The organism is Streptomyces sp. NPDC111606, assembly GCF_055656945.1.
This window is the reverse complement of sequence record NZ_JBVKBY010000001.1, coordinates 338309-453651: the sequence shown is the minus strand read 5'-3', so window position 1 is coordinate 453651 and position 115343 is coordinate 338309. Positions and strand designations below refer to the sequence as shown.

Genomic DNA, 115343 nt, shown 5'->3' with positions numbered 1-115343 from the left:
CGTCGTACGCCCCGATCGTGGTCGTCGCCGAGGGCGCCATGCCGAAGGACGGCGACATGGTGCTGAAGGACCAGTCGCTGGACTCCTTCGGACACGTCCGGCTGTCCGGCGTCGGCGAGTGGCTCGCCAAGGAGATCGAGCGGCGGACGGGCAAGGAGGCCCGTACGACGGTCCTCGGGCACATCCAGCGCGGCGGCACCCCCAGCGCCTTCGACCGCTGGCTCGCCACCCGGTTCGGGCTGCACGCCATCGAGGCGGTCCGCGACGGCGACTTCGGCAAAATGGTCGCCCTGCGCGGCACCGACATCGTCCGTGTCCCGATCGCGGACGCCACGGCCAAGCTGAAGACGGTGGAGCCGAAGCTGTACGAAGAGGTCGGCGTCTTCTTCGGCTGACCGGCCCTCGCCGCCCGCGTTCCGGCGGCGGCGTACCGGCGGCTGGTTTCCGCCCGGCGTCGTGGGGTTGTGGGTCGTATATTCGGCCCATAGCCCCACGAAGGGAGCCGTCTTGGAGATCATGGCCTTCGGTGTGCAGGCCGACGAGAAGCCCCTGCTCGAGCAGGCCTTCCGGGGCCACCACGAGGTCCGCTGCCTGGACGTCTTCCTCAACGGGGACACCGCCCCCATCGCCACCGGCCACGAGGTCGTCTGCACCAGCGTCAACTGCGACCTCGGCGACCGCGTCCTGGGGACCCTCGCGGCCGGCGGGACCCGGATGGTCGCCCAGCGCTCCACCGGCTTCAACAACATCGACCTCAAGGTCGCCGAGCGTCTCGGCATGACGGTCGCTCGGGTCTCGTACTACTCGCCCCACGCCGTGGCCGAATTCGCCTGGACCCTCGCCATGGCGGTCAACCGCCGTATCGTCCGTGCCTCCACGCGCACGCGTGACTTCGACTTCCGCCTCGACGGCCTGATGGGCCGCGACATGCACGGCCGCACCGCCGGCGTCCTCGGCACCGGAAAGATCGGCGAGGCGTTCACGCGGATCGCCCACGGCTTCGGCATGAAGCTCCTCGGCTGGGACGTCGCCGAGAACCCCACCTGCATGCAGCTCGGCATGCGCTACGTCTCCAAGGACCAGCTCCTCGCCGAGTCCGACCTGGTCAGCCTGCACGTCCCGCTGATGCCGGAGACCCGGCACCTGATCGACGCGGACGCGCTGAAGGCGATGAAGGACGACGCGATCCTGGTCAACTCCAGCCGCGGCGGCCTCATCGACACCGCGGCCCTCGTCGCCGAACTGCGCGAGGGCCGCTTCACGGGCGTCGGCCTCGATGTGTACGAGGCGGAGGCCGGGCTGTTCTTCCTCGACAAGTCCCTCCAGGCGATCGAGGACGACACCCTGGCCCGCCTCGTCACCTTCCCGAACGTCCTGGTCACCTCCCACCAGGCGTACTACACCCAGGACGCCGTCGGCCAGATCGTCGATACCACCCTGAAGAACGTCCTCGACTACACGGCGGGCCGCCGCTCCGAGAACGTGCTGGTCCCGCGCAGCTGACCCACCAGCTCCCGGACGACGGCGGCGCCGTTCAGCGTCAGGACCGACTCCGGGTGGAACTGCACGCCGGCGAAGCCTGGCCCGCGCACCGCATGCACCTCCCCGTTGCCGGCCCGGCTGACCTCGACGCCGTGCGCCGCGAGCTCCTGGAGGGCCTCGTCGTCGCAGCGCGCCACGAAGCTGTTGTAGAAACCGACCGTCTCCGGCCGCCCGAACAGCTCGATCGTCGTCTGCGCGCCCTGGTACGGCACTTCCTTGCGTACGATCTCCAGCCCCAGCTCGGCCGCGATCAGCTCGTGCCCGAGGCAGACGCCGAGCACGCCGTGCCGGTGCCCGCGGATGACCCCGGCGGTCAGCTCCCGCAGGAACCGCATCTTGGGGTCGGCGAGATCCGAGGGGTCCCCCGGGCCGGGGCCGAGCACGACCGGTCCCTCGTGCGCGAGCACCGCCTCGCGCAGACCGGGCTCGTCGTAACGCCGCACGCTCACCTCCAGGCCGCTCGACCGCAGCACGTGCGCGAGCATCGCCGTGAAGGTGTCCTCCCCGTCGACGACCAGGGCATGTCCGCTCAGCTCGGCGGACGGCTCCTGCATCCGCAGCCAGAAGGGCGCGAGCGACGCCCGGCGCCCGTCGAGCGCGGCACGTACGCGCGGGTCGTCGGCGAGGCGGGGCTGCACGGACTCCTTGCGCGGCCTGCCCGGCCGTACGCCCAGAGCCGCCAGCACACCCGCCGCCTTCGCGTGGGTCTCCGCGACCTCGCTCGCCGGGTCCGACCCCCGCACGAGCGTGGCGCCGACCGGTACCCGCAGCCGTCCGGCCGCGTCGATGTCGGCGGTGCGGATCAGGATGGGGGAGTCGAGGGTCTGGGCGCCGCCGGAGTCCTGGCCGAGGAGGGCCAGCGCACCGGCGTAGTACGCGCGCCCGCCGACCTCGTGCCGCTCGATGACCCGGCAGGCGTTCTGCACGGGCGAGCCGGTGACGGTGGCCGCGAACATGGTCTCCTTGAGGACCTCCCGCACATCCAGCGAGGACTTCCCGCGCAGCTCGTACTCGGTGTGCGCGAGGTGCGCCATCTCCTTCAGCCGGGGCCCGACGACCACACCGCCCATGTCGCCGACCGTGCACATCATCTTGAGCTCCTCGTCGACGACCATCGACAGCTCCTCGATCTCCTTGCCGTCGGCGAGGAAGTCCAGCAGATGCCCGGGTGTCGGCCCCTCGGCGGGATAGCGGTACGTCCCGCTGATCGGGTTCATGAGCACGGTCCCGCCGGACATCCGCACGTGCACCTCGGGGCTGGCCCCGACCAGCGTGCGCCCGCCCGTCTCCCGCCCGGTGTGCACGACGAACGTCCAGTACGCGCCCCGCTCGCCCTCCAGCAGCCGCCGGAACAGCGCGAGCGCGTCGGCGCGTCCGAAGCCGGGGATCTCTCCCTCGTACGTCCGCCGGATCACGAAGTTCGCGCCCTCGCCCTGCCCGATCTCCTCGCGCAGCACCCGCCCGACGATCTCGCCGTACTCCTCGTCGCCCACGTCGAAGCCGCCGCCCTCGACCCGCACGTCGTGCGCGGGGAACTGCGCCAGGGCGTCGGCGAGCGGGATCTCGTACGTCTCCTCGGGGATCAGCACCGTCAGCGGGGTGCCGTCGTCACGGACGTCGAAGCCGCGCTCGCGGATCTGCCGGAAGGGGACCAGCGCCAGGCCCTCGGCGGGGAGGTCGGCCAGTCTTTCGTAGGTGCTGACCGGGCCGATCATGACCTCGACGGTCTCGTGATCGTGGCCCGGGGTGCGGCGGCGCAGCAGGGCGAACGGACGGGGGTCGTCCGGCAAGCCGAGCAGGTTCATGGGTCCGTGCTCCTTCTCCGTGGATCTGTGGATTCGGTGGAGAGGAACGACCCGGAAAACGCCGAAGGCCGCCCCTCGGGCGGCCTTCGCGAAGTCTGTCGTACGCGCAGTCAGCGGGCCGCCGGATGAGCGGTCCACCACCAGTTCTGGGTCGAGTGCGCGAACATGGCAGGCACCCTACCCCATGTCCGAGTCGTGTACCTCGTGTCTCAATTGCTGGGCATGGGGCAGGACGCCCGACACGACCCCGTAATGTTGAGGTCGTGACCGTGAACGCTAAGACCAGCACGAGTGCTGGCAACACCTGGCGAAACCTGCCCGCGGCGCAGCAGCCCGAGTACCCCGACACCGAGGCTCTGCGCGCAGTCGTTGCGGAGCTGGAGTCGTATCCGCCGCTCGTTTTTGCGGGCGAGTGCGATCAGCTGCGCGCCCGGATGGCGGCCGTCGCCAAGGGAGAGGCGTTCCTCCTCCAGGGTGGCGACTGCGCCGAGGCCTTCGACGCGGTGTCCGCCGACCAGATCCGCAACAAGCTCAAGACCCTGCTCCAGATGGGCGCCGTGCTGACGTACGCCGCGTCCGTCCCCGTGGTGAAGGTCGGCCGCATCGCCGGCCAGTACTCCAAGCCGCGCTCCAAGGGCACCGAGACCCGCGACGGCGTGACCCTGCCGACCTACCGCGGCGACTCGGTCAACGGCTTCGACTTCAACGAGGCCGCCCGCGTCCCGGACCCCGAGCGTCTGAAAAGGATGTACAACGCGTCCGCCTCCACGCTCAACCTGGTGCGCGCCTTCACCACCGGCGGTTACGCCGACCTGCGCCAGGTGCACGCCTGGAACCAGGACTTCGTGAAGTCGTCCCCGTCCGGTCAGCGCTACGAGCAGCTCGCCCGCGAGATCGACCAGGCACTGAACTTCATGCACGCCTGCGGGGCCGACCCGGAGGAGTTCAAGACGGTCGAGTTCTACTCCTCGCACGAGGCGCTGCTGCTCGACTACGAGTCCGCGCTCACCCGCGTCGACTCGCGCACCGGGCAGCTGTACGACGTCTCCGGGCACATGGTGTGGATCGGTGAGCGCACCCGGCAGCTGGACCACGCGCACATCGAGTTCGCCTCCAAGATCCGCAACCCGATCGGCATCAAGCTCGGCCCGACCACGACGGCCGAGGAGGCGCTGCAGTACATCGAGCGCCTGGACCCCGAGCGTGAGCCGGGCCGGCTGACCTTCATCGTCCGGATGGGCGCCGACAAGGTCCGCGACAAGCTCCCCGAGCTGGTCGAGAAGGTCACCGCCTCGGGCGCCACCGTGGCCTGGGTGACCGACCCGATGCACGGCAACACCTTCGAGGCGGCCTCCGGTCACAAGACCCGCCGCTTCGACGACGTGCTCGACGAGGTCAAGGGCTTCTTCGAGGTCCACAAGGCCCTCGGCACCCACCCGGGCGGCATCCACGTGGAGCTCACCGGCGACGACGTCACCGAGTGCGTGGGCGGCGGCGACGAGATCTTCGTCGACGACCTGCACCAGCGCTACGAGACGGCCTGCGACCCGCGGCTCAACCGCAGCCAGTCGCTTGACCTGGCCTTCCTCGTCGCGGAGATGTACAGGGACCAGTAGCCGGTTCGGTTGTTACATGCAAAGGGGTGGGGCGCGGATCACATACGATCCGCGCCCCACCCCACTTTTACGGCTCCGGTGTGACGGGTAAGGTTAGGTTAGCCTCACCGATCAAGGGGATGGCACATCGATCCCGCCGGGAGGTGAACCGCGTGTACGTCTGCAGTTGCTTCGGCATTACCGAGCAGCAGGTCAAGAAGCACGCGGAGGGCGGCGCCTGCACCCCCCGCCAGATAGCTTCGGCCTGCAAGGCCGGCACGGACTGCGGGTCATGTGTGCGCCGTATTCAGGCGCTCCTGGGCAGGGGTGCCTGCCCGCGCCGGGAGCTCGCCGACCGGGGGGAGCCCCTGCTCTCCGACCTTGAGGACGCGGCCTAGCTCGGCTGCTCGATCTGCTGCGCGAGGTACAGCGCCTCGCCGAGCTTCTCGATGAGCTCCAGCTGGGTGTCCAGGTAGTCGATGTGGTGCTCCTCGTCCTCGAGGATCGACTCGAAGATGTTCGCGGACGTGATGTCGCCCTTGGTGCGCATCACCTCGATGCCGCGCTTGAGGCGGTCGATCGCCTCGACCTCGACCTGGCGGTCGGCCTGGAACATCTCGGTGACCGTCTGGCCGACCCGCACGTGGAACAGCCGCTGGTAGTTGGGCAGGCCGTCCAGCATGAGGATGCGCTCGGTGAGCTTGTCCGCGTGCTTCATCTCATCGATGGACTCTTCACGCGTGTACTTGGCGAGCTTGGTCCAGCCTTTGTTGTCCTGGATCCGGTAGTGCAGCCAGTACTGGTTGATCGCCGTGAGCTCGCCGGTCAGCTGCTCGTTGAGGAATTCGAGGACCTCGGGGTCGCCCTGCATCGCAGAGGCTCCTTCCACGCGTGGTAACTGGCGGGTTGCGCCGCATGATTCCACCGCTGAAGAAGATCGTCCAGTAAGTCTTCACTTAGTAAGTAAGTGCATGCTTAGTCCAGTTTGCGGTGGATTGTTGAGGGGTGTGGTCAGGTGCACTGCCCCTGGTCTGTCAGGATGGAGTCATGGGTCAGCCGGCAGAGCGCGAAGGTGGAGCAGCAGCACACGCCGAGCTTCCGCCGGGACAGCGAGTGCAGCGCGGCTGGCCGGTCACGCACTACGGCCCGGTCCCCAAGTTCCGGCCCGAACGCTGGGAGTTCAGGGTGTTCGGGGCCACCGCCGACGGCGAGAAGCACTGCTGGAACCATGAGGAGTTCACGGCTCTGCCGTACAAGACCGTCGTCGCCGATCTGCACTGCGTCACGAAGTTCAGCATGCTCGGCGCGGAGTGGGGCGGCATTCCGGCCCGTACGATCCTGGAGATCGCCCCACCCGCACCGGCCGTCACACATGTGATGGTGTGGGCCGAGTACGGCTTCAGCTCCAACCTCCGCCTCGCCGACTTCGCCTCCGATCGCGCGATCTTCGCGACCCACAAGGACGGCGAACTGCTCACGGCGGAGCACGGATTCCCCCTTCGTCTGGTCGTCCCCCATCTGTACGCCTGGAAGGGGCCCAAGTGGGTCCGGGGCGTGGAGTACATGACCGCCGACCGGCGCGGGTTCTGGGAGGAGCGCGGCTACCACAACCTCGGGGACCCGTGGAAGGAACAGCGGTACTCGTACCAGGAGGAGCCCGGGGACGGGCCGGAGCTGTGACTTTCGGTGGCCCTGCCGGGGCCCTCAGTGGTGGTACTGGTGCACCACCGCATGCCCCTGGCCGCGGCCGATCATCCATTTGTTGACCGGGGTCGTCAGGACGAAGGCGACGGTCAGCGCGATCGCCAGCACCCACCAGAACAGCGGGTCGGCGAGCTCGGCGTCCATGGCGCCCGGCCACAGCACGATCACACCGTTGTCGACCAGCTCCATCACGGCGATGGACAGGGTGTCCGCGGCCAGCGCCACCTTGAGCGCGGCACGCAGGTCGACGCCCGCCTTCAGCACCCCGCGCAGGGTGAACGCGTAGCCGAAGAAGAAGGCCAGGACGATCGCCAGCACCAGGGTCGGCACGTTGCCCCAGCCGAGCGCGGTGCCGATCACCATGCCCAGCACCTCGCCGATGGCACAGCCGGTCAGGCAGTGCAGGGTGGCCCGGACGGCCATCGCCCAGCTGCTGGTCGCGGCCACCTCGGGGTGGTGCGCGTGTGCCGCGTGCGCTTCGTGCTGCATGAGTGCCCCCAATGCCAGGTTACGGTTCCTGCACCGAGCAAGAACCGTATACCCCCCAGGGGTATTCCCAACCCCCTGAGTGGCCTGTCGGGGTCAGGCGTCCCGAAGCTTCTTCAGCCGCTCCACGTCCGCCGCGTGCCCTTCCTTGCCGCCCGGTGTCTCGATGATCAGCGGTACGCCCTCGGTGGCCGGGTGCGTCATCAGCGCCCGGAACGGGTCCTCGCCGATGTGACCTGCGCCGATGTTCTCGTGCCGGTCCTTGTGGGCGCCGACGACGTCCTTGGAGTCGTTGGCGTGGATCAGCTTCAGGCGGCCTTCGCCGACGGTGTCCACCAGCAGGTCGAGCGTCTGGTGCATGCCGGACGGGCCGGTCAGGTCATGGCCGGCGGCGAAGATGTGGCAGGTGTCCAGGCACACGCCCAGCTTCGGATGGGCGTCCAGCGCGTCGAAGTACGGCCCGAAGTCCCAGGTCCGCGAGCAGAGTGAGGAGCCCTGCCCGGCGGTGGACTCCAGCAGCAGGAACGGGTCGTCGTCGTGGGTCAGCTCGTCGAGGAGCGGCAGCATGTGCTCGCGTACCTGCTTCAGGGCGACGCTGCGCTCCCGGCCGCCCGTCGCGCTGCCCGTGTGCACGACCACGCCCAGCGCCCCGATCTCCCGCCCGCGCCGCAGCGAGTGCCGCAGGGACTCCACCGACTTCTCGACCGTCGCCTCGGTGTGCGAACCGAAGTTGATCAGATACGGCGCGTGCACATACGCCGGGATCGCCTCGGCCTCGCACACCGCGCGGAACTCCGCGTCCTGCCGCGGATTCCCGGCCGGCGTGGCCCAGCCGCGCGGGTTGGCGACGAAGACCTGGACCGTCTCGGCCTTGAGGTCATGGGCGTACGTGAGCCCGACGGAACTGAGGCCCCCGGCCACGGGGACGTGGCCGCCGACGGGGTTGCGGGACGGGGCGGCGGGGGCGGGTTCCGAGGTGGCGGACTGCTGGATCTTCACCCGTTCAGGGTGTCATGCCCGCGGCCGGCCAACTGCGATGCCTGCTACCGACCGCCCGCTGGAGCGCCCCGTCACCGGATGGTGATCGTGATCGTCGATCCCTTCGGTGCCGTCTCCCCGCCCTCCACGGACTGCTTCTTGACGGTGTCGCCGAACAGGCCGAGCAGGCCGCGGTCCTCGTCGACCTGGAAGCCGGCGGACTCCAGCGCGGTCGTGGCGTCGTCGACGCTGTCGCCGACCACGTCCGGGACCTCGATCATCTCGGGGCCCTTGGACAGCGTCAGCGTCACCGTGTCGCCCTCGGCGGCCTGCCTGCCCTCCGCCGGCGACTGCTGGGCGACCTGGCCCGCGTCGAACTCGGAGTTGACCCGCGCGGCCGCGACCTTCACCTTCAGGCCTGCCTCCGCCAAGTCGGCCTTCGCGTCGGCGAGGCTCTCACCGGTGACGTCCGGGATGTCGACCGGGGCGCCCTTACTGACGGTGAGTGCGACCGCGGAGCCGGAGCGGACCTTGGTGCCGTTGCCCGGCTCCGAGGAGATCACGAAGCCCCTGGGGACGTCGTCGTTGAACTCCCGGATCACCCTGCCCGGTTCGAGACCGCCGTCCTTGAGCACGGTCCGGGCCTTGTCCAGCTTGTAGCCCTGGAGGTCGGGCACCTTCACCGTCTCCGGTCCCATCGACATGACCAGGTTCACGGAGTCGTTGTGCCGGATGCGGGCGCCCGTGTCCGGGTCCGTGCTGATGACGGTGCCTCGCTTGACGGTGTCGCTGAACGCGCGCTCGACCTTGCCGACCTCGAGCCCGGAGTCCTCCAGCCGGTCCCGGGCCTGTGCCTCGGTCTTGGACAGCAGCGGCGGGACCTTGGTGAACTGGCCGGAGTTGATGTACCAGATGCCGACACCGAGGCCGAGGACCAGCAGTACGGCGGCGACGATGACGAGCGGTCCGCGCGGAGCGCGCGACGTCCGTGACCGGCGCCGGGGCGGCGGGGGCGGCGGCGACTCCAGTCGGCTGGTCCGGTTGAAGACGGCCTCGCGCTCCGGCTCGTCCTCGTTCACCGGCAGCGGCCGCTGGATGTTCAGCGCGCGCGGGATCACGCTCGTACGGTCGTCGGCGTTGCTGTGCTCCGCCGTGAGCGCCTGCGGCGGCACCGCGTCCAGCTGGTCCGCGCTCAGCGCGGCGCGCGTGTCCCGGGCCTGTGCGAGCAGCGCCACGGCGTCGTACGGGCGGATGTCCGGGGTGCGCGCGGTGGCCGAGGCGACCAGCTCGTCGAGCTCGTACGCCAGGCCCGGCACGATCGCCGAGGGCGGCGGGACGTCCTCGTGCAGGTGCTTGTAGAGCACCACGGCGGGGGAGTCCCCGTCGTGCGGCTTGTCGCCCGTGAGCATCTCGTAGAGCACGACACCGCACGCGTACACGTCGACGCGGGCGTCGGCGGCGCCGGGCTGCTCTATCTGCTCGGGCGCGAGATAGGAGACGGTGCCGAGCACGGCACCGGTGGTGCTGGTCACGGTGTCGACGGACCGCACGAGCCCGAAGTCGGCGACCTTGACCCGGCCGTCGTCCCCTATGAGCACGTTCTCCGGCTTCATGTCCCGGTGCACGAACCCGGCGCGGTGCGCGGCGCCGAGCGCGGCGAGCACCGGTTCCAGGATGTCGAGGGCGGCCCGGGGCTGCAGCGCCCCGCGCTCGCGCAGTACGTCGCGCAGGGTGCAGCCCGCGACGTACTCCATGGCGAGATAGACGTACGACCCGTCGGTGCCCTGGTCGAAGACCTGCACCACGTTCGGGTGCGCCAGCCGGGCCACGGACTTCGCCTCCCGGATGAACCGGTCGACGAACACCCCGTCGACCGCGAGGGCGGGATGCATCACCTTGAGCGCGAGCACGCGGTCGAGGCGGGTGTCCACGGCCCGGTAGACCGTGGCCATCCCGCCGACCGCGATCCTCGCGTCCACGCGATACCGGCCGTCGAGCACCTGCCCGACCAGAGGGTCCTGAAGGGTCGTATCCACGCAGGTGAGTGTACGAGCCGACATTGACACGCCTCCCATTTCGGCCAGGATCGGGGCGGGACTGAAGCTGACCTGTGACGGACGCCTCATGGCCGAAGGCTTTCCATCGAACGTGCGTTCAGAATGCGGGGCGCTCCGGGTCCAGCCGCGCCATGCCCCCGACCGGCGACGACGCCTCCGCGAAGTGCCGCATCGGAATCCTCCCCGCCCGGTGCGCCAGCCTCCCGGCCTCCACCGCATGCCGCATCGCGTCGGCCATCAGCACCGGTTCCTGGGCCCGCGTCACCGCCGAGGCGAGCATCACACCCGCGCACCCCAGCTCCATCGCGAGCGCCGCGTCCGACGCCGTACCGGCTCCCGCGTCCAGGATCACCGGCACGCGCGCGTGCTCCGTGATCAGCTGGAAGTTGTGCGGATTGCGGATGCCGAGCCCCGAGCCGATCGGCGACCCCAGCGGCATGATCGCCGCACAGCCGACGTCCTCCAGCTTCCGCGCCAGCACGGGGTCGTCATTGGTGTACGGAAGCACGGTGAACCCGTCGTCCACCAGCGTCTCGGCCGCGTCCAGGAGCTCGATCGGGTCCGGCAGCAGCGTCCGCTCGTCGGCGATGACCTCGAGCTTGATCAGATCCGTACCGAGCGCCTCGCGCGCGAGGCGGGCCGTCAGCACGGCCTCTCCCGCCGTGAAGCACCCCGCGGTGTTCGGCAGCACCCGGATTCCGAGCTTCTCCAGCACCGACAGCACCGAGCCGTGCACCGACGCGTTCACCCGCCGCATCGCGACCGTCGTCAGCTCGGTCCCGGACGCCAGCAGCGCCCGCTCCAGCACGTCCAGGCTGGGCGCGCCGCCCGTGCCCATGATCAGACGGGACGAGAAGGACGTACCCCCGATGACAAAGGGATCGTCGGCCATGGTTCAGCCTCCTTGGACGGCGGTCAGGACCTCGACGCGGTCCCCCTCGGAGAGGGACGTCGACGGCCACTGCGTGCGCGGGACGACGGTTTCGTTGAGGGCGGCGGCCACTCCGGAGGGCGCCGCGGTGAGGGACTTCACGAGCGCGTCGAGAGCCGTGCCCGGCTCGATCTGCCGACGCTCGCCGTTGACCGAGATGGTGACCGGGATGCTCATGCGGGCTGCTCCGTGAGTGCGGCGGCGCCGAAGCGCCTGGGGGTGAAGGCGCGGGCCTCGTCCGGGAGCTCGCCGGTGGTCAGGACGTGTGCCAGGGCGTCGCCGGTGACCGGCGTGAGCAGCACGCCGTTGCGGTAGTGCCCGGTGGCCAGCGACAACCCCTCCAGCTCGGTCGGGCCGAGCAGCGGAGCGTTGTCGGGCGAGCCGGGGCGCAGGCCGGCCCGCGTCTCGGTGAGCGGCAGTTCGGTGATGCCCGGCACCAGCTCGTGCGCGTCGCGCAGCAGCTCGTAGACGCCGCCCGCGGTCACCGTGGTGTCCCAGCCCAGCTCCTCGCTCGTCGCCCCGACGACCAGCTCCCCGCTCTCGCGCGGCACCAGATACACCTGGCTGCCCCGCACCACGGCCCGCACGGTCCGGCTCAGGAACGGCGCGTACCGCTTGGGTACGGTCAGCCGCAGCACCTGCCCCTTCACGGGGCGTACGGGCGGCAGTACGTCGTCCGGGACTCCGGGCACTCGCCCGCTGAGGCTGCCGGCCGCGAGGACGACCTGGCCCGCGCGCAGTTCGGTGCCGTCCGCCGTGGTGACTCCGGCGGCCCGGCCCCGTACTACGTCGAAGCGCTCGGCCCAGGTCCGGTGGAAGACCACTCCGGCCCGCTCGCACGCGGCCACCAGCGCCCCGGACAGCCGCCGCGGGTCGATCTGGTGGTCGCCGTCCACCCGCAGCCCGCCGCGCACACCCGGCGCGAGCATCGGCTCCAGGCGCCGGCACTCGCGCCCGGACAGCCACTCGGAGTCCAGGCCGGACTGGCGTTGCAGGGCGTGCAGGTCGCGCAGATGAGCGCGGTCGTCCGCGTCCAGCGCGACGGCGAGCGTGCCGCACCGGCGGTAGCCGAGGTCATGGCCGGTCAGGTCGGTCAGCTCGGCCACGAAGTCCGGGTAACGGCGGGCCGAGGCGAGGTTCAGGCCGAGCAGGGTCTGCTCGCCGTAGTGCAGTTCCGTGACGGCGGCCAGCATCCCGGCCGCCACCTGGGCGGCGCCGCCACCCGGCTCGGGGTCCACGACTCCCGTCGTGAACCCGCGTTGCGCGGCCCGCCACGCCGTGACCAGGCCGATGATTCCGCCCCCGATGACAAGGACGTCTGACGTTCGCGTACGCGACATGGGCGTCCAGCCCCTCCCTTCGCCGGCATGACCCGGATCAGGTTCGTACGGTCGGAGGCCGCCAGCCTCCCTCTCAGCCCGGTGCGTCCGGGCTCCCGCGAGTGCTCTACGTTGGCCACCCTAGCCCGCCGCCCTAAGTCTCAGTAAGGGAGCCCGCGCCCATGCCCCGCTCGCTCGACGGCCTCGTCCTCGCCCCGGTCGCGGACCAGGCCCCAGGTCAGGTGGGTACGCGCACCCGGTTCACGTACCACGAGAAGGACGGCGAGATCTGGGCCGAGTACACGGGCGGCGACGTCGTACGCGGCCATCTCGTGGGCACCAGGGAGGGCGACCGGCTGGACTTCCGGTACGTGCAGCTCAAGCGGGACGGGACGACATCGTCGGGGCACTGCGTGTCGACGGTGGTCGAGCTGCCCGACGGGCGGGTGCGGCTGGCAGAGAGCTGGGAATGGGAGTCGCAGGCGGGCAGCGGGACCAGCGTGGTGGAGGAGCTTCCGGGCGAGGTTGTGCAGCAGGTCACTGAGCACGCCCCCTGACTGACAAATAGTCAGTTGTCTATGGTGATCAGGTGAGCGAGCAGACGCAGCAACGGGGCACGTCAGCGGCACGCCGCGTGGTCGTCGCCGGCGCGGGCATGGCCGGCGTGCAGACGGCGGTCGCCCTGCGGGAACAGGGCTTCACCGGCACCGTCACACTGATCGGCGCCGAGCCCCACCAGCCGTACGACAGGCCGCCCCTGTCCAAGGCCGTGCTGCTCGGCAAGGCCGAGGGCTCCGCCTTCGACGTCGACTTCGAGGCGCTCGGCGTCGAACTCCAGCTGGGGCGCGAGGTGCTGGGCGTGCGCCCCACCGAGCACCAGCTGGACACCGAGGCCGGGCCCGTCCCGTACGACGTCCTCGTGCTGGCCACCGGCGCCGAACCGATCCGGCTGCCGGGCGCGGAGGGCGTGCCCGGCGTGCATTTGCTGCGCACCCTGGACGACGCCGAGCGGCTGCGGCCGGTGCTGGCCCGCCAGCACGACATCGTGGTGGTCGGGGCGGGCTGGATCGGCGCGGAGTTCGCCACGGCCGCGCGCGAGGCGGGCTGCGCGGTGACGGTCGTGGAGGCCGCCGACCGGCCGCTCGCCGGTGCGCTGCCCGCGGAGGTGACCACGCCGATGGCCGCCTGGTACCAGGACAGCGGGACGGCACTGCGTACGCACGCGCGCGTGGACCGCGTCGAGCCCGGCGAGGTGATCCTCGACGACGGCTCGCGGGTGCCCGCCGGTGCGGTCGTGGTCGGCATCGGGGCGCGGCCCGCCACGGCCTGGCTGGCCGACTCGGGCATCGACCTCGGAGCACACGGAGACGTCGTGGCCGACGAGCGCCTGCGCACATCCGTACCGGACGTCTACGCGGTCGGCGACTGTGCCTCCTTCCCGTCGGGACGGTACGGCGAGCGCCTCCTGGTCCACCACTGGGACAACGCCCTCCAGGGCCCGCGCACGGTCGCCGCGAACATCCTCGGCGAGAGCTCCGCGATCTACGACCCTGTGCCGTACTTCTGGTCCGAGCAGTTCGGCCGCTTCGTCCAGTACGCCGGCCATCACGCCGCCGCCGACACGCTCCTGTGGCGCGGCGACCCGACGGGCCCCGCCTGGACCGTCTGCTGGCTGCGGGGCGACCGACTCGTCGCCCTGCTGGCGGTGGGCCGACCGAGGGATCTCGCACAGGGCCGACGGCTGATCGAGGCGCGCACGCCGGTCGACGCGGAGCTGCTGGGGGACCCGGGACGGCCGATGAAGGCGGCGGTGGCGTAGCACGTCACCCCAACAGGTCCTCCCAGGTGGACCGGCCTGACTTCCGACTGTCAGTGGCAGATGGCAGGCTTGTTTCCGTGACCGAGATTGACGCAAGAACCGATGCTCTCGTCCCCGCCTGGCTCACCCTCCCCGACATCGCCGAAATGCTCGGCGTCGAGGTGACCCGCGTCCGGCAGCTGGTCAAGGAGGGCCAGCTCATCGCCGTACGCCGTGGTGAGAACCGCGCGCTGCACGTCCCCGCCGCCTTCATCGACGAGGACAAGGTCGTCAAGGGCCTGTCCGGGACCCTGACGCTCCTGCGGGACGACGGCTTCACGGACGTAGAGATGCTGGAGTGGCTCTTCACCCCCGACGACAGCCTGCCCGGCACCCCCGCGCAAGCCCTCAGTGAGAATCGCGGCACGGAGGTGAAGCGCCGCGCCCAGGCGCTCGCCGTCTGAGTCCGAACCCACCGATCCGAGCACCGTCCGGCGCACGGGCCGGGGCCGCTCCATGGGCCACGGCCGAGGATGGCTGCGGCCCGAGGCCGGGAGCGGGACGCGCGCGTGGCGCACGGTGGGAGCACCGTGGAGCGGCATGGAGTGGCGTGGAGCGGCGGGGAGAACCTGCCGCTCCCGTTCGGGGCCGTAACCGGCCGCGGCCGGTTACGGCCACCGGCGCGACGGCGTCTGCGCAAGCGCGGGGGTTTCGGCCGCGTCGGCCGGTACCGCGCTGAGGTCGAGGCCGCCGCCGGAGGGAGCCGTCCCAGGGCCCGGGGTCGGGCCTCGCCGTACCGACGGCTGGGCCCGGTGCGACCGCGCCGCGGCCCACCACACCCCACCGCTCCGCGACGTCGCGCACCGCTCCGGCTACCGTGCCACCGTCCGGCACCCGCCCGACGTCACCCGTCCGGCAACCCGACCACAGGGGGCACCGTATGTCCGACACCGTCACCGCAGTCACCGCCCGCGCCCAGCTCGCCGATGCCCGGCTCTACCTCTGCACCGGCGCCCGCAAGCAGCAGGGCGACCTCGCGGAGTTCCTGGACGCCGTGCTGGCGGGGGGCGTCGACATCGTGCAGTTGCGGGACAAGGGCATGGAGGCGGCCGAGGAGCTGGAGCATCTGCAGGTCTTCGCCGACGCCTGCGCCCGGCACGGCAAGCTCCTCGCGGTCAACGACCGTGCCGACGTGGCCCACGTCGCCGGCGCCGACGTCCTGCATCTCGGCCAGGGCGACCTCCCCGTGCCCGCGGCCCGCGCCATCCTCGGCGCCGACGTCCTCATCGGCCGCTCCACGCACTCCGAGGCCGAGGCCTCCGCGGCTTCCGTCCAGGAGGGCGTCGACTACTTCTGCACCGGCCCCTGCTGGCCGACCCCCACCAAGCCCGGCCGCCACGCCCCCGGTCTCGACCTGGTCCGCCACACGGCAGCCCTCGGCACCGACCGCCCCTGGTTCGCCATCGGCGGCATCGACCTCGCCAATCTCGACCAGGTGCTGGAGGCGGGCGCCCGCCGTGCCGTCGTCGTACGGGCGATCACGGAGGCGGACGACCCGGGCGCGGTGGCGGCGGAGTTCGCCAAGCGGCTGCGGCAGGGGTAGCCAGCCCCCCTCGCCCCGCTGGGCACCCCGGATTTGCTGATGTTTGTCCAAGGCGTGGACAACAACCCGGCAAATCGGGCAAATGTCCGGCGTCCGGTTGGGGGACCGGGGCCCCCTGACTAACCTGCGAGTATGGCCCTCGGCACCGCATCCATCAGATCGGACCACGCTCGTACCGTGCGCGAGATGCTCGCGACCGGAAAGACGACGTATTCGTTCGAGTTCTACGCGCCCAAGACCCCGAAGGGCGAGCGGAACCTGTGGAACGCGCTGCGCCGGGTCGAGGCCGTAGGACCCGACTTCGTCTCCGTGACCTACGGCGCGGGCGGTTCCACCCGCGCGGGCACGGTCAAGGCGACCGAGGCGATCGCCTCGGACACCACGCTCACCCCGATCGCCCACCTCACCGCCGTCGACCACTCGGTGGCCGACCTGCGCAACATCATCGGGCAGTACGCCGACGCCGGGATCCGCAACATGCTCGCGCTGCGCGGCGACCCGCCCGGCGACCCGCTGGGCGAGTGGGTGCCGCACCCCCGGGGCCTCGCCTACGCCGCCGAACTCGTCGAACTGATCAAGGCGTCCGGCGACTTCTGCGTCGGCGTCGCGGCCTTCCCCGCGATGCACCCGCGCTCCGCCGACTGGGAGGCGGACGTCCGTCACTTCGTCGACAAGTGCCGGGCCGGTGCGGACTACGCGATCACGCAGATGTTCTTCGAACCGGAGGATTACCTTCGCTTGCGCGACCGCGTATCGGCCGCGGGCTGCGACACCCCGATCATCCCGGAGATCATGCCGATCGCCAGCGTAAAGACGCTGGAACGCATCCCCTCCCTCACCAACGCCGCCTTCCCGGCCGCCCTGAAAGAGCGGATCCTCACAGCCAAGGACGATCCCGCGGCTGTACGCTCCATTGGCATCGAGTTCGCGACGGAGTTCTGCGCGCGGCTGCTGGCCGAGGGAGTGCCCGGACTGCACTTCATCACGCTCAACAACTCCACAGCTACCTTGGAAATCTACGAAAGCCTGGGCCTGCACCACCCACCGCAGGCCTAGACCGGCCGTCCTGATATACGTCACACTGCGTAGGCGGCCACTGGGAGAGGGGCGTACATGGGCTGGACGGTCCTCTACATCGCATTCGGCGTCGTCGCGCTGTGGCTGCTGGGCGAGGTGCTGCTGCAGTACAAGGCGCGGCTGCGCTGGCGGCTGCTCGCCTTCGTCGGGTTCCTCGGCGTCGTGGTCGGGGTGCTGATTCCTTCCGTCATCGTCATCGGTCTGGGCGCGGCGGCGTTCGCGGTCGGCCAGACCTACGTCACGCTGTCGTTCCGCCGCGGCTTCTCGGCCGGCTGGGCGGTCTCCGCGCCGGCCCTGGGCCCGCTGGCCGCCGCCAAGCGGCGCCGCGGTGAGCCCGACCGTCACGAGCCCACCCTCGAGGTCTCCGACCTGGAGGCGGAGGGCGGCTACGCGGGCAACGACGCCAAGTACGGCCAGAACAGCGTCGGTTACAGCGACGACTACGACCGCGACGACGTGTTCACCCCGTCGCGCGCAGGTCAGCCCACCGCCGCCGAGACGACCTCCGTGTATGAGCCCCAGCCCCTGCCGGACGACACGGGCTCCTACGGCATATACGGCGGCGACCCCGCCTACGCCGCCGCCGACCAGAACTACGCGGCCACGGGTCAGCCCCAGGACCAGTACGCGACGGCCGACCAGAGCTATGCGTACGACGGTTACAGCGGCTACGACCAGCAGCAGTACGGCTACGACACCACCGGCCAGCAGCAGTACGCCGCGTACTCCGACCCGTACATCGGCACCCAGACCTACGGCGGCGCCTCCTACGACGCCTATGGCCAGCAGCAGTACAACCAGCAGGGCTACGCCCAGGACCAGTACGCCACCGGCGGCTACGGCGAGACCCCGTCCGGCGGCGTCTGGGTTCCGCAGCAGCGCACCGACGAGGCGTACGGCGGCGAACTCCCGCCCGAGCAGCAGTACCCGTACCAGGGCGACGGCCAGCAGCACGGGCAGGGTCAGGGGTACGACGAGCAGTACCGCTTCTGACGGCCCCGCGCGGCGCCGCTCACACCCGGGTCACTGAGAGCCCCGGAAGTCTGGCCCCTCCACGATCAGTCCCGCCACCAGCGCGCCCGACATGCCGGCGTGGGGGAGCCCGCCGCCCGGGTGGGACCAGCCGCCGACCGTGAACAAACCGGATACGGCCGTGCTGTTGGACGGGTGCAGCAGACGCCCCTTGGCCGCGGCCAGCGCGGGTGCCGGAACCGCTCCGCCCTCCGTGCCGGTCTCCGCCGCGATGTCGGCCGGGGTACGCACCTCGTGCCAGAGGAGCCGGTCGCGCAGGTCCGGCACGGCACGCTCCGCGACCGTGATCAGGTCTTCGGCGTGCCGGTCGAGGTTCTCCGGTTCCGCCCAATTCCGGTCGGGCTGTGCCGGCACCGTCGAAGTGAGCGTGATCGCCTCATGCCCGGCGGCCGGAATCAACGCCGGGTCGTCGGGCCGCAGGACGGTGACCGTCGGTCGCGCGGCCATGCCCCCGGCCGCTCCGAACAGGGCGTCCAACTCGGCCTCACGGTCCGCCGCGTGCACCACCGTGCGGTGCGCCATACCTTCCGGCCGGGCGCCGCGCAGCGCCAGCAGGACCGTCAGACGGCTCGCCGCCCCGCGCTGCGGCGCGACCTCGGCCTCGCCCCGCGGCGCCGTGCCCCGGACGAAGCGGTCCAGCACCCCGGGGGCGACCCCCGAGACCACGAAGTCGGCCTCCACGACCGAACCGTCGGCCAGTTCGAGCCCCGCAGCCCGGCCGTCCTTCTCCAGGACCCCGGAGACCTCCGCGCCGAAGCTGAACTCGACCTTCCGGGCCAGGCACCGCTCGTACACCGCCCGCGCCAACTCCCGTACGCCGCCCCGCACATACCAGATCCCGAACGCGTGCTCCAGATACGGCAGCACCGACGCGCTCGCCGGCGTCTCACGCGGATCCAGGCCGTACGCGAGCGCGTGGCTCTCCAGCAGGGCGACGAGCCGGCGGTCGCGCAGCTCCCAGGCGCCGACCTCGGCGAGGGTGCCGGCCCGGCGCGTGCGCAGGAACCGCTTGTGGGGGACCGCAGGGTAGGGCTCGCGCTCGGCCAGCACCTGCCAGTTCGGCCACAGGGGCTCCTCCAGCAGCGGCCTGCGCGTGCGGTCCCAGGCCTCGCGGGCGCGGACCAGGAAGTCGCCCCACCGGCCGCCCGTACCGGCGCCCAGCGCCTCGTCGAGGGCTGTCACGACACCGGCGCGGGAGGCGTTCGGCACCCGGACCTCGGTGCCGTCCGCGAAGACGTGCCGTGCGGACGGGTCGACCTGGACCAGCTCGACGCACGCCTCCAGGGGCTCCTTGCCGGTCTTGATGAACAGATCGCGGTACACGGCAGGGAGGGGGAGCAGCCCCGGGCCCGTGTCGAACCCGAAGCCGTCGCGCTCGAAGCGGCGCACCGCTCCGCCGTACGTCTCCGTACGCTCGTACACCGCCACCCGGTGGCCCGCGACGGCGAGCCGGGCAGCGGCCGCCATCGCGCCCATCCCGGCGCCGATCACCGCAATCCTTGCCATGCGTGGGACTTTACTTGGGCCTGCTTTGCGATGTTGGCGCCGGTCATTGCGGCTGACCTGCTTGTCTGCTGGGGGTCCGGGGGCTATCCCCGGGAGAATGCAGCATCGGCCGCCACTGACAACGGCTCCCTGACCTCGGGCGCAAGCGCAGGCAGCGGTCTCAGCCGGGCGGTTGACCCACCGCCTGGGCGAGCCGCTTCTCCTCCCGGCGCTCCGCCCTGCGGCGCAGGAAGCGACGGATCCGGGAGACCAGGAACAGGAGCAGCAGGAGCCCGCCGAGCAGCAGGACGCCCGCGATGACCGCCGCTACGACGGGGTAGAAGATCGCGAGCGTGATGAGGGCGCCGACCCCGAGGTCCTCGGCGATGCTCACCACGATGTTGCTGAACGGCTCCGGCGAGGTGTTGACCGCCATCCGCGTGCCCGCCTTGACCAGGTGGCTCACCAGCGCCGTGGAACCGCCGACCGCGCCCGCCGCCAGCTCGGGCAGCGACCCGCTCTGCCCGGCGAGCAGCGCGGCCACGACCGCGCCCGCCACCGGCCGGATCACGGTGTGCACCGAGTCCCACGCCGAGTCCACGTACGGGATCTTGTCGGCGACGGCCTCGCAGAGGAACAGCACGCCGGCCGCGATCAGTACGTCGGGCCGTTGCAGTGCCTCGGGCACCTCGTCGCTCAGCCCTGTCGCGCCGAACACGCCGAGCAGCAGGACCACGGCGTAGGAGTTGATGCCGCTGGCCCAGCCGCTGGTGAAGATCAAGGGAAGTATGGACACGGACGCGATCGTAACCAGTCGGCAACGGCGGGGCTTGGGGATGAGTGCGCAGTTCTGAGTACGCGTACCTAGTCGGTGAGTTGAGTACGCGCGCGGATGGGGCGCGACCTGCCTGAACGAGAGAGTTAGGGCACGGAGAAGGGGATCTGCTCCGGAACCGGCGACACGGGGCGCCGGAATCGGAGCGGCCCCGGATCCGCTCCTTCCGCCGGCCCGGCGTCGGCGGGAGCGAGACGGGGGACCCGGGGGAACGACCGGACGGGGGTCCAGGGGGGACACGGGGGAAAACGGGGGGAGCACGAGAAGGCGCCGGTTCGACAGTGGCCCGCGGGGGACGCGGCCACCGTCGGACCGGCGCTTTCGTGTGCGTACGACGGCTGCTGTGTCAGCGGCGCCCGCTCACCCGGCCCTGCAACAGCCGGGACAGCGCCGAGTGCACGTCGTCCAGGGAGCGCTCCGGCTGGAACGACTTCCAGTCCAGCGCGGCCACCAGGACCATGCCGACCAGGGCGGCGGCGGTCAGCTGGACGTCGATCTCCTCGCTGAACTCGCCGTTGTCCACGCCCTCGCGCAGCACACCCTCGACGACCGCGACGGCCTGCTGCCGGACCACCATCAGCGTGGACTGCCAGGCCCGGTTCGTCCGCCACAGCTCGGCGACGTAGAGCTGGGTGAAGGACGGGTAGCGGTCGATGAAGACCAGTCCCGCGCGGATCATCGCGTCCAGGGCGTCCACCTTGCTGCCGCCGTCCCGCGCGGTCTTCTCGGCCGCCTCCCGCAGGGACGCGGTGAGGAGTTCGACTCCGTGGCGCAGCAGCTCCTCGAAGAGGACCGACTTGCTGGCGAAGTTGTAGTAGACCGTGCCCTTCGCCACCCCGGCCCGTTCGGCGATCTCGTCAACGGTGGTGGCGGAGAAGCCCTGTTCGGCGATGAGTGTGACGGCCGCCTCGTAGAGCTTCTGCCGGGTGGCCTCACGGCGCGTGCTGCCGCCCGACGCGGCGTTGCTGCTTTCCATGGGCCTGATTGTCCCGCGCGCGTTCACAGGGTCAGCTCCGGGTGCAGCCGGTCGAGTGTCCACACCTGCCGGCGGCGGGCCGACAGGGCGGTCAGCGCGAGGGCGGCAGCGGTGAAGGCGACGAGCACCACGCACGCCTGCCACACCGGTTCCAGACCGCCGCCCGTGATGAGCCTCCTGAGCGCCTCCACGACGTAGCTCATCGGCAGGAAGGGATGCAGCGCGTTGAAGAAGCCCGGGCTGGTCTGCACGGGATAGGTGCCGCCCGCGGACGTCAACTGCAGCATCAGGAACGCCAGGACCAGAATCCGGCCCGCCGCCCCGAAGCGCGCGTTCAGCCACTGCACGATCGCCGCGAAGCACGCCGTCACCAGGAACAGGAAGCCCACCGTCCCGGCCGCCCGCACCATCTGCAGCCCGACCGCCCAGTGCAGCACCGACATCAGGGCCACCGTCTGCAGCACCCCGATCGCCACCACCGGCAGCCAGCCGGCCAGCGCGATCCGCCATGCCGAGGCGCCCGCGGCGAGCGCGCGCCGGTTCATCGGCGTGATCACCATGTACGCCACCATCGCGCCCACCCACAGGGACAGCGGGATGAAGTACGGGGCGAATCCGGTGCCGTAGTTGGGCGCCTTGTGCATGTCCCGCGAGACGAGCTGGACCGGGTCGGACATGACCTCGGTGCGCTGTTCGCGCGCCTTCTTGTCGTAGTCGGGGATCTGCTCGGCACCGTCGTGCAGCCCGTCCGAGAGCTTCCCGGAGCCGTCGACGAGCTTGTAGATGCCGCCGTTGAGGTCGACCGCGCCGGACTTGAGCTCGCCCACGCCGGTGTCCAGGTCCGCCGCGCCGGTCTTGGCCGAACCGAGGCCCGAGTGCAGCTTCTTGGCCCCCGCGGCGACCTTGCCGGCCCCCTGGTTCAGCTTGTTGATCCTGCTGACGGCGTCGTCGAGGTCCTCGGAGAGACGCGGTGCGCGGTCGGCGAGCGCCTGGGACTGCTTCTGGAGGGTGGCGAGGTGCTTGTCGAGCTTGGCCAGATCGCCCTTCTGGTCGGTGACCAGCGTGTTGAGATCGTCCGCGATCGTCGCCACGTCCGCGGCCGACTGCTTCGCCTTCTTCAAGTCGGAACAGGCCGGGTCGGCCAGGACCGCGTCCTCGCAGCGCGCCTTGTGGATGACGTTCAGCGCGTCGGAGGCCTTGTGGGCGTTCTCGGCGGCGGCCGGAGCGCGCTCGACCCAGTCGTCGAGGTTGTTGCGGATCGCGCCCGAGGTGTCGGCGACCAGCCGGGCGGAGTCCTCGATGGTCTTCTCGTTGTCCTTCAGGAACGGCCCGATCTTCCTGTCGACCCCGTTGACCCTGTCGGCCAGCGTCTGCGTCCCCTCCGCCACCCGTCTGGAGCCGTCCTCCAGATCGCCCGCGCCGGTGTTGAGCTTCTTCAGACCCGTGGCCAGCTTGCCGCTGCCCTTCTTGGCGTCCTTCAGCCCGTCGGCAAGGTCCTTGGAGCCCTTCTCCGCCTTCCCGATGCCGCCTTCGAGTTTGTCGGCGCCGCTCGCGGCCTTGACCGTCTTGCCGTGGATGTCGGAGAACGAGACGAAGATCTTGTCCAGGAACGACCGCGACGCCTTCGTGGACGCCGCCTCGCGCACCTCACTGAAGACCGTCCGTGAGATCTGCCCGACGATGTAGTTGTTCGCGTCGTTCGTACGCACCTGAAGTGCGCCCGTCTCCGGGGAGTCGCCCGAGCTGGAGGCGATCCGCTCACTGAAGTCGGCCGGCATGGTCAGCGACAGGTAGTAGGTGCCGTTCTCGACGCCCTTCCGGGCCTCGGCGGCACTCACCTCCCGCCAGTCGAAGACGTCGCTCTCGCGCAGCCCCTTGGTGATGTCGTCGCCGGCGGCGAGCTTCTTGCCCTCGACGCTCGCCCCCTTGTCGTCGTTCACGAGTGCCACGGGAATGCGGTCCAGACGTCCGTACGGGTCCCAGAACGACCACAGGTACAGGGCGCCATACAGCAGGGGCAGCACCAGCAGCGCGACCAGGGCGGCACGCGGCAGCTTCCCCCGGCCGAAGCGCCTCAGCTCAAGCGCGGCCAGCCTCGGCGAGCGCATCGGCGGCCTCCTTTCCGTCGGTTTCCTCGAGCGTGGGCGTCTCGTCGGCCGCCCGGGTCGACACCTTGACCGTCCCGTCGGGGGCCTCGCTGCACACCGCCACGACCGTGGTCCCGGCCTCGGCGATCGACTGCAACAGCGCCCAGACCTCGGCCCGTTCGGCGTCCGAGAGCTTGAGGTCGGTGTCGTCGACACCGAGCACGCGCGGGCGTGCGATGAGAGCCAGCGCGACGGACAGCCGCAGCCCCTCCAGCCGCTCCAGATCCCGTACGGCCGTACGCGAGCCCTTGGGCAGGGCGTCCAGGTCGAGCCCCGCCGTTGTCAGCGCGGTGTCGATCCGCTGCCGCTCCTCGGTCCTGCGCTCGCCGCGCGGCCGCAGCAGCCCGCGCAACGAGTCGCCGAACCGCCGCTGCAGCAGCGCCCGTTCGCGCAGGTGCTCGGCGACCGTCAGGGCCGGGTCCAGGTCGGTCACACCCGGGACATGGGCCAGGGCGCTGACGCGCCGTACCGCCGCCATGCGCTTGGGCAGCCCGGCCGCGCCGACGGTGGCGGACCCCTCGGTGGGCTTCATCCGCCCGGTGAGCGCGAGCAGCAGACACGTACGGCCCGTGCCGGACGGCCCTTCGATCGTGATCAGCGAGCCGGCCTCCGCCTCGAAGGAGACCCCGCGGAATGCCCATCCGCGGGGCCCTTCGAGGCCGAGACCCCGGGCCGTGACGCCGGCCGCGGCCACGGTTCCCCCCATCCCTGCCCCCTCTTCATTTGAACTGACTGGTCAGTGCAAAAACTAGCCCGAACTTTCGATCGAAGCAAAATCCCAGGTCAGAACGGATTGTCAGTGCCATACCTCACGATGGGCACATACGGCATCCCGTATCAGGGCGTGCCGTCACACAGACGACAGGAGGTTCGTCATGGCCAGCTATCACGCAGCAGCCGCCCGCCGGCGCCGCGCCACCGGCCCTGCCCCCTCACTGACCGGCCCGGCGAGCGACGTGCACCCCGTGCTCCGCCGGACCACGGCCCCGCCCGCCGCCCTCGACCTGCTTGCCCAGGCCCGTGCCGGACTGGACGAAACCGCCGTACTGGAAACGTCGAACGAGCGCTACGCCACAGCCCACCTCGCCGCCCTGCGCATCGCCGCCGCCGTACTCGCCGCGCGGGGGCGACCGGAACCCAACCCCAGGCGCCGGGCCCGCATCAGGAGCGCATGGGAAGTGCTCCCCGAGATCGCGCCCGAACTCGCCGAGTGGAGTGCGCTGTTCGCCTCCGGCGCCCGGCGCCGCGCCCGGGCCGAGGCGGGCATCCAGGGCGCGGCCAGCCGCCGGGACGCCGACGACCTGATACGCGACGTGGCGATGTTCCTGCGCCTCGTCGAGCGGATGCTGGTGCTCCAGCCGGTCCTGCCGCAACCGCGACCGGACATGGACGGGACGGACGGGGAGGGGGCCGAGGGTTCGCGTCACGCGCGGGACGACATGCCGGACGCGGGCTGAGAGGGGATCCTGGGCCTGCGCCGCGGGTGTTACCGGGGCTCCGGCGTCGGACGCCGGTACCCGGCCTGCGCCCGCGAAGTCCCCCGGTCCGGGCCCGCCCTGGGCATCACCGTCCGTCCGGCGAGACGGTCGGCGTCGCGCGGCACCGCGATGGGCGGGTGGGCCGGCGTAGGCAATAGGGTGGAGGGCGCCTGAAGCCTTCCCCACCCGTGACCGGGCGGCCCGGAGGCAGCCCGTTCGCTCCGCCGTGCAGACGGCGGTGCCGCGCCGAGGAGTCAAACGCCGTGTCGGACCCGATGCGCCCGCCCGTCTCCCACCACCACCCTCAGGGGACGTCGCTGCGCTCCGGCGCCTCTCAATCCCGCGCCTCTCTCCGTACCGCCGTGGTCTGGGAGGTCCTCCAGGACGCCCTGGACCGCCGGGTCAAGGCCACGGGGCGGCAGGCGCTGGACGTCCTGGACACCGGGGGCGGCAGCGGCAACTTCGCCGTGCCCCTGGCCCGCCTCGGTCACCGCGTCACCGTCGTCGACCCCAGCCCGAACGCGCTCTTCGCCCTGGAGCGGCGCGCCGCCGAGGCCGAGGTCGCCGACCGGGTGCAGGGCGTCCAGGGCGACGCCCACGGCCTCTTCGACGTGGTCGAGCGCGGCGGGTACGACGTAGTGCTGTGTCACGGCGTCCTGGAGTACGTCGACGACCCCGCCGAGGGCGTCCGCAACGCCGTGGCCGCCCTGCGCGCCGAGGGCGTCCTCAGCCTGCTCGCCGCCGGTCTGGGCGGCGCCGTGCTGGCGCGGGCCCTCGCCGGTCACTTCAAGGAGGCCAAGCAGGCCCTGGAGGACCCGGACGGCCGCTGGGGCAAGGGTGACCCCGTGCCGCGCCGATTCACCGCCGAGCAGCTCACCGGGCTGGTCGAGGGCGCCGGCCTGCGGGTGGGGGCCGTGCACGGGGTGCGGGTCTTCGCCGACCTGGTCCCGGGCGTGCTGGTGGACACCGAGCCCGGCGCTCTGGAGGCGCTGCTGAAGCTGGAGGAGGCCGCGGCAGAGCTGTCGGCCTTCCACTCCGTGGCCACGCAGCTCCACGTGCTGGGAGAGACGCGGGAGACCTCCGGGGCCTGAGCCGTTTTCCGTGAGCGGACCCCAGGGGCGCGCCGTTGATCAGGGGCTTGGCTGCACATGGAGTACGCCACAGGCCCCCCGATCGGACGCGCGGCGCCGTATGATCGAGGGAGACCGTTCCGGCATGACGGGTCGGCCGCTGGGGAATGCAGATCTCAGCGAGCCGGGACGTCCATGACGGAGCCCGGTTGGCCAATTGGCGTAGAGGGGCGGGTTTCACGGGGGCGATTCCCTGCCTATCCTGAAGGGACCCCCCGGGTCGCCCCGGCGACTGCACGATGAGGAGGACTCCGTGCCGCTCTCGGAGCACGAGCAGCGAATGCTCGAGCAGATGGAGCGAGCGCTGTACGCCGAAGATCCCAAGTTCGCGACAGCGCTTGAGGGAAGCGGGCTGCGTACGTACACCCGGCGACGGGTCTACCAGGCGGTCGCGGGCTTCCTTGTAGGTATCGCGCTCCTCATGGCTGGAATGGTCGCCAAGCAGGTGTGGCTGAGCGTGGTGGGCTTCCTCGTCATGCTGGGCTGTGCGGTACTCGCCGTGACCGGTTGGCGCAAGGCCCCCAAGCCGGGCGAGCAGCCCGCGGGTGGCCAGCAGGCGCGCCGCCAGCCACGTCAGAAGCGCTCCATGATGGACCGTATCGAACAGCGCTGGCAGCGCCGCCGTGACGAACAGGGCGGCCATTAGCTCGACGAGCATCCTGAACAGACGCAGGGGGTGACCACCGGTGGGTGGTCACCCCCTGACGTGTCCCTACGCCCGGTGACGTGCGTCCGGGTCCGGCTGGGTTGCGGTGTGCCTACGTCCGGCTGGGTGAGCCGGGCCCGGCAGCCCGAGCCCGGCCGGTCACCCGCGCTGACCCGGCGTGGAGGGCCTGCGCAACGTCGGGCGGGCCGAGGCGGCGCGCCGTTTGACGTTGGCCCACCAGTCCGACAGCGCCCAGGCGACCCGCACGCTGGAGCGTGGGGCCAGACGGGCGCGCAGGATCGTCGTCCAGGGGGACTTCGACTCGAGGTCGGACAGGATGCCGCGGACGTCCTCCGCCAGGCCGGCCGGCGGGAGGGGGCTGGGGGCGTAGAGGACCTGTTCCACCGCGTCGGCCACCCGGTGCACCGAGGCCGCGGCCGGTGGGTCGAGATGGCCCAGGCGGACGATGCGGGCAGCGGTCTTGCGGGGGGTCTGAGAGTCGTCCGGGGAGATGCCGAAGTCCCAGGCGGTGTCCGTGAGTTCCTGCCAGACCGCCAGCGTGTGGAGCGATACGTCCGCCTCCGTGCGACCGTGCCCTCCGAGCCGCACCGCTCTGGTCCGCAGCCGCCACAGCATCGGCGCCAACGGGATCAGCAGCGCCGCGGCCCCTCCCAGGGCCCAGGCCAGGATGACGTACCACTTCGGGCCGTCGTCGTCCGTGACGAGTGCGGCTTCCGGTGACTCGCTCGCGCACAGTTCCGGGTTCTGTCCCGCGCAGCTCTCGCTCGTCGAGGGCGAGGCCGAGGGCCCTGTGCTCGCCGACTGAGAGGGCCGCGCCACGTCCGGCAGCGTCGAGCCGGTCGTGTCCGACTGGGTGTACGACGGCACCGAACCACGGGTCGGCGTCGGCTCGAAGCGGGTCCAGCCCACGCCCTCGAAGTACAGCTCCGGCCAGGCGTGTGCGTCCTTCAGGCCCACCGAGACGGAGTTGTCGCCCTGCGGGGTGCCGGGCGCGAAGCCCACCGCCACCCGTGCCGGTATGTCCAGCGAGCGGGCCATCGCCGCCATCGCGAAGGAGAAGTGGACGCAGAAGCCCTGCTTGTCCTTCAGGAAGCGGGCGATCGCCTGCCGGCCGCTGCCGACCTTGACGTTGGTGTCGTACTGGAAGCCGCCCGTGACGGCGAAGTACTCCTGGAGCTTGACGGCCTGCTCGTAGGGGTTGTCCGCCCCCTCGGTGACCTCGCGCGCGGTCCGGGCGACCGCCGTGGGCAGAGTGTCGGGCAGCTCGGTGAACTCGCGCCTCAGGGCCGCGGGCGCCGCCGGTGCGTTCGCGAGCTGCTTCGCCGTCGGCTGCACGTCGAGGCTGCGCACGGTGTACGTCGCCCCGCGCGTGGTCTGGCGGCGGTCGCCCACGACCGTCATGCCCAGCGGTTCGTACCGCCAGTTGCCCGCGATGTCGACACCCCTGGGCGGGTACGGCATCGGCAGCCAGTTCTGCGCGTACCAGTCCGCTGCCGAGACGGTCGTCTCGACCTGTGAGCGCTTCACGTCCGGGCCGAGGCCGAAGGGCGTGGGGAACTCGTTGGGCACGGCCTGGATGCTGCGCTTGGCCGGCTGCCAGGTGGTGCCGTCGAAGTCGTCCAGGGAGACGATCCGCAGATACATGCTCGACAGGTCGGCCGTGTCGGACTTCAGGGAGAGGACCTCGCGGTCCTCGTCCACGTTCAGACTGTCGCGCAGGGACACCAGCGGGTTCACCGCCGAGATCGTGCCGCCGCTCCCGCTGCCGGAGCCGACCCCTGTGCCCGCGGGGCCCAGCAGGCCGCCGTTCATCGCGGGCAGAGCCAGCGGCACCGCCAGGGCGATGCCCAGCGCGACCACGCCGATGCGCCGCCCGGTACGGACCGGAGCCACCGCGCCGGTCGGCTCCCCGCCCGGCATCCGTGGCGCCCCGCCGAAGACCCGGCCCCACTGCGAGAGCCGGTCACGCCCCTCGGCCAGGAGCAGCATCAGATAGCCCGCGGCGGCGACCAGGAACCACAGCCAGTCCGCGCCGCCCTCGGACAGCCCCGCGGCGACCGAGTACAGCGCCAGCAGCGGCAGCCCGGCCGGGGCGGCGCTGCGGAACGTCACCGCCAGGGTGTCCACCGCCAGGCCGATGATCAGGACCCCGCCGATGAGCATCAGCCGGATGCCGTCCGACAGCGGCGCCGGAATCGAGTACCGGCTGACATCGTCCGCGCCCGTCTGCAGCAGCTCGCCGAAGTGGGCGAACGCCTCGGGCCCGGGGATCATCCCGATGATCGCCTGCTGGTTGGCAAAGGTCAGGGTCAGCAGCATCAGGGCGACGAGGGCCTGCGCCGCCACCGTCAGGGGCCGGGCCAGCGGCACCCGCCGGGTCGCCATGCCCACGCCCGTCTGGATCGCCAGCAGGAAGATCGCCTGCAGCAGCCAGGTGACCGGGGAGACCAGGGGCAGCAGGGCGCAGGACGCCATCAGCGTGGCCGCCGCGGCGCTCAGCGCCATCCGTGTCCGCCCGCTCATGCCCGTCCCCCCTCGCCGTACGTGCCGCTGATCGCGGCCGCGTCCGTGCGCGCACGGTCCGCCTGGCGCCACAGCTCGTCCAGCGAAGCGCCCCGCGGCACGCTCAGGGCTGTCCAGCCTGCCTCCCGCAGCATCCGCAGCCGCTCCTCGCCCCTGTCCAACGCGCCGGGCACATCGGTGGGTTCCCGCACCCAGGACCCGCTGTCCAGCACGAAGGCCACCGCGCCGCCGCTGCGCTGCCGCATCTTGGCGGCCACCGTCGCCTGCTCCTCGTCGAGGTCGCCGAAGAAGGCGACCAGCAGCCCTTCGTTGCCGCCCCGCATGACGTCGTACGCCCGCGACAGACCCGTGCCGTCCGAGTGGTCGATCACCGCGAGGGTGTCCATCATCAGCCCGGCCGCGTCCGCGGACTCCTGGCTCGCGCCCGCGAACCCGTCGGCGCCCTCGGCGGGCACCGAGCTGCCGGTGTCCGTCAGGAGCCGGACGGAGAAGCCCCGTTCGAGCATGTGGACCAGAACGGACGCCGTGCCCGACACGGCCCACTCGAAGGCCGAGTCGGGGCCCGCGCCCTGGAAGGCCGGGCCCCGGGTGTCCAGCAGCACCGTGCACCGGGCGCGCTGCGGCTGCTCCTCGCGGCGCACCATCAGCTCGCCGTAGCGGGCGGTGGAGCGCCAGTGCACACGGCGCAGATCGTCGCCGTAGCGGTAGCCGCGCGGGATCACGTCGTCCTCGCCGGCCAGCGCGAGCGAGCGCTGGCGTCCGTCGCCGTAGCCCTTCGCCTCGCCGCTGAAGCGCACCGGCGGCAACGGCTCCACGCGCGGGATGACCGTCAGGGTGTCCTGCGTCGAGAAGGAGCGGGTCAGCTCGCACATGCCGAACGGGTCGCTCAGGCGCAGCTGCAGCGGGCCCAGCGGATAGCGGCCGCGCAGGTCGGAGCGCACACGGTAGGACACCTCGCGGCGGCCGCCCGCCTCCACTCGGTCCAGGACGAAGCGGGGGCGCGGTCCGAGGACGTACGGCACCCGGTCCTGGAGCATGAGCAGGCCCGTGGGCAGCCGGGAGACGTTGTCCATCCGCAGATGGACGCGGGCCTCGCTGCCGGCGGGCACGCGCGCGGGGGAGAGCCTGCGGCTGCCCGCGACCCGGTAGCGCGTGCGGTACAGCACCGTCGCGCAGACCAGCGGGAGCACCGCGAGGAGCAGCCCGACGCGCAGCAGGTCGCTCTGCCCGAGGACGTAGGAGCAGATGGCGGCCGCGATGCCGGCGGCCAGGAAGGAGCGGCCACGCGTGGTCAGACCGGCCAGTGCGGTGCGGATCCCGCTCTTCTCACCGCGGTCCGCCTCCGCCTGGCCGGTCCCACCGGAGGTCATCCGAGCCTCCGCGGCGGCTGCTGGCCGTACCCCGGAGTGCCCCGGCCGAGGCCTCCGAAGCCGGTCTGCTGCTGGGGGGCGGCGGGCACCGGGGTGCGCTGCATGATCTCCTGGACGACCTGCTCGGACGTACGCCGGTTCAGCTGGGCCTGGGCCGTGGGCAGCAGGCGGTGGGCCAGGACGGCCACGGCGAGGGCCTGCACGTCGTCCGGCAGTGCGTACTCCCGGCCGCTCAGGGCTGCGGACGCCTTCGCCGCGCGCAGCAGATGCAGCGTCGCGCGCGGCGAGGCGCCGAGTCTGAGGTCGGGGTGCGTGCGCGTGGCGGCGACCAGCTCCACCGCGTACCGCCGGACCGGTTCGGCGACGTGGACGCCGCGGACGGCGTCGATCAGCTTCACGATGTCGTGCGCGTGCGCCACCGGCTGGAGGTCCTCCAGCGGCGAGACACCGCCGTGTACGTCCAGCATCTGCAGCTCGGCCTCCATGCTGGGGTAGCCGACGGAGACACGGGCCATGAAGCGGTCGCGCTGGGCCTCGGGCAGCGGATAGGTGCCCTCCATCTCGACCGGGTTCTGCGTCGCCACCACCATGAAAGGGCTCGGCAGCTCATAGGTCTGCCCGTCGATCGTGACCTGGCGCTCCTCCATGGACTCCAGCAGCGCGGACTGGGTCTTCGGCGAGGCACGGTTGATCTCGTCGCCGATCACGATCTGGGCGAAGATCGCGCCGGGCTTGAACTCGAAGTCCTTGCGCTGCTGGTCCCAGATCGACACACCGGTGATGTCGGACGGCAGCAGGTCGGGCGTGAACTGGATACGCCGGACCGAACAGTCGATGGATCGTGCCAGCGCTTTGGCCAGCATCGTCTTGCCCACGCCGGGGACATCCTCGATCAGAAGATGCCCCTCGGCGAGCAGTACGGTCAGCGAAAGCCGTACGACCTCGGGCTTGCCCTCGATCACACCCTCCACCGAACTGCGGACACGCTCCGCAGTGGCGGTCAGATCAGTGAGGCTCGCTCGATCGTCATAGGTCGTCACCCGGCCCTCCTCGGCCCGTTCTTTCCGGGCCGACGCGATGCGGACCGGCCCACCCCTGGAACACGGACACCACGCGTGAAACGTTCCGCGTGCTGCCACACTCGCATTCTTGCTGCCGTTACCGATTCGTGTCACTCGACTGTGGACAACTGTCCGCGATATGTCAGGGCTTAGGGCCTTTTGTGCGCTCCAGAGGCCGAATTGACAGCGAAACGACAGGCGCGGCGGAGGGTTACGCGGGGTCGATCTCGCGCAGCAGACCCGTCTTCACGTCGAAGACGAAGCCGCGTACGTCGTCGGTGTGCACCAGGAACGGCGAGGTGCGCACGCGCTGCATCGACTGCCGCACGTCCTGGTCGACGTCGCGGAAGGACTCCACCGCCCAGGCGGGGCGCTGGCCGACCTCCAGCTCCAGCTCGGTGCGGAAGTCCTCGGTGAGGGACTCCAGACCGCAGCCGGTGTGGTGGATCAGCACGACACTGCGGGTGCCGAGCTTGCGCTGGCTGATGGTGAGCGAGCGGATCACGTCGTCGGTGACGACACCCCCCGCGTTGCGGATGGTGTGGCAGTCGCCGAGCTCCAGGCCGAGCGCGGCGTGCAGGTCGAGTCGGGCATCCATACAGGCGACGATGGCGACGTGGAGCACGGGCCGGGCGTCCATGCCCGGGTCGGTGAAGGCGGCGGCATAGCGCTCGTTCGCCTCGACGAGACGGTCGGTGACCGTGCCGCGGTCGGCTATCGCGCCCTGGGGGCCAGTGGGAACCGATGCAGAAGTCGTCATACCCATGACGGTACTGGTCACGCCTCGAACGGACCCGTTGTGAGAGGGGACAAAGAACGCCATCGAGCCTTGTTGTGAGCTAACCCACAGGGGTGTCGTGAGTGCGCCCATACGAGCGAATTTCCGCGCAGCGCGGCAGCGGCGCAACCCGAAGCGGCGACGCGCAGGCCGGTTGATTGACCGCGGCAGACGGTGGACTAAAGTGACGCGAAGCGGGAGGCGAGGCTCCCTGCTGGACTGAATTCCCCGGAGACCCCGGCGACTTTCCGGAGATCTCCCCGCGTGCGCGGCGCGTACGTACGGCTCGGCCTCCTCCCGCTCCCGGTCGGCTGACGCTTCCGGCGCCGGCAGGCCTCCCCTTCACTGGGGGTCCCCCAGTTCGCCGGGGGAGGGTGGGGACCCGGCGGTGCGTGCACGCCCGCCGGATCTGAGAGGGCCCCTTGAGCCAGAGTCGACATGTCCCGGTGATGCTCCAGCGGTGCCTGGACCTGTTGGCACCCGCGCTGCAGCGGCCGGGAGCCGTGGTCGTCGACTGCACGCTCGGGCTCGGCGGCCACAGCGAGGCTCTCCTCGAGCGGTTCCCCGAGGCCCGGCTCGTCGCCCTCGACCGCGACAAGGAGGCCCTGCGCCTGTCCGGCGAACGGCTCGCGACGTTCGGCGAGCGCGCCAACCTCGTGCACGCCGTCTACGACGAGCTGCCCGACGTCCTGGCCAGGCTCGGCATCGCGCGCGTGCAGGGCGTCCTGTTCGACCTCGGCGTCTCCTCCATGCAGCTCGACGAGGCCGACCGCGGCTTCGCCTACGCCCAGGACGCCCCCCTCGACATGCGCATGGACCAGACGAGCGGCATCAGCGCCGCCGAGGTCCTCAACACCTACCCGGCCGGCGAACTCGTCCGGATCCTGCGCGCGTACGGCGAGGAGAAGCAGGCCAAGCGGATCGTGGCCGCCGTGGTGCGTGAGCGGGACAAGGAGCCGTTCACGAACAGCGCCCGGCTGGTGGAGCTCATCCGGGACGCGCTGCCGCAGGCCGCCAAGCGCACCGGCGGCAACCCGGCCAAGCGCACCTTCCAGGCGCTGCGCATCGAGGTCAACGGCGAGCTCTCCGTCCTGGAGCGGGCGATCCCGGCCGCCGTGGCGGCCCTCGACGTCGGCGGGCGGATCGCCGTGCTGTCGTACCAGTCGCTGGAGGACCGGCTGGTCAAGCAGGTGTTCGCGGCCGGCGCCGCCAATACCGCCCCGCCCGGGCTGCCGGTTGTCCCCGAGCAGTACCAGCCCCGGCTCAAGCTGCTGACGCGCGGTGCCGAACTTCCCACCGAGGAAGAGGTCGCCGAGAACCGGCGCGCGGCACCGGCGCGCCTGCGTGGCGCCGAACGCATCAGGGAGTCCATCGAATGAGGGGCGCAACGCGGGGGGCGGGGCGGATGTCCGGGTCCAGAAAACAAACCCATGAGTCGGAGAATCGCTTGGGGGAGGGTGAGTGAGTAGGAAACCCGAACTGAGGGGTCGGGCCGCCCGGCTCGCGCGGCTCTTCCCCGCGGGGATCGGGCATGCCGCCCGCGCCCCCTTCGTCCTCCTCGTCGTCCTCCTTCTCGGCGGCGGCCTCATCGGGCTCCTCGTGCTGAACTCCGCCCTCAGTGAAGGCGCGTTCAGACTCGACGACCTGCAGAAGGAGACGAAGTCCCTCACCGACGAGGAGCAGTCGCTCCAGCGGGACATCGACGCCTACTCCGCCCCCGAGGCCCTCCAGCGCCGCGCCCGCGAACTGGGCATGGTCCCCGGCGGCGACCCCGCCTTCCTCAACCCCGACGGCACCGTCAAGGGCGTCCCCAGCCCCGCGCCCGCCGGGCAGACCGCCGCGTACGACTCCCTGCTCCTCCCTCCCGAGGCCCTGGTCAGCGAGCCCAACGTGCCCTCGGCAGCCAGTGCGACGCCCACGACGCCGGCTCCCGAGGCCACCCCCGCCGTGCCTCAGCCCGCGGCCTCGTACGCCGAACCCCAGTACGCGCCCTCCGTTCAGCAGCCCCTCCCGTCCGCCCAGTCCACCGCCCCGTACTCGACCCCCGGCAGGTGACGGAAGTGTCCGACAGGGAACCGCCGCGCCGCCGCGTGCCCGGACCCGCGAAGCCCGCCCGCTCCGCAGGCGCCCAGCGGCGCCCCGGCCCCGGCGCCCGCCCGGCCCGCCGCCCGGCACGCCCCCGTCCGCCGGTCACCGGAGTCATCCGGCTCGGCAGCCCCCGCCCCCGGCTGCGCATGGTCGGCCTGGCCCTGACCCTCGTCCTGATCGCCTTCGTCGTACGGCTCCTCCAGGTGCAGGGCGTCGACGCCAGCACCTACGCCGCCAAGGCCGAGAAGAACCGGTACGTCGGCTACACCCTGGCCGCCGAGCGCGGGGGCATCACCGACCGCAACGGCGTCGCCCTGGCGGCCAGCGTGGACGCGTACGACATCACGGCCGACCCCACGCTGTTCGCCCCCGAGCAGCTGAAGGTCGACGACGGCCCCGAGCAGGCGGCCGCCCTTCTCGCGCCGATCCTCGGCCAGGAGCCGGAGAAGATCGCCCACAAGCTGCGGCCCGCGAACAAGAACCTGCGCTACACCCTGCTGGCGAGCCGCCAGACCCCGCAGGTCTGGAAGCAGATCAAGGACCTGAAGACCGCGCTGGCCACCAAGTCCGAGAGCGACAAGAGCACCGTCAACGTCCTCGCGGGCGTCCTGTCGGTCGCCAGCAGCAAGCGCGTGTACCCGAACGGCGACCTCGCAGCCGGGATACTGGGCTGGGTCAACTCCGACGGCAAGGGCGGCGGCGGTGTCGAGCAGCAGCTGAACAAGCAGCTCTCCGGCAAGGACGGCGAGATCCGCTACGCCCAGTCCGGCGGCCGGCAGGTCCCCACCGTGGGCTCCACCGAGACGCCCGCCGTGCCCGGCAGCGACGTCGAGCTCACCATCGACCGCGACATCCAGTGGGCCGCGCAGAACGCCATCACCAAGCAGGTCCAGGAGTCCAAGGCGGACCGCGGCTATGTGATCGTCCAGGACACCCGCACCGGCGAGATCCTCGCCATGGCCAACTCGCCCGGCTTCGACCCCAACGACCTCTCCGAGGCCAGCAGCGCGAACATGGGCAACGCGGCCCTCCAGGACGCCTTCGAGCCCGGCTCCACCGCGAAGGTCATGTCGATGGCCGCCGTACTGGAGGAGGGCGTGGCCACGCCGGGCACGCATGTCATCGTGCCCAACCGGCTGCACCGCGGCGACCGGCTCTTCAAGGACGACATCGACCACGACACCTGGTACCTCACGCTCAACGGCGTGCTCGCCAAGTCCAGCAACATCGGCACCATCCTCGCCACCGGCCAGCTCGGCAAGACCCAGCCGCAGTCCAACAAGGTCCTCTACGACTACCTGCGCAAGTTCGGCCTCGGCAGCTATACCGGGCTCGGCTTCCCCGGCGAGACCCCGGGCATCCTCGCCGTCCCGGACAAGTGGTCGACCTCGCAGCAGTACACGATTCCTTTCGGCCAGGGCGTGTCCATCAACGCGATGCAGGCGGCCTCCGTGTACTCGACCATCGCCAACGGCGGCGTACGCGTCGAACCCAGCATCGTGCGCGGCACCAAGGGGCCCGACGGGCAGTTCACCTCCGCCAAGGAGCCCAAGAAGACCAGGGTCATCAGCGCGAAGACGGCGAAGACGCTCGCCCAGATGCTGGAGTCGGTCGTGGACGACAGGGAGGGCACCGGTACCAAGGCGCGGATCCCCGGCTACCGGGTCGCGGGCAAGACGGGTACGGCGAACCGAGTGGATCCGGCCACCGGCAAGTACCGCGGCTACACGTCGTCGTTCGCCGGTTTCGCACCCGCCGACAAGCCCCGGATCACGGTCTACTGCGCCATCCAGAACGCCACCCAGGGCAACTACTTCGGTGGCCAGATCTGCGGACCGATCTACAAGCAGGTGATGGAGTTCGCCCTGAAGACCCTCCAGGTCCCGCCGACCGGGGCCAAGGCCGCGAAGCTCCCGGTGGCCTACCGGCCCTGACCACGACCCCGACCACCCTGATCAGCACCGAGCAGCCAGGAACCACCTCGTGACAACGATCACTCCCGACTCCGGGAACCAGGGCGACCCCCGCCCCTCACTTCGCTCCCGGGCGGGTACGCCCGGTACGCTCACCGCCGTGCCACACGCTGATCAGTCCCAAACCACCCAGAAGGGGCAACCCGTGACCTATCCGGGACCGCCCAGGCCGGCGCAGGTCTCCGCCACACCCCTCGCGGAACTTGCCGATCAGCTGGGTGCCACCGCGCCGGACCGCGCGGACGCCGTCGATGTCACGGGCATCACCCATGACTCGCGCGCCGTCCGCCCCGGCGATCTGTACGCCGCCCTCCCGGGCGCCCGCCTGCACGGCGCCGACTTCGTGACGCAGGCCGCGAGCCTCGGCGCGGTCGCCGTGCTGACCGATCCGACCGGCGCCGAGCGCGCCGCCGCGACCGGCCTGCCGGTGCTGGTGGTCGAGAACCCGCGCGGGCAGATGGGTGAACTGGCGGCCACGATCTACGGCCACCCCGGCCGCGACCTCCTCCAGATCGGCATCACCGGCACCTCCGGCAAGACCACCACCGCGTATCTCGTCGAGGGCGCCCTCAAGACCGCCCGGGCCACCGGTCTCATCGGCACGGTCGAGATGCGCATCGGCGACGAGCGCATCAAGTCCGAGCGCACCACCCCCGAAGCCACCGACCTCCAGGCCCTGTTCGCCGTCATGCGCGAGCGCGGTGTCGAGGCGGTCGCCATGGAGGTGTCCAGCCACGCGCTGGTGCTCGGCCGGGTGGACGCCTGTGTCTTCGACATCGCCGTCTTCACCAACCTCAGCCCGGAGCACATGGAGTTCCACTCCGACATGGAGGACTACTTCCGGGCCAAGGCGCAGCTGTTCACCCCGAAACGCAGCAAACTCGGCGTCGTCAACCTCGATGACGAGTACGGCCGCAGGCTCGTCAAGGAAGCCACCGTTCCGGTCGTCACCTTCTCCGCCGAGGGCCACCCGGACGCCGACTGGCGCGCCGACGACGTGGCGATCGGCCCCATGGACTCGACCTTCACCGTGATCGGCCCCAAGGGCGAGCGGATCGCCGCCAGATCGCCGATCGCGGGCCCCTTCAACGTGGCGAACACCCTCGCCGCCATCACCGCCCTGGCCGCCGCCGGCCTCGATGTACAGGCTGCCGCCGACGGCATCGCCGCCGTGCCGGGCGTGCCGGGCCGGCTGGAGCGGGTGGACGCCGGGCAGCCGTATCTCGCGGTCGTGGACTACGCCCACAAGACCGACGCCGTCGAATCGGTGCTCAAGGCGCTGCGCAAGGTCACCGAGGGCAGCCTGCACATCGTGCTCGGCTGCGGCGGGGACCGCGACACGACCAAGCGCGAGCCGATGGGCGCCGCCGCCGCCCGGCTCGCCGACACCGCCGTACTGACCTCCGACAACCCCCGTTCCGAGGACCCCCTGGCGATCCTCGCAACCATGCTCCAGGGCGCGGCGTCCGTGCCGGTGCACGAGCGTGGCGAGGTCCAGGTATTCGAGGACCGGGCCGCCGCGATCGCCGCAGCCGTGGCGCGCGCCGAGCCGGGCGACACCGTGCTGGTCGCGGGCAAGGGCCATGAGCAGGGCCAGGACATCGCCGGAGTGGTCCGTCCCTTCGACGACCGCCAGGTGCTTCGCGAAGCTATCCAGAAGACCCAGGGATGAACTTGTGATCGCCCTCTCTCTCGCCGAGATCGCAGAAGTCGTCGGCGGGCAGACGTACGACATACCGGATCCGTCCGTCCAGGTCACCGGATCCGTCGTCCGGGACTCCCGTGAAGTGGAGCCCGGCAGCCTCTTCGCCGCCTTCGTCGGCGAGCGCGTGGACGGCCACGACTACGCGTCGGCGGTCGTGGCGGCGGGTGCCGTCGCCGTCCTGGCCTCACGTCCCGTGGGGGTGCCCGCGATCGTCGTGGCCGACGTTCAGAAGGCCCTCGGCGCCCTCGCCCGGCATGTCGTACGACGGCTCGGCGCGACCCTCGTGGCCCTGACCGGCTCGGCCGGCAAGACCAGCACCAAGGACCTGATCGCCCAGGTCCTCCAGCGCAAGGCGCCGACCGTGTGGACGCCGGGCTCGTTCAACAACGAGATCGGGCTGCCGCTGACCGCCCTGAGCGCCACCGAGGAGACGAGGTTCCTCGTCCTGGAGATGGGCGCCCGCGGCATCGGCCACATCCGCTACCTCACCGATCTGACGCCCCCGAAGATCGGCCTCGTGCTCAACGTCGGCACCGCCCACATCGGCGAATTCGGCGGCCGCGAGCAGATCGCGCAGGCCAAGGGCGAGATCGTCGAGAACCTCCCTGCCGCGAGTGACGGCGGCGCCGCGATCCTGAACGGGGACGACCCCCTCGTACGGGCCATGGCATCCCGTACGAAGGCGAAGGTGATCCTTTTCGGAGAGTCCGGCGAAGCGGACGTACGCGCCGAGAACGTGCGACTCACGGACAGCGGACAGCCCTCCTTCATGCTTCACACACCCTCCGGGTGCAGCGATGTGACCATGCGCCTGTACGGTGAGCACCACGTGTCGAACGCGCTCGCCGCGGCCGCCGTCGCCCATGAGCTGGGCATGTCCGCGGAAGAGATCGCCACCGCGCTCTCCGAGGCGGGCTCCCTCTCCCGCTGGCGGATGGAGGTCACCGAGCGCCCGGACGGCGTGACGGTCGTCAACGACGCCTACAACGCGAACCCCGAGTCCATGCGAGCCGCCCTGCGCGCGCTCGCGGCGATGGGCAAGGGGCGGCGGACCTGGGCGGTGCTCGGCAAGATGGCCGAGCTCGGGGACGAGGCGCTCGCCGAGCACGACGCGGTCGGACGGCTCGCCGTCCGGCTCAACGTCAGCAAGCTCGTCGCGGTCGGGGGCAGGGAAGCGTCCTGGCTGCAACTGGGCGCATATAACGAGGGTTCGTGGGGTGAGGAGTCGGTGCACGTGTCCGACGCACAGGCGGCGGTCGACCTGTTGCGCAGCGAGTTGCGCCCGGGGGACGTCGTGCTCGTGAAGGCGTCCCGTTCGGTCGGTCTGGAGGGCGTCGCCGAGGCGCTGCTCGCGGGCGGTACCGAGGGTGAGGTTGCCGCCCGATGATGAATCAGATCCTGTTCTCAGGAGTCATTGGCCTCTTCCTGACCCTGATCGGCACTCCGTTGCTGATCAAGCTGCTGGCCCGCAAGGGCTACGGCCAGTACATCCGTGACGACGGCCCGCGTGAGCACCACGCCAAGCGCGGTACGCCGACCATGGGTGGTATCGCCTTCATCCTGGCGACGATCGCCGCGTACTTCCTGTCCAAGCTGATCACCGGCAAGCCGCCGACGTTCTCCGGAATCCTGGTGATCGGTCTGATGGCCGGCATGGGGCTGGTCGGCTTCCTGGACGACTACATCAAGATCGTCAAGCGTCGCTCGCTGGGTCTGCGGGCCAAGGCCAAGATGGCCGGCCAACTGTTCGGCGGTATCGCCTTCGCGGTGCTCTCGCTCCAGTTCGCGGACAACCGCGGCAACACCCCGGCCTCCACGAAGCTCTCCTTCGTGCAGGACTTCGGCTGGTCCATCGGCCCGGTGCTGTTCGTCGTCTGGGCGCTGTTCATGATCCTCGCCATGTCGAACGGCGTGAACCTGACGGACGGTCTGGACGGCCTCGCCACCGGCGCCTCCGTATTGGTCTTCGGCGCCTACACCTTCATCGGTGTGTGGCAGTTCCAGGAGTCCTGCGCCAACGCGCAGACCCTCAGCAACCCGGGTGCCTGTTACGAAGTGCGAGATCCACTCGACCTCGCCGTCGTCTCCTCGGCGCTGATGGGCGCCTGCCTCGGCTTCCTGTGGTGGAACACCTCGCCCGCCAAGATCTTCATGGGTGACACCGGTTCGCTGGCCCTCGGCGGCGCGCTCGCGGGTCTCGCCATCTGCTCGCGCACCGAGTTCCTGCTCGCCATCCTCGGCGGCCTGTTCGTGCTGATCACCATGTCGGTGGTCATCCAGGTCGGCTCCTTCCGCCTCACCGGCAAACGCGTCTTCCGGATGGCGCCACTCCAGCACCACTTCGAACTCAAGGGCTGGTCCGAAGTCCTTGTGGTGGTCCGCTTCTGGATCATTCAGGGCATCTGTGTGATTGTCGGACTGGGCCTCTTCTACGCGGGATGGGCAGCGGACAAGTGACCGACTGGCAGGGCAAGAACGTCACCGTCGCCGGGCTCGGAGTCTCCGGGATCCCGGCGGCCAAGGTGCTGCACGGCCTCGGCGCGAAGGTCACCGTCGTCAACGACGGCGACGACGCACGCGCGCGTGCCCAGGCCGCCGACCTGGAGGCCCTCGGCATCGCCGTACGCCTCGGTGACGGAGCCACCCTGCCCGAAGGCACCGAGCTGATCGTCACCGCGCCCGGCTGGAAGCCGGACAAGCCGCTGTTCGCGGCGGCTCGTGAAGCGGGCGTCCCGGTCTGGGGCGACGTGGAACTCGCCTGGCGGCTGCGGCGCCCGGACGCCGCGCCCTGGCTCGCCGTCACCGGCACCAACGGCAAGACCACCACCGTCCAGATGCTCGCCTCCATCCTTGAGGCGGCGGGCCTGCGCACCGCCGCCGTGGGCAACATCGGCGTCTCGCTCCTGGACGCGGTGCTCGGCGACGAGCAGTACGACGTCCTGGCGGTGGAGTTGTCCAGCTACCAGCTGCACTGGGCGCCCTCCCTGCGCGCCCACTCCGCCGCCGTCCTGAACCTCGCCCCCGACCACCTCGACTGGCACGGCTCCATGGAGGCGTACGCCGCCGACAAGGGCCGTATCTACGAGGGCAATCGCGTCGCCTGCGTCTACAACGTCGCCGACAAGGCCACCGAGGACCTGGTCCGCGAGGCCGACGTCGAGGAGGGCTGCCGGGCCATCGGCTTCACGCTGGGCACCCCGGCCCCGTCCCAACTCGGCATCGTGGAGGGCATCCTGGTCGACCGTGCCTTCGTCGAGGACCGGCACAAGAACGCCCAGGAGCTCGCCGAGGTCTCCGACGTCAACCCGCCGGCCCCGCACAACATCGCCAACGCCCTTGCGGCGGCGGCCCTCGCCCGGGCCTACGGGGTGCCCCCCAGGGCCGTACGGGACGGCCTTCGGGCCTTCACCCCGGACGCCCACCGCATCGCGCACGTGGCGGACCTGGAAGGGGTCGCGTACGTCGACGACTCCAAGGCCACCAACACCCACGCGGCGGAAGCCTCGTTGGCGGCGTACGAGTCCATCGTGTGGATCGCGGGCGGGCTCGCCAAGGGCGCGGTCTTCGAGGAACTGGTCGCCAAGTCGGCAAAGCGACTGCGCGCGGCCGTGCTCATCGGCGCCGATCGCGGCCTGATCCGGGAAGCCCTCGCGCGACACGCGCCGGAAGTACCGGTCGTCGACGTCGACCGGACCGACACTGGGGCGATGCTCGCGGCAGTCCAGGAAGCCCGGCGACTCGCTGTCGCCGGAGACACGGTGCTCTTGGCACCCGCTTGTGCCTCGATGGACATGTTCGCCAACTACAACCAGCGCGGTGACGCGTTCGCGGAGGCGGTTCGCGAACTCGGCGCGGGCGCCTGACGCGGGTCTCGGCCACTGCGGGTGCTTCGGGACCCTTGGAGGGACGCGTGACTCGGATGTGGCCGGACGGTACCAACCCCCACGGCGGGGCGGTGAGCGCCGATGCCCGGTAGCCGTACGGGAGGGCCTCCCGTCCAGCGGACCGTCCGGCGTCCCGTCGTTCCCCGGCCGTCGCAGGACAACGGCGTACGACGGCTCTACGTCCGCCTGAACAGGGCGTGGGACCGGCCGCTGACCGCGTACTACCTGATCCTCGGCGGCAGCCTGCTGATCACCGTGCTCGGTCTGGTGATGGTCTACTCGGCCTCCCAGATCACCGCGCTGCAGATGTCGCTGCCCGGGTCGTACTTCTTCCGCAAGCAACTGCTGGCCGCGGTGATCGGCACGGGTCTGCTGTTCGCCGCCTCGCGCATGCCCGTGAAGCTGCACCGGGCGCTGGCCTACCCGATCCTCGCCGGCGCGGTCTTCATGATGGCGCTGGTGCAGGTCCCCGGGATAGGAGTCGCGGTCAACGGCAACCAGAACTGGATCGCCCTCGGCGGCTCCTTCCAGATCCAGCCCAGTGAGTTCGGCAAGCTCGCGCTGGTGCTGTGGGGCGCCGACCTGATCGCCCGCAAGGAGGACCGGAAGCTGCTGGCGCAGTGGAAGCACATGCTGGTGCCGCTCGTGCCGGTCGCCTTCATGCTGCTCGGGCTGATCATGCTGGGTGGCGACATGGGTACGGCGATCATCCTGTCGGCGATCCTGTTCGGCCTGCTGTGGCTGGCGGGGGCGCCGACCCGGCTGTTCGTCGGGGTCCTGTCGGTCGCCGGCCTGATCGGCCTGGTCCTCATCAAGACCAGCGCGAACCGCATGGCGCGACTGCAGTGCCTGGGCGCCACCGAACCGCGCAGCGGAGCCGTCGACTGCTGGCAGGCCGTGCACGGCATCTATGCCCTGGCCTCCGGCGGAATCTTTGGCTCCGGGCTCGGTGCGAGTGTGGAGAAATGGGGCCAACTGCCCGAAGCCCACACCGACTTCATCTTCGCCGTCACCGGTGAGGAACTGGGCCTGGCGGGGACGCTGTCGGTGCTCGCCCTCTTCGCGGCTCTAGGCTATGCGGGTATCCGCGTGGCCGGACGCACGGAGGACCGCTTCGTGAGGTATGCCGCGGGAGGCGTGACGACCTGGATCACCGCGCAAGCCGTGATCAACATCGGTGCGGTGCTCGGCCTGCTGCCGATCGCCGGCGTCCCCCTTCCGCTGTTCTCGTACGGAGGGTCCGCCCTGTTGCCGACCATGTTCGCCATCGGGCTGCTGATCGCGTTCGCGCGCGACGAGCCCGCTGCGCGGGCAGCGCTTTCCGTGCGGCAACCCCGCTTTGGTAGAAAGCGTGCGGGAGGCGCCGGCTCCGGCCGGGCGCCTCGGAGATGGAACACGATGCGACGGCGTGCCTCGGCGGCGCGCTCGTCCGGAGAGCGGTGAATTTCGGTGCATGTCGTACTCGCCGGTGGGGGGACCGCCGGCCACATCGAGCCCGCGCTCGCCCTCGCGGACGCCCTGCGCAGGCAGGACCCGACCGTGGGGATCACGGCCCTGGGCACGGAGCGAGGGCTCGAGACCACACTCGTTCCTCAGCGCGGCTACGAGCTTGCGCTGATCCCCGCCGTGCCGCTGCCCCGCAAGCCCACGCCCGAGCTGATCACCGTCCCGGGCCGGCTGCGCGGCACGATCAAGGCGACCGAGCAGATCCTGGAGCGCACCAAGGCCGACGCGGTCGTCGGCTTCGGCGGCTATGTCGCCCTGCCCGGCTACCTCGCTGCCAAGCGCCTCGGAGTGCCGATCATCATCCACGAGGCCAACGCCCGCCCGGGCCTCGCCAACAAGATCGGCTCGCGTTACGCCGCCCAGGTCGCCGTCTCCACTCCGGACAGCAAGCTGCGCAACTCGCGCTACATCGGCATCCCGCTGCGCCGGACCATCGCCACCCTCGACCGGGCCGCGATGCGCCCGCAGGCCCGCGCCGCGTTCGGGCTCGACCCGAACCTGCCCACCCTGCTGGTCTCCGGTGGCTCGCAGGGGGCCCGCCGCCTCAACGAGGTCGTCCAGCAGGTCGCGCCCTGGCTCCAGCAGGCCGGAATCCAGATCCTGCACGCGGTCGGCCCGAAGAACGAACTGCCGCAAGTGCACCAGATGCCGGGAATGCCGCCCTACATCCCGGTAAGTTACCTGGACCGGATGGACCTCGCGTACGCCGCGGCCGACATGATGCTCTGCCGCGCGGGCGCGATGACCGTCGCCGAACTCTCCGCCGTCGGACTCCCGGCCGCCTATGTCCCGCTGCCCATCGGCAACGGCGAACAGCGGCTGAACGCCCAGCCGGTGGTCAAGGCCGGCGGCGGACTGCTGGTCGACGACGCGGAGCTGACGCCCGAGTGGGTGCAGCAGAGCGTCCTGCCCGTGCTCGCCGACCCGCACCGGCTGTACGAGATGTCCCGCGCCGCAAGCGAGTTCGGCCGCCGGGACGCCGACGACCTGCTCGTCGGCATGGTGTACGAGGCGATCGCCTCGCACCGCCGCCAGTAACCGTATGACGGAGGGCAGGGAGCGTGGCCGGACCGACGACCGCCGAGCGCGGTGAACGCCAGCAGGAGTCGTCCGACCCGCCCCTCGCCCGGCGGTTGAGGGTGCGGAGACTTCGTACGATGATCATTCTTCTCGTCGTGCTCGTACTCCTCGGCGCGGGTTCCGTCTGGCTGCTGTACGGCTCCACATGGCTGCGCGTGGAGCGCGTATCCGTCTCCGGGACCCGGGTGCTGACGCCCGCGCAGGTCCTCGAGGCCGCCGACGTCCCTGTCGGGAAGCCGCTGATTTCCGTCGACACTGACGTGATTGAGGCACGGCTGCGCCGGAAATTGCCCCGAATTGACGTGGTTGACGTGGTCCGCTCCTGGCCCCATGGAATCGGCGTCAAAGTGGCGGAGCGCACTCCGGTTCTGATTGTCCAAAAGGACGGAAAGTTCGTCGAAGTGGACAAGGAAGGCGTCCGATTCGCCACGGTTTCCGTGGAGCCGAAAGGCGTTCCCGCGCTGGAATTGACGGTGTCTCAGTCGAGCTCCGCCGCCGCGAGTCTGCGCCGCTTCGGTGAGGCCCGTCTGATGCGGGAGGCGGTGCGTGTCGCCGACGCCCTTCCGGACGCCGTCGCGCGGGGTACCCAGGTCGTCAAGGTCCGTTCCTACGACGACATCTCACTCGTGTTGAGCGGCGGCACGACCGTCGCCTGGGGGAGTGGCGAGAAGGGGGCTGCGAAGGCTCGCACACTCACCGCTCTCATGAAAGCCTCGCCGGATGCGCGGTACTTCGACGTCAGCGTTCCCACCGCCCCTGCGTCATCAGGGAGTTGACGCACATTCGCGCAGGCCAGCACCCTGGTTGGGCAGCGACATGGCTGATCACATAGGGTGAAAAGAAAAACGGGAGGTTCGGCGTGTTCGTTGAACGTGCGCCACTTGTCGACTTAGTGTCCTGTTCAGAAGACTTCAAGGAACAGACACACTGGTAACCCTAAACTTCAGGGTTAGGGTTCGGGTCGGCGCTACGGACCGTCCCATTCGGCATCAGTCGTCGCTTCACGAAGCAGAGGCTTCCCGTGATCCGGCGACCCGTAACTCGAGGCGAGAGGCCTTCGACGTGGCAGCACCGCAGAACTACCTCGCAGTCATCAAAGTCATCGGTGTCGGCGGCGGTGGTGTCAATGCCATCAACCGGATGATCGAGGTCGGTCTCAAGGGCGTCGAGTTCATCGCTATCAACACCGACGCGCAAGCTCTGTTGATGAGCGACGCCGACGTCAAGCTCGACGTCGGCCGTGAACTCACCCGCGGACTCGGCGCCGGAGCCAACCCGGCCGTCGGCCGCAAGGCCGCCGAGGACCACCGCGAGGAGATCGAGGAGGTCCTCAAGGGGGCCGACATGGTCTTCGTGACGGCCGGTGAAGGGGGCGGCACCGGTACCGGCGGCGCGCCCGTCGTGGCCAACATCGCACGCTCGCTGGGCGCCCTCACCATCGGCGTGGTCACGCGCCCGTTCACCTTCGAGGGACGCCGCCGCGCCAACCAGGCCGAGGACGGCATCGCCGAGCTCCGCGAAGAGGTCGACACCCTCATCGTCATCCCGAACGACCGGCTGCTGTCCATCTCGGACCGCCAGGTCTCGGTGCTCGACGCCTTCAAGTCGGCCGACCAGGTCCTCCTCTCCGGTGTCCAGGGCATCACCGACCTCATCACCACCCCCGGCCTCATCAACCTCGACTTCGCCGACGTCAAGTCGGTCATGTCCGAGGCCGGTTCGGCCCTCATGGGCATCGGCTCGGCCCGCGGCGACGACCGCGCGGTGGCCGCCGCCGAGATGGCGATCTCCTCGCCGCTCCTGGAAGCGTCCATCGACGGCGCCCGGGGCGTGCTGCTCTCCATCTCCGGCGGCTCCGACCTCGGCCTGTTCGAGATCAACGAGGCCGCCCAGCTGGTCAGCGAGGCCGCCCACCCCGAGGCCAACATCATCTTCGGCGCGGTCATCGACGACGCCCTCGGCGACGAGGTCCGGGTCACCGTGATCGCGGCCGGCTTCGACGGCGGCCAGCCGCCGGCCCGCCGGGACAACGTCCTCGGCTCGACCTCCTCCTCTCCGTCCTCGGCCCGCCGCGAGGAGCCCACTCCGGCACGGCAGACCGAGAGCCGCCCGTCGTTCGGCTCCCTCGGCAGCGTCACGCCGAAGGAAGAGGCCGAGCCCGAGCCGGAGCCGGTGGCCGACCTCCCGGTCGCCCCGCCGGTCCCGCCGTCGCGGACCTACGCCGACAGCGCGGCGGAGGAGCTGGACGTTCCGGACTTCCTTAAGTGATCCTTCTGACGTGATAGCACAGCGCGACACCGTGAGCGGCGCGCACTTCGCCTTCACCGACCGGTGGGGCGGGGTGAGCGCCGCTCCGTATGAGGAGCTCAACCTCGGTGGGGCGGTCGGGGACGACACCGACGCCGTACTGACCAATCGGGATCTCGCCGCCAAGTCGCTCGGGCTCGATCCGGGCCGGGTGGTCTGGATGAACCAGGTGCACGGCACGGACGTGGCGGTGGCCGACGGGCCATGGCGTGATCGTCCGGTGCCCGACGTCGACGTGGTCGTCACGGCGCAGCGGGGTCTCGCCCTCGCCGTCCTCGCCGCCGACTGCGTGCCGGTCCTGCTGGCCGACCCGGCCGCCGGGATCGTCGCGGCGGCGCACGCGGGGCGGCCCGGCATGATCGCCGGGGTCGTCCCGGCCGCGCTACGCGCGATGACCGACCTGGGCGCCGAGCCGTCCCGGATCGTCGCTCGCACCGGCCCGGCCGTCTGCGGACGGTGCTACGAGGTGCCGGAGGCGATGCGCGCCGAGGTGGCGGCCAGGGAGCCGACGGCGCACGCCGAGACGAGTTGGGGCACACCCGCGGTGGACGTGGCCGCCGGAGTGCACGCCCAGCTCGCGCGCCTCGGGGTGCGTGACCGGGAGCAGTCGCCGGTCTGCACGCTGGAGTCGGAGGATCACTTCTCGTACCGCCGCGACCGCACCACCGGGAGACTCGCGGGATATGTCTGGTTGGACTGAGAGAGCATGACAGACCGTAAGGGCGAACTGGCCGCGAACCTCGCAAAGGTGGAGGAGCGGATCGCCGCCGCCTGCGCGGCCGCCGGGCGCGGGCGCGAGGAGGTGACCCTGATCGTGGTCACCAAGACCTACCCGGCGAGCGATGTACGGATGCTGTCGGAGCTCGGCGTGCGTCATGTCGCCGAGAACCGCGATCAGGACGCGGCCCCGAAAGCAGCCGCCTGTACGGATCTCCCCCTCGCTTGGCACTTTGTCGGTCAGTTGCAGACCAACAAGGTGCGATCCGTGGTCGGTTACGCGGATCTCGTGCAGTCCGTCGATCGTTCCAAGCTGGTGACGGCGCTGTCGAAGGAGGCCGTACGGCAGGAGCGGGAGGTGGGCTGCCTCATCCAGGTGGCGCTGGATGCGGGAGAGAGCGCGCGGGGTGAGAGGGGTGGTGTGGCGCCCGGTGGGGTCGCGGAGTTGGCCGACCTCGTCGCGAAGGCTCCGGGGCTGCGCCTCGAGGGGCTCATGACCGTCGCGCCGCTCAGCGGGGAGTACGAGGGGCGCCAACAGGCGGCGTTCGAGCGCTTGATGGATTTGTCGACTGACCTGCGCCGGGCTCATCCGACTGCGAACATGGTGTCGGCAGGGATGAGTGCGGATCTCGAGGACGCCGTGGCGGCCGGAGCGACACATGTGCGCGTCGGCACCGCGGTACTCGGAGTCCGCCCCAGGCTCGGGTAACGTCGCCAAGAAGTCGGACCACAGCAGAAAATATGGTCAATGTCGCCGAAAGGCGGGCGTAACGACCGTGTGGATCGCAGGCATTTGGCAGTCGTCAGCCGATCCACCACAGAGCGGAGGACTCAGAGCATGGCCGGCGCGATGCGCAAGATGGCGGTCTACCTCGGCCTCGTGGAGGACGATGGGTACGACGGCCGGGGGTTCGACCCCGACGACGACTTCGAGCCCGAACTGGACCCGGAGCCCGAGCGGGACCACCGACGGCATGAGCCGTCCCACCAGTCCCACAGTGCACATTCGTCCCAAAGGGACGAAGAGGTGCGAATCGTGCAGCCGCCCGCGCCGCGTGAACCCGTGGCCCGATCGACTTCGCTCCCCGCGGAATCCAGCCGTCCGGCGCGCATTGCGCCCGTGGCGTCCATCACACAAGAACGCGCAAGCCTGGAGAAGAACGCACCGGTGATCATGCCCAAGGTCGTGTCGGAACGAGAGCCGTACCGGATCACCACACTTCACCCGCGGACCTACAACGAGGCCCGTACCATCGGGGAACACTTCCGTGAAGGCACCCCGGTGATCATGAATCTGACTGAGATGGATGACACAGACGCGAAGCGACTTGTCGACTTTGCGGCAGGTTTGGTGTTTGGTCTTCACGGCAGCATCGAGCGGGTGACGCAGAAGGTGTTCCTGTTGTCGCCTGCTAACGTCGATGTCACGGCGGAGGACAAGGCCCGTATCGCAGAGGGCGGGTTCTTCAACCAGAGCTGAGACGCACCACCGGAAACAAACGCACGGATCAGGGAACAGGGGAGAGGGAAGCACCAGTCATGAGCGTGGTTCTGCAGGTTCTCTACATCGCGCTGATGGTTCTCCTCATCGTGCTTATCTTCCGGTTGGTCATGGACTACGTCTTCCAGTTCGCCCGCTCGTGGCAACCCGGCAAGGCGATGGTGGTCGTTCTGGAGGCCACCTACACTGTCACTGATCCACCGCTCAAGCTTCTGCGGCGGGTCATCCCGCCGCTGCGTCTCGGGGGCGTGGCGCTCGACCTGTCCTTCTTCGTATTGATGATCATCGTCTACATCCTGATCACGCTCGTGCGGAGCGCGATGTGAGCGATGTGAGAGATACGGTCTTGCCGACTGCCGACGACTACGTTGAGGTGAAGAGATGCCGTTGACCCCCGAGGACGTGCGGAACAAGCAGTTCACGACCGTCCGCCTCCGAGAAGGCTATGACGAGGACGAGGTCGATGCCTTCCTCGATGAGGTCGAAGCCGAACTGACCCGCCTGCTCCGCGAGAACGAGGACCTGCGCGCCAAGCTGGCCGCGGCCACGCGTGCTGCTGCCCAGAACCAGCAGAACATGCGCAAGCCCCCTGAGGGCCCCGGCGGCCCGCAGGACCAGCAGCAGGGCGGCATGCCTCAGCAGGGCGGTATGCCCCAGCAGGGCATGCGCGGTCCTGGGGCTCCTGTCCCCGCTGGGATATCGGGCCCGCCGCAGCAGCAGATGGGTGGCCCCATGGGTGGCCCGCCCCAGCTGCCGAGCGGCGCCCCGCAGCTGCCCGCCGGTCCCGGCGGTCAGGGTGGCCCGCAGGGTCCCGGTCCGATGGGCCAGGGTCCGGGGCCGATGGGCCAGCCCCCCATGCAGCAGATGGGCGGCCCGATGGGCGGTCCTATGGGTGGCCCGATGGGCGGTCCCGGTCAGGGCGGCCCCGGTGGCGACAGCGCCGCGCGCGTTCTGTCGCTTGCCCAGCAGACCGCCGACCAGGCGATCGCCGAGGCCCGTTCCGAGGCCAACAAGATCGTCGGCGAGGCACGTTCGCGTGCCGAGGGTCTCGAGCGTGACGCCCGTGCCAAGGCGGACGCCCTGGAGCGGGACGCGCAGGAGAAGCACCGTGTCGCGATGGGCTCCCTGGAGTCCGCCCGCGCCACGCTGGAGCGCAAGGTCGAGGACCTGCGTGGCTTCGAGCGCGAGTACCGCACGCGGCTGAAGTCCTACCTCGAGTCCCAGCTGCGCCAGCTGGAGACCCAGGCGGACGACTCGCTCGCCCCGCCGCGTACTCCGGCCACCGCGTCTCTCCCGCCGTCCCCGGCGCCTTCCATGGCACCGGCCGGCGCGGGTGCCCCGTCCTACGGCGGCAACCAGACGATGGGCGGCGGCCCGTCCCCGGCTGCTCCGTCCTACGGCGGTCAGCAGCAGATGTCCCCGGCGATGACCCAGCCGATGGCGCCGGTCCGGCCGCAGGGTCCGGGCCCCATGGGCCAGGCCCCGTCGCCGATGCGCGGGTTCCTCATCGACGAGGACGACAACTGACGGTTGGTAGTACGCCGTAGACGCTGGCAGCGTTCAGGGCGGGGCCCCGGATTTCGATCCGGGGCCCCGCCCTTTTGCTACGCGTGTTCATGGAGTTTGCGGTGTTTGTTCGGAGCCGGGTGTGGTGTCCGACGCACGCAACGCCGAAGGCCCGTGCCCACCAAGATTCTTTGGTGGGCACGGGCCTTCGGTCGTGCGGCCGGGTCCCGCTACTGCTTGCGCAGGCGGAACGTCAGGGTCAGACCCTCATCCATGAAGGCGGAGCCGTACGAGTCGTCCGCCTCGCCCTGGGCGAAGTCCGTCGCCAGGACCTCGTCGGCGATGAGCTCGGCGTGGTCGCCCAGCGCCGCGATCGTCGCCGCGTCCGTCGCCGTCCAGCGCAGGGCGATGCGGTCGGCCACGTCCAGGCCGCTGTTCTTACGGGCCTCCTGGATCAGGCGGATCGCGTCACGGGCCAGGCCCGCGCGGCGCAACTCCTCCGTGATCTCCAGGTCCAGGGCCACGGTCGCGCCCGAGTCGGACGCCACCGACCAGCCCTCGCGCGGGGTCTCCGTGATGATCACCTCGTCGGGTGCGAGCGTGACCGTCTCGCCGTCGACCTCCACCGACGCCGTGCCCTCGCGCAGGGCCAGGGACAGCGCCGCCGCGTCCGCGTTCGCGACGGCCTTCGCCACGTCCTGGACGCGCTTGCCGAAACGCTTGCCCAGGGCGCGGAAGTTGGCCTTCGCGGTCGTGTCGACGAGGGAGCCGCCGACCTCGGAGAGGGACGCGAGGGATGTGACGTTCAGCTCTTCCGTGATCTGCGCGTGCAGCTCGCGGTCGAGGCCGTCGAAGCCGGTGGCCGCGATGAGCGCACGGGACAGCGGCTGGCGGGTCTTCACGCCCGACTCCGCGCGCGTGGCACGGCCCAGCTCCACCAGTCGGCGGACGAGGACCATCTGCTTCGACAGCTCCGGGTCGATCGCCGACAGGTCCGGCTCGGGCCAGGACGCCAGGTGCACCGACTCCGGCGCGTCCGGGGTCACCGGCACGATCAGGTCCTGCCAGACCCGCTCGGTGATGAACGGGGTCAGCGGGGCCATCAGCTTGGTGATCGTCTCGACGACCTCGTGCAGGGTGCGCAGGGCCGCCTTGTCGCCCTGCCAGAAGCGGCGACGCGAGCGGCGGACGTACCAGTTCGACAGGTCGTCGACGAACGCCGAGAGCAGCTTGCCGGCGCGCTGGGTGTCGTACGCCTCCAGGGACTGGGTCACCTGGTCGGTCAGCGCGTGCAGTTCGGACAGCAGCCAGCGGTCCAGGACCGGGCGGTCGGCGGGGGCCGGGTCGGCCGCGGACGGCGCCCAGTTCGACGTACGGGCGTACAGGGCCTGGAAGGCGACCGTGTTCCAGTACGTCAGGAGCGTCTTGCGGACGACCTCCTGGATCGTGCCGTGGCCCACGCGGCGTGCCGCCCACGGGGAGCCGCCGGCCGCCATGAACCAGCGCACCGCGTCCGCGCCGTGCTGGTCCATCAGCGGGATCGGCTGCAGGATGTTGCCCAGGTGCTTGGACATCTTGCGGCCGTCCTCGGCGAGGATGTGGCCGAGGCAGACCACGTTCTCGTACGACGACTTGTCGAAGACCAGGGTGCCGACCGCCATCAGCGTGTAGAACCAGCCGCGGGTCTGGTCGATGGCCTCGGAGATGAACTGCGCCGGATACCGGCTCTCGAACAGCTCCTTGTTCTTGTACGGGTAGCCCCACTGCGCGAACGGCATCGAACCCGAGTCGTACCAGGCGTCGATGACCTCCGGCACGCGCGTGGCCGTCTTGGCGCACTGCGGGCAGGCGAAGGTCACGTCGTCGATGTATGGGCGGTGCGGGTCCAGCGCGGACTGGTCGGTGCCCGTGAGCTCGGTGAGCTCCGCGCGGGAGCCGACGACCGTGAGGTGGTCGTCCTCGCAGCGCCAGATCGGCAGCGGGGTGCCCCAGTAGCGGTTGCGGGACAGCGCCCAGTCGATGTTGTTGTTCAGCCAGTCGCCGTACCGGCCGTGCTTGACCGTGTCCGGGAACCAGTTGGTCTTCTCGTTCTCCTGGAGGAGGCGGTCCTTGATGGCGGTGGTGCGGATGTACCAGGACGGCTGCGCGTAGTACAGGAGCGCGGTGTGGCAGCGCCAGCAGTGCGGATAGCTGTGCTCGTACGGGATGTGCTTGAAGAGCAGACCGCGCTGCTGGAGGTCCTCGGTGAGCTTTTCGTCCGCCTTCTTGAAGAAGACGCCGCCGACCAGCGGGACGTCCTCCTCGAAGGTGCCGTCCGGGCGGACCGGGTTCACGACGGGCAGCCCGTACGACCGGCAGACCTTGAGGTCGTCCTCACCGAAGGCGGGGGACTGGTGGACCAGACCCGTACCGTCCTCGGTCGTGACGTACTCCGCGTTGACCACGTAGTGCGCCTCGGCGGGGAACTCGACGAGTTCGAAGGGCCGCTGATAGTTCCAGCGCTCCATCTCGGCGCCGGTGAAGGTCTGGCCGGTGGTCTCCCAGCCCTCGCCGAGGGCCTTGGCGACCAGCGGCTCGGCGACGACGAGCTTCTCCTCGCCGTTCGTCGCGACGACGTAGGTGACCTCGGGGTGGGCGGCGACCGCCGTGTTGGAGACGAGGGTCCAGGGCGTGGTCGTCCACACCAGGAGCGCGGCCTCGCCGGCGAGCGGGCCGGAGGTGAGCGGGAAGCGGACGAACACGGACGGGTCCACGACCGTCTCGTAGCCCTGCGCCAGCTCGTGGTCGGACAGGCCGGTGCCGCAGCGGGGGCACCAGGGGGCGACGCGGTGGTCCTGGACGAGGAGGCCCTTGTTGAAGATCTCCTTGAGGGACCACCAGACGGACTCGATGTACTCGGGCTCCATCGTGACGTAGGCGTCGTCGAGGTCGACCCAGTAGCCCATGCGGGTCGTCAGGTCGGCGAAGGCGTCGGTGTGGCGCAGCACGGAGTCGCGGCACTTGGCGTTGAACTCGGCGATGCCGAACGCCTCGATGTCCTTCTTGCCGCTGAAGCCGAGCTCCTTCTCGACCGCCAGCTCCACCGGCAGGCCGTGGCAGTCCCAGCCGGCCTTGCGGGCCACGTGGTAGCCGCGCATGGTGCGGAAGCGGGGGAAGACGTCCTTGAAGACGCGGGCCTCGATGTGGTGGGCGCCGGGCATGCCGTTGGCAGTGGGCGGGCCCTCGTAGAACACCCACTCGGGGCGGCCCTCGGACTGGTCCAGGCTCTTGGCGAAGATCTTCTGCTCGCGCCAGAAGTCGAGCACGGCGTGCTCGAGGGCGGGCAGGTCGACCTGGGCGGGTACCTGGCGGTACGTCGGCGTTGTCATCAGCGAGCTTCCTCCGGCGGACTTGCTGCCTTCCGTCCGGAGGGACGAGAGCCGAGTCTTTCCGTACGCCGGTTTCGGCGCGCTCCCGCGGTACCACCCTCCTTGGCCCTCCGGCGCGGGGTGTGCGTCGGTGAGCCCCCTCATTGGGGTCGCGATGCCGGTTCTACCGGCCGCTGCTGTTGGGCTGCGGCTTTCTTCCGACGGCTCCGGGGTGATCTTCACGTCGCGCCGGCCCCCGGGCTTCCACCGTCCCCGGGTCGCTCTGGGCTGCGTACGCCGCTACTCGTCCCCATCCATGCTTTTCGCTCCGCCCAGTGTACGGCGCCGCGGGGACAGCGGCCGACCGGATTTTCGGGCCCTGGGGGCGGGGATCGTGTCCGAGCCGGGATGACCCGAATGGAGCGGTACGTCTGTTCGGATTTTGGGACGTCCGGCTCGTCTGCATACCCCGCGGGGAGCTGGGCACAACGGATGCAGGTCTGTCGCGCTGCATGCGCGAGGCGGGCGAATCGGGCGGTGTGCCCCGTTGCCGCGGGACTCAAGTCGATTTATCGTCCCAGCACGATTCGCGAGCAAGATCACAATATGTGAAGGGGCCGCGGCATGGTGGCGAAGAAGACCGCCGTACAGCAGTCGGCGTCGGGCAGGTCCACCAATGCGAGTGCCTCCGGCGGATTGGGTGGCTCTGGTGGGGTGGGTGTTTCCGGTGGGGCGGGTGCGGAGGCCTTCGCCGGGGCGGGTGTGGGTGCGGAGGCCTTCGGCGGTGTAGGTGGTTCTGGTGGGGCGGGTGCTTCCGCCGGAGTGCTGGCCTCCGGCGGGGTGGGTGCCTCCGGCGGGGTGATGGCCGCCGACGGTGCGGCCAAGAGTGTGGGTGGGAAGAAGAGTGCGCGGGGAGGGGCCGCGGGGGCGCGGGACGGGAAGCCGGTGAAGACGGTCCGGGGGGTTGGCGGGGGTGGGGCGGGGGAGTCGGGCTCCGCCGCCAAGGAGGGCGCTTCGAAGAGGGGTGCTTCGGAGGGGGCCGGTGAGCCGGCGGCGGGGAAGGGTGGGAAGGGGAAGGGCTCGAAGGCGGGCAAGGGGGCGGCTGCTGAGAAGGCGGTCACGACGGCGGGGGTGGACACCGGGGCTGCGGCGAAGAGGGCGGGGGCCAAGACGGCCGAAGCGAAGGCGCCGGGGAGCAAGGGGGCGTCCGTTCAGGGTGCGGTGGCCGAGAAAGCGGTGGTCAGGGAGTCTGCGGGTAAGGCTGCGGGGTCCAAGAAGGCGCGGTCCAAGAAGGCCGTGTCCGGGGGCAAGGCAGCCGAGGGATCGGCGGCACGAGAGGCGTTGGGAGAGAAGGCGGTCGCCATGGAAGCGGCAGCCGAGGGCACTGCGGGCAAGAAGGCAGCGGCCCGGAAGAGCGCGGCTGAGAAGGCCGCAGCCAGGACAAGCACGTCCAAGAAGGCCGTGGCCAAGGAAGGTGCCGCCAAGAAGGTGGCCGTGAAAGTGACCGTTGCAGACGAAGCGACCGGGGAGCTGGCGCCCAAGAGGGCGGCTGGGCGCGTCTCGGCCGGTAAGACGGCGGCTGGTGGGAAGGCAGCCGGTCGGCAAAAGGCTGCGAAGAAGGCGATCAGTCAGGTGGCGGGCGGGAAGGCAACGGGCGGGAAGGCCGCGCCCGGCAAGAAGGCGACCCAGGAGGTGTCTGCCGGGACGACGTCGGCCGGTAAGGGGACGACTGGCGAGGCAGGGGCGGGGAAGAGAGCGGCAGGGAAGCAAACGCCTCGCAGGGCAGCGGCCACTAGGAAGGCGACGGGCCGGGTAGCGGCCGGGGAGACAACGGCCGGTAAGGCGTCGGCCGGCAAGGGGGCGACCGACCAGGTAGCGGTCGGCGCGAAGGCGGCTGGGAAGAAATCGGCCGGCAAGGGGACGGCCGGCAAGGCTGCGGCCCATAAGAAGGTGACCGGTCAGGTAGGCGCCGGCGAGGAGGCGGTCGGCTCAGTGGCGGTCGATCAGGAAGGTGCCCGGCAGGGAGTGGTCGGTGCGAAGGCGGCGGGCAAGAAGGCCGTTCAGGAAGGGGAGGCGGCCGGGAAGGGTGCCCGTAAGAAGGCGGCCGGGCGGGTGGAGGTCGGTGAGGAGGGGGCCGGCTCAGTGGCTGCTGGTCAGGTCGGTGCGAAGGCGGCCGGTAAGAAGGGCGTTCAGGAAGGGGAGGCGGCCGGGAAGGGTGCCCGTAAGAAGGCGGCCGGGCGGGTAGTGGTCGGCGAGGAGGCGGTCGGCTCAGTGGCGGTCGATCAGGAGGGTGCCCGGCAGGGAGTGGTCGGTGCGAAGGCGGCCGGTAAGAAGGGCGTTCAGGAAGGGGAGGCGGCCGGGAAGGGCGCCCGTAAGAAGGCGGCCGGGCGGGTGGAGGTCGGCGAGGAGGCGGCCGGCTCAGTGGCCGCTGGTCAGGTCGGTGCGAAGGCGGCCGGTAAGAAGGCCGTCCGGGAACGGGAGGCGGCCGGGAAGGGCGTTCGCAAGAAGGTGAGCGGGCGGGTAGGGGACGGCAAGAAGGCGGTCGGTGGGGCGGGGCGCTCCGGTGGGGGCGTTGAGGAGGGCGGCGTGGTGGAGAAGGGCGCGTCCAAGGGGAGCGTGGGTGCGGCCGGGAAGCGTGCGGGCGCCAAGAGCAGGGCCAAGAAGGCGGGCGCGGCGCAGGCCGCGGAGCAGACGGGAGCCACGACAGTGGTTGCGAAGAAGACTCCTGGCACGGCCACGGCGGCCAAGACCGCCGTTCCCAAGGCACGCGTCGTCGCGGCGGTGGAGCCCGGCGAGCTCGCGGTGCGCCCCGGCGAGGACCCCTGGACCCCGGAGGAGGTCGATGAGGCCCGCGCCGAGCTGATGGCCGAGGCGACGCGGCTGCGCGAGGAGCTCACCTCGTCCGAGCAGTCCCTAGTGGGCCTGATGCGGGACTCCGGGGACGGTGCCGGCGACGACCAGGCGGACACCGGCGCCAAGAACATCACGCGGGAGCACGAGCTGGCGCTCGCCGCCAACGCGCGCGAGATGCTCGAACAGACCGAGCGGGCTCTGGAGCGGCTCGACGCGGGCACGTACGGCCTGTGCGAGAACTGCGGCAACCCGATCGGCAAGGCACGCATGCAGGCCTTCCCGCGCGCGACCCTGTGCGTCGAGTGCAAGCAGAAGCAAGAACGCCGGTACTGACCGGTAGGCGGGTGCCGCCGGACGTGCCGTACTCTCGTCCTCAGTCAGGTACCTAGGTTGAGGGACTCACGTGGCAGAGGCGGAGCGCATCATCGGTACGCCGGACACCCCAGAGGCGGCGGGAGCAGAGCCGGAGCATTCCGACGGGAGCACGACGGATACCGGTGACGCCGGGAACACCGCCGAGCGGCCGCGCGGCCGGCGCCGGATCGCCGTGCTGTTCGGCGTGGCCGCGTTCGCGTACGCCCTCGACCTGATCAGCAAGATGATCGTGGTGGCCAAGCTGGAGCACCAGCCGCCGATCGAGATCATCGGGGACTGGCTGAAGTTCGAGGCGATCCGCAACGCGGGCGCCGCCTTCGGCTTCGGCGAGGCCTTCACCGTGATCTTCACGGTGATCGCGGCGGCCGTGATCGTGGTGATCGCCCGGCTCGCCCGCAAGCTGTACAGCCTGCCCTGGGCGATCGCGCTCGGCCTCCTGCTCGGCGGTGCGCTCGGCAACCTCACCGACCGGATCTTCCGCTCGCCGGGCGTCTTCGAGGGCGCGGTCGTCGACTTCATCGCGCCCAAGCACTTCGCGGTGTTCAACCTGGCCGACTCGGCGATCGTGTGCGGCGGCATCCTGATCGTGCTGCTCTCGTTCAGGGGGCTGGACCCGGACGGGACCGTCCACAAGGACTGAGTCCGCCGGGGCCGGCACCAGGGCCGCCCGGCCTGAGTTATCCACAGGCTCCGTACGGGGGTGTCCGGCCCGTCCGGCATACTCGACGGGTGAGTACGATTCCCGAGATCCGCACCCTGCCCGTGCCCGACGGCCTGGAGGGCGAGCGTGTAGACGCCGCCATCTCCCGCATGTTCGGCTTCTCCCGTACCAAGGCCGCGGAGCTTGCCGCGGCGGGGAAGGTCACGGTCGACGGCTCGGTGGTCGGGAAGTCCGAGCGGGTGCACGGCGGGGCCTGGCTCGAGGTGGAGATGCCGCAGGCACCCGCCCCGGTGCAGGTCGTCGCCGAGCCGGTCGAGGGCATGGAGATCGTGCACGACGACGATGACGTGGTCGTGATCGTCAAGCCGGTCGGCGTCGCCGCGCATCCGTCGCCGGGCTGGAGCGGCCCCACGGTGATCGGCGGCCTGGCCGCTGCCGGGTACCGCATCTCGACGTCCGGCGCCGCCGAGCGCCAGGGCATCGTGCACAGGCTCGACGTGGGCACCTCCGGCCTGATGGCCGTCGCCAAGTCGGAGCATGCGTACACGTCGCTCAAGCGCCAGTTCAAGGAGCGCACGGTCGACAAGCGCTACCACACGCTCGTCCAGGGCCACCCCGACCCGACGAGCGGCACCATCGACGCGCCCATCGGCCGCCACCCCAACCACGACTACAAGTGGGCGGTCACGGCCGACGGCAAGCCCTCGATCACGCACTACGACCTCATCGAGGCGTTCCGCGCGGCCTCCCTGCTCGACGTGAAGCTGGAGACCGGCCGCACCCACCAGATCCGCGTCCACATGGCCGCCCACCGGCACCCCTGCGTCGGCGACCTCACCTACGGCGCCGACCCGACGCTCGCCAAGCGGCTGCGGCTGACCCGCCAGTGGCTGCACGCCGTAAGGCTCGGCTTCGAGCACCCCGGGGACGGCCAGTGGGTCGAGTTCGAGAGCGACTACCCCGCCGACCTGCAGAAGGCCCTGGACCAGGTCCGCGAGGAGACGTGGGCATGAGCGCTCCGTCGCACGACCCGTCGTACGCCGTGCGGGTCGCCGACGACCCCGCCGACCGCGAGGCCTGCTTCGCGGTGCGCAAGGAGGTCTTCGTCGTCGAGCAGGGCGTCCCGCAGGAGATCGAGTACGACGCCTACGACGCGGGTGCCGTGCATGTGCTCGCGGTCCGCGAGGACGGGACGCCGCTCGGCACCGGGCGGCTGCTGCACGGGGAGGCGGCCGCGGCGAAGGTCGACGGTGATTCGTTCGTGGGCTCGCTCGGCCGGCTCGCCGTGCATCAGGCGGCGCGCGGCCTCGGCGTCGGGGCGGCCCTGGTGCGGGCCATCGAGGAGGCGGCACGCGCGCAGGGGCTCGCGGCCGTCGATCTGCACGCGCAGACACATGCGCTGGGGTTCTACGAGCGGCTGGGGTACGAGGCCTACGGCCCGGAATTCCCGGACGCGGGCATACCGCACCGGGCGATGCGGCGCGCTCTTTAGCCGAGGGCCCTAAGGCGCTGGTGGGAAGGGTGCCATGGCAGGCTTGAGGTCTGCTGTGTGGACCCCGAGCTCACCGGAGCGCTGACCGTGGATCAGTTGGCCCTGTTGTTCGTGCTGTTGCTCGGGGCCGTGATCAGTGTCCCGGTGGGGGACCGGTTCGGGTTGCCGGCGCCGGTGTTGATGACCCTGCTCGGGATCGTTCTCGCGCTGCTCGAATTCGTGCCCAACGTCGAGATTCCGCCGGAACTGATCCTGCCGCTGCTGTTGCCGCCGCTGCTCTACGCGGCCGTACGGCGCACATCGTGGCGGCAGTTCGCGGCGAATCTGCGGCCCATCTTCCTGCTGGCCGTGGCGCTGGTGTTCGTCACGACGCTGTGCGTCGCCGCCGTCGCCCACGCGATCGTGCCGGGACTGCCGCTCGCCGCCGCCGTGGCGCTGGGTGCACTCGTCGCGCCGCCCGATCCGGTCGCGGCGACCGCTGTCGCCGGGCAACTCGGGCTGCCGAGGCGTCTGGTGTCCATCCTGGAGGGCGAGGGGCTCTTCAACGACGTGACCGCGATCGTGCTCTACCACGTGGCGATCGCGGCCGCCGTGAGCGGAACCTTCTCCCCGTGGGAGGCCGGGCTCGATCTGGTGCTCTCCGCCGTGGTGGCGCTGGCCGTCGGGCTCGCCCTCGGATGGGGCGCCAACAAGCTGATGGATCTGCTGGGCGACGCGACCCTGCAGATCTCGCTCACGCTGCTCGTGCCGTACGCCTCGTATGTGCTGGCCGAGGAACTCCAAGGCTCGGGTGTGCTCGCCGTGCTGGTCACCGCCCTGTTCCTCGCCGAGTACGCCACCGACGCCGACGACGTGATGACGCGGCTCGCCGGGCACACCTTCTGGGACATCGTCGACACGCTGGTCACCGGCGTCGCCTTCGGGCTGATCGGGCTCGAACTGCACATCGCCGTGCGGACGGCGTCCGGGCGGTGGAGCGAGATGCTCGGCTGGGCGGCCACGGTGGTCGGCGTCGTCGTGGCGGTGCGGTTGCTGTGGCTGCTGCCGGCGACCTGGCTCACCAAACGCATGCACGCGAGACGGGACTACGACGAGGAGATCCCGACGAGCTGGCGCGAGACCGTCGTGATGTGGTGGTCGGGGATGCGTGGCGTCGCCTCGGTGGCTCTGGCGCTGGCCGTTCCGCTGGAGACGGACTCGGGCGCGCCCTTTCCCGACCGGGACGAGATCGTGTTCATCGCGTTCGGGGTGATCATGGCGACGCTGGTGCTGCAGGGACTGACCCTGCCGTGGCTGGTGAAGCGGCTCGGGGTGCGCGCCGACAGCGAGCAGGAGAAGGAGTTCGAGAAGCAGCTGGCGGTGCGCGCGGCCAAGGCGGCGAAGCGGCGGCTGCGGGAGATCGAGTCCGTCGAGGACCTGCCCGAGGACCTCGCCGAGCAGATGCTGCGCCGGGCGTTCGAGATCGGGGTGCGGATCAGCCCGGACCTGGGCGAGGAGGAGCGCAGGGAGGCGCATGAGCAGCGGGCGCGGCGGCTGAAACGGGTGCGGCGGATCCAGGGCGAGCTGCTGAGCGCGGCGCGGCACGAGGTGCTGGCGGCGCGCAGTGAACCGGGGTCCGATCCCGAGGTGGTCGACCGGGTACTGCGGCATTTGGACGTGCGCAGCCTGCGGTGATCCCCGCGCCCGCGGCTGTCCCTCCGTACGCTCTGACCATGGCTCGCAACGTGGTGATCAGTGGTGGCGGTACGGGAATCGGGCTCGCGACGGCGCAGCTGTTCGCGGCGGACGGGGATCAGGTGCTGCTGCTCGGGCGACGCGCCGAGGTGCTGGAGCAGGCCGGCGTGCCCGGCGCCCTCACCTACGCCGCGGACCTGAGCAAGCCGCGCGGTGCGCGGGGCGTCGAGCGCTTCGTGGCGGCGGAGCTCGGCACCGTGGACGTACTGATCCACAGCGCCGGAGGGGCCGGCCATCTGGAGCCCAAGGTGGACAGCGACGAGCCCCTCGACGTGGTCCTGCACAACTGGACCCTCAACTTCGGCCTCAACACCCTGACCGCGGCACTGCTCACCGAGGCCCTGAAGGACCGGCTCGCCGACCCCGGCGGGCGGGTGCTGTTCATCGGCTCCATCGCCGCCTTCCGGGGGTCCGGCAACGTGGCGTACGCGGCGTCCAAGGCGGCGCTGCATCCGTACGCCCATGACCTGGCCCGGCGGTTGGGGCCGCGCGGGATCACCGTGAACGTGGTCGCGCCCGGGTACGTCGAGGACACCGAGTTCTTCGGCGGCGCGATGGACGAGGAGCGGCGTGACCGGCTGGTCGCGGAGACCTCGACCGGGCGCGCGGCCACGCCCGGCGACGTCGCCGCCACCCTGCACTGGCTGGCGTCACACGCCGCCGGGCACATCACCTCGCAGATCATCCAGGTCAACGGTGGGGCCGAGCGCGGCCACTGAGCCTCTCAGGGCACGTCGGGACGCGCCGTCGGCTGGTGGTCGTGCTGGTAGGTGCGGCGGGCCGGGAGGCGGCCCGGGACGGGGAAGCCGGGTGGCAGTGCCGCGTCCGCCGCGTTGACGCGCGGCAGTGCGTACGGGTGCTCGTCGGCCAGCCAGCCGACCAGCTGCTCGCGCACCGTGACCCGCACCGTCCACAGGTCGTCGGCGTCCTTCGCCGTGACCAGGGCCCGCACCTCCATGGTGCTGGGCGTGGAGTCGGTGACGACCAGGCCGTAGTCGCGGCCGTCCCAGGCCGGGCACTCGCGCAGGATGTCGCGGAGCTTCTCGCGCATCTTCTCCATCGGCGCCGAGTGATCGACGTGGAGGAAGACGGTGCCGGTCATCTGGGCGCCGCCGCGCGACCAGTTCTCGAACGCCTTCGACGTGAAGTACGACACAGGCATCGTGATCCGGCGCTCGTCCCAGGTCCGTACGGTCAGGAACGTCAGCGTGATCTCCTCGACCGTGCCCCACTCGCCATCCACCACGACCGTGTCCCCGAGGCGCACCATGTCCCCGAAGGCGATCTGGAACCCGGCGAACATGTTGCTCAGCGTGGACTGGGCCGCGACACCGGCGACGATGCCGAGGATGCCGGCCGAGGCCAGCAGCGAGGCTCCGGCCGCGCGGAACGCCGGGAAGGTCAGCAGCATCGCCGCCACGGCGACCACGCCGACGACCGCCGCGACCACACGCATGATCAACGTCACCTGTGTGCGCACCCGCCGGACCCGGGCCGGATCTCGGTGGACACGGGCGTAACGGCTGTACGTCGTCTCGACGACCGCCGCCGCGATCCGGATCGCCAGCCAGGCGGCCGCTCCGATCAGCACCAGCGTCAGTACCCGGCCGACGGCAATCCGGTTCTCCTGGAGCAGCTCGGCCTCGTCGTACGACCCTCTGAGCAGGGCCGCGCACAGCACGAGCTGGTAGGGGACGCGGGCGCGGCGCAGCAGACCCCACAGGGGCGACTCACTGTGCCGTTCGTCTGCCTTGCGCATGAGGCGGTCGGTCGCCCACCCGATGATCAGGGTGAGCAGGACCGAGCCGCCGATCACGACCAGCGGGCGGAGTATGTTCTCCATGCCTTCGAACGTAACCAGCCGAAGGGGGTCATGAACATGTGCGTCGGTGAGGCGGTGGTCACGGCGTTGTCGGACCCGGCTGGCACGATGGCCTCATGAACATCGTGCTCTTTCACTCGACCTATGGCCTCAGGCCTGCGGTGCGCGAGGCAGCGGACCGGCTGCGCGCCGCCGGACACGAGGTATGGACGCCGGACCTCTTCGAGGGACGCACGTTCGAGACGGTCGAGGAGGGCATGGAGTTCAACGAGCAGATCGGCAAGGACGAGGTGCTGAAGCGGGCCGTGCTGGCCGCCGCGGCCTACTCGGATCGCGGGCTGGTCTACGCCGGGTTCTCGCTCGGCGCGTCCGTCGCGCAGACCCTCGCGCTGGGCGACGACAAGGCCCGCGGCCTGCTGCTCCTGCACGGCACGTCGGACATCGCGGCGAACGCCTCGGTGGACGATCTGCCGGTGCAGCTGCACGTCGCCGAGCCGGACCCGTTCGAGACGGACGACTGGCTGAGCGCCTGGTATCTCCAGATGGGCCGAGCGGGCGCCGACGTCGAGGTGTACAGATACGCGGGGGCCGGCCACCTCTATACCGACCCGGCCCTGCCGGACTACGACGAGGAGGCCGCCGAGGCCACCTGGCGGGTGGCACTCGGCTTCCTCGACGCCCTCTAGGGGCCGTTCGGCGAGGCCGTACGTCCGCGTCAGACGGGGTCGTACGTCCGCTCGACCTTCTGCGTGCCGCTGCGGGTGCGGTAGGAACGGGCCCAGGACGAGGTCGCGCTCTGCTTCGTCTTGTCGGACAGGACGTAGTAGTCCATCTGCGCGCGCTCGGCCGTGATGTCCAGGACGCCGTAGCCGTGGCGGTCGGTGTCGATCCAGTGGACGTGGCGGTTGGCGGCTCGGATGATCGGGGACGCGATCGCGGAGACCGTGCCCTCGGGGACCTTGACGATGTCGTCGAGGTTGTCGGAGGTGACCGACGTGACGACGAACTCCGTGGCGGCGGAGGCGGACAGTGGGTAGGTACCGGCATCCACGGGCACGTCGTTGGCCCATGCCATGTGGATGTCGCCGGTCAGGAACACCGTGTTGCGGATCGCGTTCGAGCGCAGGTGGGCGAGCAGTTCCCGGCGGTCGTCCGTGTAGCCGTCCCACTGGTCGGTGTTGAGGGCGAGGCCCTCCTGCGGCAGGCCCAGCAGCTTGGCGAGCGGCTTGAGCAGGTCCGCGGTGAGGGAGCCGATCGCGAACGGCGAGATCATCACCGAGTTGCCGACGAGGCGCCAGGTGGTGTCGGAGGACTTCAGCCCCGCCTTCAGCCAGTCCAGTTGGGCCCGCCCGGTGAGCGTGCGGTCCGGGTCGTCGACGTCGCCGTTGCCGACGGTGACCTGCTGCGAGCGGAAGGAGCGCAGGTCGAGCAGGGAGAGGTCGGCGAGCTTGCCGAAGCGCAGGCTGCGGTAGGTGGTGCCGGCGATCGCCGGGCGCACCGGCATCCACTCGAAGTAGGCCTGCTTGGCGGCGGCCTGGCGCGCGGCCCAGGTGCCCTCGGCGCCCTCGGTGTGGTTCTCGGCGCCGCCCGACCAGGTGTCGTTGGCGATCTCGTGGTCGTCCCAGATCGCGATGACGGGCGCCTTCGCGTGCAGGGCCTGGAGGTCCGCGTCCGTCTTGTACTGGCCGTGCCGGATGCGGTAGTCGGCGAGCGTGAGGATCTCGTGGGCCGGCGCTGTCTGCCGTACGGACTTGCCGCGCGTGCCGTACTGGCCGGCGCCGTACTCGTAGATGTAGTCGCCGAGGTGCAGCCAGGCGTCCAGGTCGCCGCGGGCGGCCAGGTGACGGTACGAGGCGAAGTAACCGGCCTCCCAGTTGGCGCAGGAGACCACGCCGAAGCGCAGGCCCGCGACGGACGCGTTCGCCGCCGGCGCGGTGCGGGTACGCGCCACCGGGGAGTCCGTGCCGCCGGCCGAGAAGCGGAACCAGTAGTCGGTGGCCGGCTCCAGGCCGCGTATGTCCGCCTTGACGGTGTGGTCGGAGGCGGCCCTCGCGGTGGTCGAGCCTTTGGCGACGATGTTCATCAGCGACTTGTCCCGGGCCACGACCCAGCTGACCTCGGTGTCCGCACCGAGCCCCGAGCCGGGGGTGGCCCCGGGGGCGGGCGTCACCCGGGTCCACAGCAGGACGCCGTCGGGCAGCGGGTCACCGGAGGCGACGCCGTGCAGGAAGGCGGGGGCCGCGTCGGCGGCCTTGGCCGGCAGCGCGGCGGCGAGCGGGCCGGCCAGCACAGCCGTCGCCGCCGCGGCCTTGACGACCGTACGGCGGCGCGGGGTAAGGGAATTGAGCTGTTCGGATGATCTGTATCGACTGGTCACAGCCGATCAGGTTACTGATCGGTATGAGCAAGAGCGGGCGAACTTGGGAAAGTTCGCCCGCTCTTCACGCGGAGGCCGGAATTCCGGTCGGCGTCAGCCCTTGAGGGCCGCGTCCACCGCCTTGGTGTACTCGGCTGCCGTCCACGGCTGGTTGGGGCTGGAGGTCTCCAGGATCTTGCCGTCCACGACGAAGCTCGGCGTGCCCGTCACGCCGTCCTTGTTGGTGTCGAAGCTCTTGGACATGGCCAGCGCCCAGGCGTCGTAGGTGCCCTTCTTCACGGCGTTCTGGAACTTGGCGTTGTTCTTCAGGGCCGGGACCGAGTCGCCGATCTCGATCAGGTACTTGTCGTCCGCCAGCTTGTCCTCGGACTCCGCCGGGTGGAACTTCGTCGAGTAGAGCGCGGTCTTGTACTCGAGGAACGCCTCCGGGCTCACGTTCAGCGCGGCACCCATGGCGCTCATGGCGTTCTTGGAGCCCTCGCCGTTGGAACCGATCTTGCCGTCCTTCAGCCCGTCGCCGTCGAGGAACGTGCCGCCGACGAACTGGACCTTGTACTTGCCGTCCTCGATGTCCTTGTCGACGGTCGGGCCCACGGCCTGCTCGAACGAGGCGCAGACGGGGCAGCGCGGGTCCTCGTAGATCTTGACCGTCTTCTTGGCGCTGTCCTTGCCGATGACGACGGTCGTGCCGTTCGTGCCGGTGGTGTTGGCCGGGGTGACGACCTTCTTGTCCTTCACGGCCTCCCAGTGACTGGGCTTGTTGGCCTGGACGACCGCATAGCCGATGCCGCCGGCCGCCGCCAGGACGCCGACGACCGAGGCGGCGACGATGAGCTGCCGCCTGACCTTCGCTCGCTTGGCCTCGCGCTCGCGCTCGGCGCGCAGGCGCTCCCGGGCCGCCGACTTCGCCGCCTGGCTGTTCCGCTTGCTCATGTTGGTGATCTCCATGGGGACACGCACACGTCGTGTGCGGGATACGAATGGGTGGAGTGTGGTGTGCTCGGGTGCCGTTCACGCGCAGGTGAAGGCGGGCGAGCAGGGTGGTCCACGCCGTCCCAGGGAGTGCACGAAGAGGCGGTTGCGGGCGGCGGCCGTCCGGCGGGTGGGGCGCGGCAGGCGGCGGCCCGACCGGGGCAGCCGTACGGCCACGGCCGCCACCGCCAGCAGCAGCGGGCGGAACGTCGTCGCCGTGACCGCCCGCACCAGCTGGGCCAGGGCCCGCTCGCCGCGGCGCAGCCAGGCGGCGGCGAGGAGGCCGACGCCGACGTGCGCGCCGAGCAGCAGCCAGGCGGTGGCCGGGTCGGCGTGGGCGAGGAGGCCGCCGAGCTTGTCCGGGTCGGTGCCGGTGACCTGGGCCAGCGGGGTGCCGACCCGGGTGCCGTCGCCGCACAGGACGTCCCAGCCGACCGAGGCCAGCGGACCGGCGACCGGTCCGCCCGCCTTGCCGTAACAGACGTGCTGGCCGGTGGTGAGGATCGTGTCGGCGGCCAGCTCCAGCGGGATCAGCAGGGCGGCGATCCGCCCGAAGGTCCGCTCGCGGCCGGCCAGGGTGTACGCCAGGACGAACACGGCGGCGGCGAGCAGGGCCACCGTGTTCAACGGCAGGGGTGCCCGCGAGAGCAGCACGTGCGACGCGGTGCTGAGCGTCACGACGAGTGACGTGAACAGCGCCGCGCGTACGGCTCGCAGCTGGGTCCCGGATATGTCCATAGCGGTGGAGAGTGTGTCACGTGGGCCTGTAAGAGACCCCTAAAGGGTGCCTGTGAAGAGACGGTGCGGGCCAGGGAGCGGCCTTTCCGTCACAGACCCGGAATCCGGCCGTTGCGGAAGAGGTCCACGAAGGTCTGGTGGTCGGCACGCGCGCGTGCGCCGTAGGAGTGCGCGAAGTCGACCAGGAGCTCGGCGAAGCCCTCCTCGTCGGCCGCGATCGCCGCGTCGATGGCGCGCTCGGTGGAGAACGGCACCAGGGACTCGCCGGAGGTGTCGTCCGCCGCCGCGTGCATCGTGGCCGTGGCCCGCCCGAGATCGGCGACCACCGCCGCGATCTCCTCCGGCTCGTCGATGTCGCCCCAGTCCAGGTCCACGGCGTACGGCGAGACCTCGGCGACCAGCTGGCCCGCGCCGTCCAGCTCGGTCCAGCCCAGCCACGGGTCGGCGTTCGCCTGCAGGGCGCGCTGGGAGATCACCGTGCGGTGACCCTCGTGCTGGAAGTAGTCGTGCAGCGCCTGGTCCGTGATGTGCCGGGAGACGGCCGGGGTCTGGGCCTGCTTGATGTAGATCACCACGTCGTTCTCGAGGGCGTCGGTGTGGCCCTCCAGGAGGATGTTGTACGACGGCAGTCCGGCCGATCCGATGCCGATGCCGCGGCGGCCGACGACGTCCTTCACCCGGTACGAGTCCGGGCGGGCCAGCGACGCGTCCGGCAGCGTCTCCAGGTAGCCGTCGAAGGCGGCCAGCACCTTGTAGCGGGTGGCCGCGTCCAGCTCGATGGAGCCGCCGCCCGGCGCGAAGCGGCGCTCGAAGTCGCGGATCTCGGTCATGGAGTCCAGCAGCCCGAAGCGGGTCAGGGAGCGGGCGTCCCGCAGCGCGTCCAGGAGCGGGCCCTGCGCGGTGTCCAGCGTGAACGGCGGCACCTCGTCGCTCTTGGCGCCGGTCGCCAGGGCGTGCACGCGCTCGCGGTAGGCGGCCGCGTAGATCCGCACCAGCTCGGTGATCTGCTCGTCGCCGAGCGCCTTGGCGTACCCGATCAGGGCGACGGAGGCGGCGAAGCGCTTGAGGTCCCAGGTGAAGGGGCCGACGTAGGCCTCGTCGAAGTCGTTGACGTTGAAGATCAGGCGGCCGTTGGCGTCCATGTACGTGCCGAAGTTCTCCGCGTGCAGATCGCCGTGGATCCACACGCGCGAGGTGCGCTCGTCGAGGTACGGTCCGCCGCGCTTCTCGGGCTCCAGATCGTGGTAGAAGAGGCACGCCGTGCCGCGGTAGAACGCGAAGGCCGAGGCCGCCATCTTCCGGAACTTCACGCGGAACGCGGCCGGGTCGGCGGCCAGGAGCTCGCCGAAGGCGGTGTCGAAGACGGCGAGGATCTCGTCGCCGCGCTGCTCGCCGTTGAGCTTGGGGACCGACATCGCTGGGTGCCTCCTGGTGCATGAACGTGTACGACAGCGTTTCTGTCGTCTTCAACGGTCGGGGGCGGACGAAAGTGCCCGTCGTCCCTCGCTGTGAAGGTACGCGGGGCAGCCCTCGGAGTGTCAGTGCCGAGGCATAGACTTCGACGCTGTCCCCCGAACTGTCCGCCAGCCCGTTGCCGAGCGTTTTCCCTGGAGGCCACGCCGTGTCAAAGCCGCCGTTCACGCACCTGCACGTCCACACCCAGTACTCGCTGCTGGACGGTGCCGCGCGGCTGAAGGACATGTTCGACGCGTGCAACGAGATGGGCATGACGCACATCGCCATGTCCGACCACGGCAACCTCCACGGGGCATACGACTTCTTCCACACCGCGAAGAAGGCCGGAATCACCCCGATCATCGGGATCGAGGCGTATGTCGCCCCCGAGTCCCGGCGCAACAAGCGCAAGATCCAGTGGGGCCAGCCGCACCAGAAGCGGGACGACGTCTCCGGTTCCGGTGGCTACACCCACAAGACGATGTGGGCCGTCAACAAGACGGGCCTGCACAACCTCTTCCGGCTGTCCTCGGACGCGTACGCCGAGGGCTGGCTCCAGAAGTGGCCCCGGATGGACAAGGAGACGATCTCCCAGTGGTCCGAGGGGATCGTCGCCTCCACCGGCTGCCCCTCCGGCGAGGTGCAGACCCGGCTGCGCCTCGGCCAGGAGGAGGAGGCCCTCAAGGCCGCCGCCGACTACCAGGACATCTTCGGCAAGGACCGCTACTTCCTGGAGCTGATGGACCACGGGATCGAGATCGAGCACCGGGTGCGCAAGGGCCTGCTGGAGATCGGCAAGAAGCTCGGCATCCCGCCGCTGGTCACCAACGACTCGCACTACACGTACGCGCACGAGGCGACCGCCCATGACGCCCTGCTGTGCATCCAGACCGGCAAGAACCTCTCCGACCCGGACCGCTTCAGGTTCGACGGCACCGGCTACTACCTGAAGTCCACGGACGAGATGTACGCCGTCGACTCCTCGGACGCCTGGCAGGAGGGGTGCGCCAACACGCTCCTCGTCGCCGAGATGGTCGACACCGACGGCATGTTCGAGGCCAAGAACCTCATGCCGAGGTTCGACATCCCCGACGGCTACACCGAGGTCACCTGGTTCCAGGAGGAGGTCCGCCGCGGCATGGAGCGCCGGTTCTCCGGCGTCGTCCCCGAGGACCGCCAGAAGCAGGCCGAGTACGAGATGGACGTCATCATCCAGATGGGGTTCCCGGGCTACTTCCTCGTGGTCGCCGACTTCATCATGTGGGCCAAGAAGAACGGCATCGCGGTCGGCCCCGGCCGAGGCTCCGCGGCCGGCTCGATCGTCGCCTACGCCATGGGCATCACCGACCTCGACCCGATCCCGCACGGCCTGATCTTCGAGCGGTTCCTCAACCCCGAGCGTGTCTCCATGCCCGATGTCGACATCGACTTCGACGAGCGCAGGCGCGTCGAGGTGATCAGGTACGTGACGGAGAAGTACGGCGCCGACAAGGTCGCCATGATCGGCACCTACGGCAAGATCAAGGCGAAGAACGCCATCAAGGACTCCGCGCGCGTGCTGGGCTACCCGTACGCGATGGGCGACCGCCTCACCAAGGCGATGCCCGCCGACGTCCTCGGCAAGGGCATCGACCTCGACGGCATCACCAATCCCTCGCACCCGCGCTACAGCGAGGCGGGCGAGATCCGCGGGATGTACGAGAACGAGCCGGACGTCAAGAAGGTCATCGACACCGCCAAGGGCGTCGAGGGCCTGGTGCGGCAGATGGGCGTGCACGCCGCCGGCGTGATCATGTCCAGCGAGCCCATCGTCGACCACGCCCCGATCTGGGTGCGGCACACCGACGGCGTGACCATCACGCAGTGGGACTACCCGCAGTGCGAGTCGCTCGGCCTGCTGAAGATGGACTTCCTCGGCCTGCGCAACCTGACGATCATGGACGACGCCGTCAAGATGGTGAAGTCCAACAAGGGCATCGACCTCGACCTGCTGGCCCTGCCGCTCGACGACCCGAAGACCTTCGAACTCCTCCAGCGCGGCGACACCCTGGGCGTCTTCCAGTTCGACGGCGGTCCGATGCGTTCGCTGCTGCGGCTGATGAAGCCCGACAACTTCGAAGACATCTCCGCCGTGTCGGCGCTGTACCGTCCGGGCCCGATGGGCATGGACTCGCACACCAACTACGCCCTGCGCAAGAACAAGCTCCAGGAGATCACCCCGATCCACAAGGAGTTGGAGGAGCCCCTCGAAGAGGTCCTGGCCGTCACCTACGGCCTGATCGTCTACCAGGAGCAGGTGCAGAAGGCCGCCCAGATCATCGCCGGGTACTCGCTCGGTGAGGCCGACATCCTCCGCCGCGTGATGGGCAAGAAGAAGCCCGACGAACTGGCGAAGAACTTCGTCCTCTTCCAGAAGGGCGCCCGCGACAAGGGCTACAGCGACGAGGCCATCCAGGCCCTGTGGGACGTGCTGGTGCCCTTCGCCGGCTACGCGTTCAACAAGGCGCACTCCGCCGCGTACGGCCTGGTCTCGTACTGGACCGCCTACCTGAAGGCCAACCACCCCGCCGAGTACATGGCCGGACTGCTCACCTCGGTCAAGGACGACAAGGACAAGTCGGCCGTCTACCTCAACGAGTGCCGGCGCATGGGCATCAAGGTGCTCCCGCCGAACGTCAACGAGTCGGTGCACAACTTCGCCGCGCAGGGCGACGACGTGATCCTCTTCGGCCTCGAAGCCGTGCGCAACGTCGGCACGAACGTGGTGGAGTCGATCATCAGGAGCCGCAAGGCCAAGGGCAAGTACGGCTCCTTCCCCGACTACCTCGACAAGGTCGAGGCGGTGGCGTGCAACAAGCGGACCACGGAATCGCTGATCAAGGCGGGCGCGTTCGACAGCCTGGGGCACACCCGCAAGGGCCTCACCGCGCACTTCGAGCCGATGATCGACAACGTGGTCGCGGTCAAGCGCAAGGAGGCCGAGGGCCAGTTCGACCTCTTCGGCGGCATGGGCGAGGAGGAGAGCAACGAGCCCGGCTTCGGACTCGACGTCGTCTTCACCGAGGACGAGTGGGAGAAGACCTATCTGCTCGCCCAGGAGCGGGAGATGCTCGGTCTGTACGTCTCCGACCACCCCCTGTTCGGCCTGGAGCACGTGCTGTCCGACAAGGCCGACGCGGGCATCGCCCAGCTGACCGGCGGCGAACACGCGGACGGTGCCGTCGTGACCATCGGCGGCATCATCTCGGGCCTCCAGCGCAAGATGACCAAGCAGGGCAACGCGTGGGCGATCGCCACCGTCGAGGACCTCGCCGGTTCCATCGAGTGCATGTTCTTCCCGGCGACGTACCAGCTGGTGTCGACCCAACTCGTCGAGGACGCCGTCGTGTTCGTCAAGGGCCGCCTCGACAAGCGCGAGGACGTGCCGCGGCTGGTCGCGATGGAGCTCCAGGTCCCCGACCTGTCGAACGCGGGCACCAACGCGCCCGTGATCCTCACCATCCCGGCCACCAGGGTCACCCCGCCGATGATCAACCGCCTCGGCGAGATCCTCAGCCATCACAAGGGCGACAGCGAGGTACGTATCAAGCTCCAGGGCCCGACCAAGACGACGGTGCTGCGGCTGGACCGGCACCGTGTGAAGCCCGACCCGGCGCTCTTCGGTGACCTGAAGGTGCTGCTCGGCCCGTCCTGTCTGGCGGGCTGAACGGCCGGACGCCGAAGCGTCGGCGCTGAATGCGCGAGAGGGGCGCACCTCGCACGGGGTGCGCCCCTCTCGATGTGCCTGGGTCTCAACGACCCGATATGCAGACGTCAGTTGTGACCGAAGCGCTTCTGCCGGCCTTTGCGGGCCATGTCGCCGGGAGTCACCTGCGTGGCGCGCTGCTCGGTCTGCGTCTCCATCGCGGACTGCTGAGCCTGCTGCTGACCACGCTCGGACTGCGGCTGCTTCCGGTCCTGCTTCTTGTTCTTGGCCATGGTGATGCCTCCTGTGGGGGATCTAGGGGCCAGGGCCGGGACCAGACTCACATAGGCTGACTAAGAACGCATTTCGGATAATTACCGTGCGTAACAGCGGTTGTCGGGGCGTGAGGCATGGCGCACCGAGGAGTCGATGCCCCGAAACGCCACGCCGAAGATCGAGTTCGCCCCGTTAACCCCCGCGTGGTCGGGCAGACTCGAAGGAAGCCCAAAGCAAAACTCCCGGGAAGAGGGTGAGTCGCGTGGACCGCTGCATCGTCCTGGTGGACGCCGGGTATCTGCTGGGGGCCGCCGCCAGCCTGCTCGCCGGGGAACCGTCCCGGTCCCGGATCGCCGTCGATCACGCCGCCCTCATCCAGGGCCTACGCGAACGCGCCGAGTCCGACACCCAGCAGCCCCTGCTGCGTATCTACTGGTTCGACGGCGCCCCCGACCGCGTCCCGCAGCCCGAGCACCGCAGGCTGCGGGTGATGCCCCGGGTCACCGTCCGGCTCGGTGCCCTGACCCGAAGCGACGGCCGCTGGGCACAGAAGGGCGTGGACGCCGCGATGCACGCCGAGCTGACCGAACTGGCCCGCAACCGCGCCTGCTCGGACGTCGTGCTGGTGACCGGTGACGGGGATCTGCTGCCGGGCATGATGGCCGCCAAGGAGCACGGGGTCGCCGTACATCTGTGGGCCGTACAGGCCGCCGACGGCGACTACAACCAGTCCGAGGACCTGGTCGCCGAGGCGGACGAGCGGCGCGTGCTCGACCGCACGTGGATCACCAAGGCCGTACGCGCCAAGGAGCTCACCGGGGTGTGCGCGCCGCCGCCCGTGCCCCGCCCCGAGATCGCCGCGATCCTGTCCGCGCCGCTGCCCGACTCGGCGCTCGGCGCGACGACCCAGCGGGCCACCGAGGAGGCCGAGCACGCGCAGGCCGCCGCCTCGGAGAACGGGACACAGGAGCGGGTGCCCGCGCCCAAGGGTGTGCCCACGCCCAAGGACCTCGCCGCCCTGCGCGCGCCCGGTGTGCCGCCCGCCCCGAACCCGGCGAGCGCGACCCTGCGGTGGTCCTCGGACAAGGGCTGGGTCGACCGGCCCGGCGTCGCGGCCGAACCACCCGACGCCGCCTCCATGCCGACGCTGGCGCAGCTGACCACGGCGGAGCAGCGGTGGGCCGACCGGGAGGAGGACATCACGACGGTCGGCGGCGACCCCTACGAGGTGGGGCAGGTCTTCGCACGGCGGTGGATGGAGCGGCTCGGGGAGCAGAACAATCTGCAGAAGCTGTCCGGGATGTATCCGCGGATCCCGCACCGGATCGACGGGGAGCTGCTCAGGTACGCCGCCCGGTTCGGGCTGCTCGCCCACAAGGACGACCAGATCGACGAGCACGACCGGTACGCGATCCGTGCCGGGTTCTGGCGGGAGATCGACGTACGCACGGCCGCGGAGCATGCGCCTGCCGGGGAGTGACCCCGGCGAATTCCGGGTTACGGCGGATTTCCTACGGCAAGCAGGCGATTTGTGCCCAGTGGCCGCCCCGGGCACGGAACGGGGGTCCGGACCCCGTAGGCTCGTCCCTTGTGAGTACGCGCGCGGCACAGGCATTTCGGCACGATGGTGATGTCGTGTGCTCCCTGCGTGGGCTGACCAAGACCTACCCGGCCGTGCGAGGACGGCGCGGGGCGCCGGGCACGCCCGAGGCGCGGGCCACCGACGACGTACGGCTGGACATCCGGCGCGGCGAGATCTTCGGACTGCTCGGACCCAACGGCGCCGGCAAGACCACGCTCGTACGACAGCTCACCGGCCTCATGCGGCCCGACGCCGGGAGCGTCGAGATCCTCGGGCACGACATCGTGCGGCATCCGGAGCGGGCCGCACGGATTCTGGCGTACCTCGGGCAGGAGTCGACCGCCCTCGACGAGCTGACCGTCTCGCTCGCCGCCGAGACGACCGGGCGGCTGCGCGGCCTGGACGTACGAGCGGCGCGGGCCGAGCGGGACGCCGTACTCGACGAACTGGGACTCACCCCGCTCGCGGACCGGCCGCTGAAGAAGCTGTCCGGCGGCCAGCGGCGGCTGGCCTGCTTCGCCGCCGCGCTGGTGGGGGAGCGGCCGCTGCTCGTGCTGGACGAGCCGACCGCCGCGATGGACCCGGTGGCACGGCGGGCCGTGTGGTCGGCCGTGGACCGGCGCCGCGCCGAGCGCGGCACGACCGTCCTGCTCGTCACCCACAACGTCATCGAGGCCGAGACCGTGCTCGACCGGGTCGCGGTGCTCGACCGGGGCCGCGTGATCGCCTGTGACACGCCGTCCGGGCTCAAGGAGCGCGTCGCGGGCGAGGTCCGGGTCGATCTGCTGTGGCGGGACCGGGCGCCGCTGGACGTGCCCGAGGTCGCCGCGCTGCAGGACCGGGTCGTGGAGTCCGGGCGTCGCTGGACGCTGCGGCTGGCCCCCGAGGAGGCCCGCGCGGTCGTCGCCACGGTCACCGGCGGGGCCGCCTTCGCCGCGCTGGACGACTTCACGCTTGCCACGCCGAGCCTGGAGGACGTCTATCTGGCGCTGGGCGGCGCCGCACAGCAGGGGCTGGTGAAGGCTTGAGCACGCAGACCGCCGTATCCGTATCCGTACGGAACAGGGCCACCTCCCCAGTGAACCCCCGTGTGAAAGGGAGCAGCGCCACGTGAGTGTCGTACCCGCCGAGGTTCTGCCGGGCAGCGCCCTGGCCGTGGACGAGACGGCCGCGCCGGCCGTGGCCGAGCTCGGACCGCGTGCGCGGCTGTGGCCGTCGCTGTGCGCCGTGTACCGGGCGCAGCTGTCCCGGGCGCGGGTCGCGCGCATCCCGCTGCTGTTCGTGGCGACCTTCCAGTCGATCGGGATCATGATCCTGATGCGCGGGGTCGTGGACGGCGGGGCCGAGGCACAGGCCGTGGTGGCCGGGTCGTCCGTGCTCGTGGTCGCCTTCGTCGCGCTGAACCTGCTCGCGCAGTACTTCGGACAGCTGCGGGCCAGCGGCGGGCTCGATCACTACGCCACCCTGCCGGTGCCGCCCGCCGCGGTGGTGCTCGGCGCGGCGGGGGCGTACGCCTCCTTCACCGTGCCGGGGACTGTGGTGACCGCGCTCTTCGGGTGCGCGCTGTTCGGGCTGCCGGTGACGCATCTGTGGGTGCTTGTCGCGGTGATCCCGCTGGCGGGCGCCGCGCTCGCCGGACTGGGCGCCGCGCTCGGGCTGCTCGCCCCCCGGCCCGAACTGGCCACGCTGCTCGGGCAGTTGGGGATGTCCGCGGCCCTGCTGCTGGGCGTGCTGCCTGCCGACCGGATGCCCGACGTGGTGCGGTTCGCGCGGGATCTGCTGCCCTCGACGTACGGCGTGGAAGCCTTCGCGCGGACCTTCGGACCGCACCCCGACTGGGCCTTCGTACTGGGTGACCTCGCCGTGTGCGGGGTGGTCGGCGTCGTCTCGCTGGCCGTCGCCACCTGGGCGTACCGCCGGGCGGCCGTCCGGTGACGCGTCGCACAGGGCGGCCTGGCACGATGGCAGGGTGACCGCTCCGCTGACTCCACCACCGCACCCGCGTGACCAGTCCCCGAACAACGCGTGGCAGCCGCCCGCCGGTGGGCACGCGGGTTCCGCCTCCTACGGGGCCCCTCAGGGTGCTTCGCACGACGCTGGGTACGGTGCCCCGCCGGGGGCGCCGAGTCCGCATGGCTCCCATGGCTCTCACGGCCCGTACGGCATATCTGGCTCGTACGAACAGGACGGTCCCGGTATGAAGACCGAAGTGCGAGAGGCCGCCGTGGTCGCGGTGGTCGTGGCGTTCTTCGGGGCGCTGCTCGGGGTGCTGTGGTGGTGGCTGGCGCCGAGTGTGCCGCTGGTCGGGGATGTCGTCGACAAGAGCTGGGTCGTCTACTTCAAGGACTCCGAGGGGGAGCAGGCTGTCGGGGTGGACGGAACGTTCACTCTGCTTGCGCTTGCGTTCGGGCTGGTCAGTGCCGTGGGTGTGTTTCTGTGGCGGCGGCGCGGGGGTGTGCCGTTGGTGGTTGCGCTGGCGGTCGGGGGGTTTCTCGGGTCGTTGCTGGCCTGGCGGGTCGGGGTGTGGCTCGGGCCCACCGAGAATGTGATCGCTCACGCGCAGGATGTGGGCAAGGGGGTTACGTTTTCGGCGCCGTTGAAGTTGGGGGCGAAGGGGGTGTGGCTGGCGTGGCCTCTTGCCGCGTTGGTGGTGCACCTCGGGCTGACGGCGTTGTTCGGGCCTCGGGACGCGGATCCGTATCAGGGGCCGGGGCCCTCCGAGGGGCATCAGCAGGCGGGGCCGTACGGGGTGCCGCCGGCGTAAGGCCGGCGATGACATCCCCCGCTGTCGGCCTGAAGGGCCTCGTCCTCAAAGGCCGGACGGGCTGAAATGCCTGGACCGGCGTCGAGAGGCGGAGGCCGACCTTACAGAGTCACGCCCTACGCCGGGCGGCGCCCATGGTTCGAGCGGCCCTTTTTGATGCGCCACTTGCGTTTCCGGGTTTTCTTCGACATGTCTCTCGTACTTAACCGAGGAGACCGGGTTCGTCGAGGGGTCACGCACGCCCGATGGGGGCCAGGGTCGCGTTCGTGAGGGTGGCCAGGTCGGTGGGGGAGAGTTCGACCTCCAGACCGCGGCGGCCCGCCGAGATACAGATCGTGGGGTGGGCGGAGGCCGAGGCGTCCAGGACCGTGGGGAGCCTCTTGCGCTGGCCGAGGGGGGAGATGCCGCCCCGGACGTAGCCCGTGGTGCGTTCCGCCAGGGCCGGGTCGGCCATCGCGGCGCGCTTGCCGCCGACCGCTGCCGCCAGGGCCTTGAGGTCCAGTTGGCCGGCGACCGGGACCACGGCCACGGTGAGGTTGCCGTCCACGTCCGCGACGAGCGTCTTGAAGACCCTGTCGGGGGACACGCCCATCGCCTCGGCCGCCTCGTCGCCGTAGGAGGGGTGCGAGGGGTCGTGATCGTAGGAGTGGGTCGTGTAGTCGATGCCCGCCGCGGTCAGGGCCACGGTCGCCGGTGTGCCGCCCGACTGCTGCTTCTTTGACTTCTTCGCCATGTCGATCCGCTCAGTTCCTGCTCAGTTGAGGCTCGTCGGGCCGCGCGTCAGATCCGACGCCGGCAGGGACGGCAGCGTACGGATGATCGAGGTCTCGGAGCGAAGGAGTTTCAGCTCGTCGCGCAGGCGGGACGCGATGTCGGCGGACTGGAGCAGGCGTTGCTTCGTCGGCGTGTCCAGCATCATCGCGGCCGCCACCAGGTAGGAGACGACCGAGGGCTGGTCCGGGAGGTCGGCCGTGGTGGAGAGGGAGCGTTCGCGGGCGCCCGCGAGGCGCTTCTGGTACTGGCGGAACGCGCGGAGGACGCCTTCGGCCAGGGCCCCTGCCTCCTCGCCCGACTCATCGGGCAGTTCTTCCAGTTCCGCAGTCAGGAAGGGCCCCGACGCGTCCACCGACAGCAGCCGCACCCGTGTCGTGCCCGTCGCCAGCACCTCGAAGGTGCCGTCGGCCCGCTCCCGGATGGTCGCCGCGTCCGCCACACACCCCACCCCGTGGAACGCCTTGACCGGGTCCGGGCCGAAGCCCGCCGCCGGGCCGCGGTCGGGCAGCGCCGTGGGGTCCGGCATGCCGGGGGCGCTCTGGGCCACCTCGTGGCCGTCGCGGATCGCCACGACGGCGAAACGGCGCGCTTCCTCCTCGGGGGTCTTGAGGAGGTCGCGCATCATGGCGCGATAGCGCTCCTCGAAGACGTTGAGCGGCAGCACGAGACCCGGGAACAGCACCGAGTTCAGGGGGAAGAGCGGAAGGCGGACGGTCACGGCGCCAAAGCCTAGTGGTCGCCCGAGTGAACGCGTCCGGCGAGCCCACCTGGTGGATGTCCGCCGCGGGCACCGCGAGCCCGCGTAGAGGTGGCCGCCCGTCGCCGCACCTCGTCGCGCACCTCCAGGAACCCGCCCAGCGGATCGTCCGAGAACCGGCTCCAGGGGAAGGAGGTGGCGTACGGGCCGATCAGACGCAGCTGCTCCAGGGCGTCCTCCCAGCGGCCCAGCCGCACCAGGACGCACGTCAGCTTGTTGCGGATCGCCGCCGGCCAGAGGTCGGCCGCCGGGAACCGGGCGGACAGCGCGATCGCCCGGTCGGCCGCCGCGTCCAGCCGCTCGGGCGGCACCCCGGGACCGCAGCCGTCGTTCAGGTACGAGAGCACGGCCCGGGTCGGCAGGGCCTGCACCAGGGAGTCGGCCGGGGCGTCCTGTGCGGCCCGGTCGGCGAAGTCGAGGCACTCGCGGTGGGAGCCGTGCCAGGACGAGGCCAGATAGCGCAGGGCGGCCACATGGCAGCCGTAGTGGAGCGGGGCGCGGCGCAGGGCCGCCTCCCACAGCTCCCCGAAGTAGGTGTGCCCGGCGCGTGAGCCGCGCGCGTGGTCCAGTGCGATCCGCCAGGGCACCGGGTCGCGGTCGTCGGCGCGGGCCGCGGCGGTGATCAGCGGGCTCACCCCGCGCAGCAGCTCGGCGCGGGCCGGTGACTGCCAGGCGTGGTCCACGGCGACCTGGGCCCTGACCAGCAGGACGTCCGGATCGTGCGGGGCGGCGGTGGACCAGGCCTCCAGCCACTCCGGACGCGAGCGTGCGAAGGCCGCAAGGCGCAGCGCGTATCCGTCGCGGTGGTCCCACTGCGCCTTGTGCCGCGTGGTGGCGAGCAGCTCGGCGGCGGTGTCGTACGCGCCCCGCCCGGCCGCGACCAGCGCGGGTCCGAGGCGGTCGTCGGGCGCGTCGAGGAGCACCTCGTCGTCGACGGGGAGACCGACGGCGTGGTGTTCTTCGGTCCTTGTCGTCCGGGACGCCCGGCCGAACGGGGGCAGCAGAGCCATGGTGTCGACCATTGAAGGACCGCTGGTCACGCCCGCGCCAGAGGGAACGGGCAAGACGTGGAAAGTTGTACGCCGTCAGGTCAAGAACAGGTAAAGGTCCACTGTTCAACAACTGTCCGACATCTATATCTTCGCCCCTGCAGTCACATCATCCTCATCGGCCTCAGCTCCGGCGCAGCATCCGTGTCGCCCCCGCTGCCACCGTCGTCGCCAGGATCCAGCCCAGCAGGATCATCGCCGCGGCCAGCCACTGCCAGGCGCCGCTCAGCTGCCAGAACCCGACCTGGCCGAGGTCGATCACCGGAAGCAGCAGGTCGAGGGCGAAAAGGGTCGGGTTCCAGGCCGGATGCTCGCCGCCCTTGAGCGGCGGTGGGTCGGCGTAGGTGAAGGCCACCGAACTCGCCGCCCAGAGCACGGCCATCCACACCGCCGCCCGGCCGGGTCGATAGCCGTACGCGACCATCCAGTCCTGGGCGTATCCCACGAGCTTGGCGGCCGGCGGCAGGGTCTCGCGGCGGCGGCGCTGCTTGGCGAGGAGCACCTCGCGCGCGTCCTCGTCCTCGCCGCCGGCCCGCAGCACGGTGGCCAGCCGCTCGTACGGCTCCGGGTTGTACTCGGCGGTCGCGGCGGTCACCCACTCCAGCCGCCGCTCCAGCGGGAACGGACCGCGCGGCACCAGGTTCTCGTACTGGAAGCCGCCCATGTGCAGCCGGCCGGGGCCCGGCCAGGCGTCGGCCCGGTCCATCAGGTTGACCACCCGCGCCCCGGACAGCACCACGCCGCCGCGCTCCGCCCGCTCGCCGAGGAAGCGCAGCTCGGGCGTCTGGATGCGGCGCAGTGACAGCTCCTGCTCGTCGGTGAAGGTGAACCGGGCCCGCTCCAGGTCGACCGCGTCCCCGAACCGCCCGTCGTCGAGCCGTACCCCGCCCTGGCACTCGAACCGCTGGATGCGCGTCCCGCGCGCGGGAGTACGGCCGCTCAGCAGCGGGCTGCTGCCGACGCCCGCCGGGGTCAGGTACAGCGTGCGCCCGACGGTCAGCTGCGGGGCGTTCAGCGCGAGCCGCGTGTACGGGTTGACCAGCCGCGCGCCCCGCAGGCTCAGCGACACGCCGATGCTGGCGCCGCGCAGGCTCAGCTCACCGTGCGACTCCAGCATCTCGGCCTGGAGGTCCTGGCCGACGCTGATGCCGTCCGCGGCTATCGAGCGCCCGCTGCGGTCGCGGTAGACGATCGCCTGGTTGAGCAGCAGATCCGTGCCGATGTGGGCGTCGGTGAGCCGTACGCCGTTGTGGAAGCGGCAGCGTGGCAGGTGCAGGTCGCCCTCGGTGTTCACGCGGGCGGCCTCCAGGCGTGGCACCGCGCAGTCCACCAGCCGCAGGGTCGTGAAGCGGGCCTCCGGCAGCAGGATCTCCCGGTCGAAGCGGCAGCGGCGCATCTCGACGTACGGCTCCACCGTGCCGCCCGCCAGGTCCATCGTGCCGCTGATCCGCACGCCGACCAGCTTCAGCGAGGAGACCCGGCCGGCGAGGGCGGGTGGGCCGTCCAGCAGCAGCCAGCAGACGATACGCGCGCGTACCGTTCGCTCGTCTCCCCAGGGATGCCCGCCGTGCGGATCGTCGACGACGGTGTCGCCGCTGCTCAGGTCGTACACACTGCCGTTGCGGAAGGCCTGCCACATGCCGAGTTCGGCGGCGGTCAGGTCGTTCGGCAGGTCGTCCGGCAGGTCTCCGTCGCGGAGGCCGGCGCCTTCGGTCACGTCTCGTCCATCCCCCTTGGTTCCGCTGGTTCCGAAGTGGCTACTCACGGGTTTCGTACAACCGTTCAATGCCCGCTGAGTAACGCCCCGAACGCTAGACGTGAAGGTGATCTTCCGGGTTCCTGGAGGGTTCTGTATCAGCCATTGATACGCGCGAACGGTGCCGGACGCGGGTCTGAGAGAATTGAGCCCGTGATCTCCCGAATCGATCTGCGCGGCGACGCCCTTCCCGAGGGCCCCGCCCTGCGCGACCTGCTGCCCCGAGCCGACTTCGACGTCTCGGCCGCCCTGGAGAAGGTGCGTCCGATCTGCGAGGCCGTGCATCATCGGGGCGACGCGGCGCTGATCGACTTCGCGGAGAAGTTCGACGGGGTCAGGCTCGACCAGGTGAAGGTACCCGCCGAGGCGCTCGAGAAGGCCCTCGCGGAACTCGACCCGGCCGTGCGCGCGGCCCTGGAGGAGTCCATCCGCCGCGCCCGTCTCGTCCACCGCGAGCAGCGCCGTACGTCGCACACGACCCAGGTCGTGCCGGGCGGCTCCGTGACCGAGAAGTGGGTGCCGGTCGACCGCGTCGGGCTGTACGCGCCCGGCGGCCGGTCCGTCTACCCGTCCTCCGTGATCATGAACGTGGTGCCCGCCCAGGAGGCCGGCGTCGAGTCGATCGCGCTGGCCTCTCCGGCCCAGTCCGAGTTCGGCGGCCTGCCGCACCCGACGATCCTCGCCGCGTGCGCGCTGCTGGGCGTCGACGAGGTGTACGCGGCTGGTGGCGCGACCGCCGTCGCGATGTTCGCGTACGGCACCGAGTCCTGCCCGCCCGCCAACATGGTCACCGGCCCCGGCAACATCTGGGTCGCCGCCGCCAAGCGCTACTTCACCGGCAAGATCGGAATCGACGCCGAGGCCGGCCCGACCGAGATCGCGGTCCTGGCCGACGCCACCGCAGACCCGGTGCACGTCGCCTCCGACCTGATCAGCCAGGCCGAGCACGACCCGCTCGCCGCTGCGGTGCTCGTCACCGACTCCGTGGAGCTCGCGGACGCGGTGGCCAGGGAGCTGGAGCCGCAGGTCGCGGCCACCAAGCACATCGACGACCGGATCGTCCCGGCCCTCAAGGGCAGGCAGTCCGCGATCGTCCTGGTCGACGGTGTCGAGGAGGGCCTCAAGGTCGTCGACGCCTACGGCGCCGAGCACCTGGAGATCCAGACGGCCGACGCGGCCGCCGTGGCCGGCCGGGTGCGCAACGCCGGCGCGATCTTCATCGGCCCCTGGGCGCCGGTCTCGCTCGGTGACTACGCCGCCGGCTCCAACCACGTGCTGCCCACCGGCGGCTGCGCCTGCCACTCCTCGGGCCTGTCCGTCCAGTCCTTCCTGCGCGGCATCCACATCGTCGACTACACGAAGGACGCGCTGGCCGAGGTCGCACATCACGTGGTGACGCTGGCGGAGGCGGAAGACCTGCCGGCGCACGGTGCGGCGATCAAGGCCAGGTTCGGTTGGAAGGTACCCGAGAGCAAGTGACAGGCATCGACGATCTCCCCGTACGGGACGAGCTGCGCGGCAAGTCCCCTTACGGCGCGCCCCAGCTGGACGTCCCCGTACGGCTGAACACCAACGAGAACCCGTACCCCCTGCCCGAGCCGCTGGTCGAGCGGATCGCGGAGCGGGTGCGTGAGGCGGCCCGGAACCTCAACCGCTACCCGGACCGGGACGCCGTGGAGCTGCGCACGCAGCTCGCCAAGTACCTGACGGACACGTCCGGTCACGAGGTAGGCCTGGCCAACGTGTGGGCGGCCAACGGCTCCAACGAGGTCATCCAGCAGCTGCTGCAGACCTTCGGCGGACCGGGCCGTACGGCGATCGGCTTCGAGCCGTCGTACTCGATGCACGGCCTCATCTCGCGCGGCACCGGCACCGGCTGGATCTCCGGCCCCCGCAACGACGACTTCACGATCGACCTCGCGGCCGCCGAGAAGGCGATCGCCGAGCACCGGCCCGACGTCGTCTTCATCACCACCCCCAACAACCCCACGGGCAACGCGGTCCCGCGCGAGACGGTCCTCGCGCTGTACGAGGCCGCGCAGGCCGCCAAGCCGTCGATGGTCGTCGTCGATGAGGCGTACGTCGAGTTCAGTCACGGCGACTCGCTGCTGCCGCTGCTCGAAGGTCGGCCGAATCTCGTCGTCTCCCGGACGATGTCGAAGGCCTTCGGCGCCGCCGGCCTGCGCCTCGGCTATCTCGCCGCGCACCCGGCGGTCGTGGACGCCGTCCAGCTCGTACGGTTGCCGTACCACCTGTCGGCCGTCACCCAGGCGACCGCGCTGGCCGCCCTGGAGCACACCGACACGCTGCTCAAGTACGTCGAGCAGCTGAAGAAGGAGCGGGACCGGCTGGTCACCGAGCTGCTGGCGATCGGCTACGAGGTCACCGCGTCGGACGCCAACTTCGTGCAGTTCGGGCGTTTCGACGACGCCCATGTCGTCTGGCAGCAGATCCTCGACCGGGGCGTCCTGGTCCGGGACAACGGCGTGCCCGGCTGGCTGCGGGTGACCGCCGGAACCCCCGAAGAGAACGACGCGTTCCTCGACGCCGTACGTGAACTACTGAGTTTTGTGGGGGACACCCCCGCACCCCCGGAGGAGCAGAGCGCATGAACCGCGTAGGCCGCATAGAGCGGGTGACGAAGGAGACCTCGGTCCTCGTCGAGATCGATCTCGACGGGTCCGGCAAGGTCGACGTGTCGACAGGCGTCGGCTTCTACGACCACATGCTCGACCAGCTCGGCCGGCACGGTCTGTTCGACCTGACCGTGAAGACCGAGGGCGACCTGCACATCGACTCCCACCACACCATCGAGGACACCGCCCTCGCGCTGGGCGCCGCCTTCAAGCAGGCACTCGGCGACAAGGTGGGGATCTACCGCTTCGGCAACTGCACGGTTCCGCTGGACGAGTCGCTCGCCCAGGTCACCGTCGACCTCTCCGGCCGCCCCTACCTCGTGCACACCGAGCCCGAGAACATGGCGCCGATGATCGGCGAGTACGACACCACGATGACGCGGCACATCCTGGAGTCCTTCGTCGCCCAGGCCCAGATCGCGCTGCACGTGCACGTGCCGTACGGGCGCAACGCCCACCACATCGTCGAGTGCCAGTTCAAGGCGCTGGCGCGGGCCCTGCGGTACGCCTCCGAGCGGGACCCGCGCGCGGCGGGCATCCTTCCCTCGACGAAGGGCGCGCTGTAACCGATGAACGGGCTGTCCACCATCCTGATCGTCGTCGGCCTGTTCCTGGTCGGCGGCATCATCTCGTTCGCCAAGCAGCAGATGCCGAAGAGCCTCATCGTGCTGCTCTCCATAGGCGCCGCGATGTGTCTCGTCGCGGGTGTCCTGAGGCTGGAGGTGTGGAATTGAGCGCTTCTTCGAAGAAGGTCGTCGTCTTCGACTACGGCTTCGGCAATGTGAGGTCCGCCGAACGCGCCCTCGCGCGCGCGGGAGCCGACGTCGAGATCACGCGTGACTACGACAAGGCCATGAACGCCGACGGCCTGCTGGTACCGGGCGTCGGCGCGTTCGCCGCCTGCATGCAGGGCCTGAAGGAGGCCCGCGGCGACTGGATCGTCGAACGACGGCTGTCCGGCGGGCGCCCGGTGATGGGCATCTGCGTCGGCATGCAGATCCTGTTCGCGCGCGGCATCGAGCACGGGGTCGAGACCGAGGGCCTCGGCGAGTGGCCCGGCTCGGTCGAGCCGCTGCAGGCCGACATCGTGCCCCACATGGGCTGGAACACCGTGGACGTGGCCGCCGGCTCCGAGCTGTTCGCCGGGCTGGACGCGGACGCGCGCTTCTACTTCGTGCACTCCTACGCGGTCCACGACTGGACCCTGGAGACCGAGAACCCGCTGATGACCGCGCCGCAGGTCACCTGGTCGACGCACGGCAAGCCCTTCGTGGCCGCCGTGGAGAACGGCGCCCTGTGGGCCACGCAGTTCCACCCCGAGAAGTCCGGCGACGCCGGAGCGCAGCTGCTCACCAACTGGATCGGAAGCCTGTAGAGACATGGCCAAGCTCGAACTCCTCCCCGCCGTAGACGTCCGCGACGGCCAGGCCGTCCGCCTCGTGCACGGCGAGTCCGGCACCGAGACCTCCTACGGCTCGCCGCTGGAGGCCGCCCTGGCCTGGCAGCGCTCGGGCGCCGAGTGGCTGCACCTGGTCGACCTGGACGCCGCCTTCGGCACCGGCGACAACCGCGACCTGATCGCCGAGGTCGCGAAGGCGATGGACATCAAGGTCGAGCTGTCCGGCGGCATCCGCGACGACGCCTCGCTGGCCGCCGCGCTCGCCACGGGCTGCACGCGCGTGAACCTCGGTACGGCCGCGCTGGAGACCCCCGAGTGGGTCGCCAAGGTCATCGCCGAGCACGGCGACAAGATCGCGGTGGGCCTGGACGTACGGGGCACCACGCTCCGCGGCCGAGGCTGGACCCGTGACGGCGGCGACCTCTACGAGACGCTGGAGCGCCTCAACAACGAGGGCTGCGCCCGTTACGTCGTGACCGACATCGCCAAGGACGGCACGCTCCAGGGCCCGAACCTCGAGCTGCTGAAGAACGTCTGCGCGGCGACGGACCGCCCGGTGGTCGCCTCCGGCGGGGTCTCGTCGCTGGACGACCTGCGGGCCATCGCCGAGCTGGTCCCCCTCGGTGTCGAGGGCTCCATCGTCGGGAAGGCCCTGTACGCGAAGGCGTTCACCCTGGAAGAGGCCTTGGAGGCCACGTCGTGAAAACGGACACAGTGTCATGACGTCGAATGCCGTGCGGCGCGTGCAGAGCGGAAGTCCCTGGGAAGAGTCCTTCGGTTTCGCACGTGCCGTGGCGGCGGGCGACCGGGTCCTGGTCGCGGGCACGACGTCCTTCAAGGGCGACGTGCTGTACGGCGAGGGCGACCCGTACGAACAGGCCAAGGTGGCCTTCGCCAACGCGGTCGAGGCGATCGGCGAGTTCGGGCTCGACGTCGGATCCGTGGTCCGTACGCGGATGTACCTCACCCACGCGCGTGACGTGGAGGCCGTGGGCCGGGCCCACAAGGAGTTCTTCGACGCCGTGCGCCCCGTCTCGACGCTGCTGGTCGTCGAAGGGTTCGTGGACTCGCGCATCCTGGTCGAAGTGGAAATAGAAGCATTCAGAAGGACGTTGGAGGAGCCGGTTTCATGAGCCTGGCGGTCCGAGTCATCCCCTGCCTGGACGTGGACAACGGCCGGGTCGTCAAGGGCGTCAACTTCCAGAACCTGCGCGACGCGGGCGACCCCGTCGAGATGGCCAAGGTGTACGACGCCGAGGGCGCCGACGAGCTGACGTTCCTGGACATCACCGCGTCGTCCGGCAACCGCGAGACGACCTACGACGTGGTGCGCCGCACCGCCGAGCAGGTGTTCATCCCGCTGACGGTCGGCGGCGGCGTCCGCACGGCCGAGGACGTGAACAAGCTGCTGCGGGCGGGCGCGGACAAGGTGGGCGTCAACACCGCCGCCATCGCGCGCCCCGAGCTGATCCGTGAGATCGCCGAGCGGTTCGGGCGGCAGGTGCTGGTGCTGTCGGTCGACGCGCGGCGCACGCCCGAGGGCACCTTCGAGGTGACCACCCACGGCGGCCGTCGCGGCACGGGCATGGACGCCGTCGAGTGGGCGCACCGCGCGGCCGAGCTGGGCGCGGGCGAGATCCTGCTCAACTCGATGGACGCGGACGGCACGAAGGACGGCTACGACCTGGAGATGATCCAGGCCGTACGCAAGCACGTGACGATTCCGGTGATCGCCTCCGGCGGCGCCGGCAAGCTCACCGACTTCCCCCCGGCCATCGAGGCGGGGGCGGACGCGGTGCTGGCGGCGTCGGTGTTCCACTTCGGGGATCTGCGGATCGGCGAGGTGAAGGAGACGCTGCGGACGGCGGGGCACCCCGTCCGCTGACATCGGGCTGAGCCCCGGCCGTGCTGGAAGCGGCCGGGGCTTTCTCGTGCCCAGATGCGAAAGGAAAGTTGCGCAAAAAATATTGTGCAACTTTCCTTTCGCATCTACGGTGAGGGCATGACGGACAAGGAGAGAGACCGCCGCATCACCGACCTGGGCACCCTCAAGGCGCTCGCCCATCCGCTGCGGATGAAGCTGCTCCGAGGGCTGACGATCGCCCAGGTCGCCACCGCCTCACAGCTCGCCGAGCAGGTCGACGAGGCGGTGTCGCTGGTCAGTTACCACCTGCGCAAGCTCGCCGAACACGGGCTCATCGAGGAGGCCGAGCCGCAGAGCGCCGACGGGCGTGAGCGCTGGTGGCGGCCCGCCTCCGACGGTGTGCGCATCCGCGACGAGGACTTCCGTGACGCCCCCGAGAAGGCGGCCGCGCACACCGCGGCGAGCCGGCTCTTCGCCGAGCAGCGCGCGGACCTGTACCGCCGCTGGCTCGACGAGCGCGCCCACTGGGGCCCCGAGTGGAACCGGGCGGCCGAGTCCTCCGAGTCCAGCCTGCGGCTCACGGCGGACGAACTGGCCGAGCTGAACAAGGAGTTGCTGGCCCTCCTGCGCCGGTACGACGAGCAGGGCCGGGCCGCCGACGCCGCCGGTGACCACGAGGGCCGCGAGAACGTCGCGGTGCACACGTACGCCTTCCCGTTCCGGCCCTGAGAGGACCGACGTGACTTCGACGCAGACCGGCTCCGCGACCGCCGCCGGGGCGGAGCGCGCCGCCCACCGCGACCCCAACGTGCTGCGCTGGCTCGGCGCGTACGGGTCGTCGGCCATCGGCGACAACGTCTACTACCTCGCCCTGTCCTGGGCAGCCGTCCAGGCCGGTACGCCCGCCCAGGCCGGTCTGGTCACCGCGCTGAGTGCGGTGCCGCGGGCCGTGCTGATGCTGGGCGGGGGAGTGGTCGCCGACCGGTTCGGCCCGCGCAGGGTCCTGATCAGCAGCGACGCCGTGCGCTGCGCGGCCGTTCTCGCGGTCGCCGGGCTGCTGCTCGTCGGCCGGCCGGGCTTGTGGCCGCTGGCCGCGCTGGCGCTGGTCTTCGGGGCGGTCGACGCCGTGATGATGCCCGCGCTGGGCGCCCTGCCGACCCGGATCACCGGACCCGGACAGCTCGCCCGGGTGCACGGCATGCGCAGCCTCGCCGTCCGGCTGGCCAACGTCGTCGGCGCCCCGCTCGGCGGCCTCGGCGTGGCCCTCGGGGGCACCGCGGGGGCGTTCGGCCTGGCCGGGCTGCTGTTCGCGACCTCCCTGCCGCTGCTGATCGCGCTCCGGGTCGCGAAGCAGCCCGCGGACGACGCACACGCGCGTGGCAGCGCGTGGAGCGATCTGACCGGCGGTCTGCGCCACATACGCGGCCACCGCGTCCTGCTGCCGCTGATCGTCGTCATCGCGCTCAGCGACCTCGGCTTCGTCGGCCCGCTCAACGTCGGTCTGGCCCTGCTCGCCGACGAACGCGGCTGGGGCGCCGGGGGAGTCGGCTGGGTGCTCGCCGGTTTCGGCACGGGCGCGGGGGCGGCCTCGCTGTTCCTCACCACGCGCGGCCGCGTCCCGCGCGCGGGGCTCGTGCTGTCCGTGTCCGGCGTGGTCAGCGCGGTGGCGATCGGCACCCTGGCCTTCGTGCCGAACGTCGCGACCGCCGTCGCCGTGGCCCTGTCCATCGGCCTGATCTCGGGGCTGAACGGCGTCCTGTGCGGGGCGCTGCTGCAGGCCGAGTCCGGCGGGGCCTACGTCGGCCGTGTCACGTCCGTGGCGAACTTCTTCAGCCTCGGCGTCGCCCCGCTGACCTTCCCCCTGACCGGCGCCGCGATCGGCCTGTGGGGCACCGGCCCGGTCTTCGTCGCCAGCGCCCTGGTCTGCGGGCTCGGCGGCGCGGTCGGCCTGTGCGCGGTCGGCCTGCGCCGGGCGGAGCTTCCTCGCTGACGGCGCCGACTCGAGCGCCGGCGCCGTTGCCCGTCCGCCGGGCTGATCTCCGGGTTGGGCGGCGTCCTGTGCGGGGCGCTGCTGCAGGCCGAGTCCGGCGGGGCCTACGTCGGCCGTGTCACGTCCGTGGCGAACTTCGTCGGCCTCGGCGTAGCCCCGCTGACCTTCCCCCCAACCGGCGGCGTGGTCGGCCTGTGCGCGGGGGTCTGCGCCGGGCGGAACCGCCTCGTTGACCGGCGCAGACCGCGAGCCGCTTCCTGAGCGCCGGCTAGATCCCGAGCTGCTTCGTCTCGTGCAGCTTGGCGATCGCGTCCTTGTCGCCGTCCAGCTCGACCTTGGCGGCGTTCTGGCGGCCGTAGGAGAACAGCAGCAGTTCCGAGGGCTCGCCGGTCACCGTGACGACCGGGGTGCCGCGGTGTGCCACCGCCGTCTGGCCGTCGGGGCGGCGCAGCACCAGGCCGGTCGGGGCGGTGCGGCCCATCAGGCGGGCGGAGCGCTCCAGGCGGGACCAGAGGGCGTCCTGGAAGACCGCGTCGAGCTCGCGCGGCGTCCAGTCCGGCTGAGCGCGGCGGACGTCCTCCGTGTGGACGTAGAACTCGAGCGTGTTGGACGCCTCGTCGATCTGCTTGAGCTGGAACGGTGAGAAGCGCGGCGGGCCGGTGCGGATGAGCTGGATCAGCTCCTCGTACGGCTTGGCCGCGAACTCCTCCATGGCCTTGTCCAGGCGCGGTGCGAGCTGCTTGATCAGAATGCCGGCGGCGGCGTCGGGGCGGCGCTCTCGCACCACCACGTGCGCGGCCAGATCACGGGTCGTCCAGCCCTCGCAGAGGGTGGGTGCCTCGGGGCCCTCGGCCTCCAAGAGGTCGGCCAGGAGAAGTCGTTCACGCTTGGCGAAAGTCGACATGGAGTCAGCCTACGACCGCGTACCGGGTCCGCCCAGTGGACAGCGGGCCGTCACTGTCAGTCGCGCGCGGCACAATGGCATGCATGACCACCAGCACGCCCCGTCAGCCCAGTCCGCTGGACCCTGAGATCGCCGCCCGCCTCAAGCGCAGCGCGGACGGGCTCCTGCCCGCCATCGCCCAGCAGTACGACACCGGAGAGGTGCTCATGCTCGGCTGGATGGACGACGAGGCGCTGCATCGCACGCTCACCACCGGCCGTTGCACCTACTGGTCGCGCAGCCGCCGGGAGTACTGGGTCAAGGGCGACACCTCCGGCCACTTCCAGTGGGTGAAGTCCGTGGCCCTGGACTGCGACGCCGACACCGTGCTGGTCCAGGTCGACCAGGTGGGCGCGGCCTGCCACACCGGCGCGCGCACCTGCTTCGACGAGGACGTGCTGCTCAAGGACGGCGCAGCCGGCGCTCCCGGCCACGATTCCGGCGCACCGGCCACGGATCAGTAGGGTCAGCCGCCATGGACCTCGAGACCTTCCGCAAGCTGGCCACCGACCGCCGCGTCATTCCGGTCACCCGCAAGCTCCTCGCCGACGGCGACACCCCGGTCGCGCTCTACCGCAAGCTCGCCGCCGAGCGCCCCGGCACCTTCCTGCTGGAGTCCGCGGAGAACGGCCGGTCCTGGTCCCGCTACTCGTTCGTGGGCGTCCGCTCCGCGGCCACGCTCACCACGCGCGACGGACAGGCCCACTGGCTCGGCGCCGCGCCCGTCGGCGTCCCCGTCGAGGGCGACCCGCTCGCCGCCCTGCGCGCCACCATCGAGGCCCTGCACACCCCGCGCGACCTCGCCCACGACCTGAACCTGCCGCCCTTCACCGGCGGCATGGTCGGCTACCTCGGCTACGACATCGTGCGCCGCCTGGAGAAGATCGGCCCCGGCGAGCGCGACGACCTCAAGCTGCCCGAGCTGACCATGCTGCTCACCAGCGACCTCGCCGTCATGGACCACTGGGAGGGCTCCGTCCTGCTGATCGCCAACGCGATCAACCACAACGACCTCGACACGGGCGTCGACGAGGCCTACGCGGACGCGATCGCCCGCCTCGACGCCATGCAGGCCGACCTCTCGCGCGCGGTCGCCCAGCCCCCGGCGGTGCTGCCGCCCTCGGAGCTCCCCGAGTACACCGCACTGTGGGGCGGCGAGGACTTCCAGGAGGCCGTCGAGGACATCAAGGAGCGCATCCGGGCCGGCGAGGCCTTCCAGGTGGTCCCCTCCCAGCGCTTCGAAACGCCCTGCACGGCAAGCGCGTTGGACGTCTACCGGGTCCTCAGGGCGACCAACCCGTCGCCGTACATGTACCTCTTCCGCTTCGACGGCTTCGACGTCGTCGGCTCGTCCCCCGAGGCCCTGGTGAAGGTCGAGGACGGGCAGGCCATGGTCCACCCCATCGCCGGCACCCGGTGGCGCGGGGCGACCCCGCAGGAGGACCAGGCCCTCGCCGACGAACTGCTCGCCGACCCCAAGGAGCGCGCCGAGCACCTCATGCTGGTCGACCTGGGCCGCAACGACCTGGGGCGGGTCTGCGAGCCGGGTTCGGTCGAGGTCGTCGACTTCATGTCCATCGAGCGCTACTCCCACGTGATGCACATCGTCTCGACGGTGACGGGCCGCGTCGCGCCGGGCCGCACCGCCTTCGACGTCCTGACGGCCTGCTTCCCGGCCGGAACCCTCTCCGGCGCCCCCAAGCCCCGCGCGATGCAGATCATCGACGAACTCGAGCCGTCCCGCAGGGGGCTGTACGGCGGCTGCGTCGGCTACCTCGACTTCGCGGGCGACTCCGACACCGCCATCGCGATCCGTACGGCCCTGCTGCGGGAGGGCACCGCGTACGTCCAGGCGGGCGCGGGCATCGTCGCCGACTCCGACCCCGTCTCCGAGGACACCGAGTGCCGCAACAAGGCGGCCGCCGTCCTGCGGGCCGTGCACACCGCCAACCGGCTCAAGTGACCCCTCGCAGCCGCCGTCCGTGGACACGGGTGGCGGCCATCACCTGAACCCCGGGTGTCTGATCGTTCGGGGTTCGGGTGATAGTGGAGTACGTGACTGCTGTTCCTTCTCCCCGTTCCGATGCCCCGGCTTCCGCCCGGGCCGGCCGTATGAGCCTCGCCGTCGCCCTGCTGTGCGGTGCGCTCGGCGCGGCCGTGGCGCTGCTCTCCACCCGGCAGCGCTGGTCGGAGGGCACTGCGATGGTGCCCGGCGGCGCCTTCCCCCTGACCGCCAAGGGCAGCGACGTCACGGGCGTCCCCGCGGCCCTGGCCATAGTGGGGCTCGCCGCGCTCGTCGCCGTCTTCGCCGTCCGCCGGGCCGGCCGCTTCATGGTCGCCGGACTGCTCGCGCTCTCCGGCGCCGGCACCGTCGCCGCGGCCCTGATCGGCGCCTCCGACAGCTCCGCGCTGGACGAGAAGGCCGCCCAGGCCTCCGGCGACACCTCGGCCACCGTCCAGGCGCTCACCCACACCGCCTGGCCGTACGTCGCGGCCGTCGGCGGCGCCCTGATCCTGCTCGCCGGACTGCTGGCCCTGCGCTACGGCCGGCTGTGGCCCGGCATGTCCGGCCGTTACGAGCGTTCCGGCGCACCCCGGCCGCGCGGCAGGAAGGCCCCGGCCACCGACCCCGACCGGCCCGAGGAGCTGTGGAAGGCCCTCGACCGGGGCGAGGACCCGACCGGAGCCTGAGACCCGTCCGGGCGCGCCGTGACCCCCGATCACCGCACGCGCACGCGTGCGGGACAATGACTGCGAGCGACCGGCTCAACCACGTACGACACGTACACAGCAACGAGGAGCAAGCAATGGCGGGCAGCAGCCACGGTCACACCCCGGCCGCCTGGACCGGTGTCACGATCGCCTTCATCGGTTTCTGCGTCTCGGGCGCCTTCATGGTGTTGGCTCAGCCCGCGGGCTTCTGGGCCGGCCTGGGTGTCGTGGTCCTCGGCGGCGTCGTCGGCTGGATCATGCGCGGCATGGGCCTCGGCCAGCCCAAGGACGCGCACGAGGCGCTCATCGAGCAGCAGCGCGAGCCGGCGAGCGTCGAGAGCTGACACGCGTACGACTTCGCTGAGGGGCGACCCGGCGCCGAACAGGGCGCGGTGGGCGCCCCTCACGCGTGTGCGGGCACAATGCATGGTGTGAACGCCAACAGCCAGAGGGTGACGCGGCCCGGCGCGGGGAGTGTGCTCGGACGGCTGGCCGTCCCGGCGGGGATCCTCGCGGCCGTCGTCGGCGCCTTCGCGTACGTCGGTGCCGTCGACCCGAACGAGCCCGGCCACTACCCCGCCTGCCCGCTGTTGCAGCTCACCGGCATCTACTGCCCCGGCTGCGGCGGACTGCGCAGTGCGCACGCCGTCGCACACGGGGACTTCCTGGCGGCGCTCCAGGACAACGCGCTTGCCGTCATCGGCTACGGGCTCTTCGCCGTGGTGTGGACCGTCTGGGTGGTCCGTGCGGCGCGCGGGCGGCCGTTCAGGATCGATCTGGGGCCGGTGCAGCTGTGGGCCGCGGGCGCGTTGCTGCTGGTCTTCACGGTTGTCCGGAACCTGCCGTTCGGTGGCTGGCTACATCCTTGATCAACCGGAGAACGTCCAGGTAGTGGGACCGGCGTCAACCGGATGCGAGGCCTACGCCCTCCTGCGGATACCATCGCAGTGACCATAGGTTTCGTACCGCTTTCTCAGTCAACCGTCTGGAAGGGGGCCGCTCGCGTGAGTGTGCTCGACGAGATCATCGACGGAGTCCGTGCCGACCTCGCGGAGCGGCAGGCGCGCGTCAGCCTCGACGAGCTCAAGGAGCGCGCGGCGAAGGCGCCCGCGGCCAAGGACGGGGTCGCCGCGCTCAAGGGCGACGGCGTCAAGGTCATCTGCGAGGTCAAGCGCTCCAGCCCCTCCAAGGGCGCGCTGGCCGCGATCGCCGACCCGGCCGGACTCGCCGCGGACTACGAGGCTGGCGGCGCGGCCGTCATCTCCGTACTGACGGAACAGCGCCGCTTCGGCGGCTCGCTGGCCGACCTGGAGGCGGTCCGCGCGCGCGTGGACATCCCGGTCCTGCGCAAGGACTTCATCGTCACGTCGTACCAGCTCTGGGAGGCCCGGGCCTACGGCGCCGACCTCGCCCTGCTGATCGTCGCGGCCCTCGACCAGTCGGCGCTGGAGTCGCTGATCGAGCGCGCGGTGTCCATCGGCCTGACCCCGCTGGTCGAGGTGCACGACGAGGACGAGGTCGAGCGTGCCGTGGACGCGGGCGCGAAGATCATCGGCGTCAACGCGCGGAATCTGAAGACCCTGGAGGTCGACCGCGGGACGTTCGAGCGCATCGCGCCCGAGATCCCGGACAACCTCGTCAAGATCGCCGAATCGGGCGTCCGCGGCCCCCACGACCTCATCGCCTACGCCAACGCCGGCGCCGACGCGGTCCTGGTCGGCGAGTCTCTGGTGACGGGGAAGGACCCGAAGTCCGCGGTCTCCGACCTGGTCGCGGCGGGCGAGCACCCGGCGCTGCGGCACGGCCGCAGCTGATCTTTCGCTAGGCTTGCCCCGATGACGCTCACGACGACAACCACGGACAGGTACGCCCGCCTCGCGCGCGGCTGCCGCCCCCGTGGCTGCCGTGCGCCCGCGCGACGAGTGCATGGCCGTCGGGTCCGATACGTCATCGGGGACGAACCTGGGCAGGTAAACGGCCGTCGATGGCAGCGCGCCCTATAGGGGCGCGGGGAACTGCGCGACAAGCCACATCGAGCCCGCAGTCAACGGACAAACCCCGCCCCCACGGCGATCAGTGTCTTTTCCACGCACTCACCGTGAGGTACACGCATGCCCAGCGACTTCTTCATCCCCGACCCGGAGGGTCAAGTCCCCACCCCCGAAGGCTACTTCGGCGCCTTCGGCGGCAAGTTCATCCCGGAGGCCCTCGTCGCCGCCGTCGACGAGGTGGCCGTCGAGTACGACAAGGCCAAGCACGACCCCGAGTTCGCCAGAGAGCTCGACGACCTCCTGGTCAACTACACCGGCCGGCCGAGCTCGCTCACCGAGGTGCCCAGGTTCGCCGGTCACGCCGGTCACGCACGGATCTTCCTGAAGCGGGAAGACCTCAACCACACCGGCTCCCACAAGATCAACAACGTGCTCGGCCAGGCCCTGCTCACCAGGCGCATGGGCAAGACCCGCGTGATCGCCGAGACCGGCGCCGGCCAGCACGGCGTTGCGACGGCGACGGCCTGCGCACTGTTCGGCCTCGACTGCACCATCTACATGGGTGAGATCGACACCCAGCGCCAGGCCCTCAACGTGGCCCGGATGCGCATGCTCGGCGCCGAGGTCATCGCCGTGAAGTCCGGCAGCCGCACCCTCAAGGACGCCATCAACGAGGCGTTCCGCGACTGGGTCGCCAACGTCGACCACACGCACTACCTCTTCGGCACGGTCGCCGGCCCGCACCCCTTCCCGGCGATGGTCCGCGACTTCCACCGCGTCATCGGCGTCGAGGCCCGCCGCCAGGTCCTGGAGCGCGCCGGCCGTCTCCCCGACGCCGCCGTCGCCTGCGTCGGCGGCGGCTCCAACGCCATCGGCCTCTTCCACGCCTTCATCCCCGACACGGACGTACGCCTGATCGGCTGCGAACCGGCGGGCCACGGTGTGGAGAGCGGCGAGCATGCGGCCACCCTCACCGCGGGCGAGCCCGGCATCCTGCACGGCTCCCGCTCGTACGTCCTGCAGGACGACGAGGGTCAAATCACCGAGCCGTACTCGATCTCGGCCGGCCTGGACTACCCGGGCATCGGCCCCGAGCACTCCTACCTCAAGGACAGCGGCCGCGGCGAGTACCGCGCGGTCACCGACGACGCCGCCATGCAGGCACTGCGCCTGCTGTCGCAGACCGAGGGCATCATCCCGGCCATCGAGAGCGCCCACGCGCTCGCCGGGGCCCTCGAAGTCGGCCGGGAGCTGGGCAAGGACGGGCTGATCGTCGTCAACCTGTCCGGGCGCGGTGACAAGGACATGGACACGGCCGCCCGTTACTTCGGCCTCTACGACACCGACGCCGAGGTCGCCGCCGACGCCAACGGCGGCGCCGCCGAGATCCAGGGGGACGCCAAGTGAGCGGAAACATCCAGCTGTTGACGGACACCCTGCGCGCCGCCAGGGCGGAGGGCCGCTCCGCGCTCATCGCCTACCTCCCGGCCGGGTTCCCCACCGTGGACGGCGGTATCGAAGCGATCAAGGCCGCACTCGACGGGGGCGCCGACGTCGTCGAGGTCGGTCTGCCGCACAGCGACCCGGTCCTCGACGGCCCCGTCATCCAGACCGCCGACGACATCGCCCTCAAGGGCGGGGTCAAGATCGCGGACGTCATGCGCACCGTCCGCGAGGCGCACGAGGCCACCGGGAAGCCGATCCTCGTCATGACGTACTGGAACCCCATCGACCGCTACGGCGTCGAGCGCTTCACCGCCGAACTGGCGGAAGCGGGCGGGGCGGGCTGCATCCTGCCCGACCTGCCCGTGCAGGAGTCCGCCCTGTGGCGGGAGCACGCCGAGAAGCACGGGCTCGCGACGGTCTTCGTCGTGGCGCCCAGCAGCAAGGACGAGCGGCTCGCGCAGATCACCGCGGCGGGCAGCGGCTTCGTCTACGCCGCCTCGCTGATGGGCGTCACCGGCACTCGCGAGTCCGTCGGCGCTCAGGCCCAGGACCTGGTCGAGCGGACCCGGGCCACCGGCACCGACCTGTCCGTCTGCGTCGGGCTCGGTGTCTCCGACGCCAGGCAGGCCGCCGAGGTCGCCGGTTTCGCCGACGGCGTGATCGTCGGCTCGGCCTTCGTCAAGCGGATGCTGGACGCGCCGGACGACGCGGCCGGTGTCGAGGCCGTGCGGGCGCTCGCCGGTGAGCTGGCGAAGGGCGTGCGCGGGCAGGCGTAGGCAGGGTTCGCGGCAGCGGAATACATCTTCAGACGAAGGGTCTTCCGTACGAGTCGCTCGAACGGGTGGACCTGAGGCCGGGGAGGCGCGCAGCGCCTCCCCGGTTCGTTCTGCGGGTGTGAGCGAAAAGAATCGTGACGGAAAGCGGACCGCCCGGGAGCGGCTGGCGGTCGAGCGTGAGAAGCAGAAGGCCGCAGACAAGCGGCGCCGCGCGCTGATCGTGGGCGCGAGCGTCGTCTGCGTCCTCGGACTCGCGGCGGTGATCGGAGTCGTCGCGGCGAACGCCGGCAAGGACGACAGCAGCGAGTCGGCGGGCCCGGTCGTGGGGCCCTCGGGGGCGCAGGGCAAGGACGGCCTCGCGATCCCGGTCGGCGAGGAGAGCGCCAAGTCGACGCTCACGGTCTGGGAGGACTTCCGCTGCCCGGCCTGCAAGTCCTTCGAGGACGCGTACCGGTCGACGATCCATGAGCTGACGGACGCCGGCCAGCTCAGGGTCGACTACCACCTGGCGACGATCATCGACGGCAACATGGGCGGCACCGGCTCGCGCAATGCCGCCAACGCCGCGGCCTGCGCCCAGGACGCCGGGAAATTCACGCCGTACCACGACGTGCTGTTCCAGAACCAGCCCCCCGAGCCCGACGACGCCTTCGCCGAGAACAGCAAGCTCCTGGAGCTCGCGGGCAAGGTGAAGGGCCTGGACACGCCCGCCTTCCGCAAGTGCGTCGAGGACGGCACCCACAACAGCTGGGTCGACAAGTCCAACGAGGCATTCAAGAAGGGCGGCTTCAGCGGCACACCGACGGTGCTGCTGAACGGCAAGAACATCTACCAGGACCAGACGATGACCCCGGCCAAGCTGAAGCAGATGGTGGAGGAGGCCGCCAAGGGGTGACCCCCGATGGGCAGGGCCGCTTGCGGGCACTGCCTGTTATGGACCCGTAGCCGGGCTGCCTGACATCGCTGCCGCCCGGCAGGGTAGCGTCGACCTTGCCATGGAACTTGCCTACATTCCCAGCCCGTCGCGCGGGGTGATCCACCTCGGTCCCATTCCGCTGCGCGGCTACGCGTTCTGCATCATCATCGGTGTCTTCGTAGCCGTCTGGCTCGGCAACAAACGCTGGATCGCCCGGGGCGGGCGATCCGGCACGGTGGCCGACATCGCGGTCTGGGCCGTGCCGTTCGGCCTGGTCGGCGGGCGCCTCTACCACGTGATCACGGACTACCAGCTGTACTTCAGCGAGGGCCGTGACTGGGTGGACGCCTTCAAGATCTGGGAGGGCGGCCTCGGTATCTGGGGCGCCATCGCCTTCGGTGCGCTGGGCGCGTGGATCGGCTGCCGCCGCCGTGGCATCCCGCTGCCGGCGTACGCCGACGCCGTCGCCCCCGGCATCGCCTTCGCCCAGGCGATCGGCCGCTGGGGCAACTGGTTCAACCAGGAGCTGTACGGGCGGCCGACCGACCTCCCGTGGGCGCTGGAGATCACGTCCTCGACGGACGGGCGGGTGCCGGGCACCTACCACCCGACGTTCCTGTACGAGTCGCTGTGGTGCATCGGCGTCGCGCTGCTGGTGATCTGGGCCGACCGCCGCTTCAAGCTGGGCCACGGTCGGGCGTTCGCGCTGTACGTCGCCGCGTACTGCGCGGGGCGCGCGTGGATCGAGTACATGCGGGTCGACGACGCCCACCACATCCTGGGCCTGCGGCTGAATGTCTGGACCGCGCTGATCGTGTTCCTGCTGGCGGTGACGTACTTCGTGGTGTCCGCGAAGAAGCGGCCCGGCCGGGAAGAGATCGTGGAGCCGGGTGCCGCCGACGCCGACGGTGCGGTCGAGGGCGGTGACGAGGCCGATGGCGAGAAGGCCGATGCGGAAGTCTCGGAGCGCTCCGAGGAAGTCTCGGAGGCGTCCGACGACTCGGACGACTCCGATGCGTCCGACGCGGAGAGCAAGAAGGAAGCCGGCGACGAGGCCGAGTCGGCCAAGAAGAGCTGACGGTCGGTAGTACGTCGAAGAGGGCGCCCAGGTTCATCCGGGCGCCCTCTTCGCGTGTTCAGGTGCGGCGGGCCAGGGACAGCGTGCGCTGTGCCGTCGCGACCACCGCCGCGTCGATGAAGCTTCCGTCCGGGAGGGCCTGGGCGCCCCGGTTCGTCGCCGCCGCCTTGATGATCGTCTCCGCCTGTTCCAGTTCCTCCTCCGTGGGGAGGTAGGCGCGTTCGATCACCGGGAGCTGGCGCGGGTGGATGGCCGTACGGCCCAGGAAGCCCAGGGCACGGCCGTGCGCGCAGGTTGCCGCCAGGCCGTCCAGGTCGCGGATGTCGGGGTGGACCGACTGGGGCGGTGGGGCCAGGCCCGCGGCCCTGGCCGCGACGATGACCCGGGAGCGGGACCAGTCGAGGCCCGCGTCACCCCGGATGCCCAGGTCGGCCCGCAGATCCGACTCGCCGAGGGCGATCCCGCGCAGGGACGGATGGGCGGAGGCGATCGCGTACGCGCGCTCGATGCCCAGGGCCGACTCCAGCAGCGCGTGCAGCGGCGGGGCGCCCCCCGCGCTGGGCGGTGTGGTCTCCGCGAGGTGGACGATCTGGTCGGGGGACCGCACCTTGGGCAGGCGGATGCCGGACAGGCCGGGGCGCGTGGCCAGTGCCTCCAGGTCCTTGGCGGCCGCCGGGGTGTCCAGGGCGTTCACACGGACATGGACGGGGACGGGGTGCTCCGGTTCGGCGAGCAGGTCTGCGGTGGCCGACCGGGCGTAGTCCTTGCGGTCCGGAGCCACCGCGTCCTCCAGGTCGACGATGACGATGTCGGCGCCGGACGTCAGGGCCTTGGCCACCACATGGGGGCGGTCGCCGGGGGCGTACAGCCAGGTCAGGGGGTAGGGCGTCACAGGGCGCCCTCCTCGCGCAGGGCCGCCAGCTCGGACGAGGTCAGGCCCAGGTCGGTGAGGATCTCGTCCGTGTCCGCGCCGTGCGGGCGGCCTGCCCAGCGGATCGTGCCGGGAGTGGCGGAGAGACGGAAGAGGACGTTCTGCATGCGGAGCGGGCCCAGTTCGGGGTCGGCGACGGTGGTGATGGTGTCGAGGGCCGCGTACTGGGGGTCGGTCATCACGTCCCGTACGTCCTGGATCGGGGCGACCGCCGCTTCCGCCTTCTCGAAGGCCGCGAGGACGTCGGCGCGGGTGTGGCGGGCGATCCAGTCGCCGACCGCCTTGTCGAGGACGTCGGCGTGGCGGGCCCGGTCGGCGCCCGTCGCGAACCACGGCTCGTCGATCAGTTCGGGGCGTCCCACCAGGTGCATCACGCGCTCGGCGATCGACTGGGCCGAGGTGGAGACGGCGACCCAGGTGCCGTCCGCGGTGCGGTACGTGTTGCGCGGGGCGTTGTTGGCGGAGCGGTTGCCGGTGCGTTCCTGGACGTAGCCGAGCTGGTCGTACCAGGTCGCCTGCGGGCCGAGCGCCAGCAGCATCGGTTCGATGAGGGCCATGTCGACGACCTGGCCCTCGCCGGTGCGCTCGCGCGCGGCCAGGGCCGTCATCACGGCGTACGCGGTCGCGAGGCCCGCGATCGAGTCGGCCAGGCCGAAGGGCGGGAGCGTCGGGGGCGCGTCCGGTTCGCCGGTGAGCGCGGCGAAGCCGCTCATCGCCTCGGCGAGGGTGCCGAAGCCGGGGCGGTGGGCGTAGGGGCCGAACTGGCCGAAGCCGGTGATGCGGGCGAGGACCAGGCGGGGGTTGGCGGCGGAGAGCTCAGGCCAGCCGAGGTCCCACTTCTCCAGGGTGCCGGGGCGGAAGTTCTCGATGACGACGTCCGCGGTGGCGACCAGGCGCAGGAGGGTGGCGCGGCCGCCGGGCTTGGAGAGGTTGAGGGTGATCGTGCGCTTGTTGCGGCCGAGGACCTTCCACCACAGGCCGACGCCGTCCTTCGACGGGCCGTGGCCGCGGGAGGGGTCGGGCTTCTCGGGGTGTTCGACCTTGACGACCTCGGCGCCGAAGTCGCCCAGCATCGTGGCGGCGAGGGGGCCGGCGAAGAGGGTGGCCAGGTCGAGGACGCGGAGGCCGGACAGGGGCGCCTCGGCTGCTTCCGACACCCGGGTTGCCCGCGATGTCTCGGTCATGACGCGTACCGTTCCTCGATCTCGGGGCGGTACGGCATCGACACCGAGGCACCCTCCCGCTGGACCGACAGCGCGGCTGCCTCGGCCGCCCATCTCAGCGCCTCCCGCATCGGACGCCCTTCGCCGACGGCCACCGCGAGGGCGCCCACGAAGGTGTCGCCGGCGCCGGTGGAGTCGACAGCGGGGACTTTCGGGGCGGGGACGGTCAGGGGGTCCGCGCCGCGGGTGGCGTACAGGCTGCCGGACGCGCCCAGGGTGACGACCACCTCGGGCACCTGGTCGAGCAGCGCGGTGGCCGCCTCGCGGGGGTCGGTGCGGCCGGTGAGGGTGGTGGCCTCGTGCTCGTTGGGGACCAACAGGTCGATGACGGCCAGGAGTTCGCGGGGCAGCGGCTGGGCGGGGGCCGGGGTGAGGATCGTCCGGACGCCGTGCCGTCGGGCCGCCTGTGCGCCGGCGAGGACCGCGGCCAGCGGGATCTCCAGCTGCAGCAGCAGCGTGTCGGCGGAGGCGATGACGCCCTCGTCGCCGGGGCCGAGGTGGTCCAGCGTGCCGTTCGCGCCGGGGATCACGACGATCGCGTTGCCGCCCTCGTCGTCCACGACGATGTGCGCGGTGCCGGACGGGCCCTCGGCCGTGCGGAGGTCGTCGGTGTCCACGCCGGAGTGTTCGAGGGTGGAGCGCAGGTGGGTGCCGTAGGCGTCGTTGCCGACGGCGCCGATCATCAGGACGTTGCCGCCCGCGCGGGCCGCCGCGATCGCCTGGTTGGCGCCCTTGCCGCCGGGGATCGTACGGAACTCCCGGCCCGTCACGGTCTCGCCGCGCTGCGGGGCCTTCTCGACGTACGTGACGAGGTCCATGTTCGTGCTGCCGAGCACGACGATGTCGGTCATGGGTGAGTGGCCTCCAAGGGGGTGAGTCGGTGGGTCAGCTCGTGCGTCAGCCGGGCGAGCGTGTCGAAGCCGGTGCCGTTGAAGTCGGCGACGGAGGTGGCGAGGCGGTTCTTGAGGGGGGCCGTCCAGCGGTCGGGGAGGGCGGTGGGGGTGCCGGCGAGGAGGGCGGCGATGCTGCCTGCGGTCGCGCCGTTGGAGTCGGTGTCCCAACCTCCGGACACGGCACGGCAGATGGAGCCGGTGAAGTCGCCGTCCGCGTGGGTGAGGGCGGCGGTGATCAGGGCGGTGTTGGGGATGGCGTGGACCCAGTGGTGGGTGTCCGCGTGGGCGGCGTGAAGTTCGTCGACGACCGTGCCGAAGTCCTCGTGGGTCCGGGCGAGTCGGACGGCGTGGCGGATCGCCGCCGCCAGGCGGGAGCCCGGGGGGATCACCCTGAGACCGGTGCGCAGACAGGCGTGGATGTCCTGGGCGCCGGTCGCCGTCGCTGCCTGTGCGATGACCGCGGCCGTGAACATCGCCGCGTAGACGCCGTTGGCGGTGTGGGTGAGGGTGGCGTCGCGGTGGGCCTGTTCCGCTGCGGCGGTCGGGTCGCCGGGGTTGGTCCAGCCGTGGACGTCCGCGCGGATGAGGGCGCCGATCCATTCGCGGAAGGGGTTGCGGTGCCGGGCCGTGTGCGGGGGTTCGATGCCGAGGAGGAGGTTGCGGTGGGCGATGCGCTCGGCCGTGAACGTGCGGCCGGGCGGGAGTTCGTCGAGCCAGAGGCGGGCCACATCGGTGGTGGTGAAGGTTTTGCCGTGGCGTTGGAGCAGGAGAAGGTTGAGCAGGGGGTAGTTGAGGTCGTCGTCCTCGGGCATGCCGTCGATGTTCTCGGCGAGGGAGGTGGTCGCCGAGCGGCGGTTCCAGGGATGGGTGGCGAGGAGGTCCTCGGGGACGCCGCGAGCGGTGAAGTAGGTGCTCAGGGGCCAGTTGCCGGTGGATCCGGCCAGTTGGCGGATGGCTTCGAGGGGGAGCTTCTCCACGGGCTTGCCCAGGAGGCAGCCGACGGCTCGGCCGAGCCAGGCGGCCTCGTAGCGGGTGGGAGGGGGCGGTGCCGCGGACGTGCCGGGACCGTTCGGCCAGTCCGGGCACCGGGACTTGATCTTGTCCAGATCCGTCGGCTCGTCGTCCTTCAACCTGCTGGGCAGGTCCGCCAGTTCGTCCAGCAGGTCCTTTGCCAGGGTCCGCAGATATCTCGACGCGGGCTCCGCGGACGAGCCCGCCCGCAGTGGGGCCTGTCCGCCGCCCGCCGCCGTCCACCTCGCCGCGATCCTCGACGGCTCCCTGCCGTCCAGGGCCGCCTGGCGCAGTTCGTGGCCGAGCAGGTCCTCCGGCTGGACCCAGGTCAGTCGGAGCATGCTCGGCCCTCCAGTGCGGTGAGGGCCGCCTCGTGGGCACGGCGTCGGCGGACGTCACGGACGTGGATCTCTCTCGTCACCTCGGTCAGCGTGCGCGCCGGTTCCCAGAGGTCGAGTCGGCTGGCCTCGGCGACCGTCTTCGACCAGTCCTGAGGGGGCGGTGAGCCCAGGGCACCGCACAGGGCGCCGGCCATCGTCGCGATGGAGTCGCAGTCGCGGCCGTAGTTCACGGAGCCCAGGACCGCCTGGCGGTAGTCACCGTTCGCGACCAGCAACATGCCCAGGGCGATGGGGAGTTCCTCGATGGCGTGCAGGCGGGAGGGGCGACGGGCGCCGAGGGAAGGCTGCCGGTAGTCGGGGCCGACCGTGTCGTACGGGGTGACCGCCTCCCGGAGCGGCGCCAGGGCCGACTCGAAGTCGCTGTGGGGGCTTGCCGCTTCGCAGACCTTCTCGATCGCCGTCCGCGTGCCGTCCTTGGCCAGGGAGAGACAGGCCGTGACGACCGAGTCCGGTGTCGCCCCCGGCGTGCACGCCGCTGCCACCGCCGCCGCGAAGACGCCCGCCGCCTCACGGCCGTACGACGACTGGTGGGCGCCCGCGATGTCCAGCGCCTCGGCGTACGCCGCCCTCGGATCGGCCGCGTTGACCAGGCCGACCGGGGCCACGTACATCGCGGCACCGCAGTTGACGATGTTGCCGACGCCCGCCTCGCGCGGGTCCACGTGGCCGTAGTGGAGGCGTGTCACCAGCCACTTCTCCGCCAGGAAGATGCGGTGCAGGGGGAGGGCCTCCGACTCCAGTTCCGGGATCCAGCGCGGGTTCGTCATCAGGTCCGGGACCAGGTGGTCGGCGATCGCGTACGCGTCGAGGTGGTCGCGGACCGTCCCGTAGACGCGGATCAGCGCATGCGTCATCAACGTGTCGTCGGTGACGTGCCCGTCGCCCTTGTGATACGGCGCGATGGGGCGGGCCGTGCGCCAGGCGTCGCCGTTCCAGGGGCCGACGATGCCGTGGACGCGGCCGCCGTGGCGCTGAAGGATCTGATCGGGGGAGTAGCCCTCCACCGGGCCGCCGAGGGCGTCGCCGACCGCCGCGCCGACCAGGGCGCCGGTGATCCGCTCATCGAGACGTGGACCACTGCTTTCTTCTGCTTTGGGCGTCATGCCCCGAATCATCCTCCTGGTCGGGCCGGTTGCGTGGCTTCCAGGAGTTCGGCGAGTTCCACCAGGTCAGTGCCGGTGAGCCGGGGGAGTACACAGCCGGAGAGGGTGCGGCACGCGTCGCGCCAGCTCGCCGGGATCGACGCGCCGCCGCCCAGCGCGCCCGTGAGCGCGCCGGCCAGGGCCGGTGCCGAGTCCGCGACCCGGGACAGACAGGCGGCGGCGGGGACCACCTCGGCGATACGGCCGTCCGCCGCGACCGTGAGGGCCAGGGCCACCGGGACCGTTTCGGCCGCGGCGACGCCGTAGCTGTAGACGTGGTCGACGATTTGGTGTTCGAGGAGGGGGATCAGGGCGAAGGCGCTGTCGGCGGCCCGCGCCAGCTTCAGTGCGTGGCGGGCGTTGCGGCCGATCTCCGTCTCCTCGGGGAGTTCGGCGAGTGCGGCGGTGACGCAGGCCTCGGTCGTCGCGCCGGTCAGAGCCAGGGCGAGGGCCGCCGCCATCGCCCTCGCGCCGTGTACGCCGTCGCCGTCCTGGGTGTAGCGGGCGTCGAACTCGGCGAGGTCGGCCGCCCGGCGGGGGTCGCCGGGGTGGGCCACGGCGAGGACGCAGGCCCTGACGCAGGCGGCGTCGTCGAAGTAGTGCGGGTTGTCGTGGCCGGTCGCGGGTGGTCGCAGGCCGGTGGCGAGGTTGCCGAGGCCGGCGCGGACGGAGATGCGGGCGCGCAGGGGGAGGATCGCCGACTCGACCTCGGGGGCGCGGTCGGCTGCGGCGGCCACTTCGCTGGCCACGGCGTTCCAGGTCAGGTCGATCGCGGCCCGGGTGCGGCGCTCTCGGCTGAGGTCGCCGAGGACGGTGTCGTCGCCGGCGCGCAGGAGTGCCTCGGCTGCGAAGGCTGCCCATTCCGCGTCGTCGGAGGGGCCCAGGCGGAGGGGCTCCGGGGGTTGGTTCAGGGCGAGGGGGAGGGGGAGGGTGGTGGTGGCGTTGTGTTCGGCGAAGGTGTCGAGTTCGCGGGTGAGTCTTCGTGTCCACTCGGGCATGCGGGCGGCTCTGTGGCGGGCTGCCGGCCAGCCTGCGGCGTCGCCTGCGGCGAGTCCGAGCAGGAGGCCGGCGATGCGTTGTCCGGCCTCGGCTTCGCCGTCGGCCGGTTGTCTCCCACCCGCGGCGCCCGTGCGACTTTCGCCGTCGGGTGCGGGTGGTCCCAGCGGGGCGTTCTCGCCGTCGGCGGGTGCGGGTGGTGTTGGTGCGGGGTGCCCGGTGTCCGTGGACAGGGGGTCGGTCGGGTGTGTCAGGGGAGTGGCGGCCGGCTCGGGGGGTGCCGCGATCGGGGTTCCCTCGTCCAAGGGGGTGGGCGGCGTCATCGTCGTACTCCTTCGCCTGGGACCACGGCCTCGCCCGATACGGCTCCCCCCGCCCCCCACTTCCCGCCCTCCCCCGGCACCAGCAGCTCCGCCACATCCAGCACGTGGTGCCCGGCCATCGACGGCAGGCAGCTCCCGCGGGCCGGTCCGATCGCCGCCGCCCACTCCGTCGGGATCGACGACTCGCCCTGCGTCGCGCCCGCCAGGGCTCCCGCGACCGCCGCCGTCGTGTCCGCGTCCCGGCCCATGTTCACGGCCGTGAGGACCGCCTGGACGAAGTCGCCGTCCGCCGCCGCGTACGCCCCGAAGGCCAGGGCGACCGCCTCGGGGGCCAGGTCGGTCCAGGGGTAGCCGCCGATGACGACGGCGGAGCGGACCGCGCGTTCGCCGCGGTGGGCCACCGCCACGGCCCGGCGCAGCGAGCGGGCCGTCCAGGAGTCGTCCGGGACCACCGCCAGGGCGGAGGCCACCACGGCGATCGTCGGTGCTCCCGCCATGGCCGCCGCAACACCCGCCGCCACCGCCTGGCCGCCGTAGATGCCCTCGCCCTCGTGGCTCACCGAGCCGTCGATCGCCACCAGACGGGCGGCCTCGGCCGGGCGGCCCGCCGCGAAGACGCCGAAGGGGGCCGCCCGCATGGCGAGACCGTCGCTCCAGGCGTGCCGGTGCTGGGCCGAGATGGGCGCCGCGAGGCCCCGGCGGAGGTTCTCCAGGGTGCCGCGCTCGCTGAAGCCCGCGCCCCGGAAGGGGCCCTCCGCACGGTCCGCGATCCACTGGTGCCAGGCCGACTCCACATGGGCCGGGGTGAGGGCCGAGCCGTGGCGGGCGAGGAGGAGGCCCGAGAAGATCGCGTACTCCGTGTCGTCCGTGCCGGAGGGGTTCTCGGTGACGAAGCCGGTGATACGGCCCCAGCGGGCGCGGATCTCGGAGGGCTTCATGTTCTCCGCGGGGGCGCCCAGCGCGTCGCCGACGGCCAGGCCCAGCAGTGCGCCGCGTGCCCGTCCGCGGAGTTCGGCGGCGTCCCCGGGCGCCGGGACCGAGGGAATGCAGGCGGTCGATGGCATGCGTGGCCTCTCCTCCGGGGGCTCCGCCCAGGGCGCGGAGCCCTTTGCGGATATGTCCCACCGTCGGCGGTTGACCCGAGCCTCAGAAGCCTCAGAGTCACCCGGTCGACATCTGTGCGGGACGAGCCACGAATGAGCGTTCTAAGGGAAAAGCGCAGGTTAGCGCAGCCTTTCCTTGCTGGCGGCGGGGAATCTTGAAGCGTAGATTTGGCGTTGTCAAAGAGTAGAACGTGTCTAAAGGCAGCCTTACCTGAGCTTTCTGGGGGACCCTTCATGGCCATCATCGAGACCGAAGCCGCGCTGCATGAGGCGCACCGTGACAACCACACGCACCGGGATGTGAACGGCGGCTGGCTGCGCCCCGCCGTATTCGGCGCGATGGACGGTCTGGTCTCCAACCTCGCCCTGATGACCGGTGTCGCGGGTGGGGCGGTCAGCCATCAGACCATCGTGCTCAGCGGGCTCGCCGGTCTTTCCGCCGGTGCCTTCTCCATGGCCGCCGGTGAGTACACCTCCGTCGCCTCCCAGCGTGAGCTGGTCGAGGCCGAGCTGGACGTCGAGCGGCGGGAGCTGAGGAAGCACCCCAAGGACGAGGAGGCCGAGCTCGCCGCCCTCTACGAATCGCGGGGTGTCGAGCCGGCGCTGGCGCGGGCCGTCGCCGAGCAGCTCTCCCGCGATCCCGAAGTGGCTCTGGAGATACATGCTCGTGAAGAGCTCGGCATCGACCCCGGAGATCTGCCGTCGCCGCTGGTCGCGGCCGTGTCGTCGTTCGGGTCGTTCGCGCTGGGCGCCCTGCTGCCCGTACTGCCGTATCTGCTCGGTGCGACCGCGCTGTGGCCGGCCGTGCTGCTGGCGCTGGCGGGGCTGTTCCTGTGCGGTGCGGTCGTGGCCAAGGTGACCGCGCGCAGCTGGTGGTTCAGCGGCGTGCGGCAGCTCGCGCTCGGTGGCGCCGCGGCCGGTGTGACGTACGCCCTGGGCAGCCTGTTCGGAACGGCCGTAGGATAGCTCGGCTCGGACTTATGCGTTGGGCCGCATAAGTAGCCGTTACTCGCTGGTTTCGAATGCTTAACCACCGGGCATGAGCCGTAAGCACTGCGGGCAATGAGGCCTGTGACGCACTCGCGGGGTGGGCGACGACGCCCGCCTCCGCCCCCCTGGACCGACGGACATGGACCTGTCCCGCTCGGTCCCCACATACTTCAAGCCATGTGCGCGGAACCCCCGCCATAAGCCCGTGGTGTCCGCATGTTGGAACGGATTATCCCGCTTCCCGAGAACCGCTCCATCATGTAACCTGCACGAAATTTTGCACTCACGCAGAGGGCCAACGTCGTCCCTCGGCAATTTGCATATGCCAGATGACGACGACGGGAGAGCCGATGCGTACGCCGCGCCAGCCGTCCCAGCACTCAGCGAATGGCCAGAACTGGTCGTTCATGGATGCTCGCCCTGCTGCGCAGGGTATGTACGACCCCCGCAACGAGCACGACGCCTGTGGCGTCGGCTTCGTGGCCACCCTCACCGGCGAGGCGAGCCACACGCTGGTCGAGCAGGCGCTCACCGTTCTGCGCAATCTCGAACACCGCGGCGCCACGGGCTCCGAGCCCGACTCGGGCGACGGCGCGGGCATCCTCTCCCAGGTGCCGGACGCCTTCCTGCGTGCGGTGACCGAATTCGAACTGCCCCAGGCCGGTGCGTATGCCGTCGGTATCGCCTTCCTGCCGGAGGACGGGACCCAGGACGCCGTCTCGCAGATCGAGACGATCGCGTCCGAGGAGGGTCTGAACGTCCTCGGCTGGCGTGAGGTCCCCGTCGCGCCCGAACTGCTGGGCGCCACCGCCCGTTCGACGATGCCCGCCTTCCGGCAGGTGTTCGTCGGGGACGGCTCCTCGGAGGGCATCGACCTCGACCGCAAGGCCTTCGTGCTGCGCAAGCGCGCCGAGCGCGAGGCCGGCGTCTACTTCCCGTCGCTGTCGGCCCGCACGATCGTCTACAAGGGCATGCTGACCACCGGCCAGCTGGAGCCCTTCTTCCCGGACCTGTCCGACCGCCGCTTCGCCTCGGCCGTCGCCCTCGTCCACTCGCGCTTCTCGACGAACACCTTCCCGTCGTGGCCGCTCGCGCACCCCTATCGCTTCGTCGCGCACAACGGTGAGATCAACACCGTCAAGGGCAACCGCAACTGGATGCGTGCCCGTGAGTCGCAGCTCGTCTCCGACCTGTTCGGATCCGACGACAAGGCCCTGGAGCGCATCTTCCCGGTGTGTACGCCGGACGCCTCCGACTCGGCGTCCTTCGACGAGGTGCTGGAGCTGCTCCACCTCGGTGGCCGCTCGCTGCCGCACTCCGTGCTGATGATGATCCCGGAGGCGTGGGAGAACCACGACTCCATGGACCCGGCCCGGCGCGCCTTCTACCAGTTCCACTCCACGATGATGGAGCCCTGGGACGGCCCGGCCTGTGTCACCTTCACCGACGGCACCCAGGTCGGCGCCGTGCTCGACCGCAACGGCCTGCGCCCCGGGCGCTACTGGGTCACCGACGACGGCCTCGTCGTCCTCGGCTCCGAGGTCGGCGTCCTCGACATCGACCCCGCCAAGGTCGTCCGCAAGGGCCGCCTGCAGCCCGGCCGGATGTTCCTCGTCGACACCGCCGAGCACCGCATCATCGAGGACGACGAGATCAAGGCCGAGCTCGCGGCGGAGAAGCCGTACGCCGAGTGGCTGGAAGCCGGCGAGATCGAGCTGTCCGACCTGCCCGAGCGCGAGCACATCGTGCACACGCACGCGTCGGTCACCCGCCGCCAGCAGACCTTCGGTTACACCGAGGAGGAGCTGCGCGTCATCCTCGCGCCGATGGCCAAGGCCGGCGCCGAGCCGATCGGCTCGATGGGCACCGACTCGCCGATCGCCGCGCTGAGCGACCGGCCGCGACTGCTCTTCGACTACTTCACCCAGCTGTTCGCGCAGGTCACCAACCCGCCGCTGGACGCCATCCGCGAGGAGCTCGTGACCTCGCTGTTCTCGTCCCTCGGCCCGCAGGGCAACCTGCTGGAGCCGACGGCCGCGTCCTGCCGCAGCGTCACCCTGCCGTTCCCGGTGATCGACAACGACGAGCTGGCCAAGCTCATCCACATCAACGCCGACGGCGACATGCCCGGCTTCAAGGCCGCGACCCTGTCCGGCCTGTACCGGGTGCACGGCGGCGGTGACGCGCTGGCCGCGCGCATAGAGGAGATCTGCGCCGAGGCCGACGCCGCCATCGAGAACGGCGCCCGCCTGATCGTCCTGTCGGACCGTCACTCCGACGCCGAGCACGCGCCGATCCCGTCGCTGCTGCTCACCGCGGCCGTCCACCACCACCTCATCCGCACCAAGCAGCGCACCCACGTGGGCCTGCTGGTCGAGGCCGGTGACGTCCGCGAGGTCCACCACGTCGCCCTGCTCATCGGCTTCGGCGCCGCGGCCGTGAACCCGTACCTGGCGATGGAGTCGGTCGAGGACCTCGTTCGCGCCGGTACCTTCCTGCCGGGCATGGAGGCCGAGACGGCCATCCGCAACCTGATCTACGCCCTCGGCAAGGGCGTCCTGAAGGTCATGTCCAAGATGGGCATCTCCACCGTCGCCTCCTACCGCGGCGCGCAGGTCTTCGAGGCCGTCGGCCTCGACACCGCCTTCGTCGAGAAGTACTTCAACGGCACGGCCACCAAGATCGGCGGCGTCGGCCTCGACGTCATCGCCAAGGAGGTCGCCGCCCGCCACTCCAAGGCCTACCCCGCCTCGGGTATCGCCCCGGCGCACCGCGCGCTGGAGATAGGCGGCGAGTACCAGTGGCGTCGCGAGGGCGAGCCGCACCTGTTCGACCCGGAGACGATCTTCCGCCTCCAGCACTCCACGCGCACCGGTCGCTACGACATCTTCAAGAAGTACACCGAGCGCGTGAACGAGCAGTCCGAGCGCCTGATGACGCTCCGCGGGCTCTTCGGCTTCACGTCCGACCGGCAGTCGATCTCCATCGACGAGGTCGAGCCGGCTTCCGAGATCGTCAAGCGCTTCTCCACCGGCGCCATGTCGTACGGCTCCATCTCCAAGGAGGCGCACGAGACCCTCGCCATCGCCATGAACCAGCTGGGCGGCAAGTCCAACACCGGTGAGGGCGGCGAGGACCCGGATCGTCTGTACGACCCGGCGCGCCGGTCGAGCATCAAGCAGGTCGCGTCCGGCCGCTTCGGTGTGACCTCCGAGTACCTGGTCAACGCCGACGACATCCAGATCAAGATGGCCCAGGGCGCCAAGCCCGGCGAGGGCGGCCAGCTGCCCGGCCACAAGGTCTACCCGTGGGTCGCGAAGACGCGTCACTCGACGCCGGGCGTTGGCCTGATCTCCCCGCCGCCGCACCACGACATCTACTCCATCGAGGACCTGGCTCAGCTGATCCACGACCTCAAGAACGCCAACCCGCAGGCCCGCATCCACGTGAAGCTGGTCTCCGAGGTCGGCGTCGGCACGGTCGCCGCGGGTGTCTCCAAGGCGCACGCGGACGTGGTCCTGATCTCCGGTCACGACGGTGGTACGGGTGCCTCCCCGCTCACCTCGCTGAAGCACGCCGGTGGCCCCTGGGAGCTCGGTCTCGCCGAGACCCAGCAGACCCTGCTGCTCAACGGCCTGCGCGACCGCATCGTCGTGCAGACCGACGGCCAGCTGAAGACCGGCCGTGACGTCGTCATCGCCGCTCTGCTCGGCGCCGAGGAGTTCGGTTTCGCGACCGCGCCGCTCGTCGTCTCCGGCTGCATCATGATGCGCGTCTGCCACCTGGACACCTGCCCGGTCGGCATCGCCACCCAGAACCCGACCCTGAGGGACCGGTTCTCCGGCAAGGCCGAGTACGTCGTGAACTTCTTCCAGTACATCGCCGAAGAGGTCCGCGAGATCCTCGCCGAGCTGGGCTTCCGCTCCATCGAGGAGGCCGTCGGCCACGCCGAGAACCTCGACGTGACCCGCGCGGTCGACCACTGGAAGGCGCAGGGCCTGGACCTGGCCCCGCTGTTCCACGTGCCCGAGCTGCCCGAGGGCGCGGTGCGCCACGCGCTGGTCGAGCAGGACCACGGTCTGGAGAAGGCGCTCGACAACGAGCTCATCAAGCTCGCCGCCGACGCGCTGGCCGCGGACTCCGCGACCGACGCCCAGCCGGTGCGCGCCCAGATCAAGGTCCGCAACATCAACCGCACGGTCGGCACCATGCTCGGCCACGAGGTGACGAAGAAGTTCGGTGGCGCGGGCCTGCCCGACGACACCATCGACATCACCTTCACGGGCTCGGCGGGCCAGTCCTTCGGTGCCTTCCTGCCGCGCGGTGTCACGCTGCGCCTGGAGGGCGACGCCAACGACTACGTCGGCAAGGGCCTCTCCGGCGGCCGGGTGATCGTCCGTCCCGACCGGGGCGCCGACCACCTCGCCGAGTACTCGACGATCGCGGGCAACACCATCGCGTACGGCGCGACCGGCGGTGAGCTGTTCCTGCGCGGTCGTACGGGCGAGCGGTTCTGTGTCCGCAACTCCGGCGCGACGGTCGTCTCTGAGGGCGTGGGCGACCACGGCTGCGAGTACATGACCGGCGGTCACGCGGTGGTCCTCGGCGAGACGGGCCGCAACTTCGCGGCCGGCATGTCCGGCGGCATCGCGTACGTCATCGACCTCGACCGCGACAACGTCAACGTCGGCAACGTCAGCGCCGTCGAGGCTCTCGACGACACCGACAAGCAGTGGCTGCACGACGTGGTCCGCCGCCACCAGGAGGAGACCGGCTCCACGGTCGCCGAGAAGCTCCTGGCCGAGTGGGAGACCGCGGTCGAGCGCTTCAGCAAGATCATCCCCAGCACGTACAAGGCAGTGCTCGCCGCCAAGGACGCCGCCGAGCGAGCCGGTCTCTCCGAGACCGAGATCACCGAGAAGATGATGGAGGCGGCGATCAATGGCTGACCCGAAGGGCTTCCTCAACCACGGGCGCGAGGTCGCCAAGTCCCGCCCCGTCGACGTACGCCTCAAGGACTGGAACGAGGTCTACGTCCCCGGCTCCCTGCTGCCGATCATCAGCAAGCAGGCCAGTCGCTGCATGGACTGCGGCATCCCGTTCTGCCACAACGGCTGTCCGCTCGGGAACCTGATCCCCGAGTGGAACGACTACGCCTACCGCGAGGACTGGGCGGCCGCGAGCGAGCGGCTGCACGCGACCAACAACTTCCCGGAGTTCACCGGTCGCCTCTGCCCCGCTCCCTGCGAGTCGGCGTGTGTGCTCGGCATCAACCAGCCGGCCGTCACCATCAAGAACGTCGAGGTCTCCATCATCGACAAGGCGTGGGACGGCGGTGACGTCGCGCCGCAGATCCCGGAGCGCCTGTCCGGCAAGACCGTCGCCGTCATCGGCTCGGGCCCGGCGGGCCTCGCCGCCGCCCAGCAGCTGACCCGGGCCGGCCACACCGTGGCCGTGTACGAGCGCGCGGACCGCATCGGTGGCCTCCTGCGCTACGGCATCCCCGAGTTCAAGATGGAGAAGCGGCACATCAACCGCCGTATCGAGCAGATGCGCGCGGAGGGCACCCGCTTCCGTACCGGCATCGAGATCGGCCGCGACCTCAAGGCGACCGACCTCAAGAAGCGCTACGACGCCGTCGTCATCGCCGCCGGCGCCACGACCGCCCGTGACCTGCCGGTCCCCGGCCGCGAGCTCAAGGGCGTCCACCAGGCCATGGAGTACCTGCCGCTGGCGAACAAGGTCCAGGAGGGCGACTACGTCACCTCCCCGATCTCCGCCGAGGGCAAGCACGTCGTGGTCATCGGCGGTGGCGACACCGGTGCCGACTGCGTGGGCACCGCCCACCGTCAGGGCGCGGCCTCCGTCACGCAGCTGGAGATCATGCCCCGCCCGGGCGAGGACCGCGCGCCGCACCAGCCGTGGCCGACCTTCCCGATGCTGTACAAGGTCACGTCCGCGCACGAGGAGGGCGGCGAGCGGGTCTACTCCGTCTCCACCACCCACTTCGAGGGCGACGAGGACGGCAACGTCCAGTGGCTGCACCTCACCGAGGTCGAGTTCGTCGACGGCAAGCTGACCCAGAAGCCGGGCACGGAGCGCAAGATCCCCGCCCAGCTGGTCACGCTGGCCATGGGCTTCACCGGACCCGACCGTGACAACGGCCTGACGGACCAGTTCGGCCTGGACCTCGACGAGCGCGGCAACATCGCCCGCGACGCCGACTTCCAGACCAACGTGCCGGGCGTGTTCGTCGCCGGTGACGCCGGCCGCGGCCAGTCGCTCATCGTGTGGGCCATCGCGGAGGGCCGCTCGGCCGCCCGCGGCTGCGACCGCTTCCTGACCGGCGCCAGCGAGCTGCCCGCGCCGATCCGTCCGACGGACCGCTCGCTGATGGTCTGACGGCACCACAAGTGACCTGACGGTCACTCATAGACGTCCCGTACAAAGGCGTACGGAACACAGACGGCGCCTGCCCACAGTCCCCGACCGGACTGGGCAGGCGCCGCCGCTTTGTGCCTGCGGGGCCGCTTCTCAGCCCGTCAGCTCCGACACCTTCGCGACCGCGAGCACCGCCAGCAGCACCAGCACCCCCACGCAGGCGGCCGTCTGGATGAGGGCCTGGCGCGGGCCGCGCGGGGCGTACGCGTAGGCGAGAGTCACCGCGGCTCCGGTCAGCAGTCCGCCGAGGTGGCCCTGCCAGGATGTGAGGCCGGCGGAGAGCAGCAGCCACAGGAGCAGGAACGCCATGAAGCGGTTGACGGCTCTCATGTCGGCGCCGATCCGGCGGGCCAGGACGTAGTACGCGGCGCCGAGCCCGAAGATCGCGCCCGACGCGCCGACCGACTCCACGTTCACGTCCCCGAGCAGCAGCTGGAGCACCGACCCGCCCAGCGTCGCCAGCAGGTACAGCGCGAGGTAGCGGACCCGCCCCAGCATCGGCTCCACGACCCGGCCGAGCTGCCACAGCGAGAGCATGTTCATCACGATGTGCAGCAGCCCGAAGGTGCCCTCGGTCGGCGGCAGGTGGAGGAAACCGCTGGTCAGCAGCCGCTCCCACTGTCCGGCGACCAGACCTTCGGCGTGAAAGTCCGAGGGGTGGTCGGAGACGTAGATGTAATAGCCGCCGTCCGGCCCGACCAGCCGGGCGCTGAGCATCGAGAACCGGTCCAGGATCTCCGGGCGCACCACCTCGGCCACATAGGCGAGGACGTTGAGCCCGATGAGTACGGAGGTCACGAGCGGGGTCGCGGAGATCCGCCCGCCGACCAGCGTCCGGGCCTGCCGCACCGACCGCGAGCCCTCCTTCACGCACTCCACGCACTGATGGCCGACGGCCGCCTCGCGCATGCAGTCCGGGCAGATGTACCGGTCGCAGCGGGTGCAGCGGACGTGCGACTCCACCTTCGGGTGGCGATAGCAGGTGGTTACGGCGGGCTTGTCGGCGTCGGGCACGACGGCCTCGG

At 70.9% G+C, this 115343-nt stretch carries 104 protein-coding genes and 1 riboswitch (1 of these 105 cut by a window edge); of the genes, 66 read left to right on the top strand and 38 right to left on the bottom strand.

Features of this window, described 5'->3' with window-relative positions:
* A protein-coding gene (locus ACZ7M7_RS02095) for a 6-phosphofructokinase (protein WP_383596517.1) crosses the window boundary here: on the top strand, positions 1–395 show its end. Its footprint begins 634 nt before the window's first position; the window shows 395 of its 1029 coding nt (coding positions 635–1029); its start codon lies off the left edge, out of view; it ends in the stop codon at positions 393–395.
* Between the two features lie 112 nt (positions 396–507).
* Positions 508–1503 (top strand): 2-hydroxyacid dehydrogenase, encoded by a 996-nt coding sequence (locus ACZ7M7_RS02090; RefSeq protein WP_472111879.1) that lies wholly within the window; start codon positions 508–510, stop codon positions 1501–1503.
* Here ACZ7M7_RS02090 and ACZ7M7_RS02085 read toward each other — a convergent pair.
* Together ACZ7M7_RS02085 and ACZ7M7_RS02080 are read right to left on the bottom strand one after the other, a co-directional pair.
* Positions 1455–3347 carry an anthranilate synthase family protein gene (locus ACZ7M7_RS02085; protein WP_472111876.1) on the bottom strand — a complete coding sequence of 631 codons (1893 nt, stop codon included), beginning with the start codon at positions 3345–3347 and terminating at the stop codon, positions 1455–1457. The two genes, ACZ7M7_RS02090 and ACZ7M7_RS02085, sit on opposite strands and share 49 nt — an antisense overlap.
* Before the next feature lie 110 nt (positions 3348–3457).
* Positions 3458–3514, bottom strand: a complete 57-nt coding sequence (locus ACZ7M7_RS02080) for a trp operon leader peptide (protein WP_078516689.1) — start codon at positions 3512–3514, stop codon at positions 3458–3460.
* A 96-nt stretch (positions 3515–3610) separates the two neighbouring features.
* Here ACZ7M7_RS02080 and ACZ7M7_RS02075 point away from each other — a divergent pair, with 96 nt between their 5' ends.
* Together ACZ7M7_RS02075 and ACZ7M7_RS02070 are read left to right on the top strand one after the other, a co-directional pair.
* Positions 3611–4963, top strand: a complete 1353-nt coding sequence (locus tag ACZ7M7_RS02075; protein ID WP_383596527.1) for a class II 3-deoxy-7-phosphoheptulonate synthase — start codon at positions 3611–3613, stop codon at positions 4961–4963.
* Between the two features lie 119 nt (positions 4964–5082).
* Positions 5083–5340 (top strand): (2Fe-2S)-binding protein, encoded by a 258-nt coding sequence (locus tag ACZ7M7_RS02070; protein WP_470948312.1) that lies wholly within the window; start codon positions 5083–5085, stop codon positions 5338–5340.
* On the opposite strand, the gene bfr is transcribed toward ACZ7M7_RS02070, so the two are convergent.
* A complete protein-coding gene (gene bfr, locus ACZ7M7_RS02065) occupies positions 5337–5813 on the bottom strand; it encodes a bacterioferritin (RefSeq protein WP_328882207.1) in 477 nt (158 codons plus the stop codon). The genes ACZ7M7_RS02070 and bfr overlap by 4 nt on opposite strands.
* 176 nt (positions 5814–5989) lie before the next feature.
* Between bfr and ACZ7M7_RS02060 the strand changes: the two genes are divergently transcribed.
* Positions 5990–6622, top strand: a complete 633-nt coding sequence (locus ACZ7M7_RS02060; protein ID WP_383596530.1) for a sulfite oxidase-like oxidoreductase — start codon at positions 5990–5992, stop codon at positions 6620–6622.
* Positions 6623–6646: 24 nt separating this feature from the next.
* On the opposite strand, the gene ACZ7M7_RS02055 is transcribed toward ACZ7M7_RS02060, so the two are convergent.
* From ACZ7M7_RS02055 to thiO, 6 genes are all read right to left on the bottom strand, one after another.
* A complete protein-coding gene (locus ACZ7M7_RS02055; RefSeq protein WP_383623901.1) occupies positions 6647–7135 on the bottom strand; it encodes a DUF4396 domain-containing protein in 489 nt (162 codons plus the stop codon).
* Positions 7136–7228: 93 nt separating this feature from the next.
* A complete protein-coding gene (locus ACZ7M7_RS02050; protein ID WP_472111870.1) occupies positions 7229–8131 on the bottom strand; it encodes a deoxyribonuclease IV in 903 nt (300 codons plus the stop codon).
* Positions 8132–8202: 71 nt separating this feature from the next.
* On the bottom strand, positions 8203–10146 hold the full coding sequence (gene pknB, locus ACZ7M7_RS02045; protein ID WP_472111867.1) for a Stk1 family PASTA domain-containing Ser/Thr kinase: 1944 nt from the start codon (positions 10144–10146) through the stop codon (positions 8203–8205).
* 118 nt (positions 10147–10264) lie between these two features.
* Positions 10265–11059, bottom strand: a complete 795-nt coding sequence (locus ACZ7M7_RS02040; RefSeq protein ID WP_383596542.1) for a thiazole synthase — start codon at positions 11057–11059, stop codon at positions 10265–10267.
* Positions 11060–11062: 3 nt separating this feature from the next.
* On the bottom strand, positions 11063–11275 hold the full coding sequence (gene thiS, locus ACZ7M7_RS02035) for a sulfur carrier protein ThiS (protein ID WP_383596546.1): 213 nt from the start codon (positions 11273–11275) through the stop codon (positions 11063–11065).
* A complete protein-coding gene (gene thiO, locus ACZ7M7_RS02030) occupies positions 11272–12438 on the bottom strand; it encodes a glycine oxidase ThiO (RefSeq protein ID WP_472111864.1) in 1167 nt (388 codons plus the stop codon). The genes thiS and thiO overlap by 4 nt, the downstream gene beginning before the upstream one ends.
* Positions 12436–12547: riboswitch (TPP riboswitch) on the bottom strand. Its footprint overlaps the gene before it by 3 nt.
* Before the next feature lie 52 nt (positions 12548–12599).
* Between thiO and ACZ7M7_RS02025 the strand changes: the two genes are divergently transcribed.
* From ACZ7M7_RS02025 to ACZ7M7_RS02000, 6 genes are all read left to right on the top strand, one after another.
* Positions 12600–12974, top strand: coding sequence for an avidin-fold protein (locus ACZ7M7_RS02025; RefSeq protein ID WP_472111862.1), 375 nt, complete (start codon positions 12600–12602; stop codon positions 12972–12974).
* A 32-nt stretch (positions 12975–13006) separates the two neighbouring features.
* The gene (locus ACZ7M7_RS02020; RefSeq protein WP_472111859.1) at positions 13007–14236 is read left to right on the top strand and encodes an NAD(P)/FAD-dependent oxidoreductase; all 1230 of its coding nucleotides are present in this window, start codon (positions 13007–13009) and stop codon (positions 14234–14236) included.
* A 77-nt stretch (positions 14237–14313) separates the two neighbouring features.
* Positions 14314–14679 (top strand): Rv2175c family DNA-binding protein, encoded by a 366-nt coding sequence (locus tag ACZ7M7_RS02015; RefSeq protein ID WP_383596558.1) that lies wholly within the window; start codon positions 14314–14316, stop codon positions 14677–14679.
* A gap of 476 nt (positions 14680–15155) precedes the next feature.
* Complete coding sequence (gene thiE, locus ACZ7M7_RS02010; RefSeq protein ID WP_472111856.1) at positions 15156–15818, top strand: thiamine phosphate synthase; 663 nt, start codon at positions 15156–15158, stop codon at positions 15816–15818.
* Between the two features lie 132 nt (positions 15819–15950).
* A complete protein-coding gene (metF, locus tag ACZ7M7_RS02005; RefSeq protein WP_369270483.1) occupies positions 15951–16874 on the top strand; it encodes a methylenetetrahydrofolate reductase [NAD(P)H] in 924 nt (307 codons plus the stop codon).
* Between the two features lie 57 nt (positions 16875–16931).
* Entirely contained in the window at positions 16932–17888 is a 957-nt protein-coding gene (locus tag ACZ7M7_RS02000; protein WP_383623891.1) for an SCO2102 family sporulation regulator, read from the top strand.
* A gap of 30 nt (positions 17889–17918) precedes the next feature.
* Here ACZ7M7_RS02000 and ACZ7M7_RS01995 read toward each other — a convergent pair whose 3' ends face one another.
* The 5 genes from ACZ7M7_RS01995 to ACZ7M7_RS01975 all read right to left on the bottom strand — a co-directional run bounded on the left by ACZ7M7_RS01995 (position 17919) and on the right by ACZ7M7_RS01975 (position 24076).
* Entirely contained in the window at positions 17919–19433 is a 1515-nt protein-coding gene (locus tag ACZ7M7_RS01995; protein WP_472111852.1) for a phytoene desaturase family protein, read from the bottom strand.
* A 160-nt stretch (positions 19434–19593) separates the two neighbouring features.
* The gene (locus tag ACZ7M7_RS01990) at positions 19594–20208 is read right to left on the bottom strand and encodes a DUF4126 domain-containing protein (protein WP_472111849.1); all 615 of its coding nucleotides are present in this window, start codon (positions 20206–20208) and stop codon (positions 19594–19596) included.
* Positions 20209–20593: 385 nt separating this feature from the next.
* The gene (locus ACZ7M7_RS01985; protein WP_328428342.1) at positions 20594–21223 is read right to left on the bottom strand and encodes a TetR/AcrR family transcriptional regulator; all 630 of its coding nucleotides are present in this window, start codon (positions 21221–21223) and stop codon (positions 20594–20596) included.
* A 23-nt stretch (positions 21224–21246) separates the two neighbouring features.
* A complete protein-coding gene (locus ACZ7M7_RS01980; protein ID WP_472111846.1) occupies positions 21247–23331 on the bottom strand; it encodes a YhgE/Pip family protein in 2085 nt (694 codons plus the stop codon).
* Positions 23303–24076, bottom strand: coding sequence for an ATP-binding cassette domain-containing protein (locus tag ACZ7M7_RS01975; RefSeq protein ID WP_472111844.1), 774 nt, complete (start codon positions 24074–24076; stop codon positions 23303–23305). The genes ACZ7M7_RS01980 and ACZ7M7_RS01975 overlap by 29 nt, the downstream gene beginning before the upstream one ends.
* Before the next feature lie 169 nt (positions 24077–24245).
* On the opposite strand from ACZ7M7_RS01975, the gene ACZ7M7_RS01970 reads away from it, so the two are divergent.
* From ACZ7M7_RS01970 to ACZ7M7_RS01960, 3 genes are all read left to right on the top strand, one after another.
* Positions 24246–24827 (top strand): SAV_6107 family HEPN domain-containing protein, encoded by a 582-nt coding sequence (locus ACZ7M7_RS01970; protein WP_427841476.1) that lies wholly within the window; start codon positions 24246–24248, stop codon positions 24825–24827.
* Positions 24828–25111: 284 nt separating this feature from the next.
* A complete protein-coding gene (locus tag ACZ7M7_RS01965; RefSeq protein WP_383596583.1) occupies positions 25112–25939 on the top strand; it encodes a class I SAM-dependent methyltransferase in 828 nt (275 codons plus the stop codon).
* A gap of 292 nt (positions 25940–26231) precedes the next feature.
* Positions 26232–26624 (top strand): DUF3040 domain-containing protein, encoded by a 393-nt coding sequence (locus tag ACZ7M7_RS01960; RefSeq protein WP_048583452.1) that lies wholly within the window; start codon positions 26232–26234, stop codon positions 26622–26624.
* A 159-nt stretch (positions 26625–26783) separates the two neighbouring features.
* Here ACZ7M7_RS01960 and ACZ7M7_RS01955 read toward each other — a convergent pair whose 3' ends face one another.
* From ACZ7M7_RS01955 to ACZ7M7_RS01940, 4 genes are all read right to left on the bottom strand, one after another.
* A complete protein-coding gene (locus ACZ7M7_RS01955; protein ID WP_472111840.1) occupies positions 26784–29168 on the bottom strand; it encodes a transglutaminase TgpA family protein in 2385 nt (794 codons plus the stop codon).
* Entirely contained in the window at positions 29165–30538 is a 1374-nt protein-coding gene (locus ACZ7M7_RS01950) for a DUF58 domain-containing protein (RefSeq protein WP_383623871.1), read from the bottom strand. The genes ACZ7M7_RS01955 and ACZ7M7_RS01950 overlap by 4 nt, the downstream gene beginning before the upstream one ends.
* Entirely contained in the window at positions 30535–31578 is a 1044-nt protein-coding gene (locus tag ACZ7M7_RS01945; RefSeq protein WP_383623868.1) for an AAA family ATPase, read from the bottom strand. Before ACZ7M7_RS01945 ends, ACZ7M7_RS01950 begins: the two co-directional genes overlap by 4 nt.
* Before the next feature lie 232 nt (positions 31579–31810).
* A complete protein-coding gene (locus ACZ7M7_RS01940; RefSeq protein ID WP_383596593.1) occupies positions 31811–32422 on the bottom strand; it encodes a beta-class carbonic anhydrase in 612 nt (203 codons plus the stop codon).
* A gap of 377 nt (positions 32423–32799) precedes the next feature.
* On the opposite strand from ACZ7M7_RS01940, the gene rsmH reads away from it, so the two are divergent.
* The 16 genes from rsmH (at position 32800) to ACZ7M7_RS01860 (ending at position 50665) form a co-directional block, all read left to right on the top strand.
* Positions 32800–33756, top strand: coding sequence for a 16S rRNA (cytosine(1402)-N(4))-methyltransferase RsmH (gene rsmH / locus ACZ7M7_RS01935; protein WP_383596596.1), 957 nt, complete (start codon positions 32800–32802; stop codon positions 33754–33756).
* Positions 33757–33838: 82 nt separating this feature from the next.
* On the top strand, positions 33839–34432 hold the full coding sequence (gene ftsL, locus ACZ7M7_RS01930) for a cell division protein FtsL (RefSeq protein WP_472111834.1): 594 nt from the start codon (positions 33839–33841) through the stop codon (positions 34430–34432).
* A gap of 5 nt (positions 34433–34437) precedes the next feature.
* A complete protein-coding gene (locus ACZ7M7_RS01925) occupies positions 34438–36399 on the top strand; it encodes a peptidoglycan D,D-transpeptidase FtsI family protein (protein WP_472111831.1) in 1962 nt (653 codons plus the stop codon).
* 184 nt (positions 36400–36583) lie between these two features.
* Complete coding sequence (locus ACZ7M7_RS01920; RefSeq protein WP_383596604.1) at positions 36584–38110, top strand: UDP-N-acetylmuramoyl-L-alanyl-D-glutamate--2,6-diaminopimelate ligase; 1527 nt, start codon at positions 36584–36586, stop codon at positions 38108–38110.
* 4 nt (positions 38111–38114) lie between these two features.
* Positions 38115–39530, top strand: coding sequence for a UDP-N-acetylmuramoyl-tripeptide--D-alanyl-D-alanine ligase (locus ACZ7M7_RS01915; RefSeq protein ID WP_383596607.1), 1416 nt, complete (start codon positions 38115–38117; stop codon positions 39528–39530).
* Positions 39527–40600, top strand: a complete 1074-nt coding sequence (gene mraY / locus ACZ7M7_RS01910) for a phospho-N-acetylmuramoyl-pentapeptide-transferase (RefSeq protein ID WP_328882238.1) — start codon at positions 39527–39529, stop codon at positions 40598–40600. Before ACZ7M7_RS01915 ends, mraY begins: the two co-directional genes overlap by 4 nt.
* On the top strand, positions 40582–42006 hold the full coding sequence (murD, locus tag ACZ7M7_RS01905; RefSeq protein WP_451169361.1) for a UDP-N-acetylmuramoyl-L-alanine--D-glutamate ligase: 1425 nt from the start codon (positions 40582–40584) through the stop codon (positions 42004–42006). Before mraY ends, murD begins: the two co-directional genes overlap by 19 nt.
* Before the next feature lie 102 nt (positions 42007–42108).
* The gene (gene ftsW / locus ACZ7M7_RS01900; RefSeq protein WP_472111826.1) at positions 42109–43470 is read left to right on the top strand and encodes a putative lipid II flippase FtsW; all 1362 of its coding nucleotides are present in this window, start codon (positions 42109–42111) and stop codon (positions 43468–43470) included.
* 6 nt (positions 43471–43476) lie between these two features.
* Positions 43477–44571 carry an undecaprenyldiphospho-muramoylpentapeptide beta-N-acetylglucosaminyltransferase gene (murG, locus tag ACZ7M7_RS01895; protein ID WP_383596616.1) on the top strand — a complete coding sequence of 365 codons (1095 nt, stop codon included), beginning with the start codon at positions 43477–43479 and terminating at the stop codon, positions 44569–44571.
* A gap of 23 nt (positions 44572–44594) precedes the next feature.
* On the top strand, positions 44595–45389 hold the full coding sequence (locus ACZ7M7_RS01890; RefSeq protein ID WP_472111823.1) for a cell division protein FtsQ/DivIB: 795 nt from the start codon (positions 44595–44597) through the stop codon (positions 45387–45389).
* 286 nt (positions 45390–45675) lie between these two features.
* Positions 45676–46881, top strand: a complete 1206-nt coding sequence (gene ftsZ, locus ACZ7M7_RS01885) for a cell division protein FtsZ (protein WP_383596622.1) — start codon at positions 45676–45678, stop codon at positions 46879–46881.
* 10 nt (positions 46882–46891) lie between these two features.
* Positions 46892–47620, top strand: coding sequence for a peptidoglycan editing factor PgeF (pgeF, locus tag ACZ7M7_RS01880; RefSeq protein WP_472111820.1), 729 nt, complete (start codon positions 46892–46894; stop codon positions 47618–47620).
* A gap of 6 nt (positions 47621–47626) precedes the next feature.
* On the top strand, positions 47627–48346 hold the full coding sequence (locus ACZ7M7_RS01875) for a YggS family pyridoxal phosphate-dependent enzyme (RefSeq protein WP_383596628.1): 720 nt from the start codon (positions 47627–47629) through the stop codon (positions 48344–48346).
* Between the two features lie 129 nt (positions 48347–48475).
* Positions 48476–49117: a cell division protein SepF gene (locus ACZ7M7_RS01870; RefSeq protein WP_383596631.1), complete on the top strand. Its 642-nt coding sequence runs from the start codon at positions 48476–48478 to the stop codon at positions 49115–49117.
* A 59-nt stretch (positions 49118–49176) separates the two neighbouring features.
* Positions 49177–49464 (top strand): YggT family protein, encoded by a 288-nt coding sequence (locus tag ACZ7M7_RS01865; protein ID WP_328428366.1) that lies wholly within the window; start codon positions 49177–49179, stop codon positions 49462–49464.
* A 55-nt stretch (positions 49465–49519) separates the two neighbouring features.
* Complete coding sequence (locus tag ACZ7M7_RS01860; protein WP_383596635.1) at positions 49520–50665, top strand: DivIVA domain-containing protein; 1146 nt, start codon at positions 49520–49522, stop codon at positions 50663–50665.
* Between the two features lie 209 nt (positions 50666–50874).
* On the opposite strand, the gene ileS is transcribed toward ACZ7M7_RS01860, so the two are convergent.
* Entirely contained in the window at positions 50875–54012 is a 3138-nt protein-coding gene (ileS, locus tag ACZ7M7_RS01855) for an isoleucine--tRNA ligase (RefSeq protein ID WP_472111815.1), read from the bottom strand.
* A gap of 2121 nt (positions 54013–56133) precedes the next feature.
* Here ileS and ACZ7M7_RS01850 point away from each other — a divergent pair.
* The 6 genes from ACZ7M7_RS01850 to ACZ7M7_RS01825 all read left to right on the top strand — a co-directional run bounded on the left by ACZ7M7_RS01850 (position 56134) and on the right by ACZ7M7_RS01825 (position 61825).
* Positions 56134–57177 (top strand): TraR/DksA family transcriptional regulator, encoded by a 1044-nt coding sequence (locus tag ACZ7M7_RS01850; RefSeq protein ID WP_472113859.1) that lies wholly within the window; start codon positions 56134–56136, stop codon positions 57175–57177.
* A 70-nt stretch (positions 57178–57247) separates the two neighbouring features.
* Positions 57248–57859 (top strand): signal peptidase II, encoded by a 612-nt coding sequence (gene lspA / locus ACZ7M7_RS01845; RefSeq protein ID WP_471017494.1) that lies wholly within the window; start codon positions 57248–57250, stop codon positions 57857–57859.
* A gap of 89 nt (positions 57860–57948) precedes the next feature.
* Positions 57949–58893: an RluA family pseudouridine synthase gene (locus ACZ7M7_RS01840; RefSeq protein WP_369270456.1), complete on the top strand. Its 945-nt coding sequence runs from the start codon at positions 57949–57951 to the stop codon at positions 58891–58893.
* The gene (locus ACZ7M7_RS01835) at positions 58890–59372 is read left to right on the top strand and encodes a GNAT family N-acetyltransferase (protein WP_472111811.1); all 483 of its coding nucleotides are present in this window, start codon (positions 58890–58892) and stop codon (positions 59370–59372) included. Before ACZ7M7_RS01840 ends, ACZ7M7_RS01835 begins: the two co-directional genes overlap by 4 nt.
* A gap of 87 nt (positions 59373–59459) precedes the next feature.
* A complete protein-coding gene (locus tag ACZ7M7_RS01830) occupies positions 59460–61046 on the top strand; it encodes a Na+/H+ antiporter (RefSeq protein ID WP_472113856.1) in 1587 nt (528 codons plus the stop codon).
* A 38-nt stretch (positions 61047–61084) separates the two neighbouring features.
* A complete protein-coding gene (locus tag ACZ7M7_RS01825; RefSeq protein WP_472111808.1) occupies positions 61085–61825 on the top strand; it encodes an SDR family NAD(P)-dependent oxidoreductase in 741 nt (246 codons plus the stop codon).
* A gap of 5 nt (positions 61826–61830) precedes the next feature.
* On the opposite strand, the gene ACZ7M7_RS01820 is transcribed toward ACZ7M7_RS01825, so the two are convergent.
* Positions 61831–62949 (bottom strand): mechanosensitive ion channel family protein, encoded by a 1119-nt coding sequence (locus tag ACZ7M7_RS01820; RefSeq protein ID WP_472111805.1) that lies wholly within the window; start codon positions 62947–62949, stop codon positions 61831–61833.
* A 95-nt stretch (positions 62950–63044) separates the two neighbouring features.
* Between ACZ7M7_RS01820 and ACZ7M7_RS01815 the strand changes: the two genes are divergently transcribed.
* The gene (locus ACZ7M7_RS01815; RefSeq protein WP_472111802.1) at positions 63045–63614 is read left to right on the top strand and encodes a dienelactone hydrolase family protein; all 570 of its coding nucleotides are present in this window, start codon (positions 63045–63047) and stop codon (positions 63612–63614) included.
* 29 nt (positions 63615–63643) lie between these two features.
* Here ACZ7M7_RS01815 and ACZ7M7_RS01810 read toward each other — a convergent pair whose 3' ends face one another.
* From ACZ7M7_RS01810 to ACZ7M7_RS01795, 4 genes are all read right to left on the bottom strand, one after another.
* The gene (locus tag ACZ7M7_RS01810; RefSeq protein ID WP_383623849.1) at positions 63644–65305 is read right to left on the bottom strand and encodes an alkaline phosphatase D family protein; all 1662 of its coding nucleotides are present in this window, start codon (positions 65303–65305) and stop codon (positions 63644–63646) included.
* 93 nt (positions 65306–65398) lie between these two features.
* A complete protein-coding gene (locus ACZ7M7_RS01805) occupies positions 65399–66238 on the bottom strand; it encodes a thioredoxin domain-containing protein (RefSeq protein WP_383596663.1) in 840 nt (279 codons plus the stop codon).
* A 78-nt stretch (positions 66239–66316) separates the two neighbouring features.
* Positions 66317–67015, bottom strand: a complete 699-nt coding sequence (locus tag ACZ7M7_RS01800; protein WP_472111799.1) for a hypothetical protein — start codon at positions 67013–67015, stop codon at positions 66317–66319.
* A gap of 89 nt (positions 67016–67104) precedes the next feature.
* Positions 67105–68430, bottom strand: coding sequence for a DUF2252 domain-containing protein (locus ACZ7M7_RS01795; RefSeq protein WP_383596669.1), 1326 nt, complete (start codon positions 68428–68430; stop codon positions 67105–67107).
* Positions 68431–68636: 206 nt separating this feature from the next.
* Between ACZ7M7_RS01795 and dnaE the strand changes: the two genes are divergently transcribed.
* The gene (gene dnaE / locus ACZ7M7_RS01790) at positions 68637–72176 is read left to right on the top strand and encodes a DNA polymerase III subunit alpha (RefSeq protein WP_383596672.1); all 3540 of its coding nucleotides are present in this window, start codon (positions 68637–68639) and stop codon (positions 72174–72176) included.
* A 107-nt stretch (positions 72177–72283) separates the two neighbouring features.
* Here dnaE and ACZ7M7_RS01785 read toward each other — a convergent pair whose 3' ends face one another.
* Positions 72284–72448 (bottom strand): hypothetical protein, encoded by a 165-nt coding sequence (locus ACZ7M7_RS01785; protein WP_369270446.1) that lies wholly within the window; start codon positions 72446–72448, stop codon positions 72284–72286.
* A 245-nt stretch (positions 72449–72693) separates the two neighbouring features.
* Here ACZ7M7_RS01785 and ACZ7M7_RS01780 point away from each other — a divergent pair, with 245 nt between their 5' ends.
* From ACZ7M7_RS01780 to ACZ7M7_RS01765, 4 genes are all read left to right on the top strand, one after another.
* Positions 72694–73911 (top strand): NYN domain-containing protein, encoded by a 1218-nt coding sequence (locus ACZ7M7_RS01780; protein WP_383596675.1) that lies wholly within the window; start codon positions 72694–72696, stop codon positions 73909–73911.
* A 155-nt stretch (positions 73912–74066) separates the two neighbouring features.
* Positions 74067–75041, top strand: a complete 975-nt coding sequence (locus tag ACZ7M7_RS01775; protein ID WP_472111794.1) for an ABC transporter ATP-binding protein — start codon at positions 74067–74069, stop codon at positions 75039–75041.
* A gap of 82 nt (positions 75042–75123) precedes the next feature.
* The gene (locus tag ACZ7M7_RS01770) at positions 75124–75948 is read left to right on the top strand and encodes an ABC transporter permease (protein ID WP_451169333.1); all 825 of its coding nucleotides are present in this window, start codon (positions 75124–75126) and stop codon (positions 75946–75948) included.
* 34 nt (positions 75949–75982) lie between these two features.
* A complete protein-coding gene (locus tag ACZ7M7_RS01765; RefSeq protein WP_472111791.1) occupies positions 75983–76777 on the top strand; it encodes an AAA family ATPase in 795 nt (264 codons plus the stop codon).
* Between the two features lie 232 nt (positions 76778–77009).
* On the opposite strand, the gene ybaK is transcribed toward ACZ7M7_RS01765, so the two are convergent.
* From ybaK to ACZ7M7_RS01745, 4 genes are all read right to left on the bottom strand, one after another.
* Complete coding sequence (gene ybaK, locus ACZ7M7_RS01760; protein ID WP_451169331.1) at positions 77010–77510, bottom strand: Cys-tRNA(Pro) deacylase; 501 nt, start codon at positions 77508–77510, stop codon at positions 77010–77012.
* A gap of 21 nt (positions 77511–77531) precedes the next feature.
* Positions 77532–78269, bottom strand: a complete 738-nt coding sequence (locus tag ACZ7M7_RS01755) for an LON peptidase substrate-binding domain-containing protein (protein WP_383596689.1) — start codon at positions 78267–78269, stop codon at positions 77532–77534.
* 11 nt (positions 78270–78280) lie between these two features.
* The gene (locus tag ACZ7M7_RS01750; protein WP_472111787.1) at positions 78281–79330 is read right to left on the bottom strand and encodes a hypothetical protein; all 1050 of its coding nucleotides are present in this window, start codon (positions 79328–79330) and stop codon (positions 78281–78283) included.
* Between the two features lie 151 nt (positions 79331–79481).
* Positions 79482–81074 (bottom strand): oxidoreductase, encoded by a 1593-nt coding sequence (locus ACZ7M7_RS01745; protein WP_383596692.1) that lies wholly within the window; start codon positions 81072–81074, stop codon positions 79482–79484.
* Between the two features lie 192 nt (positions 81075–81266).
* Between ACZ7M7_RS01745 and hisD the strand changes: the two genes are divergently transcribed.
* The 10 genes from hisD (at position 81267) to ACZ7M7_RS01695 (ending at position 89002) form a co-directional block, all read left to right on the top strand.
* A complete protein-coding gene (hisD, locus tag ACZ7M7_RS01740; protein ID WP_472111784.1) occupies positions 81267–82592 on the top strand; it encodes a histidinol dehydrogenase in 1326 nt (441 codons plus the stop codon).
* Positions 82589–83725, top strand: coding sequence for a histidinol-phosphate transaminase (locus ACZ7M7_RS01735; protein WP_472111781.1), 1137 nt, complete (start codon positions 82589–82591; stop codon positions 83723–83725). The genes hisD and ACZ7M7_RS01735 overlap by 4 nt, the downstream gene beginning before the upstream one ends.
* Complete coding sequence (gene hisB, locus ACZ7M7_RS01730; RefSeq protein ID WP_062719038.1) at positions 83722–84315, top strand: imidazoleglycerol-phosphate dehydratase HisB; 594 nt, start codon at positions 83722–83724, stop codon at positions 84313–84315. Before ACZ7M7_RS01735 ends, hisB begins: the two co-directional genes overlap by 4 nt.
* Before the next feature lie 3 nt (positions 84316–84318).
* Positions 84319–84483 (top strand): hypothetical protein, encoded by a 165-nt coding sequence (locus ACZ7M7_RS01725; protein WP_362378252.1) that lies wholly within the window; start codon positions 84319–84321, stop codon positions 84481–84483.
* Entirely contained in the window at positions 84480–85124 is a 645-nt protein-coding gene (hisH, locus tag ACZ7M7_RS01720; protein ID WP_383623832.1) for an imidazole glycerol phosphate synthase subunit HisH, read from the top strand. The genes ACZ7M7_RS01725 and hisH overlap by 4 nt, the downstream gene beginning before the upstream one ends.
* Positions 85125–85128: 4 nt before the next feature.
* Positions 85129–85851: a bifunctional 1-(5-phosphoribosyl)-5-((5-phosphoribosylamino)methylideneamino)imidazole-4-carboxamide isomerase/phosphoribosylanthranilate isomerase PriA gene (priA, locus tag ACZ7M7_RS01715; protein WP_369270435.1), complete on the top strand. Its 723-nt coding sequence runs from the start codon at positions 85129–85131 to the stop codon at positions 85849–85851.
* Positions 85852–85867: 16 nt separating this feature from the next.
* Positions 85868–86281, top strand: coding sequence for a RidA family protein (locus tag ACZ7M7_RS01710; RefSeq protein ID WP_472111778.1), 414 nt, complete (start codon positions 85868–85870; stop codon positions 86279–86281).
* Complete coding sequence (hisF, locus tag ACZ7M7_RS01705) at positions 86278–87033, top strand: imidazole glycerol phosphate synthase subunit HisF (protein ID WP_383596707.1); 756 nt, start codon at positions 86278–86280, stop codon at positions 87031–87033. Before ACZ7M7_RS01710 ends, hisF begins: the two co-directional genes overlap by 4 nt.
* Positions 87034–87150: 117 nt before the next feature.
* The gene (locus ACZ7M7_RS01700; RefSeq protein WP_472111775.1) at positions 87151–87741 is read left to right on the top strand and encodes an ArsR/SmtB family transcription factor; all 591 of its coding nucleotides are present in this window, start codon (positions 87151–87153) and stop codon (positions 87739–87741) included.
* A gap of 10 nt (positions 87742–87751) precedes the next feature.
* A complete protein-coding gene (locus tag ACZ7M7_RS01695; protein WP_472111772.1) occupies positions 87752–89002 on the top strand; it encodes an MFS transporter in 1251 nt (416 codons plus the stop codon).
* A gap of 268 nt (positions 89003–89270) precedes the next feature.
* Here ACZ7M7_RS01695 and ACZ7M7_RS01690 read toward each other — a convergent pair whose 3' ends face one another.
* Positions 89271–89906 (bottom strand): TIGR03085 family metal-binding protein, encoded by a 636-nt coding sequence (locus ACZ7M7_RS01690; protein WP_472111769.1) that lies wholly within the window; start codon positions 89904–89906, stop codon positions 89271–89273.
* 74 nt (positions 89907–89980) lie between these two features.
* On the opposite strand from ACZ7M7_RS01690, the gene hisI reads away from it, so the two are divergent.
* The 11 genes from hisI (at position 89981) to lgt (ending at position 98864) form a co-directional block, all read left to right on the top strand.
* On the top strand, positions 89981–90409 hold the full coding sequence (gene hisI / locus ACZ7M7_RS01685) for a phosphoribosyl-AMP cyclohydrolase (RefSeq protein ID WP_383596719.1): 429 nt from the start codon (positions 89981–89983) through the stop codon (positions 90407–90409).
* 11 nt (positions 90410–90420) lie between these two features.
* Positions 90421–91908, top strand: a complete 1488-nt coding sequence (locus tag ACZ7M7_RS01680; protein ID WP_472111766.1) for an anthranilate synthase component I — start codon at positions 90421–90423, stop codon at positions 91906–91908.
* 83 nt (positions 91909–91991) lie between these two features.
* Positions 91992–92636, top strand: a complete 645-nt coding sequence (locus ACZ7M7_RS01675) for a TIGR02234 family membrane protein (protein WP_472111763.1) — start codon at positions 91992–91994, stop codon at positions 92634–92636.
* A gap of 116 nt (positions 92637–92752) precedes the next feature.
* On the top strand, positions 92753–93001 hold the full coding sequence (locus ACZ7M7_RS01670; protein ID WP_328428399.1) for an HGxxPAAW family protein: 249 nt from the start codon (positions 92753–92755) through the stop codon (positions 92999–93001).
* A 78-nt stretch (positions 93002–93079) separates the two neighbouring features.
* Positions 93080–93526, top strand: coding sequence for a DUF2752 domain-containing protein (locus ACZ7M7_RS01665; protein WP_383623824.1), 447 nt, complete (start codon positions 93080–93082; stop codon positions 93524–93526).
* A gap of 135 nt (positions 93527–93661) precedes the next feature.
* Entirely contained in the window at positions 93662–94471 is an 810-nt protein-coding gene (gene trpC, locus ACZ7M7_RS01660; RefSeq protein ID WP_383596731.1) for an indole-3-glycerol phosphate synthase TrpC, read from the top strand.
* 21 nt (positions 94472–94492) lie between these two features.
* Complete coding sequence (trpM, locus tag ACZ7M7_RS01655) at positions 94493–94660, top strand: tryptophan biosynthesis modulator TrpM (protein WP_164932276.1); 168 nt, start codon at positions 94493–94495, stop codon at positions 94658–94660.
* A gap of 108 nt (positions 94661–94768) precedes the next feature.
* Complete coding sequence (trpB, locus tag ACZ7M7_RS01650) at positions 94769–96055, top strand: tryptophan synthase subunit beta (protein ID WP_383596734.1); 1287 nt, start codon at positions 94769–94771, stop codon at positions 96053–96055.
* Positions 96052–96870, top strand: a complete 819-nt coding sequence (gene trpA, locus ACZ7M7_RS01645; RefSeq protein ID WP_383596736.1) for a tryptophan synthase subunit alpha — start codon at positions 96052–96054, stop codon at positions 96868–96870. Before trpB ends, trpA begins: the two co-directional genes overlap by 4 nt.
* A gap of 118 nt (positions 96871–96988) precedes the next feature.
* On the top strand, positions 96989–97765 hold the full coding sequence (locus ACZ7M7_RS01640; RefSeq protein ID WP_383596738.1) for a DsbA family protein: 777 nt from the start codon (positions 96989–96991) through the stop codon (positions 97763–97765).
* Positions 97766–97865: 100 nt separating this feature from the next.
* A complete protein-coding gene (gene lgt, locus ACZ7M7_RS01635) occupies positions 97866–98864 on the top strand; it encodes a prolipoprotein diacylglyceryl transferase (RefSeq protein WP_472111757.1) in 999 nt (332 codons plus the stop codon).
* Positions 98865–98922: 58 nt separating this feature from the next.
* Here lgt and ACZ7M7_RS01630 read toward each other — a convergent pair whose 3' ends face one another.
* From ACZ7M7_RS01630 to ACZ7M7_RS01600, 7 genes are read right to left on the bottom strand one after another with little or no spacing between them, the layout of a single operon-like run.
* Complete coding sequence (locus ACZ7M7_RS01630) at positions 98923–99756, bottom strand: HpcH/HpaI aldolase/citrate lyase family protein (protein WP_451169307.1); 834 nt, start codon at positions 99754–99756, stop codon at positions 98923–98925.
* Positions 99753–100979 (bottom strand): CaiB/BaiF CoA transferase family protein, encoded by a 1227-nt coding sequence (locus ACZ7M7_RS01625; RefSeq protein WP_427841518.1) that lies wholly within the window; start codon positions 100977–100979, stop codon positions 99753–99755. The genes ACZ7M7_RS01630 and ACZ7M7_RS01625 overlap by 4 nt, the downstream gene beginning before the upstream one ends.
* The gene (rbsK, locus tag ACZ7M7_RS01620) at positions 100976–101869 is read right to left on the bottom strand and encodes a ribokinase (RefSeq protein ID WP_472111752.1); all 894 of its coding nucleotides are present in this window, start codon (positions 101867–101869) and stop codon (positions 100976–100978) included. The genes ACZ7M7_RS01625 and rbsK overlap by 4 nt, the downstream gene beginning before the upstream one ends.
* On the bottom strand, positions 101866–103263 hold the full coding sequence (locus tag ACZ7M7_RS01615) for an ADP-ribosylglycohydrolase family protein (RefSeq protein WP_472111749.1): 1398 nt from the start codon (positions 103261–103263) through the stop codon (positions 101866–101868). The genes rbsK and ACZ7M7_RS01615 overlap by 4 nt, the downstream gene beginning before the upstream one ends.
* Positions 103251–104426, bottom strand: coding sequence for an ADP-ribosylglycohydrolase family protein (locus ACZ7M7_RS01610; RefSeq protein ID WP_472111746.1), 1176 nt, complete (start codon positions 104424–104426; stop codon positions 103251–103253). Before ACZ7M7_RS01610 ends, ACZ7M7_RS01615 begins: the two co-directional genes overlap by 13 nt.
* A gap of 8 nt (positions 104427–104434) precedes the next feature.
* Complete coding sequence (locus tag ACZ7M7_RS01605; protein ID WP_472111743.1) at positions 104435–105784, bottom strand: ADP-ribosylglycohydrolase family protein; 1350 nt, start codon at positions 105782–105784, stop codon at positions 104435–104437.
* A complete protein-coding gene (locus tag ACZ7M7_RS01600) occupies positions 105781–106848 on the bottom strand; it encodes an ADP-ribosylglycohydrolase family protein (RefSeq protein ID WP_451169297.1) in 1068 nt (355 codons plus the stop codon). Before ACZ7M7_RS01600 ends, ACZ7M7_RS01605 begins: the two co-directional genes overlap by 4 nt.
* Positions 106849–107121: 273 nt before the next feature.
* Between ACZ7M7_RS01600 and ACZ7M7_RS01595 the strand changes: the two genes are divergently transcribed.
* The 3 genes from ACZ7M7_RS01595 (at position 107122) to ACZ7M7_RS01585 (ending at position 114279) form a co-directional block, all read left to right on the top strand.
* Positions 107122–107853: a VIT1/CCC1 transporter family protein gene (locus ACZ7M7_RS01595; protein WP_472111740.1), complete on the top strand. Its 732-nt coding sequence runs from the start codon at positions 107122–107124 to the stop codon at positions 107851–107853.
* A gap of 374 nt (positions 107854–108227) precedes the next feature.
* On the top strand, positions 108228–112826 hold the full coding sequence (gene gltB, locus ACZ7M7_RS01590; RefSeq protein WP_472113853.1) for a glutamate synthase large subunit: 4599 nt from the start codon (positions 108228–108230) through the stop codon (positions 112824–112826).
* Positions 112819–114279, top strand: a complete 1461-nt coding sequence (locus ACZ7M7_RS01585; protein ID WP_383596767.1) for a glutamate synthase subunit beta — start codon at positions 112819–112821, stop codon at positions 114277–114279. Before gltB ends, ACZ7M7_RS01585 begins: the two co-directional genes overlap by 8 nt.
* A gap of 132 nt (positions 114280–114411) precedes the next feature.
* Here ACZ7M7_RS01585 and ACZ7M7_RS01580 read toward each other — a convergent pair whose 3' ends face one another.
* Positions 114412–115332 (bottom strand): rhomboid family intramembrane serine protease, encoded by a 921-nt coding sequence (locus tag ACZ7M7_RS01580; RefSeq protein WP_383597665.1) that lies wholly within the window; start codon positions 115330–115332, stop codon positions 114412–114414.
* Between the last annotated feature and the right edge of the window lie 11 nt (positions 115333–115343).

Bases quoted from the DNA above. Each gene is read 5' to 3' on its own strand.
- ACZ7M7_RS02085 (WP_472111876.1), bottom strand. From the start codon at position 3,347: ATGAACCTGCTCGGCTTGCCGGACGACCCCCGTCCGTTCGCCCTGCTG.
- ACZ7M7_RS02070 (WP_470948312.1), top strand. From the start codon at position 5,083: ATGGCACATCGATCCCGCCGGGAGGTGAACCGCGTGTACGTCTGCAGT.
- bfr (WP_328882207.1), bottom strand. From the start codon at position 5,813: ATGCAGGGCGACCCCGAGGTCCTCGAATTCCTCAACGAGCAGCTGACC.
- ACZ7M7_RS02060 (WP_383596530.1), top strand. From the start codon at position 5,990: ATGGGTCAGCCGGCAGAGCGCGAAGGTGGAGCAGCAGCACACGCCGAG.
- ACZ7M7_RS02055 (WP_383623901.1), bottom strand. From the start codon at position 7,135: ATGCAGCACGAAGCGCACGCGGCACACGCGCACCACCCCGAGGTGGCC.
- ACZ7M7_RS02040 (WP_383596542.1), bottom strand. From the start codon at position 11,059: ATGGCCGACGATCCCTTTGTCATCGGGGGTACGTCCTTCTCGTCCCGT.
- thiS (WP_383596546.1), bottom strand. From the start codon at position 11,275: ATGAGCATCCCGGTCACCATCTCGGTCAACGGCGAGCGTCGGCAGATC.
- thiO (WP_472111864.1), bottom strand. From the start codon at position 12,438: ATGTCGCGTACGCGAACGTCAGACGTCCTTGTCATCGGGGGCGGAATC.
- ACZ7M7_RS02025 (WP_472111862.1), top strand. From the start codon at position 12,600: ATGCCCCGCTCGCTCGACGGCCTCGTCCTCGCCCCGGTCGCGGACCAG.
- thiE (WP_472111856.1), top strand. From the start codon at position 15,156: ATGTCCGACACCGTCACCGCAGTCACCGCCCGCGCCCAGCTCGCCGAT.
- metF (WP_369270483.1), top strand. From the start codon at position 15,951: ATGGCCCTCGGCACCGCATCCATCAGATCGGACCACGCTCGTACCGTG.
- ACZ7M7_RS02000 (WP_383623891.1), top strand. From the start codon at position 16,932: ATGGGCTGGACGGTCCTCTACATCGCATTCGGCGTCGTCGCGCTGTGG.
- ACZ7M7_RS01995 (WP_472111852.1), bottom strand. From the start codon at position 19,433: ATGGCAAGGATTGCGGTGATCGGCGCCGGGATGGGCGCGATGGCGGCC.
- ACZ7M7_RS01985 (WP_328428342.1), bottom strand. From the start codon at position 21,223: ATGGAAAGCAGCAACGCCGCGTCGGGCGGCAGCACGCGCCGTGAGGCC.
- ACZ7M7_RS01980 (WP_472111846.1), bottom strand. From the start codon at position 23,331: ATGCGCTCGCCGAGGCTGGCCGCGCTTGAGCTGAGGCGCTTCGGCCGG.
- ACZ7M7_RS01975 (WP_472111844.1), bottom strand. From the start codon at position 24,076: ATGGGGGGAACCGTGGCCGCGGCCGGCGTCACGGCCCGGGGTCTCGGC.
- ACZ7M7_RS01970 (WP_427841476.1), top strand. From the start codon at position 24,246: ATGGCCAGCTATCACGCAGCAGCCGCCCGCCGGCGCCGCGCCACCGGC.
- ACZ7M7_RS01955 (WP_472111840.1), bottom strand. From the start codon at position 29,168: ATGAGCGGGCGGACACGGATGGCGCTGAGCGCCGCGGCGGCCACGCTG.
- ACZ7M7_RS01950 (WP_383623871.1), bottom strand. From the start codon at position 30,538: ATGACCTCCGGTGGGACCGGCCAGGCGGAGGCGGACCGCGGTGAGAAG.
- ACZ7M7_RS01940 (WP_383596593.1), bottom strand. From the start codon at position 32,422: ATGGCGTTCTTTGTCCCCTCTCACAACGGGTCCGTTCGAGGCGTGACC.
- mraY (WP_328882238.1), top strand. From the start codon at position 39,527: ATGATGAATCAGATCCTGTTCTCAGGAGTCATTGGCCTCTTCCTGACC.
- murD (WP_451169361.1), top strand. From the start codon at position 40,582: ATGGGCAGCGGACAAGTGACCGACTGGCAGGGCAAGAACGTCACCGTC.
- ftsW (WP_472111826.1), top strand. From the start codon at position 42,109: ATGCCCGGTAGCCGTACGGGAGGGCCTCCCGTCCAGCGGACCGTCCGG.
- ACZ7M7_RS01875 (WP_383596628.1), top strand. From the start codon at position 47,627: ATGACAGACCGTAAGGGCGAACTGGCCGCGAACCTCGCAAAGGTGGAG.
- ACZ7M7_RS01870 (WP_383596631.1), top strand. From the start codon at position 48,476: ATGGCCGGCGCGATGCGCAAGATGGCGGTCTACCTCGGCCTCGTGGAG.
- ACZ7M7_RS01865 (WP_328428366.1), top strand. From the start codon at position 49,177: ATGAGCGTGGTTCTGCAGGTTCTCTACATCGCGCTGATGGTTCTCCTC.
- ACZ7M7_RS01860 (WP_383596635.1), top strand. From the start codon at position 49,520: ATGCCGTTGACCCCCGAGGACGTGCGGAACAAGCAGTTCACGACCGTC.
- ileS (WP_472111815.1), bottom strand. From the start codon at position 54,012: ATGACAACGCCGACGTACCGCCAGGTACCCGCCCAGGTCGACCTGCCC.
- ACZ7M7_RS01835 (WP_472111811.1), top strand. From the start codon at position 58,890: ATGAGCGCTCCGTCGCACGACCCGTCGTACGCCGTGCGGGTCGCCGAC.
- ACZ7M7_RS01825 (WP_472111808.1), top strand. From the start codon at position 61,085: ATGGCTCGCAACGTGGTGATCAGTGGTGGCGGTACGGGAATCGGGCTC.
- ACZ7M7_RS01820 (WP_472111805.1), bottom strand. From the start codon at position 62,949: ATGGAGAACATACTCCGCCCGCTGGTCGTGATCGGCGGCTCGGTCCTG.
- ACZ7M7_RS01815 (WP_472111802.1), top strand. From the start codon at position 63,045: ATGAACATCGTGCTCTTTCACTCGACCTATGGCCTCAGGCCTGCGGTG.
- ACZ7M7_RS01805 (WP_383596663.1), bottom strand. From the start codon at position 66,238: ATGAGCAAGCGGAACAGCCAGGCGGCGAAGTCGGCGGCCCGGGAGCGC.
- ACZ7M7_RS01800 (WP_472111799.1), bottom strand. From the start codon at position 67,015: ATGGACATATCCGGGACCCAGCTGCGAGCCGTACGCGCGGCGCTGTTC.
- ACZ7M7_RS01795 (WP_383596669.1), bottom strand. From the start codon at position 68,430: ATGTCGGTCCCCAAGCTCAACGGCGAGCAGCGCGGCGACGAGATCCTC.
- ACZ7M7_RS01785 (WP_369270446.1), bottom strand. From the start codon at position 72,448: ATGGCCAAGAACAAGAAGCAGGACCGGAAGCAGCCGCAGTCCGAGCGT.
- ybaK (WP_451169331.1), bottom strand. From the start codon at position 77,510: ATGGCGAAGAAGTCAAAGAAGCAGCAGTCGGGCGGCACACCGGCGACC.
- ACZ7M7_RS01750 (WP_472111787.1), bottom strand. From the start codon at position 79,330: ATGGTCGACACCATGGCTCTGCTGCCCCCGTTCGGCCGGGCGTCCCGG.
- hisB (WP_062719038.1), top strand. From the start codon at position 83,722: ATGAACCGCGTAGGCCGCATAGAGCGGGTGACGAAGGAGACCTCGGTC.
- ACZ7M7_RS01725 (WP_362378252.1), top strand. From the start codon at position 84,319: ATGAACGGGCTGTCCACCATCCTGATCGTCGTCGGCCTGTTCCTGGTC.
- priA (WP_369270435.1), top strand. From the start codon at position 85,129: ATGGCCAAGCTCGAACTCCTCCCCGCCGTAGACGTCCGCGACGGCCAG.
- ACZ7M7_RS01710 (WP_472111778.1), top strand. From the start codon at position 85,868: ATGACGTCGAATGCCGTGCGGCGCGTGCAGAGCGGAAGTCCCTGGGAA.
- hisF (WP_383596707.1), top strand. From the start codon at position 86,278: ATGAGCCTGGCGGTCCGAGTCATCCCCTGCCTGGACGTGGACAACGGC.
- ACZ7M7_RS01700 (WP_472111775.1), top strand. From the start codon at position 87,151: ATGACGGACAAGGAGAGAGACCGCCGCATCACCGACCTGGGCACCCTC.
- ACZ7M7_RS01690 (WP_472111769.1), bottom strand. From the start codon at position 89,906: ATGTCGACTTTCGCCAAGCGTGAACGACTTCTCCTGGCCGACCTCTTG.
- hisI (WP_383596719.1), top strand. From the start codon at position 89,981: ATGGCATGCATGACCACCAGCACGCCCCGTCAGCCCAGTCCGCTGGAC.
- ACZ7M7_RS01680 (WP_472111766.1), top strand. From the start codon at position 90,421: ATGGACCTCGAGACCTTCCGCAAGCTGGCCACCGACCGCCGCGTCATT.
- ACZ7M7_RS01670 (WP_328428399.1), top strand. From the start codon at position 92,753: ATGGCGGGCAGCAGCCACGGTCACACCCCGGCCGCCTGGACCGGTGTC.
- ACZ7M7_RS01665 (WP_383623824.1), top strand. From the start codon at position 93,080: ATGCATGGTGTGAACGCCAACAGCCAGAGGGTGACGCGGCCCGGCGCG.
- trpM (WP_164932276.1), top strand. From the start codon at position 94,493: ATGACGCTCACGACGACAACCACGGACAGGTACGCCCGCCTCGCGCGC.
- trpB (WP_383596734.1), top strand. From the start codon at position 94,769: ATGCCCAGCGACTTCTTCATCCCCGACCCGGAGGGTCAAGTCCCCACC.
- lgt (WP_472111757.1), top strand. From the start codon at position 97,866: ATGGAACTTGCCTACATTCCCAGCCCGTCGCGCGGGGTGATCCACCTC.
- ACZ7M7_RS01625 (WP_427841518.1), bottom strand. From the start codon at position 100,979: ATGACCGAGACATCGCGGGCAACCCGGGTGTCGGAAGCAGCCGAGGCG.
- rbsK (WP_472111752.1), bottom strand. From the start codon at position 101,869: ATGACCGACATCGTCGTGCTCGGCAGCACGAACATGGACCTCGTCACG.
- ACZ7M7_RS01615 (WP_472111749.1), bottom strand. From the start codon at position 103,263: ATGCTCCGACTGACCTGGGTCCAGCCGGAGGACCTGCTCGGCCACGAA.
- ACZ7M7_RS01610 (WP_472111746.1), bottom strand. From the start codon at position 104,426: ATGACGCCCAAAGCAGAAGAAAGCAGTGGTCCACGTCTCGATGAGCGG.
- ACZ7M7_RS01605 (WP_472111743.1), bottom strand. From the start codon at position 105,784: ATGACGCCGCCCACCCCCTTGGACGAGGGAACCCCGATCGCGGCACCC.
- ACZ7M7_RS01600 (WP_451169297.1), bottom strand. From the start codon at position 106,848: ATGCCATCGACCGCCTGCATTCCCTCGGTCCCGGCGCCCGGGGACGCC.
- ACZ7M7_RS01595 (WP_472111740.1), top strand. From the start codon at position 107,122: ATGGCCATCATCGAGACCGAAGCCGCGCTGCATGAGGCGCACCGTGAC.
- gltB (WP_472113853.1), top strand. From the start codon at position 108,228: ATGCGTACGCCGCGCCAGCCGTCCCAGCACTCAGCGAATGGCCAGAAC.
- ACZ7M7_RS01585 (WP_383596767.1), top strand. From the start codon at position 112,819: ATGGCTGACCCGAAGGGCTTCCTCAACCACGGGCGCGAGGTCGCCAAG.